At 64.1% G+C, this 96,403-nt stretch carries 92 protein-coding genes, 3 tRNA genes and 1 pseudogene; 44 read left to right on the top strand and 52 right to left on the bottom strand.

Annotation, left to right across the window (positions count from 1 at the left end; all coding sequences use genetic code 11):
- The 15 genes from ACYVD0_RS06485 to ACYVD0_RS06415 form a co-directional block, all read left to right on the top strand.
- A partial coding sequence (locus ACYVD0_RS06485) for a hypothetical protein (RefSeq protein ID WP_460426058.1) occupies positions 1–299 on the top strand: 299 nt, incomplete at its 5' end.
- Positions 300–1,232: 933 nt separating this feature from the next.
- Positions 1,233–2,645, top strand: a complete 1,413-nt coding sequence (locus ACYVD0_RS06480; RefSeq protein ID WP_460426057.1) for a tyrosine-type recombinase/integrase — start codon at positions 1,233–1,235, stop codon at positions 2,643–2,645.
- The gene (locus tag ACYVD0_RS06475) at positions 2,642–2,953 is read left to right on the top strand and encodes a site-specific integrase (RefSeq protein WP_460426056.1); all 312 of its coding nucleotides are present in this window, start codon (positions 2,642–2,644) and stop codon (positions 2,951–2,953) included. Before ACYVD0_RS06480 ends, ACYVD0_RS06475 begins: the two co-directional genes overlap by 4 nt.
- A gap of 461 nt (positions 2,954–3,414) precedes the next feature.
- On the top strand, positions 3,415–3,633 hold the full coding sequence (locus ACYVD0_RS06470) for a helix-turn-helix transcriptional regulator (protein WP_460426055.1): 219 nt from the start codon (positions 3,415–3,417) through the stop codon (positions 3,631–3,633).
- Between the two features lie 3 nt (positions 3,634–3,636).
- Complete coding sequence (locus ACYVD0_RS06465) at positions 3,637–4,011, top strand: hypothetical protein (RefSeq protein ID WP_460426054.1); 375 nt, start codon at positions 3,637–3,639, stop codon at positions 4,009–4,011.
- Positions 4,008–4,679: a Rha family transcriptional regulator gene (locus ACYVD0_RS06460; RefSeq protein WP_460426053.1), complete on the top strand. Its 672-nt coding sequence runs from the start codon at positions 4,008–4,010 to the stop codon at positions 4,677–4,679. The genes ACYVD0_RS06465 and ACYVD0_RS06460 overlap by 4 nt, the downstream gene beginning before the upstream one ends.
- Positions 4,676–4,915, top strand: coding sequence for a hypothetical protein (locus ACYVD0_RS06455; protein WP_460426052.1), 240 nt, complete (start codon positions 4,676–4,678; stop codon positions 4,913–4,915). Before ACYVD0_RS06460 ends, ACYVD0_RS06455 begins: the two co-directional genes overlap by 4 nt.
- Positions 4,916–5,221: 306 nt before the next feature.
- Positions 5,222–5,395: a hypothetical protein gene (locus ACYVD0_RS06450; RefSeq protein ID WP_460426051.1), complete on the top strand. Its 174-nt coding sequence runs from the start codon at positions 5,222–5,224 to the stop codon at positions 5,393–5,395.
- On the top strand, positions 5,392–5,694 hold the full coding sequence (locus ACYVD0_RS06445) for a hypothetical protein (RefSeq protein ID WP_460426050.1): 303 nt from the start codon (positions 5,392–5,394) through the stop codon (positions 5,692–5,694). The genes ACYVD0_RS06450 and ACYVD0_RS06445 overlap by 4 nt, the downstream gene beginning before the upstream one ends.
- A gap of 3 nt (positions 5,695–5,697) precedes the next feature.
- Positions 5,698–5,856, top strand: a complete 159-nt coding sequence (locus ACYVD0_RS06440; RefSeq protein WP_460426049.1) for a hypothetical protein — start codon at positions 5,698–5,700, stop codon at positions 5,854–5,856.
- Positions 5,849–6,046, top strand: coding sequence for a hypothetical protein (locus ACYVD0_RS06435; protein WP_460426048.1), 198 nt, complete (start codon positions 5,849–5,851; stop codon positions 6,044–6,046). Before ACYVD0_RS06440 ends, ACYVD0_RS06435 begins: the two co-directional genes overlap by 8 nt.
- Positions 6,046–7,035 carry a toprim domain-containing protein gene (locus ACYVD0_RS06430; RefSeq protein WP_460426047.1) on the top strand — a complete coding sequence of 330 codons (990 nt, stop codon included), beginning with the start codon at positions 6,046–6,048 and terminating at the stop codon, positions 7,033–7,035. Before ACYVD0_RS06435 ends, ACYVD0_RS06430 begins: the two co-directional genes overlap by 1 nt.
- Complete coding sequence (locus tag ACYVD0_RS06425; protein WP_460426046.1) at positions 7,035–8,783, top strand: DUF927 domain-containing protein; 1,749 nt, start codon at positions 7,035–7,037, stop codon at positions 8,781–8,783. The genes ACYVD0_RS06430 and ACYVD0_RS06425 overlap by 1 nt, the downstream gene beginning before the upstream one ends.
- A gap of 255 nt (positions 8,784–9,038) precedes the next feature.
- Positions 9,039–9,362: a hypothetical protein gene (locus tag ACYVD0_RS06420; RefSeq protein ID WP_460426045.1), complete on the top strand. Its 324-nt coding sequence runs from the start codon at positions 9,039–9,041 to the stop codon at positions 9,360–9,362.
- A 57-nt stretch (positions 9,363–9,419) separates the two neighbouring features.
- Positions 9,420–9,632 carry a ribbon-helix-helix domain-containing protein gene (locus ACYVD0_RS06415; protein ID WP_460426044.1) on the top strand — a complete coding sequence of 71 codons (213 nt, stop codon included), beginning with the start codon at positions 9,420–9,422 and terminating at the stop codon, positions 9,630–9,632.
- 621 nt (positions 9,633–10,253) lie between these two features.
- On the opposite strand, the gene ACYVD0_RS06410 is transcribed toward ACYVD0_RS06415, so the two are convergent.
- The 6 genes from ACYVD0_RS06410 to ACYVD0_RS06385 all read right to left on the bottom strand — a co-directional run bounded on the left by ACYVD0_RS06410 (position 10,254) and on the right by ACYVD0_RS06385 (position 18,533).
- Positions 10,254–11,891, bottom strand: coding sequence for a type I restriction-modification system subunit M (locus tag ACYVD0_RS06410; RefSeq protein ID WP_460426043.1), 1,638 nt, complete (start codon positions 11,889–11,891; stop codon positions 10,254–10,256).
- A complete protein-coding gene (locus tag ACYVD0_RS06405; protein WP_460426042.1) occupies positions 11,888–12,898 on the bottom strand; it encodes a virulence RhuM family protein in 1,011 nt (336 codons plus the stop codon). Before ACYVD0_RS06405 ends, ACYVD0_RS06410 begins: the two co-directional genes overlap by 4 nt.
- 3 nt (positions 12,899–12,901) lie before the next feature.
- Positions 12,902–13,990, bottom strand: a complete 1,089-nt coding sequence (locus tag ACYVD0_RS06400; RefSeq protein ID WP_460426041.1) for an AAA family ATPase — start codon at positions 13,988–13,990, stop codon at positions 12,902–12,904.
- Entirely contained in the window at positions 13,987–15,246 is a 1,260-nt protein-coding gene (locus ACYVD0_RS06395) for a restriction endonuclease subunit S (protein WP_460426040.1), read from the bottom strand. Before ACYVD0_RS06395 ends, ACYVD0_RS06400 begins: the two co-directional genes overlap by 4 nt.
- Positions 15,247–15,249: 3 nt before the next feature.
- Positions 15,250–18,270: a type I restriction endonuclease subunit R gene (locus ACYVD0_RS06390; RefSeq protein WP_460426039.1), complete on the bottom strand. Its 3,021-nt coding sequence runs from the start codon at positions 18,268–18,270 to the stop codon at positions 15,250–15,252.
- A gap of 71 nt (positions 18,271–18,341) precedes the next feature.
- The gene (locus ACYVD0_RS06385; RefSeq protein ID WP_061291112.1) at positions 18,342–18,533 is read right to left on the bottom strand and encodes a hypothetical protein; all 192 of its coding nucleotides are present in this window, start codon (positions 18,531–18,533) and stop codon (positions 18,342–18,344) included.
- Positions 18,534–18,963: 430 nt separating this feature from the next.
- Here ACYVD0_RS06385 and ACYVD0_RS06380 point away from each other — a divergent pair, with 430 nt between their 5' ends.
- Positions 18,964–19,224, top strand: a complete 261-nt coding sequence (locus ACYVD0_RS06380; RefSeq protein ID WP_460426038.1) for a BRO-N domain-containing protein — start codon at positions 18,964–18,966, stop codon at positions 19,222–19,224.
- Positions 19,225–20,081: 857 nt separating this feature from the next.
- Here ACYVD0_RS06380 and ACYVD0_RS06375 read toward each other — a convergent pair.
- The 6 genes from ACYVD0_RS06375 to ACYVD0_RS06350 all read right to left on the bottom strand — a co-directional run bounded on the left by ACYVD0_RS06375 (position 20,082) and on the right by ACYVD0_RS06350 (position 25,106).
- Positions 20,082–20,342, bottom strand: a complete 261-nt coding sequence (locus tag ACYVD0_RS06375; protein ID WP_460426037.1) for a hypothetical protein — start codon at positions 20,340–20,342, stop codon at positions 20,082–20,084.
- A gap of 89 nt (positions 20,343–20,431) precedes the next feature.
- The gene (locus ACYVD0_RS06370) at positions 20,432–20,758 is read right to left on the bottom strand and encodes a putative barnase/colicin E5 family endoribonuclease (protein WP_460426036.1); all 327 of its coding nucleotides are present in this window, start codon (positions 20,756–20,758) and stop codon (positions 20,432–20,434) included.
- A 126-nt stretch (positions 20,759–20,884) separates the two neighbouring features.
- Positions 20,885–22,648, bottom strand: coding sequence for a phosphoribosyltransferase (locus ACYVD0_RS06365; RefSeq protein WP_460426035.1), 1,764 nt, complete (start codon positions 22,646–22,648; stop codon positions 20,885–20,887).
- Positions 22,649–22,766: 118 nt separating this feature from the next.
- Entirely contained in the window at positions 22,767–23,003 is a 237-nt protein-coding gene (locus ACYVD0_RS06360; protein WP_460426034.1) for a hypothetical protein, read from the bottom strand.
- A gap of 527 nt (positions 23,004–23,530) precedes the next feature.
- Positions 23,531–23,606, bottom strand: a tRNA-Thr gene (locus tag ACYVD0_RS06355).
- 264 nt (positions 23,607–23,870) lie between these two features.
- Complete coding sequence (locus ACYVD0_RS06350) at positions 23,871–25,106, bottom strand: methyltransferase (protein WP_460426033.1); 1,236 nt, start codon at positions 25,104–25,106, stop codon at positions 23,871–23,873.
- A gap of 308 nt (positions 25,107–25,414) precedes the next feature.
- On the opposite strand from ACYVD0_RS06350, the gene ACYVD0_RS06345 reads away from it, so the two are divergent.
- The 12 genes from ACYVD0_RS06345 (at position 25,415) to ACYVD0_RS06290 (ending at position 41,792) form a co-directional block, all read left to right on the top strand.
- A complete protein-coding gene (locus tag ACYVD0_RS06345; RefSeq protein WP_460426032.1) occupies positions 25,415–28,771 on the top strand; it encodes a transglutaminase family protein in 3,357 nt (1,118 codons plus the stop codon).
- 118 nt (positions 28,772–28,889) lie between these two features.
- Positions 28,890–31,385 carry a circularly permuted type 2 ATP-grasp protein gene (locus ACYVD0_RS06340; protein ID WP_460426031.1) on the top strand — a complete coding sequence of 832 codons (2,496 nt, stop codon included), beginning with the start codon at positions 28,890–28,892 and terminating at the stop codon, positions 31,383–31,385.
- Positions 31,382–32,296, top strand: coding sequence for a transglutaminase family protein (locus ACYVD0_RS06335; RefSeq protein ID WP_460426030.1), 915 nt, complete (start codon positions 31,382–31,384; stop codon positions 32,294–32,296). Before ACYVD0_RS06340 ends, ACYVD0_RS06335 begins: the two co-directional genes overlap by 4 nt.
- 36 nt (positions 32,297–32,332) lie before the next feature.
- Positions 32,333–32,863, top strand: a complete 531-nt coding sequence (locus tag ACYVD0_RS06330; protein WP_460426029.1) for a DUF3617 domain-containing protein — start codon at positions 32,333–32,335, stop codon at positions 32,861–32,863.
- A gap of 47 nt (positions 32,864–32,910) precedes the next feature.
- The gene (locus tag ACYVD0_RS06325) at positions 32,911–34,068 is read left to right on the top strand and encodes a 4Fe-4S dicluster domain-containing protein (RefSeq protein WP_460426028.1); all 1,158 of its coding nucleotides are present in this window, start codon (positions 32,911–32,913) and stop codon (positions 34,066–34,068) included.
- On the top strand, positions 34,055–34,513 hold the full coding sequence (locus ACYVD0_RS06320; RefSeq protein ID WP_460426027.1) for a cyclic nucleotide-binding domain-containing protein: 459 nt from the start codon (positions 34,055–34,057) through the stop codon (positions 34,511–34,513). The genes ACYVD0_RS06325 and ACYVD0_RS06320 overlap by 14 nt, the downstream gene beginning before the upstream one ends.
- Positions 34,514–34,515: 2 nt before the next feature.
- Entirely contained in the window at positions 34,516–35,352 is an 837-nt protein-coding gene (locus tag ACYVD0_RS06315; protein WP_460426026.1) for an FAD/NAD(P)-binding protein, read from the top strand.
- 1 nt (position 35,353) lies between these two features.
- Positions 35,354–36,130 (top strand): NADH-quinone oxidoreductase subunit B family protein, encoded by a 777-nt coding sequence (locus ACYVD0_RS06310; RefSeq protein WP_460426025.1) that lies wholly within the window; start codon positions 35,354–35,356, stop codon positions 36,128–36,130.
- Positions 36,120–37,409, top strand: a complete 1,290-nt coding sequence (locus ACYVD0_RS06305; protein WP_460426024.1) for a Ni/Fe hydrogenase subunit alpha — start codon at positions 36,120–36,122, stop codon at positions 37,407–37,409. Before ACYVD0_RS06310 ends, ACYVD0_RS06305 begins: the two co-directional genes overlap by 11 nt.
- Positions 37,406–37,903, top strand: a complete 498-nt coding sequence (locus ACYVD0_RS06300) for a hydrogenase maturation protease (protein WP_460426023.1) — start codon at positions 37,406–37,408, stop codon at positions 37,901–37,903. Before ACYVD0_RS06305 ends, ACYVD0_RS06300 begins: the two co-directional genes overlap by 4 nt.
- 165 nt (positions 37,904–38,068) lie before the next feature.
- On the top strand, positions 38,069–39,838 hold the full coding sequence (gene cptA, locus ACYVD0_RS06295; protein ID WP_460426022.1) for a phosphoethanolamine transferase CptA: 1,770 nt from the start codon (positions 38,069–38,071) through the stop codon (positions 39,836–39,838).
- Between the two features lie 202 nt (positions 39,839–40,040).
- A complete protein-coding gene (locus tag ACYVD0_RS06290) occupies positions 40,041–41,792 on the top strand; it encodes an ATP-grasp domain-containing protein (RefSeq protein WP_460426021.1) in 1,752 nt (583 codons plus the stop codon).
- 66 nt (positions 41,793–41,858) lie between these two features.
- On the opposite strand, the gene ACYVD0_RS06285 is transcribed toward ACYVD0_RS06290, so the two are convergent.
- From ACYVD0_RS06285 to ACYVD0_RS06230, 12 genes are all read right to left on the bottom strand, one after another.
- Positions 41,859–42,422 carry a HupE/UreJ family protein gene (locus tag ACYVD0_RS06285; protein ID WP_460426020.1) on the bottom strand — a complete coding sequence of 188 codons (564 nt, stop codon included), beginning with the start codon at positions 42,420–42,422 and terminating at the stop codon, positions 41,859–41,861.
- 37 nt (positions 42,423–42,459) lie between these two features.
- Positions 42,460–42,681 carry a carbon monoxide dehydrogenase gene (locus ACYVD0_RS06280; protein WP_460426019.1) on the bottom strand — a complete coding sequence of 74 codons (222 nt, stop codon included), beginning with the start codon at positions 42,679–42,681 and terminating at the stop codon, positions 42,460–42,462.
- A 13-nt stretch (positions 42,682–42,694) separates the two neighbouring features.
- Complete coding sequence (locus tag ACYVD0_RS06275) at positions 42,695–43,495, bottom strand: ATP-binding protein (RefSeq protein ID WP_460426018.1); 801 nt, start codon at positions 43,493–43,495, stop codon at positions 42,695–42,697.
- Positions 43,486–44,718, bottom strand: a complete 1,233-nt coding sequence (locus ACYVD0_RS06270) for an NAD(P)/FAD-dependent oxidoreductase (protein WP_460426017.1) — start codon at positions 44,716–44,718, stop codon at positions 43,486–43,488. The genes ACYVD0_RS06275 and ACYVD0_RS06270 overlap by 10 nt, the downstream gene beginning before the upstream one ends.
- Before the next feature lie 10 nt (positions 44,719–44,728).
- Positions 44,729–46,627 carry an anaerobic carbon-monoxide dehydrogenase catalytic subunit gene (cooS, locus tag ACYVD0_RS06265; protein WP_460426016.1) on the bottom strand — a complete coding sequence of 633 codons (1,899 nt, stop codon included), beginning with the start codon at positions 46,625–46,627 and terminating at the stop codon, positions 44,729–44,731.
- Position 46,628: 1 nt separating this feature from the next.
- Positions 46,629–47,189 carry a 4Fe-4S dicluster domain-containing protein gene (locus tag ACYVD0_RS06260; protein ID WP_460426015.1) on the bottom strand — a complete coding sequence of 187 codons (561 nt, stop codon included), beginning with the start codon at positions 47,187–47,189 and terminating at the stop codon, positions 46,629–46,631.
- Positions 47,190–47,521: 332 nt separating this feature from the next.
- A tRNA-Phe gene (locus tag ACYVD0_RS06255) sits at positions 47,522–47,597 on the bottom strand.
- Positions 47,598–47,637: 40 nt separating this feature from the next.
- A tRNA-Phe gene (locus ACYVD0_RS06250) sits at positions 47,638–47,713 on the bottom strand.
- A gap of 111 nt (positions 47,714–47,824) precedes the next feature.
- Positions 47,825–48,097, bottom strand: coding sequence for a Fe(2+)-trafficking protein (locus ACYVD0_RS06245; RefSeq protein WP_460426014.1), 273 nt, complete (start codon positions 48,095–48,097; stop codon positions 47,825–47,827).
- The gene (gene mutY / locus ACYVD0_RS06240; protein WP_460426013.1) at positions 48,094–49,182 is read right to left on the bottom strand and encodes an A/G-specific adenine glycosylase; all 1,089 of its coding nucleotides are present in this window, start codon (positions 49,180–49,182) and stop codon (positions 48,094–48,096) included. Before mutY ends, ACYVD0_RS06245 begins: the two co-directional genes overlap by 4 nt.
- Positions 49,179–51,416: an AsmA family protein gene (locus tag ACYVD0_RS06235; protein ID WP_460426012.1), complete on the bottom strand. Its 2,238-nt coding sequence runs from the start codon at positions 51,414–51,416 to the stop codon at positions 49,179–49,181. The genes mutY and ACYVD0_RS06235 overlap by 4 nt, the downstream gene beginning before the upstream one ends.
- Positions 51,417–51,522: 106 nt before the next feature.
- On the bottom strand, positions 51,523–51,921 hold the full coding sequence (locus tag ACYVD0_RS06230; protein WP_460426011.1) for a GNAT family protein: 399 nt from the start codon (positions 51,919–51,921) through the stop codon (positions 51,523–51,525).
- Between the two features lie 151 nt (positions 51,922–52,072).
- On the opposite strand from ACYVD0_RS06230, the gene hisB reads away from it, so the two are divergent.
- The 4 genes from hisB (at position 52,073) to hisF (ending at position 55,011) form a co-directional block, all read left to right on the top strand.
- Complete coding sequence (gene hisB, locus ACYVD0_RS06225; RefSeq protein WP_460426010.1) at positions 52,073–52,666, top strand: imidazoleglycerol-phosphate dehydratase; 594 nt, start codon at positions 52,073–52,075, stop codon at positions 52,664–52,666.
- The gene (gene hisH / locus ACYVD0_RS06220; RefSeq protein ID WP_460426009.1) at positions 52,666–53,304 is read left to right on the top strand and encodes an imidazole glycerol phosphate synthase subunit HisH; all 639 of its coding nucleotides are present in this window, start codon (positions 52,666–52,668) and stop codon (positions 53,302–53,304) included. The genes hisB and hisH overlap by 1 nt, the downstream gene beginning before the upstream one ends.
- Positions 53,305–53,431: 127 nt before the next feature.
- Positions 53,432–54,169: a 1-(5-phosphoribosyl)-5-[(5-phosphoribosylamino)methylideneamino] imidazole-4-carboxamide isomerase gene (gene hisA, locus ACYVD0_RS06215; protein WP_460426008.1), complete on the top strand. Its 738-nt coding sequence runs from the start codon at positions 53,432–53,434 to the stop codon at positions 54,167–54,169.
- A gap of 71 nt (positions 54,170–54,240) precedes the next feature.
- Positions 54,241–55,011 (top strand): imidazole glycerol phosphate synthase subunit HisF, encoded by a 771-nt coding sequence (gene hisF / locus ACYVD0_RS06210; RefSeq protein WP_460426007.1) that lies wholly within the window; start codon positions 54,241–54,243, stop codon positions 55,009–55,011.
- A 61-nt stretch (positions 55,012–55,072) separates the two neighbouring features.
- Here hisF and ACYVD0_RS06205 read toward each other — a convergent pair whose 3' ends face one another.
- From ACYVD0_RS06205 to gpmI, 3 genes are all read right to left on the bottom strand, one after another.
- Positions 55,073–56,425, bottom strand: coding sequence for a S41 family peptidase (locus ACYVD0_RS06205; RefSeq protein ID WP_460426006.1), 1,353 nt, complete (start codon positions 56,423–56,425; stop codon positions 55,073–55,075).
- Between the two features lie 29 nt (positions 56,426–56,454).
- Entirely contained in the window at positions 56,455–57,714 is a 1,260-nt protein-coding gene (locus ACYVD0_RS06200) for a murein hydrolase activator EnvC family protein (RefSeq protein WP_460426005.1), read from the bottom strand.
- Positions 57,715–57,842: 128 nt separating this feature from the next.
- Positions 57,843–59,378, bottom strand: coding sequence for a 2,3-bisphosphoglycerate-independent phosphoglycerate mutase (gpmI, locus tag ACYVD0_RS06195; protein ID WP_460426004.1), 1,536 nt, complete (start codon positions 59,376–59,378; stop codon positions 57,843–57,845).
- A gap of 180 nt (positions 59,379–59,558) precedes the next feature.
- Here gpmI and ACYVD0_RS06190 point away from each other — a divergent pair, with 180 nt between their 5' ends.
- The 3 genes from ACYVD0_RS06190 to secB are packed head-to-tail and all read left to right on the top strand — an operon-like array spanning position 59,559 to position 60,754.
- Positions 59,559–59,972: a rhodanese-like domain-containing protein gene (locus ACYVD0_RS06190; protein ID WP_460426003.1), complete on the top strand. Its 414-nt coding sequence runs from the start codon at positions 59,559–59,561 to the stop codon at positions 59,970–59,972.
- 7 nt (positions 59,973–59,979) lie between these two features.
- The gene (gene grxC, locus ACYVD0_RS06185; RefSeq protein WP_460426002.1) at positions 59,980–60,237 is read left to right on the top strand and encodes a glutaredoxin; all 258 of its coding nucleotides are present in this window, start codon (positions 59,980–59,982) and stop codon (positions 60,235–60,237) included.
- A 25-nt stretch (positions 60,238–60,262) separates the two neighbouring features.
- Positions 60,263–60,754, top strand: a complete 492-nt coding sequence (secB, locus tag ACYVD0_RS06180; protein ID WP_460426001.1) for a protein-export chaperone SecB — start codon at positions 60,263–60,265, stop codon at positions 60,752–60,754.
- A gap of 53 nt (positions 60,755–60,807) precedes the next feature.
- Here secB and trmL read toward each other — a convergent pair whose 3' ends face one another.
- Together trmL and ACYVD0_RS06170 are read right to left on the bottom strand one after the other, a co-directional pair.
- Positions 60,808–61,269: a tRNA (cytidine(34)-2'-O)-methyltransferase gene (trmL, locus tag ACYVD0_RS06175; RefSeq protein ID WP_460426000.1), complete on the bottom strand. Its 462-nt coding sequence runs from the start codon at positions 61,267–61,269 to the stop codon at positions 60,808–60,810.
- Between the two features lie 757 nt (positions 61,270–62,026).
- Positions 62,027–62,926 carry a LysR family transcriptional regulator gene (locus ACYVD0_RS06170; protein ID WP_460425999.1) on the bottom strand — a complete coding sequence of 300 codons (900 nt, stop codon included), beginning with the start codon at positions 62,924–62,926 and terminating at the stop codon, positions 62,027–62,029.
- Between the two features lie 502 nt (positions 62,927–63,428).
- Between ACYVD0_RS06170 and ACYVD0_RS06165 the strand changes: the two genes are divergently transcribed.
- The gene (locus ACYVD0_RS06165) at positions 63,429–63,947 is read left to right on the top strand and encodes an aminotransferase class III-fold pyridoxal phosphate-dependent enzyme (RefSeq protein WP_460425998.1); all 519 of its coding nucleotides are present in this window, start codon (positions 63,429–63,431) and stop codon (positions 63,945–63,947) included.
- Positions 63,929–64,084: a hypothetical protein gene (locus ACYVD0_RS06160; RefSeq protein WP_460425997.1), complete on the top strand. Its 156-nt coding sequence runs from the start codon at positions 63,929–63,931 to the stop codon at positions 64,082–64,084. The genes ACYVD0_RS06165 and ACYVD0_RS06160 overlap by 19 nt, the downstream gene beginning before the upstream one ends.
- A 690-nt stretch (positions 64,085–64,774) precedes the next feature.
- Here the strand turns inward: ACYVD0_RS06160 and ACYVD0_RS06155 are convergent.
- Positions 64,775–65,840, bottom strand: a pseudogene (locus ACYVD0_RS06155) (sigma 54-interacting transcriptional regulator).
- Positions 65,841–65,965: 125 nt separating this feature from the next.
- Here ACYVD0_RS06155 and ACYVD0_RS06150 point away from each other — a divergent pair.
- Entirely contained in the window at positions 65,966–66,124 is a 159-nt protein-coding gene (locus tag ACYVD0_RS06150; protein WP_012699156.1) for a YqaE/Pmp3 family membrane protein, read from the top strand.
- Between the two features lie 21 nt (positions 66,125–66,145).
- Here ACYVD0_RS06150 and ACYVD0_RS06145 read toward each other — a convergent pair whose 3' ends face one another.
- From ACYVD0_RS06145 to ACYVD0_RS06130, 4 genes are read right to left on the bottom strand one after another with little or no spacing between them, the layout of a single operon-like run.
- Entirely contained in the window at positions 66,146–66,769 is a 624-nt protein-coding gene (locus ACYVD0_RS06145) for an ABC-type transport auxiliary lipoprotein family protein (protein WP_460425996.1), read from the bottom strand.
- Positions 66,766–67,704 (bottom strand): MlaD family protein, encoded by a 939-nt coding sequence (locus ACYVD0_RS06140; protein ID WP_460425995.1) that lies wholly within the window; start codon positions 67,702–67,704, stop codon positions 66,766–66,768. Before ACYVD0_RS06140 ends, ACYVD0_RS06145 begins: the two co-directional genes overlap by 4 nt.
- Positions 67,704–68,504, bottom strand: a complete 801-nt coding sequence (locus ACYVD0_RS06135) for an ABC transporter ATP-binding protein (protein ID WP_460425994.1) — start codon at positions 68,502–68,504, stop codon at positions 67,704–67,706. The genes ACYVD0_RS06140 and ACYVD0_RS06135 overlap by 1 nt, the downstream gene beginning before the upstream one ends.
- Entirely contained in the window at positions 68,501–69,652 is a 1,152-nt protein-coding gene (locus ACYVD0_RS06130) for an MlaE family ABC transporter permease (RefSeq protein WP_460426059.1), read from the bottom strand. The genes ACYVD0_RS06135 and ACYVD0_RS06130 overlap by 4 nt, the downstream gene beginning before the upstream one ends.
- A 268-nt stretch (positions 69,653–69,920) precedes the next feature.
- Between ACYVD0_RS06130 and ACYVD0_RS06125 the strand changes: the two genes are divergently transcribed.
- Positions 69,921–70,592: a YceH family protein gene (locus ACYVD0_RS06125; protein ID WP_460425993.1), complete on the top strand. Its 672-nt coding sequence runs from the start codon at positions 69,921–69,923 to the stop codon at positions 70,590–70,592.
- Positions 70,593–71,205: 613 nt separating this feature from the next.
- Here ACYVD0_RS06125 and ACYVD0_RS06120 read toward each other — a convergent pair.
- The 5 genes from ACYVD0_RS06120 to ACYVD0_RS06100 form a co-directional block, all read right to left on the bottom strand.
- The gene (locus ACYVD0_RS06120) at positions 71,206–71,544 is read right to left on the bottom strand and encodes a DUF2388 domain-containing protein (protein WP_460425992.1); all 339 of its coding nucleotides are present in this window, start codon (positions 71,542–71,544) and stop codon (positions 71,206–71,208) included.
- 88 nt (positions 71,545–71,632) lie between these two features.
- On the bottom strand, positions 71,633–71,884 hold the full coding sequence (locus ACYVD0_RS06115; protein ID WP_460425991.1) for an NfeD family protein: 252 nt from the start codon (positions 71,882–71,884) through the stop codon (positions 71,633–71,635).
- Positions 71,885–72,009: 125 nt separating this feature from the next.
- A complete protein-coding gene (locus ACYVD0_RS06110; protein ID WP_460425990.1) occupies positions 72,010–73,794 on the bottom strand; it encodes a GspE/PulE family protein in 1,785 nt (594 codons plus the stop codon).
- 270 nt (positions 73,795–74,064) lie between these two features.
- Entirely contained in the window at positions 74,065–74,748 is a 684-nt protein-coding gene (locus tag ACYVD0_RS06105) for a DUF502 domain-containing protein (protein WP_460425989.1), read from the bottom strand.
- A 54-nt stretch (positions 74,749–74,802) separates the two neighbouring features.
- Positions 74,803–76,167 (bottom strand): CYTH domain-containing protein, encoded by a 1,365-nt coding sequence (locus ACYVD0_RS06100; RefSeq protein WP_460425988.1) that lies wholly within the window; start codon positions 76,165–76,167, stop codon positions 74,803–74,805.
- A gap of 113 nt (positions 76,168–76,280) precedes the next feature.
- Between ACYVD0_RS06100 and ACYVD0_RS06095 the strand changes: the two genes are divergently transcribed.
- The 4 genes from ACYVD0_RS06095 (at position 76,281) to argA (ending at position 80,979) form a co-directional block, all read left to right on the top strand.
- Complete coding sequence (locus tag ACYVD0_RS06095) at positions 76,281–76,958, top strand: TIGR00153 family protein (RefSeq protein WP_460425987.1); 678 nt, start codon at positions 76,281–76,283, stop codon at positions 76,956–76,958.
- Between the two features lie 41 nt (positions 76,959–76,999).
- Complete coding sequence (locus ACYVD0_RS06090) at positions 77,000–78,265, top strand: inorganic phosphate transporter (protein WP_460425986.1); 1,266 nt, start codon at positions 77,000–77,002, stop codon at positions 78,263–78,265.
- 121 nt (positions 78,266–78,386) lie between these two features.
- A complete protein-coding gene (gene argE, locus ACYVD0_RS06085) occupies positions 78,387–79,535 on the top strand; it encodes an acetylornithine deacetylase (RefSeq protein ID WP_460425985.1) in 1,149 nt (382 codons plus the stop codon).
- 142 nt (positions 79,536–79,677) lie between these two features.
- A complete protein-coding gene (argA, locus tag ACYVD0_RS06080; RefSeq protein ID WP_460425984.1) occupies positions 79,678–80,979 on the top strand; it encodes an N-acetylglutamate synthase in 1,302 nt (433 codons plus the stop codon).
- Positions 80,980–81,126: 147 nt separating this feature from the next.
- Here argA and gspM read toward each other — a convergent pair whose 3' ends face one another.
- The 13 genes from gspM to ACYVD0_RS06015 all read right to left on the bottom strand — a co-directional run bounded on the left by gspM (position 81,127) and on the right by ACYVD0_RS06015 (position 92,554).
- A complete protein-coding gene (gspM, locus tag ACYVD0_RS06075) occupies positions 81,127–81,597 on the bottom strand; it encodes a type II secretion system protein GspM (protein ID WP_460425983.1) in 471 nt (156 codons plus the stop codon).
- Positions 81,598–82,755, bottom strand: a complete 1,158-nt coding sequence (gspL, locus tag ACYVD0_RS06070; protein ID WP_460425982.1) for a type II secretion system protein L — start codon at positions 82,753–82,755, stop codon at positions 81,598–81,600.
- Positions 82,748–83,776, bottom strand: coding sequence for a type II secretion system minor pseudopilin GspK (gspK, locus tag ACYVD0_RS06065; protein ID WP_460425981.1), 1,029 nt, complete (start codon positions 83,774–83,776; stop codon positions 82,748–82,750). The genes gspL and gspK overlap by 8 nt, the downstream gene beginning before the upstream one ends.
- 11 nt (positions 83,777–83,787) lie before the next feature.
- The gene (gspJ, locus tag ACYVD0_RS06060; RefSeq protein WP_460425980.1) at positions 83,788–84,420 is read right to left on the bottom strand and encodes a type II secretion system protein GspJ; all 633 of its coding nucleotides are present in this window, start codon (positions 84,418–84,420) and stop codon (positions 83,788–83,790) included.
- Positions 84,417–84,785, bottom strand: coding sequence for a type II secretion system minor pseudopilin GspI (gspI, locus tag ACYVD0_RS06055; protein WP_460425979.1), 369 nt, complete (start codon positions 84,783–84,785; stop codon positions 84,417–84,419). The genes gspJ and gspI overlap by 4 nt, the downstream gene beginning before the upstream one ends.
- The gene (gene gspH, locus ACYVD0_RS06050) at positions 84,782–85,294 is read right to left on the bottom strand and encodes a GspH/FimT family protein (RefSeq protein WP_460425978.1); all 513 of its coding nucleotides are present in this window, start codon (positions 85,292–85,294) and stop codon (positions 84,782–84,784) included. Before gspH ends, gspI begins: the two co-directional genes overlap by 4 nt.
- Positions 85,272–85,709, bottom strand: coding sequence for a type II secretion system major pseudopilin GspG (gene gspG / locus ACYVD0_RS06045; protein ID WP_460425977.1), 438 nt, complete (start codon positions 85,707–85,709; stop codon positions 85,272–85,274). Before gspG ends, gspH begins: the two co-directional genes overlap by 23 nt.
- A 7-nt stretch (positions 85,710–85,716) precedes the next feature.
- Positions 85,717–86,934, bottom strand: coding sequence for a type II secretion system inner membrane protein GspF (gene gspF, locus ACYVD0_RS06040; protein ID WP_460425976.1), 1,218 nt, complete (start codon positions 86,932–86,934; stop codon positions 85,717–85,719).
- A gap of 5 nt (positions 86,935–86,939) precedes the next feature.
- Complete coding sequence (gspE, locus tag ACYVD0_RS06035; protein ID WP_460425975.1) at positions 86,940–88,460, bottom strand: GspE/PulE family protein; 1,521 nt, start codon at positions 88,458–88,460, stop codon at positions 86,940–86,942.
- Between the two features lie 6 nt (positions 88,461–88,466).
- Positions 88,467–90,605 carry a type II secretion system secretin GspD gene (gene gspD, locus ACYVD0_RS06030; RefSeq protein WP_460425974.1) on the bottom strand — a complete coding sequence of 713 codons (2,139 nt, stop codon included), beginning with the start codon at positions 90,603–90,605 and terminating at the stop codon, positions 88,467–88,469.
- Between the two features lie 90 nt (positions 90,606–90,695).
- A complete protein-coding gene (gene bamD, locus ACYVD0_RS06025) occupies positions 90,696–91,421 on the bottom strand; it encodes an outer membrane protein assembly factor BamD (protein ID WP_460425973.1) in 726 nt (241 codons plus the stop codon).
- 29 nt (positions 91,422–91,450) lie between these two features.
- The gene (gspC, locus tag ACYVD0_RS06020; RefSeq protein ID WP_460425972.1) at positions 91,451–92,275 is read right to left on the bottom strand and encodes a type II secretion system protein GspC; all 825 of its coding nucleotides are present in this window, start codon (positions 92,273–92,275) and stop codon (positions 91,451–91,453) included.
- Positions 92,276–92,410: 135 nt separating this feature from the next.
- Positions 92,411–92,554, bottom strand: a complete 144-nt coding sequence (locus ACYVD0_RS06015; RefSeq protein ID WP_460425971.1) for a hypothetical protein — start codon at positions 92,552–92,554, stop codon at positions 92,411–92,413.
- Positions 92,555–93,564: 1,010 nt separating this feature from the next.
- Between ACYVD0_RS06015 and ACYVD0_RS06010 the strand changes: the two genes are divergently transcribed.
- Positions 93,565–96,183: a glucosidase family protein gene (locus ACYVD0_RS06010; RefSeq protein ID WP_460425970.1), complete on the top strand. Its 2,619-nt coding sequence runs from the start codon at positions 93,565–93,567 to the stop codon at positions 96,181–96,183.
- Positions 96,184–96,403 lie beyond the last annotated feature (220 nt).

Genomic DNA, 96,403 nt, shown 5'->3' with positions numbered 1-96,403 from the left:
ATGGCCAGGCGTCGCATCTGGTCCTGAGTTTCTCGAGAGAGCTTTCGGGCATCGATCTTTTTCATGTCCCTTTATATCGTGAATTTGATTGCCGCGTTAATAACGTGGAGGGAATCGCCGCCCTGGTGCTGGCGCTGGTTTCCATCAAGGTTCCACGCAGGTTGCCAGCAAAAGCACGGTATCCAGACACTGGTATCCACTGTGGTATCCAGCAAAACAGCGGAAATCATCACGCACCCTTCACGCAGGATCGCCACGCACCCGAAGCAGGACAGCCTGCCGCCAGTTCTGGCGTCTGAGGCGGGTAAAACTGTCTCCGTGACAGAGTTAAGCAGGATCAATGGGTTATTGCCCGCTTGAGGCATAGATGCCGGAAGGTTTTCCGGTATCTCCGCCCACGTGCGCGTGGGGATCGCCTGAAAACCCAGGAGGTCTACCCGCCGCAGCCTGCTGGCAGTTCCCGAAAGCTCGGGAGCTGTTCGCCGTGCGCGGGGCTGACCACAAAACTTTTGTGGTGATCGCCCGAGACCTCGGGAGATGTTCGCCGCGCCGGCTGCTGATGGATGATCGCCTGGAAGGCTACCCCGATCTGAGGCACCCATGCCGAGCAGTACGCGCACGCACGCGAGGGGCCGGGGGAAAAGGGGAAGTTTCTCCCCTTTTGGTGAAGCCAGTACGCGCGCGTGGGGCCGGGGAATCACCGCCCCCTGGCTGCCCCCCTGGTGCCGATCACCGCATCACCACCAGCGGCGGAAACGTCATCTACCATTGGGGGGAGCACTACCCCGAGGCGAGGGAGTGACGGCGATCACCAGCGCCAGCAGTGCGTCATCCTGGCGGCCGTCTGTTGTGGCTGGCGCAGAGATCGTTGCCAGCTGGCTGCCCAGATGAACGTCAGCGGATGGCCGGCTGCTGGGTCGGGAGCATTCAACCACTTGAGAAGCTGTGACCAAAGCTGTGACCAAAATAGGGTTGAAAGCCCCAGAAGCAACAAAGGCCCGCATCGCTGCGAGCCTAAGTCATTGATTTGATTGGTGCCGGCACCAGGAGTCGAACCCGTGAACTACTGATTACAAGCGGCTTGTCCTGATGTTTTTTCTCGATTCATCACGTCACGCAAGAAAAGTAAAAGCCCAATAAATACGCGGTATACAGCCATTTTCTTGTTTTCCTACGTTTCAAAAGATACCGTTACAGCGCACTCCTCAACGGGGAGCAACGGGGAGCAAAGAATGGGCGCCAGCAAGACCAAGGATGACAAGCGCATCACCGATATGCAGGTGCGCAACCTAAAGGGGAAAATCTCGGAGCCGGCAGACAAGGACCAAAAGCGCGGCTTCGGCACGTTGCTGTTCGAGCGGCGGCCGTCCGGTGTCATCGAGGCGTACTACCGCCAGCGCGTGGACGGAGTAGAGGTCAGGCTGAAGTTGGGTGTCTACAAGCGCGACACCCGATCCGCAGGTTTCTCCGTGGCCGAGTTGCGCAGCAAGGCAAACGAGTGCGCGGAGATCGCAGCCAAGCATGGCAACGTCAAGGCGTACATCGAGAAGCAGGAGGCTGCCGCCGCGGCCGAGCAGGCTGAGCGCCAGCGCCTGGCCGAGATCGAGGCATCGCGCGGTACCCTGGGCGACCTGTTCCTCGACTACATCGAGTCGCGTCGAGGCAAGGCCACTCCGAGCGTTATCAAGGAGCTGGAACGGCTATATCAGGCCAACATGCTGACGCCCCATCCCTCTATCGTAGCAATGAAGGCGCGCGACATTCGTCCCGACCATATCCTCGCCATCCTCGATCCGATCTGGAGCAGGGGGGCAAAGGTACAAGCCGACCGGATGCGCTCTTTCCTGGTTGCCGCCTTCAATCACGGGCTTCGGGCAGAGAACGCGGTCGGCAGAGCGAATGCCAAGCGCTACAGCCTGGAGAGCAACCCCGCCGCCGTGGTCGCCGTCGAGAAGGTGTCCGCCCCCGTCGAGCGTGCTCTGTCGGATGCCGAGCTGCGCCGGTTCTGGACCACCATCGAGAGCACCGAGGGCGTCGGGCCGATTATGGCGCTGCTGTTCAAGTTCGTCATCGCCACGGGCGGGCAGCGCATCTTCAACATCTGTCAGACCACATGGGATGACTACAACCTGGAGGCCGGCACCGTGCGCCTGATCCATCGCAAGGGCCGCAAGGATGCCGGAGCCGGCGCCAGCGAGAGGCCGCACCTTGTCCCGCTGTCGCCGCGTGCTGTTGAGATTCTGGAGCGGGTGAGGGCGATCAATAGCTGCCACCCCTGGCCGTGGACCACTACCGGAAAGCAGCACATCGTCGTTTCCAGTCCCCGCCATGCCGTGGCCGACTGGCTGGCGTCCGATCATGCGGGCATCGACGGGAAGCGGATCACCAGTTTCTCGCCACGCGATCTGCGCCGGACCTGCGCCCAACTAATGCAGAAGCACGGCGTCAGCGACAGCCTGTCCGACCTGCTGCAAGCGCACGGGCAAACCGGCGTGGTAGGGCGGCACTACCGCAACAATCCCGAGGCCGCTCTGCCGGAGAAGCGCCGCGCCATCGAGCTGTTCGACCGGGCATTGGCTACGGTGCTGGGGGATGTTGTTGGGCAGGGCGGCAACGTGGTGCTGCTGGCGAAGGGGAAGAGGTGAACCGACAAGAGGCAGAGGCCATCTTCTCGCCGCGAGATCTGCGCCGCACCTGTGCCCAGCTGATGCAGAGGCATGGCGTGAGCAATGACCTATCCGACCTGCTGCAAGCGCACGGGCAGACCGGCGTGGTAGGGAAGCACTACCGCAACAATCCCGAGGCCGCTCTGCCGGAGAAGCGGCGAGCCATAGAGCTGTTCGACAAGGCGCTGGCAATGGTGCTGAGAGAGGCGGGAGGGCAGGCCGAGAACATGGTTTTACTGTCAGAAAGGAGCAGTGAAATAAATAGTTACATAATCAGAGGGCATTAAATTTTTTCGCATTGAGTGTAACTGGGTGGAACTGGGTGGAACTGGTGCTTATAGGTAAAAGTTATCCACAGACAACCACCTTCCGCTTTGCCTTGTATGACCTACGCCAGCCTCTTAACATGTGTTGCACATCAGCGAAACGCCGGCGCTATGGCTGGTAATAGCTGATATGTTCGCAGAACCTGATGCGACGCCCTGAAATGAAAACGCCCTCGGTACCGCAAATACCGAGGGCGTTTTGGGGTAGGACGCCGCAAACGTCCTGTTGCACCAGCTAGGCCAGTACAACCCCGAGGGAAGAAGCTTTCTGTTGGTCAGGGTGCTTCGGAGCGGAATGTATTACCTGCGGCCATATATGGCAACGAATCGTTTAAGCCAGCTTAAATGATCTGCCCAGCGGCACAGGTGGATTTCTGTTCGCCTCCCCCTCGGGTTTTTCAATTCAGTTGGAGAACCCATTTATGGCGCAAACCGCCACCCGCAACACCGCAGCATCCAACCTGCTGATTCCCGGTGCCTACGCCACGACCGAACAGCTCTGCTGTCGCTACCAAGTCAGCCGCACAACCTGGTGGCGCTGGTCGAAGACTGCCGGCTTTCCGGCCGCTGTCCGCTTTGGTCGCTCGGTTCGCTGGCCTACTGAAGCCGTCGAAGCCTTCCTGACTCAGCAGGAGGCTTAATCCATGCCGATCAAACAACCCTGCCAGAAGGCTGGGGGCGCTACCGGCTTGCCTGAAGAAAGCACGAGCCCTGCCGAACTGCTGGGCAAGGCCCCGACCAAGATCGCCCGCGCCCTGGTGTACTTCCGCCACTTCGGCGACCTAAACCGCTTCGAGGCTGCGAACAAGGTAGGCGATACCTGCCTGAACTCTACCATCCCCGCCCTGGAGCGCTACGGCTTGACCTTCGAGCGCCAGCCGGAGAAGGTGCCCAACCGCTGGGGCGCCCCCTGCGACGTGACCCGCTACAGCCTGCCGGAGAGCCAGCACCAGCGCGCCCGTACCGTGCTGGCGCTGCTGAACAAGCCGGCCAAGGGCCGCAAGGAGGTGGCGGCATGAACAACGCCATTACCCTGGTCCAGTTCAAGGGCGAAGCGCGGGCGGATAGCCGTCTGCTGGCCAAGCAGTTGGGCAACCAGCACAAGAACTCCATGGACCTGATCGAGCGCTATGCCGCCAAGTTCAAGCGCTTCGGCCATCTTCCGTTTCAAACGGAGGTTGGTAAGCGGGTTCAAGGCGGCGGCAAGGCCGAGCGCTATGCCCTGCTGAACGAGGACCAGTGCTACTTCCTGCTGTCACTGTCGCGGAATACCGACATCGTGGTGGATTTGAAGGCAGACCTGATCGCTGCCTTCCGCGAGGCCCGCGACCGCTCCAACGTGACGGACGCGCAGTACCTGCCGCTCTACCACGCCATGCACGACGAGGTGGCCGCCCTGGCCCGGCGCGCCAAGGAGTGTGGCAGCAACACGCCGGAGCGCATGTTTCACATCAACGCCAACAAGGCCCTGAACGCCGTCATGGGGATTGCCAGCGGCGAGCGCGACACGCTGACCATCGAGCAGCGGCTGTTGCTGACGACGCTTCAGGCGGTCTGGCGAAACCATCTGCATGCCAGCCTTGAGCGCGGCGACGATCACCACGAGGCGTTCCGCAAGGCGAAGGCCGCAGTACTGGCCTACATGACGGGCGTCGGTGCCCTGCTGCTGGGAGGCCGCGCCGCATGACGACCTATACCGGACACCGCGTCGAGGACCACGAGGATTTCATCCTGGAGCAGCTCCTGCCGCTGATCGTCGACTACGCCGGCGCCAGCGACACCCCCACGGAGGTAGTCACTTTCGCCGCGTTCCTGAGCCTGGCGACGATCCTGCAAGCCAAGGGGCTGGGCCGTGACGTGCTGATGAGGGCAATCGACGCGGCACGCCTGCAGAACCATGAAGCGCTGGAGGGTTTGCATTGATGACGATTGCCAGCCTGAAACCGGGGGTTGCACTGGCCATCGACCGGCACTATCCTGCGCCCGTCACGGTAAGTCCCGTGGCCGGGTTTGGCGACCCGATCAGTAACAGGCGCACAAGCGCCCCCATGACCATTGCAGGCGCTTTTTTTGTGCCCGCAGTGCCGTGTTATGGCGGCTGTGCGCGGGAGACCTTCGGGTCTGCCGGGTTCCTGTTACCCCGGTTCGCCAACCCGCGCACAGCTGCCACCAATGACCGTTTGGCGACGGTCGGCGGCAGCTCCAACCAAGTAACAGGAGCTGTACCCCATGAAGCACGACCCCGCCCTCAATCCGTCCGCACTCCGGCAACGTGCCGCCGCGCATCGCGCCATGGCCTTGGCTGCCCTGCGTGCCGACTCCTCCCTGTCCGTTCGCCTCAAGCGCTACAACGCGCGCATGGCCAAGGCTCGCGCCCTGGAAGCTCAGGAGGTGCTGGCATGAGCGACCCGAACTGGAATGACCTGCTTCCGAATTACGAAGCCATCCAGGCCATGACCCCGGAGCAGTTGAAGGCCGCCGGAAAGGCCGTCGATCAATACGTTTGCACGCTGGCCAACGGAATTTCCGGCATCGGCAATTTGCTGGCCTGTACCGCCTCGAACGGTAAGACCGGGCTGAATGAGGATGCCGTGACCAGCGTCGGCTGGATGCTCGAAAGCCTGGGAGACCTGATTTCCACGCTGACCGACACCGGCAAAGACCTCAACTGCCGCCGCAATACCCTCAAGCGCGAGGACTGACCCATGCCCCACCCGAAAAGCTGCCGGAAGGCGGCGCAGGCCCCTGTCGGCCTCAAGAAAGCCCCCGCCGACCTGGAGAGCGGCCCGCTTGCCTTGGCGATCAACATCGGGTTGCTGGCGCTTGCCGCCCTGATTCTGATCGAGGTGGCCCGCCATGGCTGAAGGCCGCCTGATTTTCACCGACTCGCAGCTTGAGCGCGTCCGCCCCGCCGGGGAGGCATTTCACCGCCTTTCCGGCATGACTTCCGCCGACCCCGACTGGAGCCATGCCTACGTGGAATGGCAGGCCCTGGCGGAGAGCATCGCCGTGGTCCTGATTGCCAAGGTCGAATCGCTGGAGGGCTCGCGCTAATGTCTCTTCACGTCGATATCCAACGCATCGCAGAGGCCGCCCTCGTCGCCATAGACAGCCTCCTCGCCGAATGGCTGCCGGATGGCAAGCGCAAGGGCAAAGAGTACTGGCCTACCAACCCGGTACGCGGCGACCGCCATCCGGGATCGTTCAGCATCAGCATGCGCGACGGCACCTGGCATGACTTCGCCAGCGGCGACGGCGGTGGCGACCTCGTGTCGCTGCTCGCCTACCTGCGTAGGTGCGGGCAGATGGATGCCGCCTTGATGATCGCCGACCGCCTGGGCATTCCCGTAGACAGCAAGCCGAAGCGCGATTTCCTGCAAGAAGAGGCCGAGCGCCAGCGCATCGCCCGCCACCGGAAGCAGCGCCAGCAGCAGGCCGATGCCGAGCAACACCAGCGCCAGCAGGCCGCAGCCGAGCGCGCCGACCGTCTGTGGCAGGATGCTGGCCACGCCGATCCCATCCATCCCTATCTGGCCGCCAAGGGCGTGAAGCCCCACGGCCTGCGCCAGAGCGGCGAGGAATTGCTGGTTCCGCTGATCTATGCCGGGTGTGTGGCAAACCTGCAACGCATCGCCCCGGATGGCGGCAAGCGCTTCCTGTCCGGCGGCAAGGTGAAGGGCGCCTATTCGCCGCTGGGCCGGATCGAGGCCGGCAAGCCGCTTTACATCTGCGAGGGCTGGGCGACCGGAGCGACGATCCACGAGCACAACGGCGCCGCCGTGGCTTGCGCCATGAATGCCGGCAATCTGCTTGCGGTCGGGCAGTGCCTGCGCCGCCGCTACCCCGATGCCGTGCTGGTTATCGCCGGCGACGACGACCGCCAGACCGAGACCGAAGGCAAGGGCAACCCCGGACGCACCGCCGCCAACCATGCCGCCGACATGCTCGGCTGTGGCGTGGTGTTCCCACCCTGGAGTGGCGATGAACCGCTGTCCCTGTCCGACTTCAACGATCTGCGCCAGTGGCGGGAGGCCAACCTCTAATGACCGCGACCAATGTAACCCAGCTGATCCCCGAGGCAGGCTCGGCACCACTAATGCGCCCCTGCTATCGCGTCTACGACCATGGCATCACCCTGGACGGCGAGAAGCTGCGCCCCGGCGTCTGGTTCCATGGCGCTCGGCGCGACAGCGAAGGCGGTGAGACGCCCGTCAACGAATGGCTGTGCGGCCCCTTGCATGTAGAGGCCGTGACCCGCAGCGAGGCGAAGGATGCCGACTACGGGCGTCTGCTGCGGTTTCGCAACCTCGATGACCGCTGGTTGACCTGGGCCATGCCCGGCGAACTGCTAGCCGGCAAGCCCGAGGGCATCCTGGCCATGTTGATGGGCATGGGGCTGGAAATCGACTATCAGCGTCGCGCGCAGGTGCCCCGGTATATCTCCAGCCAGCATCCGAAGGCGCGGATCACCGCCGCAACCGCGACCGGATGGCATGGCTCCGAACTATTCATCACTCCCGCCGACAACATCGGCAAGGGTGACGCCATCTATCAGGCCGAAAGTGCCGTCGACGGCGACTACGGCAAGGCCGGCACGCTCGAAGGCTGGCGCGACGGCATCGGCGCCCTGCTGCCGGGCAATCCCATCCTGCAACTGACGGTCGGTACTGCCCTCGCCGGTCCGCTGCTATATCACCTTGGCATCCACACGGGCGGAGGCTTTCACCTGCTATGGGACAGCTCCAATGGCAAATCCACCGCCGTGGAGTGCTCCGCCTCGGTATGGGGGCATGCGAAGCAGTTCACCCTGAAGTGGAGTGCTACCGCCAACGGCCTGGAGGGCATCGCCGCCCTGCGCAACGACAGCCTGCTGGCGCTGGACGAGCTGGGCATCGCCGACGGGCGTTATGTCGGCGACGTGGTGTATGCGGTCGCCGACGGCACTGGCAAGCAGCGCGCCGGACGTTCGAGCGCTGCCCGCAAGGTTCGCCGCTGGCGGGTGATGCTGCTGTCGAGCGGCGAAATCACTCTCGAAACCAAAATGGCAGAGGCCGGCAAGCGCATCCGTGCTGGGCAGGAGGTCCGCTTGGTCACGGTATCGGCTGGCCGCCGCTTCGGCGCTTGGGACGATCTACACGGCTATTCCGATGGTGCCAACCTGTCCGATGCGCTCAAGCGCACCAGCACCACCCACTACGGACATGCCGGCCCGGCCTTCGTGCGGAAGCTGATCGACAGCGGCGACCTGAGCAACCTGCCGACCATGCTGGAGGCCATCAAGGCGCATTTCACCGCCGATCCTGGGCAACCTGCCCGCGTGGCCGAACGCTTCGCCATCGTCGCCCTGGCGCTAGAGCTGGCTACAGGCGTGGGGCTGCTGCCGATGGAGAAAGGCGAAAGCATCGCCAGCATGGTGGAGCTGTTCGAGGGCTGGCAGGCAAGACACGGCGAAGGCCCGAGCGAGGACCGCCAGATACTCAAGGCCATTGCCGACTTCATCGACCGTCATGGCGGCTCTCGCTTCCAGTCCATCAAGGACGGTGCCGAGGCGGTGCGCGACCGGGCCGGCTACTGGGAGGAGCGACCGGAAGAGGGGTGCCTGTTCCTGTTCACCCGCAGCGGCCTGGAGGACGCCGCCAAAGGGTTCGAGCCGGCCCGCGTGGTACGCGCCCTCGACAGCGTAGGGGCCATCGCCAAGCGGGATGCCGGTCGAGCACAGGCAACCAAGCGCCTTCCTGATGGCAGCAAGGTGAAGCTGTATTTCATCGACCCGGCTCGCCTGGAGCCCTAGACGTGATTGCGTTTTGTTGTTTTCGGCTGGGGACGCTGGGGGCGATGGGGGCAGCCAGCAACCACGCGGCTTGCAGGCGTCCCCACCCCATAAAAACGACTGGTGCCGGTGGGGACAAACTCTCGCCCCTTCCGCGTCGTGTCCCCAGTGCCCCCGCCGGCAACAAGGCACTGGGGACGGCTGGAGGCCGCGCCGTTACTGGCTGTCCCCATCGCCCCCAGCGTCCCCACGCAAAAACAGCAAAGGACAATGCGAATGGGAGCTTTGCTTGATTTGGTCCTCAGCCTGACCCCGGTGCCGACCAGCGCCGCGCCCCTGGTGGAGGTCGCCAGCGCGCCGAGCTACCTGCTTGCGCAGTGCGGGGACGGCCAGGAGGGGGGTGAAATGCCCCCCTCTGCCGACGACGAGCCGCAGCACGTCATCCGCACAGCCGCTACGGCGTCGCCAGCGTGGCGAGAGACGCGCGACCAGTACCATGCCCATATCTTCGCCTGTCGCGCCTGCTATGCGCCCCTTGGTCGCCACTGCGCCGTCGGTGCTGAGCTGCGCGCCATCTATGACAGCACCCCCTGGAGTTGAGCCCTGCCGCCGGCTGTCATGATCTGGATTTCTGGAGTTAGCGTTGAGGAGTAAGAGATGAGCAAGAACCGGTTATTCAAGGACCAGTCCAAGACCCGCCTGATCGTGTCCGTAGAGGTCGATACCGTGGAGGCCATCGACGAGCTGATCGGCAAGCCCTTCGGTAGCAAGCATCCGGCCAGGGGCAACCGTTCGGAGTTCGTGCGCCTGGCCATCGAGGAGAAGCTGGCGCGCGACCTGGCAGACCGGCAGCGCCTGGGGGCCGCATAAGCCACTGCTGATTTTCGGAGTCCTGAAAGGCGGCTGGCTTTGATGATTTCGAGACCAGTCGTCGCGCGCGAGCTTGGCCAGCAAGCTGCTTGCAGAGCACCTGCCCGAGTTTTGAGAGCAATACGCGCGCGTGCGAGGCCCAGCATCTGAAATAGATCGAAATAGACGAAGGTAGCGGCGGGCTGCTGAGGGCTGCCCCGTTGCGAAATTGCACCTCATCTGACCACAGTTTTGCATTGCCATTGACCCAGTCATTTGCATTCGAGATGACCATGCATTGCAAAGAGAGTGACCACTTGCACAGGCCGCTCGACCGGCTCAGAACGACCCAAACCTGCCAGTCGCGTCAGGCAACAAGCGGCCAAAAGCTGACTTCGGATATTGGTCTGTCCACCGATTCGGGATCAGCCACGTCGAAAGGCTATGCAACGCCTTGACCTCAAGCCTGTGACAAACGCCGGCCGGCACGTTGTGCACCTGCTCGAACGTCAAGAGCGCGGAAAACGACTCACTGACTTTCAGCGATATCTTGTGGCGGTGGAGCGGTGGTGTATTGGGTTCAAATTCCTCATAATGGATTTGAACCCGCCGTGCGAGCCCGCAAGAACCAAATCGCGGTACTTATCGTGATACCTCGGAGCCGTAGGGCAGCGGTGGCAGCCCAAGTTCCTTGAGGAACTCATTGTGTTTATCGGTGGCGGTCTTGATCTTCTGATCCAGTGCCACAAGCTCGGCATGCACGGCCGTCAGGTCTATCTCTTCATCGGCCACTGCCGTGCTGACGTAGCGCGAGATATTCAGGTTGAAATCATTCTTCTCGATCTCTTGCATGCTTACCCGTCGCGCATAGCGCGGCACTTCCGCGGGACGGTGCTTGTAGGTATCGATAAACTTGTCGATGTGTCGGTCTGCCAGCTGGTTCTGGCGCCTACCCTTCTCGAAGTGCTCGGCCGCGTTGATAAACAGCACATCGTCCGATCTCTTGCACTTTTTCAGCACCAGGATGCAGACCGGGATACCCGTTGAATAAAACAGGTTAGCCGGTAGCCCGATTACGGTATCGATGTGTCCATCCTGCAGTAGCTTGCGGCGAATACGCTCTTCCGCACCGCCACGGAACAGCACGCCGTGCGGCAGTATGATGGCCATCACACCATCGTCTTTAAGGTAGTGCAGCCCGTGCAGCAAAAAGGCGAAATCCGCCGCACTCTTGGGTGCCACACCATGATTTTTGAAGCGCATGTCTTCGCTGATGGCGTCGCTCGGGTCCCAGCGATAGCTGAACGGCGGATTGGCCACCACCGCGTCAAACTGCGGCTTCTTCGCCGGATTGGTCTCGCGCAGGAAGTCCCAGGCATTGGTCAGCGTGTCGCCGTGGTAGATCTCGAACTCGGTGTCCTTCACCCCGTGCAACAGCATATTCATGCGCGCCAGGTTGTAAGTGGTGACGTTGTATTCCTGCCCGTAAATCTTGCCGATATTGCCGCCTGCGTCCTTCATGCGATGCCGGATGTTCAGCAGCAGCGAACCCGAGCCACAGGCGAAGTCGAACACGCTTTCCAGCTTCTTGCGCGGACCGGTCTCGGGCGCCTGGCCGTCGAGCGTGACGATGGCCGACAGAATTTTCGAGACCTGCTGCGGCGTGTAGAACTCGCCCGCCTTCTTGCCCGAACCCGCCGCAAACTGCCCGATCAGGTACTCGTAGGCATCGCCCAGCGTGTCGGTATCGGTGGAGAACAGCGACATGCCACGCGCCAGTTCCGAGATGATCGAGCACAGTTTATCGTTGCGATCCGAGTACTGACGGCCCAGCTTGTCAGACGCAAGGTTGATCTCTGAAAACAAGCCCTGGAAGTTGCTCTGGAAGGACTCGTTCTCGATGTACTTGAAACCAGTTTGCAGGGTGTCGAGCAGCTTACCGCTCTGGGTCTTAGCCTGGTGGGCAATGCTCTCCCACAGATAATCGGGTTTGATCACATAGTGCACCTTGCGGCGCATTTGCTTCTCGAACTCGACTACATCACCCGGGTTTGCGTCATACCACTGCGAGAGTGGCGAACTCGTCTGTCCCTCTGCCAGCTTCGGATAATCCGGCCCCAACTCTTTTTTCGCGGCCTGTTCGTAGTTATCCGAGAGGTAGCGCAGAAAGAGGAAAGACAGCATGTAATCGCGGAAGTCGTCGGCGTTCATCGACCCGCGCAATTGGTCGGCAATTGCCCAGAGGGTTTTGCCTAGCTGTTTCTGGTCTTGTTCGGTCATGGTTTGGGTCGTTTCTTGAGTGTATTTTCTAGTGCCTTGAGTTCGGCGTCGTCTTGCGTATCGGCCTGACGTGCCTCGTCCTGTTTGCGGCGCTGGTCATAGTCGAGGTAAAACGCGTTGGTGGCACGCTCCATCTGCGCGTGGCTCACCTTGCCGGCATGGGTGAGCAGCGGAAAACCGTTGCTGCTGATGATCTGATCCACGTTCTGGCGCCAGAAACTCATGAGGATTGCCTCGCGGCGCTTGGTGCGTAGCTCGGCCGTTTCCAAAAAGATCACCACCAGCCGGTTCAGAGTGTCGATTTCATCTGCGGTCAGGTAGTTTTTGGCGATCAGGATGTCCTGCTTGCGTACCTTGGCACCTTGCCAATGCATAAGACCGAAGTACTGATCGTCAGGATTGGCACGGGTCGTAATCAGTTCGGCGGCCGTTTGTTGCGTCACCGCGTAGAGGAGCAGGTTCTGTACTGTGGCAAAAAAGGTCTGCGTCGCCTGGTCGGTCTTGTCGTAGTCGCTGCTCAGCGCAAACAGGTCGCGCACCTTTTGATAGAAGCGCTTTTCCGAGGCGCGGATGTCCCGGATGCGCGCGAGCATCTCGTCGAAGTAGTCCGGACGGCCATCCGGGTTCTTCAGACGTTCGTCGTCCAGTACGAATCCCTTGAGCAGATACTCCTTGAGCACCGTAGAGGCCCAGCGACGGAACTGCACCCCACGCGGTGAGCGCACCCGGTAACCCACGGCCAGAATGGCGTCCAAGTTGTAGAGCGTGACCTTACGCTGTACTTGGCGGGCGCCTTCGGTTCGAACTACCGAGGATTCCTCGGTAGTTGCCTCGCGGCTCAGCTCGCCATCTTCAAAGATATTCTTCAGGTGCAGGCTGACGTTGTCGGTGCTTACGTCGAACAGTTCAGCCATTTCGCGTTGCGAGAGCCAGACCGTCCGATCCTTGGCTCGTAGCTTGATCTGGCTGCGCCCGTCTTCGGTGGTGTAGAGGATCAATTCGCTCATGCGTCAGGCCGCATCCGCATGTAAAACGAAGTTGTACTTTTCAATGAGCCTACTCATGACCTCATCAAAAATTTTCAAGTTATCTTCAACAACGATGTCCGACTCGTAGTAGTAGACCTTCTTGTGCGATAGGGCATTGACGATATCCGCCGCCCGATTGGGGTCGGTGATACCGATCTGATTCAGCACATAGCTAAACTGCCCAACGCCGAGAAAAGACGCCACATTCTCCAGAACCTGCCGGAGCATCGCGAAGTGGTATGCCCGGATCTCATTGGCTTTGTGGGCGTTGGACAGGACCTGGAGCACTCGCAGGTGGTACAGAAACACATCCTTCTCACACTTCTCCAGCTCAAGCTCGCCCGATTTCACACTAAGGATGTAGTGCTTTGTGTGCCTCTTGAACTTACTGCTTTTCTCACCCTTGCTAAGCCAATCGCTCAGGATCGAGAACAATCCAATGTGGTGCGTGGTGACGATGATCTTGCGCTTCTCGAACTGACTCTCGATGAGATCCAACAGGGTCGCAGCCGTGACAAAAATGTTGTGATCGTCGAGGCTGGACACTGGGTCATCGATAAAGAAGTGGCTCGACTGCTTGTCGGCCCAACCTTCAACCTCGAACAGCGCGAGAAAGAAACACCAAACGAAGATCCGCTCCTCACCCCGCGAGATTTTGATAGGCTGCTGAGGCACGTCTGGATTCTGGTTCGGAATGAAGAATGAAATTGACTCGATTCCCTTCTCCGGATCGTCCTCATACAGGTTGAGCGCGAATCCGAACTTCGGTTTGTAGGCCTTGAGCTTGTCGCGGATGTTGTCTTCGGTCAGCAAGGTATGGAATCTGCTGAGGCTGCTGGGCCGCACGGTCAGCCGCACATCGGCCCCATCGTTCTCTTCATCGTTGTCCCACATAAAGAGGTCTTCGCTGTAGGCGTTGTAGTAGACCCCGACGTGGCTGCCGTCAGCTTGCTTGGTCGCGTTCTTGTACGCCACGCTGAGCTGCGTCTTTCCGGTTGCGTTGAAGGCATACGCGAGCGTGATCCGCGCAGCGTCATCCCGAAGTGTCTTGGCGATTTCGTCGAGCGTCATTTGGTGCCCTCCAAGGACGGGAAGAGTTGCTGCATCAGGCCATTTTTGTGGATATTCAGCACGGCGAGCTTTTTCGCCTCGGCTTCAATCTGAACATCCAGGGAAGAGAGAAACTCGGCAATCCGCTGCTGCTCGGCTGGCTTCGGCGTCATTAGCTCTAGAGCCTTCAGTTCGTCAGTATTCAGCTTGCCAGTTCCGTGGCCAGCAATGTCGACCATCTTCAACAAACGCTGCTTATTTCCAAGAAGCAAGAGCGCCACGAAAAGGCCTTCCGTTTTGTCCTTTGGACGCAGAGCTTTTACGTCTTGATTGAAGCTCATCTCGCGACGTAATACGCAAATGGGCACATCTTTAAGCAATGTCATGCCTCGCGTCAGCATGAGCACTGTACCCGCAGGAACCACCTTAGCTCCGACATCGACAGCAGAGGCCGAAATGTGGTTCTCCGAGTCGTCTAAGAAGAGTCGCTTCATATCTTTGGCAGAGACCCACGGAATCGAACCATTCCAGAATGCAGGATTGGCCTTCGAGGGCGTACCACCGGACTGGAAATCAACCAGAGCATCCAAAGTTGTCGACTCCCACTCCGGCGCATCGCAGAACTCGGAGAGGCGGAGGCGGGGAAGAGTTTCACCTTCACGGGGGAAGAGCTGCTGCATCAGGATGCGCGTGTAAGTCTTCAAGGCCTCGACTTTCTGTCCCTGAGCGGCAATTAGCTCGTCCAGCGAGGTCAGGCAGTCGGCGATCTTTTGTTGCTCGGCCCGCGCAGGGAGAGCTATTTCAAGTCGGGCAAGGTCCTGGTAGTAAATACGAACTCGCACTCCGCCGTCGCCGCCTTCACTTACGAAAGCATCCCACACAGCTGATTGTCGAAATTGATCCAGATAGTCGGGTCTGATCCCAGACTCTGGCTCATCAAGGCACCGAAATACGACATAGTCGGGACTGACGAGGATGTCTGCATCGCCATGCCAGCGAGCAATGGAGCCGATGTTGAGTCGCATCGGGTTGTAGGCGAACCAGTTCTTTTTCACCACCTTGTATCGAGTGATGTCCAAAGAGACGACGCGCTCCTCCATCGGAACGATGCCGAGCACTTTGGAAACTCCCATCACGGCCTTTGCCGGGAGCCCATCGCCATTGCGAACCCTGCTCTCTGCTGTCACCTCACAGAGCTGAACTTCCCGCGGGGCTTGCCCGACGAACTCAGGAAAACGTAGCTTCGGCGCCGTTGCTGTTTCTTTTTTCTTTGTCACGCGTCAATCCTCGTACGCCTGGAGGCCCGAGATATCCCTGCCTCCTGCGCGCTTCTTCAGCATCGGCACCAGCTCGCTCATCAAGGCCAGTTCCTTCTGCGTGCGGGCCTTCCACCCTAGCTCCAGCGGAGCGAGTAATTCGGTGAGTTGTTCGCCGTCGAAGATGCGGCGCTCCAGCACGCCATCCACAAAGCTCTGCAATGCCGCAGTGGGCAAACCGTGTTTGGCGGCGAGCTCGGTCAGCTCGCGGGCGGCCTTCACCGCCTTGAATTGCTGGTAACCGGCACGTATGGCGCGCTCGTCCAGGCCCTCGCCGGCCTTGAGGCTCATGACGTACTCGGTGATGTCCTCGCGCTCGTCGATAAATTTGGCGTCGCTCGCGATCAGGCTGACCAGTTGTTCGCGGCTCATGGTGGCTTTGCCAGGCTTCTTGGTGGAGAAGTCGGCGATAAGCTTCATGATGTAGTCGTAATCAATGGTGGCGGAAGCGAAGAGCACGAACTCGAAATCAAGCTGCTCCAGCTCCTCGCGCTTGTCATCACCGGGCTTGGCCCGCTCGTCCCGCAGGCGTCTGGCCGTCTCGAGGTACTGGCCACGGAAGGCGTTGAGTTCGTCCGGCGGCAGGATGGTCTGGATAGTGGCTTCCTGCTCGGGCGTGAGGTCGGTGTACTGGTCGAGCTGGGTTTGCAGCTTCTGCACTTGCTTGAAGGCTTCGACAAAACCGATGCGGGCTTCGTCGCCCTTGAGCGTGGCGATCTCTTCGGGCTTGCCTGAAAGCCCATATGCCTCCATGAAGCTGTGCAGGCCGAGTGCGGCTTCTTGCAGCTTTTCGATGACGGCGGGGGCTTTGTCCACCAGCCAGATCTTGCGCGCCTCATCGGCCTTCGCGCCGGAGAAAAGCGCGATGGCCGCATCCACCGCGTCTTGCTGTCCACGGAAGTCGAGGATGTGGCCGAAGGGTTTGGTGTCATTCAACACGCGGTTGGTGCGGCTGAAGGCCTGAATGAGGCCGTGGTGCTTGAGGTTTTTATCGACGTAGAGCGTGTTGAGGTACTTGCTGTCGAAGCCGGTGAGCAGCATGTCGACGACTATGGTGATGTCGATCTTGTGTTGCGGGGCACTGGGGTTGGCTTTGCGTAGGTCGGAATCGGGCCATTGCTGATCCTTGATGCGCTGCTGCACGTCTTGATAGTAGAGGTCGAACTCCTCGATGCGGTGGTTCGTACCGAAGCGGGCGTTGTAGTGGGTGATAATGGCTTGCAGCGCTGCCTTCTTGGCGTCCGGTTCCTGCTTGTTGTCTTCCAGCTCGGTGGGCAGGTCTTCCTGCAACTGCCGTACATCGGCACTCACCTCGCCCGGCGGTGAGAATACGGCGGCGATATTGAGCGGCACGAAGCTGGGGTTTGCCTGCAGTTTCTCGGCCTGGGCCTCTTCAAATAGCGTGTGATAGGCGATGGCGTCATTGATGGAGGCCGTGGCCAGAATCGCGTTGAACTTGCGACCGCCCGTAGCGGCATCGTGCTTGGCGAGGATGGCGTCGACGATGGCGCGCTTGGCCAGGGTTTCACCTGGCTTGGGTGGGTTCTTACCATCAGGTTTGTAATAGTCAACGTGAAAGCGCAGGACGTTACAGTCTTCAATCGCGTTGGAAATGGTGTATTCGTGCAGGGACTGTTGGAAGAGGTCCTGCGTGGTCTTGAGTGTCTGGGTTTCACCGCTGATCTGCTTGACGCTGGCATTGGCCTCGAAGATAGGCGTGCCGGTGAAGCCGAAAAGCTGGGCCTTGGGGAAGAACGCCTTGATGGCCTGATGGTTATCACCGAATTGCGAACGGTGGCATTCGTCGAAGATGAAGACGATGCGTTTGTCGCGCAGCGCTTCGAGCTGCTCGGCATAGGTGGCAAGCCCACGCTTTTCGCGGCTCTTGTTGCGTTTGCTGCCCTCGTCCAGCGCCAGGCCGAGCTTCTGAATGGTGCAGACGATAACCTTGTCGGCCGCATCGTCCGACAGCATGCGGCGGACGAGCTCGCCAGTGTTGGTGTTGCTCTCGACGCAGCCTTCTTGGAAACGGTTGAATTCCTCGCGGGTCTGCCGATCGAGGTCTTTGCGATCGACCACGAACAGGCACTTTTCAATGGTCGGATTGGCCTTGAGCAGAGTGGAGGCCTTGAAGCTGGTGAGCGTCTTGCCGCTGCCGGTGGTGTGCCAGATGTAGCCGTTACCGCTGTTTTCTTCGATGCACTTGACGATGTTCTTGACGGCATAGATCTGGTAGGGCCGCATCATGAGCAACTTCTGTTCACTGGCGACCAGCACCATGTAACGGCTGATCATCTGGCCGAGTGTGCACTTGGGCAGGAAGGCATCGGCAAACTTATCCAGCCCGGTGATCCTGGTGTTGTCAAGCGCAGCAAATTGGTAAATGGGCAGGAAGCGCTCGTCTGAGTTAAAGCTGAAGTGCCGGGCGTTGTTGTTGGCGAAGTAGTAGGTGGAATCGCGGTTGCTGACAATAAACACCTGCATGAAGCACAACAGCGTGCGGGTGAAGCCGTTGCCAGGGTCGTTTTTGTACTCGACGATCTGCTCGATAGCGCGGCGCGGGTTGAGGCCCAACGTCTTTAGCTCAATCTGCACTACTGGCACCCCGTTGATGAGCAGGATGACGTCAAAGCGGTGGTGGCTGTTGTCGGTATTGATCCGCAGCTGATTTACAACCTCGAAACTGTTCTTGCACCAGTCTTCGATGTTGACGAGGGTGTAGTTCAGTGGCGTGCCATCTTCGCGAATAAAACTATTGCGCATGCGCAGCGTTTGCGCGGCGGTGAAAACGTCGGGGGTAACAATCTCTTCCAGCAGGCGCGAGAACTCCTCATCGGTGAGATTGACGCGGTTGAGCTGCTGGAACTTTTCGCGAAAGTTGGCTTCGAGCGCAGCTCGGTCGCGGATCTCGGGGCGATAGCGGTACTTGAGGTCGCCGAGCTTGGCGAGCAGGCCCTGCTCGATCTGGTGTTCGGTGATGGTCATGAATCTGTCCTGCCGTCATGGAAGCGTGGGTGTAGCGGATAGGCGGCTACCTGTGGCGTATCACAGCCACGTCAAGCATTCGCCTTAGGGGGCTCCCCGCCCGGGCGGTCCAGACTCAAGTCATGATTGCGCGCGTACTCCAGCACCAAAATCTCGACCATCGACGCGACCGAGCGGCGTTCACGATCAGCCGCCAAGCGCAAAAGCTGCTTGATTTCAGCGGAGGTCCGGATAGAAAGGGTTTCGTCCTTCAGGCGTGACATGGCAGAGCCTCGTCAATGATGTCACGCAAATGTACTGCCTTTGTATTTAACTTAACAACACAAATACATGACTTTGATGAAGCTGCGCTGACTGAAGCCTGCATAAGCCCGGCTTCACTAGAAACATCACACCCTCATACTGCGATCCATTCGGTCTGGTGTGCTGTCCGCTTTTGGCCGATCTCTGCCCGTTATGCGGCTCACAGAGATGGCCAAGTCAGGTGCAATAGGTGGTCAAATCCATGCAATTACGCATGCAAGCTGCTTGCAGATCACCTGCCCAAGTTTCGCAACCAGTACGCGCGCGAGGCTCGGCAAGTCACGACTGTGGCAGCACCTTACCCGGCGATTCCCAGCCCCAGCCTGGCCGTCGACGATAGCGAGCGGCCTGCAACTTCGCGTCGTGACCATCGGCGGCGAGCCGTGATTTGTGGCGAAGGACGTAGCTGCGGTGTTGGGGTATGCCAATACCGCTGACGCCATAGCCAAGCATTGCAAGGCTACGAATACCATCGTCATTCGCGATGGAAAACGCGGAAACCCGAATCAGACCATTATCCCCGAGCGTGACCTGTACCGCCTGGTGATGAGGTCGCACCTGCCGTCCGCTGAGCGCTTCGAGGAATGGGTGGTTGCCGAGGTGCTGCCGTCGATCCGCAAGACGGGTGCCTATGTCATGCCTGGCGCGTAGCCGGCTACATCCGGTGTCGACTCGAAGCTGGTCGGCGAGCTAGCCGTCATGGAGTGCTATACCCGCCTGCTCAGGCCGGCGCCGTCCAGCCAGATTTATATGCTGGCCAAGATCGGTTGATCGCCATGGGCTGTATACCGGCTTCCTGCCCGCCTACGCGGTGGACGCGGCGCCCGACTCGACGGCAGGGAGTTTCATGCCGACCAAGGCGCTTAGCGTCCTGCTGAAAGAGCGCGGCATCCCCATGGGCGCTGCCGCCTTCAATCTCCTCTTGTTGGCCTTGGTGCGATCACCGAGCACAAGAACCCGAATCCGCGCTACGCCTTCGACGCGACCACGCACTACCTGTTCCACCCTGACGTGGTGAATCGCTGGCTAGACCGCTATTCTTCCGATCCGTCGTTTTCGAGCAATCCATCAGGCGAAAACGCGCAACGGTCCGGCGAAAAGGAGCGACGGGGCGGCGAAAACGAGCAAGCAATACAAGAGACTACTTACGAGATTACTTCAGAGATTATTCCGGGCGGGGTCGCTGACGCGCCCAGTCCGGCGCTGGAGGGCGAGCTGATCGAGGCGAGAGAAGCACAGGGCGGCGAGCTACCGGCAGTTGCCCTGGCTTCACGCGCAAGGGGCTTTCGTGCTCCTCGGGGGTGAAGTGGCCGCGCAGCACGCCCTGGCTTCACGCGCAAGGGGCTTTCCCGTCGCTTTCCCGTCGATTCAGCGGGCAGGACTCGGCTTGGTAGTAGGCGACCGAGCAGGGAGGCCATTGTAGCCCCATAGCGAGCCGCCATGAACTACCCCAGTACGCTGGCATAGGAAAGGCATAGAGCGAAGCGCCATGGCGATATGGAGGCCTTTCAGCCATATCGGGGCAGGCGGTCTGGCAGGTACCAAAGCCGGCGCAACAGGGCGAAATGCTTGCGGGAAGGGGTGGCGTCGGCCAGGGCGGTGTCGTCCGGCAGTGCAGAAAAGGCCTTCGGCGGCCGGACGCTGTAGCGGGTGTCGGTATTGACATTGGCATTTCCCGCGTCATCCTTATTAATACTTCCTGTGCCGTGCGGGCTGCCACTCCTTGAAGTGTCCCGTTGCGTGCCGGGGGTCGCGAGGTCAGCGCCCATGTTTCCCTGGGCAGGCGTAGGGGATTCATGCGTAGGGGTATGCGTACCGTTACCGACCGTGCCCGCATCTGGCCTCATCTTCCATCCTGTCAGCAGCCAGGCATGCTACTTGATCGCTTGGTAAGCACCGCCTCAGTAGCTTCTCGCTGAAGCGTGACCTTCACGAGACCGCCGAACTCTACGCGCTTAGTCTCCTGCCCTCGGGCAATCGTCTCGACAATCTCATCCAGTAGCCGAGCAGCTTCATCCATAGACAGGCCATCTTTACGCTGGCGTGCCTCAACGATGTGCGACAACCCCATCGCGCCGACACTCTTGCCCGAAGGCTTGACCCGGCCGGTACTTCTCCAGACGAAATCGATCCACCCCAAGCCATTGCGGAACATGGCCCGGTGTACGCTGGTCTTGTCGGCCACTGCACGGGCAAGCGCGTCGCGTCCACGCCGGATGTTCGCCTCTACGCTCTTTATTGCCGACAGCGAGTAGCGAACGTCATCATCCGGGTCTACAGCTGCTTCAGCTCCGGGTCGATCTCCAGTTGCTCATCCATCCACCGAGCCGAGGCCTCGAAACTTCGCCGCAACGAGTCGATCTCGGATTGCGTCAGGCGATAGGCGTCCCTTGTCGAACGTGAGGAGGGTTCGCGCTTCGGATTGGGTGAGGCCTTCGAAACCGTAGCCGAAGGTGTCGCGCCACCAGGGTTCGATATCGCCGTATTTGCCACGGATTTCCGCCAAAGTGCTGGAGTCGAGAGTCAGTTTGCGAGAGTAGTTCTTGCCGGTCAAGGCGACGGCCCCAAGCACCCGACCGCCGTTGCCCTCGATGTGGGTTTTCAACTGCGCCAAGGTGCCGCCCTGAGTCAGGGTGTCATCGAGGATCAGGTAGTCACCTGGCTCGACCTGGCCGGCGAAGGTCGGCTGGTTGGCGATGCGCTCCAAGGCGTTCGCTTGGGTGCGGCCAACCTTTTCGACCTGAATAGGTCGTGTATCAACGCGCAACCCAAGCTGCTTGGCGAGCACCTTCGCCGCAGCCAGAGGAATCCGGTTATCCCCCACCTGCTCGCGAGCCAGAACCGGCACGATGCGCGGCCGGATGCCCTCGGGGATCAGCGCCCGCACCTGTTCCACGAACTCCGGCATCACGGCATCGCGCGCCACGCGCAGCGCCGCAATATCATCGCCGGCCTTCGCGGCGGAATAGTCGGGGTGGTTGTTCAGAAAGCTCAGCGGGTGCGCCAGCACCACGTCAGGGAAGTCTTGACCCCAGCCGCGCCGGGAGTACAAGCCGCCCTCCCGTCCATCGGAACGGCCATCCCCCTGCAACGCCACGGAGGTCAACGCATCCTTCGCCAGGGCGCGCAGTTGGGCCGGCGTCACCCGGCCGAACTGGCGGCCGAAGCGGCGAAGCATCCAAGCCTTGAGGGCGCCCAGTATGTCATCCATCCAGCGGCTGAAGGCTGCCGGCAGTGCCGCGTACTCCTCGACTGCATAGGCCCCGAACTCTTCAACCTGCAAGCGCGGAGCGGCGCCAGCAGCACGCGAGCGGGCTGCGTCGAACACCTCGTGCGCTTTGCCGGTGGAACGCTCTGCCTGCCGGTACAGGGCGGAAAGCCGGCGCATCAGGTCGCTCCATGCGTCGGAGCCGATCAGCCGTTGCCCGCCGCTGTGGAAGGCCTCATGGAGCAGCACGGCAGGCGCGGCGCCCGACGACAGGTTGCTGGCGACCATGTGAATGGTGCCATCCGTGGTGGTCGCCGCCTGCACCCCGGCAGGAAGGGCACCCAGGCTACTCGGCAATCCGCTTGCATCGGCATGGATCACCACGCGACCGGCGTCGATCAGGCGACCGACCATCGTCCCGACATCGCCACAGGTGATTGCCGCGCGCAGCTGCTCGGTGGTCATGCCGGCGGCGCTGCCGCTCGCAACGGAAGTCTTGGCCGCCTCTATGTCCTCCTTGCTGGTCACGTGCTCGCCGCCGATCTGCACCGAGTAGCGCGCGTTCGGCTTGCCGCCCTGTTGTCGCTCGACCGCCGCCAGCGCCGCAGCCATCGCCTCTTTCGACGTGCCGTAGGCGGCGCCCTCAACGGTGACGCTGCGTGCCTCGTGCTCCTTCTCCACCCGGCGCAGTGCCTCGGCGAGCACGCCATCCTGCTCGCGCGCCTGCTCGATCATCGCCGGGTACTGCGCGGCGGTGCGCTCCGCCCAGGCCACCGCGTCCTGCGTGGAGTACATGCGGCGCCGGAAAGCGCGCTCTTGCAACTCCAGCCTGGTGATTTCGGATTCGGTCTTGATGTGCTCCAGCAAAAGCGGATTTCCTCGGTGATCTGGAAGTCCTGAGCGGGGATGTTCGGCGCGCTGGTCGGCTCGCCGGCGACCTCGGGCCGCATCTCGGGACCGACGGCGGCCTCTTGTCACTTCTTGCTTACTCGTCCGCTTCCGGCTCCGGTCTTAGGAGCACGAACTCGGCCAAGGCGACTTCCTCCACTTCGTGCGCCCGATACCCCTGCTGCATCAGCTCCAGCAGCCTCCGCTGCGCGTTGATCCCCGCCGTCTGGAGCGTCGACTCCAGCTCCCCGGCTTCCTTCAACTCCTTCACCCGGTTCGGGAGCCACTGCGTCCAATGCTTCCGCGCCATCGCCTTGAATCGCTGCGCGCTCATCGGTTCCTGCCTCGGTCAGTTGGTCGATCCTGCGGCAAGCTCATCGCGCAGGTCGTTGGCAAAGCGGATGATATACGGCTTGACGCCAGTCCCGAAGGATTGAGGACCAGCCGCACGAAGTCGGCCAGGTCGCGCCCAGCCGCTTGCGCGTCGTGGGTGATCACCTGGAGGGCGGAACTGATCGCTCCCCCTGCCGACCACCACGACGAGGCAGGCTGATGACGATCAGCAGCCACGAGGTGGGGGGACTGGCGATGATCACCAGCACCAGCAGTGCGTCACCCTGGCGGCTGTTATGTCGAGGCGGCACTGATGCTGGCGGATAATCGGTCGAAAATACTGTCACCGAGACATCGCAGAGGGCAACCAGCGGAGAGCTGGGAGGCGTTCAACGGGGAGCAGCAAGCTCCCAGCGCCTACCTTAACGGGGAGCAAAACGGGGAGCAAAACGGGGAGCAAAACGGGGAGCAAAACCCTCAGAAACAACAAAGGCCCGCATCGCTGCGAGCCTAAGTCATTGATTTATATGGTGCCGGCACCAGGAATCGAACCCGGGACCTACTGATTACAAGTCAGTTGCTCTACCTGCTGAGCTATACCGGCGAGGAAGGGCAGCCATTATAGCCGTTTGGCTTGCCGAGTAAACGATTGGTTGCCGGCAAGGTATGGTGACGGGATCTTGCCGTTGCGTTTATTCACATTGGCGGGGATTGCAAGCGGCTTGGCGGGCATTCTCATGCGACCATTGGTCGCGATTTCAACTTATTGTTTTCATTATATTTTTGCTTTTGCTCAAAAAACGGACGATGTTTTGTATAGTGCCAATTGCGGTCTTCGGAAGGAGTTGTCCGGAAATCATCAACACAGTTATCCACAGGTGGTGTGGGTAACACGTTCGGCCAGCAGCAGGTGGTTGCGCGGGGTCAGATGGGGGGCGCAGAAGCGGCCCAGGCGGACCTGGTAGCCCTGTTCCTCCAGATACAGGGCGCGGTCGAGCAGCAACCACAGTTCCAGCGGGCGGCGGAACAGGGCGCGCAGCAGTTCGAGGTTGCGCACTTGGGCCAGGCGTTGCCAGCCCCGGGCTTCCAGTGCCTGCCAGTCGCGCGGCGTGGGGACGGGGAGATCCTTGAGGGCGGCAAGGTCGCGGCAGTAGTCGGCGAAGGCTTTCTGCAGCCAGGCGACGGGCAGCGAGGGGGTCGGCAGATAGGCGTCGACGCCGCGCAGTTCCCGTTGCAGCAGGTCGAAGGCCAGGCGGCGGGCCATCGACTGGTCGCGCTGGCGGCGCACCCGGGCGCTGGCGGTGACGGTTTCCCTGAGTGGCAGGCGCAGGTCCTCGCGGGAGAGCTGCATCTGCGAGGCGCGGGCGGCGGCGGATAGCGGCCGGTAGTCCGTGCTGTCGATGCGGTTGTAGCAACAGGGCGCCACTGCCAATTGCCGGCAGCCGGCGTGGCTTGCCAGTTGCAGCAAGCGTATGTGGAGTTCGCCGCAAGCGTGCAGCGCCACCGGGGTGTGGGCGGCGTCGAGCTGGTCGGCGGCGTCGGCGGCGAGCACGTCCTGCCGTCGGTGGCGGGCCGCAAGCTCGAGGCGGTCGCTGAGCGCCTGGCCGGCCGCGACCAGCTCGGCGTCGTGTTCCAGGCAGGTCAGCGGCGTGCCGTCGTGGGCCAGGGCGTGACCGAGGTGGCCCTTGCCGGAGCACCAGTCGAGCCAGTGGCGGGGCCGGGTGCCGAACTGCAGGCGGCTGGCGAAGTGGCGGATCTGCTGCCACTTGCGTCCCGGCACGTCCACCGCGAAGCGCTCCGGCGCTCCGTCCGGCACCAGAGCGGGCAGTTCGCCGGTTTCGCTCAGGGCGAGCGAGGCAGCGGCCAGCGTGGCGAAGGGCTCGGGGGCAGCGAGGTGTTCGGGATGGTTGTGGGCGGCTTCGGCGTCCGTCAGGGAGCGTCGACGCAGCCAGTCGGCCAGCTTGGGGTGTTGTTCTTCCCAGGGCAGCTGCAGAAGGTTGAACGGCCGCGGCCGCCAGAAACCTTGGTGATCGAGCAGAAAGTCGTCGAGGACACGGAAGCGTTCGAGCAGCTGCGGGCCGCTGAGAGGAAGGACGTCTGGCATGGTTCGTGAGTGGCTCGGCTGGGGCCGCGATTATAGCGGGGGGATTCCGGCGGGCGGCACGAGGGGGCGAATACCTTTGTTGGAACGTCAGTGCGGGGTTCGAGGTGCTTGATAGAATCCGGCCGGTTTCCACGGTGAACGGGTATGGTGTATGGCCATGCACTTTTTAGCTCGCGCGAGGCCCCGATTTGTCGCTCGTAGACCTAAAGCGGGCGCAAAGTCCCCTCGCAGTGACATAAAGATGTAGGTACAAGTGTTGCTACCATCTTTAGTATTTGTCATCGCTCTGGCCACGCAGGAGGCCCGCCTTGTCGACCCATGTCGCTTTGCATCATGTCACCCATTATCGCTACGACCGTCTAGTTAACGTGGGGCCACAGATCGTGCGTCTGCGTCCGGCACCCCATAGCCGCACCCGCATTCTCTCGTATGCGCTGAAGGTGGCGCCGGGCGAGCATTTCATCAACTGGCAGCAGGACCCGCAGGGCAACTACCTGGCGCGTCTGGTGTTTCTGGAAAAGACCCGCGAGATGAAGATCGAGGTCGATCTGGTCGCCGAGATGGCGGTGTTCAACCCCTTCGACTTCTTCCTCGAGTCCTACGCCGAGACCATTCCCTTCGACTACACCGAGGGCGAGCAGCGCGAGCTGGCGCCCTACCGGGTGAAGCTGCCGGCGACGCCGCTGTTCTCCCGCTACTTGGCCGGCATCGACCTGAAGCCGACCCGCAGCGTGGACTTCCTGGTCGCGCTGAACCAGCGCCTGGCGCGCGACGTGCGCTACCTGATCCGCATGGAGGCGGGCGTGCAGACGCCCGAGGAGACCCTGGAGAAGGCCGCCGGCTCCTGCCGCGACTCGGCCTGGCTGCTGGTGCAACTGCTGCGTCATCTGGGCCTGGCGGCACGCTTCGTTTCCGGCTACCTGATCCAGCTCAAGCCCGACGTGAAGTCGCTCGACGGCCCCAGCGGCACCGAAGTGGACTTCACCGACCTGCATGCCTGGTGCGAGGTGTATCTGCCGGGCGCCGGCTGGGTCGGCCTCGATCCGACCAGCGGCCTGTTCGCCGGCGAGGGCCACATCCCGGTGGCGTGCAGCCCGGAGCCGTCTTCGGCGGCGCCGATCAGCGGTCTGGTCGACGACTGCGAGTGCGAGTTCTCCCATGACATGCGCATCGAGCGCATCTGGGAAGCGCCGCGGGTGAGCAAGCCCTACAGTGAGGAGCAGTGGCGGGCGATCCTTGACCTAGGGCGCAAGGTCGACGTCGATCTGGCGCGCGGGGACGTGCGCCTGACCATGGGCGGCGAGCCGACCTTCGTCGCCCTCGACTACCCGGACGAGCCCGAGTGGAACACCGAGGCCATGGGGCCGAACAAGCGCCGCCTGGCCGCCGACCTGTTCCACCGCCTGCGCCAGCACTATGCGCCACAGGGCCTGGCGCACTTCGGCCAGGGTAAGTGGTACCCGGGCGAGCAGCTGCCGCGCTGGTCGCTCAACTGCTTCTGGCGCAAGGATGGCGAGCCGGTCTGGCAGGACCCGGCGCTGTATGCCGACGAAACCCGCAACTACGGGGCCGACGCGCAGCTGGGTGCGCGCTTCCTCGACACCCTCTGCGGTTATCTCGGAGTGTCCGGTGAGCATTTCTTCCCGGCCTATGAGGACTGGCTGTACTACCTCTGGCGTGAACGCCGCCTGCCGGAGAATGTCACCCCGGAGGACGCGCGGCTGGCCGACCCGCTGGAGCGCGAGCGCCTGCGCCGGGTCTTCGAGCACGGTCTGGGCCATGCGGTCGGGCACATCCTGCCGCTGATGCGCAGCCTCGACGGCAGTTGCTGGCTTACCGGCTCCTGGTTCCTGCGTGACGAATACTGCCGGCTGATCCCCGGCGACTCGCCGCTGGGCTACCGCCTGCCGCTGGACTCGTTGCCCTGGGCGCGGGACGTGGACCAGCCCCACCTGCATGCGCAGGACCCCAACCAGCCCCTCCCGCCGCTGCCAAGCCGGCAGCGGATCTTCCAGCAGCTGCGCAGCACGCCGGCCGGCCGGCCGGCCGTGGCGGGCACGGGCGCGGGCCCTGGCGGCACCGGGCGAGGCGAGGGCGGTCCGGGCGAGAGTACGCGCCACGCGGCGGCTCCGGCGCCCTTCGAGTCGGGAGTCGACATCGTGCGCACCGCGCTTTGCGCCGAGCCACGTGACGGCCGCTTGTACCTCTTCATGCCGCCGCTGGAGCGCCTGGAGGACTACCTGGAGCTGGTCGCGGCCATCGAGGCGACTGCCCGCGAGCTGAACTGCCCGGTGCTGCTGGAGGGCTACGAGCCGCCGGCCGACCTACGCATGCGGCATTTCCGCGTCACCCCCGACCCGGGCGTGATCGAGGTGAACATCCATCCGGCGGAAAACTGGGACGAGTTGGTCGAGCGCACCGAGTTCCTCTACGAAGCGGCCCGTCAATCGCGGCTATCCAGCGAGAAGTTCATGCTCGATGGCCGCCACGTCGGCACCGGCGGCGGCAACCACTTCGTCCTCGGCGGTGCGACCCCGGCCGACTCGCCGTTCCTGCGCCGCCCCGACCTGCTGCGCAGCCTGATCGGCTACTGGCACAACCACCCGTCGCTGTCCTACCTGTTCTCCGGCCTGTTCATCGGCCCGACCTCGCAGGCGCCGAGGGTGGACGAGGCGCGCAACGACTCGCTCTACGAGCTGGAGATCGCCTTCCAGCAGATGCCCGAGCCGGGCACCGCCTGCCCGCCGTGGCTGGTCGACCGCCTGCTGCGCAACCTGCTGGTGGACGTCAGCGGCAATACCCACCGCGCCGAGTTCTGTATCGACAAGCTGTACTCGCCGGACAGCGTCAGCGGGCGCCTCGGCCTGCTCGAGTTCCGCGCCTTCGAGATGCCGCCGCACGAGCAGATGAGCCTGGCCCAGCAGCTGCTGCTGCGCTCGCTGATCGCGCGCTTTTGGGACGAGCCGTACCAGCCGCAGCGCCTGGTGCGCTGGGGCACCGAGCTGCACGACCGCTTCATGCTGCCGCACTTCATCGCCCAGGACTTCCACGATGTGATCTACGAGATGGACCAGCATGGCTATCCGCTGCGTCCGGAGTGGTTCGCCCCGCACTTCGAGTTCCGCTTCCCGAAACTCGGCGACTTCGCCGTGCAGGGCATGGCGCTGGAGGTGCGTCAGGCGCTGGAGCCCTGGCACGTGATGGGCGAGGAGGGCGCTGTCGGCGGCACCGCGCGCTACGTGGATTCCTCCCTGGAGCGTCTGCAGGTAAGCGTCAGCGGCATGCCCCAGGACCGCTACGTGCTGACCTGCAACGGCGTGCCGGTGCCGCTGTGCCCGACCGGCACGGTTGGCGAGTTCGTCGGCGGCGTGCGCTATCGCGCCTGGCAGCCGGCCTCCAGCCTGCACCCGACCATCGGCGTGCATGCGCCGCTGGTATTCGACCTGGTGGACACCTGGATGCAGCGTTCCCTGGGCGGTTGCCAGTACCATGTCAGCCATCCGGGCGGGCTCAGCTACGAAACCCTGCCGGTCAACGCCTACGAGGCGGAAAGCCGCCGTCTGTCGCGCTTCTTCCGTATCGGCCACACACCGGGCAAACTGGTGCCTGCCGCGCCGGTCGAGAACAGGGAGATGCCGATGACCCTGGACCTGCGCCGCCGCTGAGCGTCCTTCCGTCCTGGCGGAGTGGCCCGGAGGGACTGATCCACGCGGATCTTTTCCCCGGGCCCTGTTCGCCGGGGAGGGGAGCGCGAGGCGCAATTTCCCTGATTTCGAGTCACCCATGTCCGATCTGTTTGTCGACAATCCGCGCGACGCCGCGACCTACCATGAACTCTTCGACGCCAGCGGCAAGGTGCGTCCCCACTGGCGGCCGATGTTCGATTTCCTGCGGCGCTTCACGCCGGCGCAGCTGCGCCAGCGCCAGGCCCTGCTGACCCGGCAGATCCAGGAAAACGGGGTGACCTACAACGTCTATGCCGATCCCAACGGTGCCGACCGTCCCTGGGAGCTGGATCTGCTGCCCAACATCATTCCCGCCGAGGAGTGGCAGCAGCTCGCCGAGGGCGTGGCGCAGCGCGCAACCCTGCTGAACGCGGTGCTGGCCGACATCTATGGTCCGCAGCGGCTGCTCGCCGAGGGGCTGCTGCCCACCGACCTGGTGTTCGGGCACAGCAACTTCCTCTGGCCCTGCCGGGGCATCGAGCCGCCGGGCGGCACCTGGCTGCATGTCTACGCGGTGGACCTGGCGCGGGCGCCGGACGGTCGCTGGTGGATCACCGCCGACCGCACCCAGGCGCCCTCCGGCGCCGGCTATGCGCTGGAGAATCGCCAGTTCGTCTCGCGCGCCTTCCCCGATCTGTACCGCGACCTGCGCGTGCAGTATGTGGCCGGCTACTTCCATACCCTGCGCGAGACCCTGGCGCGCGAGGCGCCGACCGACGGCGAGACGCCGCTGGTCGTGCTGCTGACCTCCGGGCGTTTCAACGAGAGCTACTTCGAGCACCTCTACCTGGCCCGCCAGCTGGGCTATCCGCTGGTCGAGGGCAGCGACCTGACAGTGCGCGACGCCACCGTTTACCTGAAGACCCTCGACGGTCTGAAGCGGGTCCATGCCTTGCTGCGGCGTCTCGACGACGACTACTGCGATCCGCTGGAGCTGCGCACCGACTCCGCCCTCGGCGTGCCCGGCCTGCTCGAGGCGGTCCGCGAAGGCCGGGTGCTGGTGGCCAACGCCCTCGGCAGCGGCGTGCTGGAGTCCCCAGGGCTGCCGGGCTTCCTGCCGGCGATCAGCCGCAAGCTGTTCGGCGAGGAGCTGCTGCTGCCGTCCATCGCCAGTTGGTGGTGCGGCGAGCCGCCGGTGCTGCAGGAGGTGCTGAAGAAGCTGCCGCAGCTGATGATCCGCTCGGCCTATCCGGCGCGCCACTTCGACCCGCTGTTCGGCCCCGAGCTGGATGCCAGGCAGCGCGCGGCCCTGGCCGAGCGCCTGCGCCAGCGTCCCTACGCTTATGTCGGCCTGGAACGCCCGCAGCTGTCGCGGGCGCCGATATGGCAGGGCGAACGCGGCAAGCTGGAGGCGCGGCCGATCGGCATGCGGGTGTTCGCCGTGGCCAGCGCCGACGGCTATCGGGTGATGCCCGGCGGCCTGACCCGGGTCGCCGCCCATGCCAACGCCGAGGTGCTGTCGATGCAACGCGGCGGGGCGAGCAAGGATACCTGGGTGCTCGGCGGGCGGCATGCCGCCAGCGAACCCTGGCAGTGGGTGCGTCCGCTGGGCGTGGCCGACATCGTGCGCAGCGACCCCTACCTGCCGTCGCGGGTGGTGGAGAACCTCTACTGGTTCGGCCGCTACAGCGAGCGCTGCGAGGAGGGTGCGCGCCTGCTGCGCATCATGCTGGCCGGCTATGTCGACGACGGCAACGACCCGCAGGCCTTGCAGGCCGCACTGGCGATGGCCGAGGGGCTCGGCCTGCTGCCCCCGCGCGCCTGCGACTGCGACCTGGAGACGCGGCTGCGCCGGGCCGTGCTGGGCAAGGACTGGCCGGCCAGCCTGCGCAACAATCTGCAGTGCCTGCACATGGCGGCCGCCAGCGTGCGCGGCAAGCTGTCCCAGCAGAACTGGCAGGCCCTGCTGGAGCTGCAGCGGGCGGCGCAGTGCCTGGAGAACGAGGAGGCCGACCTGGGCGAGCTGCTGGATTTCCTCGACAGCCAGCTGGTGTCCATGGCGGCCCTCTCCGGCTTCGTCCTCGACGACATGACCCGCGACCACGGCTGGCTATTCCTGCTGATTGGCTGCCGCATCGAGCGTCTGCAGTTCCTCGCCGAGAGCATCGCCGGCTTTCTCCGCGACCGCGCCGTGCACGACCAGTCGGCGCTGGCCTGGCTGCTCGAGCTGGGCAACAGCAGCATCACCTACCGCACCCGCTACCTGGCCACGGCGCAGCTGATCCCGGTGCTCGACCTGCTCCTGCTCGACCAGCAGAACCCCCACGCGGTGCTCTACCAGCTGCATGTGCTGCGCAGCTCCCTGCGCCGTCTCGGCGAGAGCTTCGAGATGTTGCCGGGGCCGGGTCTGCAGGCCATGCACGACCGCCTGGCCGCCTTCGACCTGGGGCGCCTGGAGTACAACCCTTTCGCCTATCCCGACAGCTCCGCCGCGCCGAACGAGCTGGCCGACCTGCTGTGCGAGGTCGCCGCGGAGGCGGGACGGCTTTCCGACCATCTCGGCCTGCGCTTCTTCGTTCATGTCGATGCCAGCCAACGGACCCAGTCGCGATGACTTCTGCCCATTACCGGATCGTCCATGCCACCCGCTACCGCTACTCGGCGCCGGTGTCCCTGGCCAAGCAGCTGGCGCACCTGTGGCCGCGCGACTGCCCCTGGCAGCGCTGCCGCAGCCGCGAGCTGAGCGTCGGCCCGCCGCCGTCCTGGCGGGTCGACGATCTCGATGCCTTCGGCAACCCCTTGACCCGCCTGGCCTTCGAGCGTCCCCACCACGAACTGGAAGTGCGCGCCCGGCTGCAGGTGGAGGTGCTGCCGCGCCCGGACTTCGACCTGACCGACTCGCCGGCCTGGGAGCAGGCCTGCCTGGGCCTGGCCTACAGCGGCCGGCCGCTGGGCGCCGAGCAACTGGAGGCGGCGCGCTTTCGCTTCGACTCGCCCTACGTGCTCCTCGAGCAGATCTTCGTCGCCTACGCCGACGACTGCTTCGTGGCCGGCCGGCCGCTGCTGCTGGCGGTGCAGGCGCTGATGGAGAAGATCTTCCGCGAGTTCACCTTCGATGCCGCAGCCACCCAGGTGGCCACGCCCCTCGAACAGGTGCTCGAGGAGCGCCGCGGGGTCTGCCAGGACTTCGCCCACCTGATGCTCGCCTGCCTGCGCTCGCGCGGCCTGGCGGCGCGCTACGTCAGTGGCTACCTGCTGACCCAGCCGCCGCCCGGGCAGCCGCGGCTGATCGGCGCCGACGCCTCCCACGCCTGGATCGCCGTCTACTGTCCGCGCCAGGGCTGGGTCGACTTCGATCCGACCAACAACATGCGTCCGGCCCTGGAGCACATCACGCTGGCCTGGGGCCGCGATTTCGCCGATGTCTCGCCGCTGCGCGGGGTGATCCTCGGCGGCGGCAGCCACGACCCGGAGGTGAGTGTCACCGTCATGCCCCTGGCCGAGGCCGAGCGGCATGCGCTTTGACTGCGGGCCGTCCGGCCCTTCGATCAGGAGCTCCTCATGAAAACCCCGCTATCCTTGTTTATCACTGCCTGCCTGGCGGCATCCGCGCTGCAGGCGCAGGCTCTGGAAATCCTCCCCGGCCTCTGGGAGTTCGAGTCCAAAGGCGTAGTGGCGGGCGGCAGGCCGATCCCCAACATGCAGGAAGTCATGGCGCAGATGCAGAAGCTGCCTCCCGAACGACGCAAGGCGATGGAGGACATGCTGGCCCAGCAGGGCGTCGAGATGGGCGACAGGGGCGTACGCGCCTGCCTGAGCGAGGAGCAGGCCAAATCCCAGGCGCTGCCATTCCAGGACGACCGCCCCGGCTGCAACCAGGAAGTGACCGAGCGCAGCGACCAGCTCTGGAAGTTCCGCTTCCACTGCCCGGACTCCCAGGGCGAGGGCGAGACCCGCTTCGCCAGCGAGCGCGAATTCACCACCGTGGTGAACATCGTCACTGCAGGCAAGAGCGGGGTCACCCACATGGAATCCCATGCCCGCTGGGTGGATAGCGACTGTGGCGGGCTCAAGCCCGGCCAGGGGAGCTAGCCCTCGGCAACAGGCTTTACCCCTGACACTGCGAGGAAGCCAGGAGGATGGACGCTCTCCCGACAAGAACCAGCGCAATCCTCGACCTCGGCGGTCTGCAGGCCCTGATCGAGGCGCTCGCCGCCCGCGGCTACCAGGTGCTCGGGCCGGTGCTGCATGACGAGGCGATCGTCTACGACGAAATCACTGGGTTGGCCGACCTGCCGGCCGGCTGGACGGATCGCCAGGGGCCCGGGCATTACCGCCTGGAACGGCGCGACGATCAGGCGCTGTTCGGATTCGCCGCCGGTCCGCAGTCGTGGAAACGCTTCCTGCATCCGCCGGTCGAGACCCTGTGGCGGGTACAGCAGGGGGAGGGCGGGCTCCTCTTCAGCACCGCTGTCGAGGCGACTCCCAAGTACGCCTTTCTCGGCGTGCGCGCCTGTGACCTGCATGCCATCGCCATCCAGGACCGGGTGCTCTGCGAAGGACCCTACCCGGACCCGGGCTATGCAGGACGCCGGCGCGACGCCTTCATCGTCGCGCTCAATTGCGCTGTGGCTGGCGACACCTGCTTCTGCGTGTCCATGGGCTGCGGGCCGAAGGTCGAGGGCGCTTTCGACCTGGCGCTGACCGAGCTTCTCGACGAGACCCGCCACGAGTTCCTGATCGAGGTCGGCAGCCAGGCGGGCGGCGAGGTGCTGGCCGGCCTGCCCCGGCGTCCTGCGCTAGAGGCCGACCGGGCGGCGGCCGAGGCGGTCGTCGCGCGCACCGCCAGCCAAATGGGCCGCAGCCTGGACACCGCCGGGTTGCAGGAGCTCCTGCAGGGCAATCCGGAGCATCCGCGCTGGGACGAGGTAGCCGAACGCTGCCTGACCTGCGCCAACTGCACCATGGTCTGTCCGACCTGCTTCTGCACCACCGTGGAGGATCACAGCGACCTGACAGGCAGCTCCGCCGAACGGGTGCGCCTGTGGGACTCCTGCTTCACCCTGGACTTCTCCTACATCCATGGCGGCAGCGTGCGCCAGAGCGACAAGGGGCGCTATCGCCAGTGGATGACCCACAAGCTGGCCAGCTGGATCGACCAGTTCGGCAGCTCCGGCTGCGTCGGCTGCGGGCGCTGCATCACCTGGTGCCCGGTGGGCATCGACATCACGGAAGAGGCGGCAGCCATCCGGGCCACGCCACAGGCAGGCAAAGGGGGGGGCCATGGAGAGCATTGAGGACATCCTCGGCCGGCACCCCTTCTTCGCCGGCTTCGATGCCGAGCATGGCCGGCTGGTCGCCGGCTGCGCGCGCAACATCCGTTTCGCTGCCGGGCAATACCTGTTCCGTGAGGGTGATCCGGCAGACGAGTTCTTTCTCATCCGCCATGGCGCGGTGGCCCTCGAGCTGGTCGAGCCGGGGCGGCCGCCGGTGGTCTTCGCCACCCTCGGCGAGGGCGAGATCGTCGGGGCCTCCTGGCTGCTGCCGCCGTACCGCTGGAGGCTCGCCGCCCGCGCCACGGAGCTGACCCGGGCGATCGGCATCGACGCCGCCTGCCTGCGTGGCAAATGCGAGGCCGACCACCACCTCGGCTACGAGATGATGAAGCGCTTCCTGCCGATCCTGGTGGATCGCCTGCAGGCCACCCGACTGCAGATCCTCGACGTCTATGGAAGGCGCTGACGATGCTGGCATCGTTCGCTGACCCCTTCCTGCCGCAGCCCTATCGGGTCGAGCGGCGGCGTCGCGAACTGGTCGGCACCGTGACCCTGGAACTCGCCCCGCTGGCCGGTGCGCGGCCGGATTTCCTGCCCGGCCAGTTCAACATGCTCTACGCGTTCGGCGTCGGCGAGGTGGCCATCAGCCTGAGCGGCGACCCGGCCCGCGGGACGACCTTCGTGCACACGGTGCGCAATGTCGGCGCGGTCAGCGGCGCGCTGGCCGGGCTGGAGCCCGGGGCGAGCATCGGCGTGCGCGGCCCCTTCGGCAGCGGCTGGCCACTGGCGGAGGCCGAGGGCGCGGATGTGTTGCTGGTTGCCGGAGGGCTCGGCCTCGCGCCGCTGCGCCCGGCGATTTACGAGATTCTGGCCCGGCGCGAGCGCTATGGCCGGGTGGTCATTCTGGTCGGCAGCCGCAGTCCCGCCGATATCCTCTATCGCCGCGAGCTGGAGCGCTGGCGGCGGCGTCCCGACCTCGAAGTGCTGATGACCGTCGACCATGCCGACGCCGACTGGCGGGGCCATGTCGGCGTGGTGCCGGCGCTGATCCCGCATGCCGGCCTGGACCCTGTGGAGACGCTCGCGCTGGTCTGCGGGCCGGAGGTGATGATGCGCTTCACCGCCAACGCCCTGCTCGCCGCGGGGATCGAGGCCGAGCGCATCCACCTGTCTATGGAGCGCAACATGAAATGCGCCATCGGCCAGTGTGGTCATTGCCAGTTCGGGCCGTTCTTCGTCTGCAGGGACGGGCCGGTGCTGGGCTACGACCGCATCGGCGGCATCCTCGCCGTGCCGGAGATCTGAAATGGAAACGAAGCCACGCCCGCGCCTCGCCGTCTGGAAGTTCGCCTCCTGCGACGGCTGCCAGCTGTCTTTGCTCGACTGCGAGGATGAACTTCTGCTGCTCGCCGATACCGTGCAGATCGCCTACTTCGCCGAGGCCTCCAGCGCCCTAGAGGACGGCCCCTACGACCTCTCGCTGGTGGAGGGCTCGATCACCACGCCGGCCGATGCCGAACGCATCCGCGAGGTGCGCCGGCAGTCGAAGTTCCTCGTCACCATCGGCGCCTGCGCCACCGCTGGCGGCATCCAGGCGCTGCGCAACTTCGCCGATGTGGACGAGTACATCTCCGTGGTCTACGCCTCGCCGCAGTACATCGAGACGCTGGCTACCTCGACGCCGATCGCCGCCCATGTGCCGGTGGATTTCGAGCTGCGCGGCTGCCCGATCAACAAGGTGCAACTGCTCGAGGTGATCTCGGCCTTCCTCGCCGGGCGCAAGCCGGCGATCGCCACCTACAGCGTGTGCATCGAGTGCAAGCGGCGCGGCACGGTCTGCGTGATGGTGCAGGGCATCCCCTGTCTCGGCCCGGTGACCCATGCCGGCTGCGGCGCCCTCTGTCCGAGCTGCCGGCGCGGCTGCTACGGCTGCTACGGGCCGATGGAGACGCCGGACACCGCGGCGCTGGCACGCCAGTGGAGCTCCATGGGCGTCGCGCCGCGGGACATCCGGCGCGCCTTCCACACCTTCAACGCCGCAGCGCCGGCGTTCCGCCAGGAGGGCGAGGCCCATGGCGACTAAAAGGATCCGAGTCGACTATCTCACCCGCGTCGAGGGTGAGGGCTCCCTCGATCTGCACATCGAAGGCGACCGGGTCACCGCAGCGCGGCTCGGCATCTTCGAGCCGCCGCGCTTCTTCGAGGCCTTTCTGCGCGGCCGCGGTTACGCCGAAACGCCGGATATCGTGGCGCGGATCTGCGGCATCTGTCCGGTCGCCTATCAGATGAGCGCGGTGCATGCTCTGGAGAATGCCTTCGGCGTGCGGGTTGAGGGACAACTGCGGGCGCTGCGCCGGCTGATCTACTGCGGCGAGTGGATCGAAAGCCATGCGCTGCACGTGATCATGCTGCATGCGCCGGACTTTCTCGGCTATCCCGATGCGATACGCATGGCGGCCGAGCATGGCGAGGCGGTCCGCAACGGGCTTGCCCTGAAGAAGGCCGGCAACGCCGTGATACGCCTGCTCGGCGGACGCGAGATCCACCCGGTCAACGTCAGGGTCGGCGGTTTCTACAGCGTGCCGAGCCGTGTCGAGCTGGCCCCGCTGGCCCGGGAGCTCGGGCGGGCCCGCGAGATCGCCGTCGAAACCGTGCGCTGGGTGGCGGGCTTTCCCTTCCCGGAGATCGAGCGGGACTATGAGTTTGTCGCACTGCGCCATCCCGACGAATATCCCCTCAACGAGGGGCGTCTGGTCTCCAGTCGCGGTATCGATATCGACATCGCCGACTACGAGACGGAATTCGAGGAGCGCCAAGTGCCCCACTCGACGGCCCTGCATTCGCTGCTGAAACGGCGCGGCGCCTATCTGGTCGGGCCGCTGGCGCGCTACGCGTTGAACTTCGATCGGCTGCCGGAGGAAATACAGGCGCTTGCCCGCGAAGTCGGAATCGACCCGGTGTGCCGCAACCCGTTCCAGAGCATCGTGGTGCGCGCCCTGGAAATTCTCTACGCCTGTGAGGAGGCGCTGCGCATCATCGCCGCCTACCAACCGCCGGCCGTCGCCGCCGTGCCGGTCGAGCTGCGGGCCGCGACCGGCTTCGGCTGCACCGAGGCGCCGCGGGGCACCCTCTGGCACCGCTACGACCTGGCCGCCGACGGCTCGATCGGCGAGGCGCGCATCGTCCCGCCCACCGCGCAGAATCAGCCGAGCATCGAGGCGGATCTGGAAGCCGTCGCCACGCCTATCCTCGACCAGCCCGAGGATTTCATCCGCCAGCGCTGCGAGCTGAGCATCCGCAACTACGATCCGTGCATCTCCTGCTCGACCCACTTCCTCAAGCTGGCGCTGCACCGCACATGAGCGGGGCTGGCGGCCAGGTGCAGGTGCTCGCCCTTGGCAATCCGCAGCGCGGCGACGACGGCATCGGCCCGGCGGTCGCCGCCCGGCTGCGCGGCCGGCTGCCGGCAGAAGTCGCACTGCGGGTGTGCGGTGGCGACCTGCTGGGGTTGCTCGAGGACTGGAACGGCGTCGCGGCCCTGGTCTGCGTGGATGCTTCGGCACCTCTGGGCGATCCGGGGCGCATCCGCCGGCTCGATCTGGCCACGGACGAGCTGGCGCGGGAGCCGTCGCTCGCCTCCAGCCACGGCTTCGGCCTGGCAGAGGCAGTCGGGCTGGCTAGCGCCCTCGGGCTGGCGCCGCCGCGGATCGTCGTCTATGCAGTGGAGGGGGGCCGTTTCGCGGACGGAGCAGCCCTGACCGTCGAGGTCGCCGCCGCTGTGGACGAGGTCGCCGCGCGCATTCTCGACGAAGTCGGCCGGCTCCGGCTGGCGACGGAGGCGGCGGCTTGCTCCTGAGGCGGCTTCGTTCGCCTGCGTAGCGGCAGGCATTCCCCAATCTGGGTCGGGTTCGGCATGGCATCTGGCGGTGAGCTTTTTTGACGAAGTTTTCACTGCGCGTGCGGCATAGTCCATGCCACTCCGGGGCAAGCCCGGTATGAGCACGCAGCAACCGAGGAACTCATGGCAACGACGAAATCTCCACTCGCCGGGCGTAGGGGGACCGACTGGGCCGGGCTTGGCTGGATGTTTTTGTTTTTCTGGTATTTTTCCGGCGTTACCCAGGCGCTGCTCTGGGCGTCGGGCGTCGCCGGGTCCACCGGTTCCCGCCAGGCCCTTCTGGCCAGCATCCTGTGGCTGGTACCGCTGCTGCTGTTTCCTGGCCGGACGAAGCTGCTCGCGGGCGTGATCGGCGCCATACTCTGGCTGTGCTCCTTGTCCGGCTTCGGCTACTTCCTGGTGTACGGCCAGGAATTCTCGCAGAGCGTCATCTTCATCATGTTCGAGTCGAACATGAACGAGGCGAGCGAGTACCTGGGCCACTATTTCTCCTGGTCGATCGTGCTGGCTGTCGTCGCCTACGGCTTGGGCGGCTGGCTGCTGTGGCGCAAGGTGCGTCCGGTCTATCTGCCGCGCCGGGCCGCGCTCGTCGTCAGCCTGCTGCTGTTCACCACCTCGGTCGGCTATCAGGGGGTGCGCCAGTTCTTCAGGCACGAGAAATTCCAGGCAGCAGTAGATGGCTTCGAGAAGCGCATCGAGGCGGCCTCGCCCTGGCAACTGGTGGTTGGCTATCGCCAGTACCTCCGGCAGTTGGCGAACATGGAGGGCCTGCTGGCCAGCCGCGAGCAGATTCCGCCGCTGAAGAACCTGGTCGATGCCCATGCCGGGCAGCCCTCGACCCTGGTGCTGGTCATCGGCGAGTCGACCAACCGCCAGCGTCTGAGCCTCTACGGCTATTCGCGGCCGACCACGCCCAACCTCGACAAGCTGCGCGGCGAGCTGCAGGTGTTCGACAATGTGGTCACCCCGCGCCCCTACACCATCGAGGCACTGCAGCAGGTGCTGACTTTCGCCGACCAGGAGAACCCAGAGCTGTACCTGACCACGCCCTCGCTGGTCAGCGTGATGAAGCAGGCCGGCTACAAGACCTACTGGATCACCAACCAGCAGACCATCACCAAGCGCAACACCATGCTCACCACCTTCTCCAAGCAGGCGGACGAGCAGTTCTACCTGAACAACAACCGCGACCAGAACGCCCGCCAGTATGACGGCAGCGTGCTCGAGCCGTTCGCCCAGGTGCTGGCCGACGACGCACCGCGCAAGTTCGTGATGGTGCACCTGCTGGGCACCCACATGCGCTACCAGTACCGCTATCCGGCAGAGTTCGAGCGCTTCACCGACCGCACCGGCGTGCCCACCAGCGTCACCGAGGACCAGCTGCCGACCTACAACAGCTACGACAATGCCGTGCTGTACAACGATTACGTGGTCTCCTCGCTGCTCGAGCGTTTCCGCGCCACTGATCCCAACGGCTTCCTGCTGTATCTGGCCGATCATGGCGAGGCGGTGTTCGACGCGCCCGACCCCGAGGTGCTCGGCCGCAACGAGGGCGCGCCGACCAGCCCGATGTACACCGTGCCCTTCATCCTGTGGAGCTCGCCGAAGTGGCAGGCGCAGCAGCAGCGCGACTTCTCGCCCGTGCTGAACCGCCCCTACAGCAGCTCGCACTTCATCCACACCTGGGCGGACCTGGCCGGCCTGCGCTTCGACGAGTTCGACTCGAGCAAGAGCCTGGTGAGCGCCGATTTCCGCAAGCGTCCGCTGCTGATCGGCGATCCGGAGCAGCCCAAGGGCCTGATCGACTTCAGCCTGATCAAGCCCAAGAAATCCGCGGATTCGAGCACCGAGTTCGTCCGGCAGGAGCGGGAGGCCAAGGAGCGGCCGCTGTAGCTCCTGCCGTCCTGTCCGTCTTCGCCCGGAGGCGGGCAGGGCGGACGGCCCCCGCTTCGCCGCTTTCCGTTTACGCCGGGTTCGCCCGGCGTTTTCGTGTCCGGCCACCGCGTTTCGGTTGCGCCGGATCGCCGTGGTCGTCCGCGCCCGCTGGCTATGCTGGTGTCCAGAGCGTCCGGCACGGCGCGGAAAGGGAGGAAGTATGGGCGACGAACATTCCGGCTGCGGCCGGGCGACCGAGCCTGCCGCTGGCGCCGGCCTTCTCCGCCAGGCCTGCGGGACTACGGTCGATGCGCTGAACGATGCCTGTTTCTGCATCAGTCTCGATCACCGGGCCCTCGACACGGCCCTCGCAACCGAGCTTGGCGATCCGCGGCTCGTGGCGCTGTTGCGCGAGCGCTGCCCGCATGTCTTCGCCGAATACCCCGTGTTCGTGGCGCCGGCGCAGCTGCACCGCATCGAGGCGGTGGTCAGGGCAGTGGAGCAGGTGGTGGCGTTGCCGGCGTGGCGCGAGCAGGCGCTGTCGGCAGCGCCGGCCATCGCCCGCCACGACGTGCGCGAGGTCAGGGGCGTGTTCTTCGGCTATGACTTCCACGTCGAGGGCGACACGCTCGGTCTCATCGAAATCAACACCAATGCCGGCGGGGCCATGCTCAACGCGCTGCTGGCGCGGGCGCAGCGCGTCTGCTGCGAGGGCGTCGCGCCGCTGCTGCCGAGCCGCGAAGGCGTGGAAGGCTTCGAGCGGGCCATGCTGGAGATGTTCCGGCGCGAATGGCGCGCGGCGGGCCGGCAGGCGCCGCTGCGCCGTGTGGCGATCGTCGACGAGGCGCCGGAGCGCCAGTACCTGTATCCGGAATTCCTGCTGTTCCGGCACCTGCTCGGTGGGCACGGCATCGAGACCCTGATCGCCGACCCGGCGGAGTTCATCTTGCGCGACGGCGCGCTGTTTCTCGGCGAGCAGGCCATCGACCTGGTGTACAACCGCCTGACCGATTTCTATCTGCAGGGCGACGATTGCCGGGCCATGCGCGAGGCCTATCTGAGCGATGCCGTGGTGCTGACGCCGCATCCGCAGGCGCATGCCCTCTACGCCGACAAGCGGCGCCTGGCCGATCTGAGCGATCCCGAGGTGCTGGCGCGCCTGGGCGTCGCGCAGGAGACGCAGGCGATCCTGCTGCGCGACGTGCCGCGTACGCGGCTGGTGCGGGCCGAAGATGCCGAGCGCCTGTGGGCCGAGCGGCGCGGGCTGTTCTTCAAGCCGGTCAGCGGCTTCGGCAGCCGTGGCGCCTACCGCGGCGACAAGCTCACCAGACGCGTCTGGCAGGACATCCTGGGTGGCGTCTATGTCGCCCAGGCGCTCGTGGCGCCGGGCGAGCGGCGTACCGCGGCGGGCCGCCCGATGAAATACGACCTGCGCGCCTACGTCTACGACGGGCAGATCCAATGGCTGGCCGCGCGCGTCTACCAGGGGCAGACCACCAACTTCCGCACCGAGGGCGGCGGCTTCGCGCCGGTGTTCACCCTGAGCGAACCCGGCCGGGGCGGCACGCCGGAGCCGGCTGAGTACCGGTCCCATACCTTCCTGCTGGACGAGGCCGGGGAGATCCATTCCCTGCCGCACCCGCTCTATGTGGCGCTGGTGCACGCCGAGTCCGCGCTGCCCGCGCTGGCCGGCAGACGCTTCCGGCTCGCCGACTGGTATGTGCGCCTGCGGGACGGCGTCGCCGAGCAGCTGCTGAACGAGTGGTACGGCTGGGTGGAGATAGATGCCGACGGCCGCTTCCGTCCGGCACCGGCCGCGGGCAATGGCGAAGCCGCCGGCGCCGTCGACGCGAGCGCGCTGCCGACGGCCGAGGAGCGCGAGCGCATGGCAACGCTGGTCTTCGGGCGGGGGAGCGGAAATGCCGGCGCTCCCGGAACGCGGGAGCTGCACGGCGAGCCCCGGGGCGTCTGAGCCGGTCGGAAAGCAAAAAGGCCCACCGCACGGGTGAGCCTTTTCGTCAGGGCGCGGGCCTGGCGCTCAGATCATCATCAGCGCGCCGCTGGCGGCGATGAGCGCGCCGGCGCCGCGGGCCAGCAGGGGCAGGCGCCGCTGCACGGCAGTGGCGAGCAGGCCGCCGCCCAGGTGCAGGGCCAGGCTGGCGGCGAGGAAACCGGCGGCGAAGGCGGCCAGGCTGCCGCTGGCTTCGGCGCCGTGGGCGTGGCCGTGGAACAGGGCGAAGACGCCGGCCAGGGCCAGCGAGACGGCGGCCGGCAGGCGCGCGGCGGAGGCGATCAGCAGGCCGAGCAGCAGCACCGAGAGGGCGATGCCGGTTTCCACCTGCGGCAGGCCGCTGCCGCTGACGCCCAGCAGGAAGCCGCCCAGCAGGGCGGCGAGGAAGGCCCCCGGCATGGCGAATTTCAGGGCGCGCGGCTGCAGGGTGGCCCAGATGCCGATGGCCAGCATCGCCAGCAGGTGGTCGGCGCCGCCGAAGGGGTGCAGCAGGCCGGCGACCAGGCCGTTGCCGTCATGCCCGGGATGGGCGAAGGCGGCGCCGGGCAGCAGGGGCAGGGCGAGCAGGGGCAGCAGGTGACGTATTTTCATGTCGGGGACTCCTGAGGCGGGTATCCGGGCGCGCAGCTCAATGCTGCCCGTCGGCGGGGCGTTTCGACCCCGGCAGGTTGGAATGGGAATGGTGGTGAACGGCTCCCGGTGCATGGGGCGCCAGGTGGAAGTGGACATGGCTGTGCACCGTGCCGTCGGCATGGATGTGCTCATGCTCGTGCTCGAAGGCCTGTCCCGGCGCAGCATGGACATGGCCGCTGGACGGGGACGCCGTGCCGCAATTGCAATTCTCGCACATGCTCGTTTGCTCCTTATGCAGGTTCGCCGGATCGGGCCAGGCGCTCGATGGCTTCGGCAATCGAGGCGACTTCCCGGGCCAGCTCGGGCGACAGTTCGTAGAGCGGTGCGCCGGAACGGTCGGCGGCCATCGCCGCCGGGGTCATCTCCAGGCAGCCGGCCAGCGGCATGTTCACGGCGGCGCCCTCGAAGAACGCCCGGTCCTCCGCGCCGCCCGCCTTGTTGCCGACCAGCAGCAGTTTCTCGATGCCGATGTCGCGGGCCAGCACCTGGACCTGGCGGACGGTGCGCATACTGCGGTTGGTCGGCTCGGCCACCGCCAGCATGACGTCGACGGCTTCTGCGGTGCCCCGGCCGAGGTGCTCGACGCCGGCATAGAGGTCGAGCAGGACCACCTCGTCGCGCTCCAGCAGCACGTGTCGCACCAGTTGCTTGAGCAGGGTGCTGGCCGGGCAGATGCAGCCCGAGCCGCCCTGTTGCACGGCGCCGAGCAGCAGCAGGCGGATGTTGCCCAGGCTCGCCGAGAAGCGCTCGGGAATGTCGGAGACCCGCGGATTGAGCTTGAACATACCGCCGCTGCCGGCGCGCGGATCGCTGCCGGTACGCTCGGCGATCAGCTCGGCCATTTCGGAGATCGGCAGTAGGTCGAGCAGCGCCGATTCGGAGAAGCCCAGCGCCGGCCCCAGGCAGGGCGAGGGGTCGGCGTCGATGGCCAGGACCCGGCGGCCCTGTTTGGCGTAGTGGTGAGCGAGCAGGCCGGTCAGGGTCGTCTTGCCGACCCCGCCCTTGCCGCTGATGGCGATTTTCAGGCCCATTTGACTGCCCTCAGGGGTTCCAGGGTGTGGATGTAACCGAAACCGGGATGCGCCAGATGCGTCCCGAAGCGCTCGACGGCGGTGCCCTTCTTCATCATCTCGTGCAGCACGCCGGTGCCGTTGATCTCGCCGATCAGTTGGCCGCCGGCCACCCGGCCGTCCTTGAGCAGGACCTTGCGCAGCGCACCGGCACCGTCCTGCCAGCGCAGGCAGGTTTCGCCCGCCTGCACGCCGAACGAGGCGATGGGCAGGTCGAAGACGCGCACCACGTTGACCGCTTCCAGTCCCGGATGGCGCCGGTCGATTCCCAGCATGTTCCAGGCCGCGATCCGTCCGGTGGAGACCGCGTTCGGCCAGTTGGGCACCACCCGGTGCTTTTCCGGCGCGTCCGGGCGCTCGATGACGTCGCCGGCGGCGAAAATGCCTTCGACGCTGGTGCGCATCCGCTCGTCGACCAGGATGCCCCGGTTGCCGGCGATGCCGCTGCCGTCGAGGATCGACAGGTCGGCACGCACCCCGGCGGCGCAGATCACCAGCTCGCAGGGGATCTCGACTCCAGCGGCCAGCACGCCGCGCACGCCGTCGTCGTCTTCGAGGATGCGCTCGGCGCCGCAGCCGGTGCGCACCTGCACGCCGTGCGCGACCAGCCGCTGCTCGACGAGGGCGGCCATTTCGCTGTCCAGCATGGCCGGCAGCACATGGCGCTGGGCTTCCAGCAGGGTCACCGCCAGGCCGTGGCGGACCAGCGCCTGCACCGCCTCCAGGCCGATGAAGCCGGAGCCGATGACCACCGCGCGCCGGGCGACCTCTAGGCGCTCGAGGATGCCCTCGGCATCGTCCAGGGTCTTCAGCTCGAACACCCCGCGGGTGCCGGCGAGGCCGGGCACCGGCGGGACGAAGGCCCGGGAGCCGGAGGCGATCAGCAGCCGGTCGTAGCCGACGGCTTCGTCCCCGGCCCAGACCTGGCGGGCCTGCGGATCGATCCGCTGCACCGGGCGGCCGTAGCGGATGTCGATGGCGTTGCGGGCGTAGAAGTCCGGGTCGCGCAGGAAGAGCCGCTCCTTCGGCACGCTGCCTTCCACGTATTCGGCCAGCGGGCAGGGCGAGTAGAAGGGCACGCTCTCCCGGGAGAGCATGACGATCCCGCAGGCCCGGTCCTGCTGGCGGAGGGTTTCGGCGGCGGCGATCGCCGCCGGTCCGTTGCCGATGATGACGATCTGCATGCCGCCTCCCTCAGATCCCCAGCGCCGCGCGCTTCTCGGCGATATGCGCGACCATCCAGTCGGCGGCGCCCTTGGGCTCCAGTTCCACCCGCACCACGGCGCCGGTCAGGTCCTGCAGGTCCTCGGTGAGCAGCTTGGTGACCATCGGGCCGCCGAGGATGCGCGGGGCCGGGGCGATGTGGCAGGAAACCCCAAGCGCCAGGAAGGAGCCGCCGATGGACACGGCCTTTTCCTGCACCAGCTCCGGCGCCGAACCCACGGCGGGCAGTTGGCCGACCTTGACGCCGAGGCGCTCGGCCAGCGCCACCATCAGGTCGACGATGCGCGAGTTGTCGACGCAGGCGCCCATGTGCCAGACCGGCGGCAGCGGACCGTCGAGGCCGGCGGCCTTGCCCAGTACCTCGAGCACCGCCTTGAGGCCGTCGCCGCAGTAGCGGTAGGTCGCCTCGCTGGTCATCAGGCCGTCCTGGGCGCAGATGTGCGCGGTGCAGCCGGTGGTCAGCACCAGCACGTTCTGGCGCAAGAGGTGCTTGACCATCTCCTCGGTCATGGCGTTGTCGCGGAACTTGATGCTCGAGCAGCCGACCACCCCGACGAAGCCGAAGAGGTTGCCGTTGGCCACGTTGTCGATCACCGGCTTGAGCGGGTCCTCGGCATCCAGCTTGGAGAGCAGGTCGATGATGGCTTCCACCGACAGGCCGGCCACTGCCGTGCTCTTGTGCTGGGGAATGTCCACCGGCTTGCCGCGCCGGCGGCGGAAGGCGTCGATGGCCGCCTGGACGATCTCGCGGGCGCTCTCGTCGGCGTGGTGCGGCTCGAACGGGATGTGCCGGGCGTCGGGAATGCGGACCATGGCGTCGGTGGTGATGAAGGCGGTGTCGAAGCACTTGGCCACCTGGGCCAGCTGCGGCCAGATGCACTGGATGTCCACCACCATGGCGTCGACCGCGCCGGTGGCGAGGATCAGCTCGGTCTGCGAGTTGTGCGCGGCCAGCTTGACGCCGTGGCGCATGCTCAGCTCGTTGCCGGTGCAGCACACGCCGACCACGTTGATGCGCTCGGCGCCGGTGGCGATGGCGTCGCCCTCCAGCTTCTCGGCCCACTCGAGGATCTTTTCCGAGAGCACCGGGTTGTGGCCGTGGGCGGCGAGGTTGACGCTGTTCTCCTCCAGTACGCCGACGGCGGCCTCGGTCACCGCGATCTCCGGCACGCCGAACAGGATGTCCTGCAGGTCGACGCACAGGGTCAGGCCGGTCCAGCCGTCGATCAGGCTCATCTTCAGCACCCGCAGCATCAGCGAGAGCGGATCGGCGTCGTTGCCCATCGAGGTGGCATGCATCGCCGTCTCGATCTCGTTGTGCGGGTTGGAGTACATCAGCCCCAGCTTGCTCCACAGCGCCTGTTCTTCCGCCGGAGCACGCTTGCTGACCCAGTTGTTCGGCAGCTCGTCCTGGCGGCCGAAGTCCTCCAGGGCGATGTTCACCAGATCGCGGCAGATGTCGTTGACTTCGCGGCCCTCGGTCGGCACGCCGAAGGTCTTGGCCAGAGCCATCACCTTGGACACGCCCTTGACCTGATAGGGCGCCTTGCCGTTCAGGGCGTCGCGCAGGGTCAGCAGCACATGGCGGGCATGGCCGACGTGGGAGGCGGTGCCGGCCACGGTGTCGCGCAGCAGGTTGCGGGCGACCATGGCGTCGGGGGTCAGGCCGCACACGCCGGTCTTCGGGCCGTTGCCGAACGGGTCGATGCGACACGGGCCCATGTAGCAGATGCGGCAGCAGGTGCCCAGTTCGCCGAAGCCGCACTGCGGGCTCATCACCTCCAGGCGGTCGCGGGCGGTGGCAAAGCCTTTGTCGTGGGCGACCTTGAGAAGGGCGCCCTCGATGACGGGAAGCGTGGTGTCGGCCATATCAGTTGGCTCCCTTCAAGGATCGCAGAATGTCCATGCCATTGGTTTGCGCGGGCTGCTCGCCGCAGACGGCCGCGCGGGCAGTCGCCTGTCGGCGCTGCGCCGCAAACTCTTCCGGCGTGAGATAGAGGAGGGTGCCGGTCGGGCAGGCCGCCACGCAGGCTGGCGCCTCGCCCTTGGCCGTGCGCTCGGGGCAGCGGTCGCATTTCAGCGCCTTCTTGCCGACCGGATCGGCCGTCACCCCGCCGAAGGGGCAGACGACCACGCACATCCAGCAGCCGATGCACTTGTTGGAGTCGGAAAACACCGCGTCGCTGCAGCCGTCGCGCTGCATCGCCCCGGTGGGGCAGGCGGTGATGCAGGCGGCATCGCTGCAGTGCTGGCAGCGTGAGGGGTAGCTGTAGGCGCCGACGCCTTCCACGTTGATCCGCCGCTGCGGGGGCGGTGTCTCGAGGATGGCGCCGGCCAGGGTTTTCGACTGGGAGTGTTCGATCGCGCAGGCGATTTCGCACGACTTGCAGGCGACACAATTCTCAACCACGGTGAAGATGGTTCTGGACATGCCTTCTCTCCTGTTCCGGGAGGCGCGCGAGTCTGCTCTTCGCCCGCGGATCAGTAGCAAATGTGAATTCCGAACGTAGCCTTTTCGCGTCGGCGGCCATGCCGCAGACAAGGTATTCCCAGGCACGGTAGCGGGGAGGCAGGGGCTTGTCTGTCGGCTGGCCGACACCTGGCCTCGAATCGCCATGGCTGGCGCAGGGGAAAGGGCTTTGGCGAGTGTCCGGCAGGAAGGCGGGAGGGCACCGGCGCGTCGATGCGGGCTCGGCCCGGGGATACGCGGGCCGGAAACACGAAGGCCCCCGTACACTAGGTACGGGGGCCTTCGTCGAAATATGGTGCCCAGGGACGGAATCGAACCGCCGACACGGGGATTTTCAATCCCCTGCTCTACCAACTGAGCTACCTGGGCGAAAGGGCGTTGTGACTGCGGAAGTACCACTTGAGGGAAGTGGTGCCCAGGGACGGAATCGAACCGCCGACACGGGGATTTTCAATCCCCTGCTCTACCAACTGAGCTACCTGGGCAACAACGGCCGGCATTAAACCGTTTTTCGCGCCGGAGCGTCAACATGCAGCCGGCGAAAAAATTAGTTTTTTTAAGCGGTTAGCGCGGGCATGGGGGGACCGGCCGAAGGCTCATTCCTTCGGCTGCACGTAGCCCTCGGCCTGGGCGTATTCCTCGCCGGAGAGGAACTTGTCCATCTCGCTCTGCAGGAACTTGCGGTCCTCGGCATTCATCATGTTCAGCCGGCGCTCGTTGATCAGCATGGTCTGGTGATTCTGCCACTCGTCCCAGGCCTGCTTCGATATGCTTTGGTAGATATCCTCGCCCTTGGGGCCCGGATAGGGCGGGCGATCGAGGCCGGGCAGTTCCTGTTTGTACTTGCGGCAGTGCACGGTGCGGGTCATGGGGTTCTCCTCGAAATCGGCTGGTCCGCCGGAGTCTGCAGTTCGCTCTGGGCACGCTTGAGCAGTTTCTTCACCGGGGCGGCAAGGCCCAGGCGCGGCGGAGCGGCGAGGTTATACCAGAGCCAGTCGGCCTCGGCCACGGCGGGGGTGGTGTTCTCCACCTCCACCAGCCAGGGCTCGATGGCCAACTGGAAGTGGCTGAAGGTGTGGGTCAGGCCCGGCAGCTCGCGGCGCTCGCCGAGGCGCAGAGCATGGCGGGCGGCGAGCGGGTCTAGGGCGGCGAGGTCGTCCAGCTCCGGCAGGCTCCAGAGTCCGCCCCAAAGCCCACTGGCGGGGCGCCGGTAGAGCAGGATGGCGCCGTCATGGCTGGTCAGCAGCGGCATCAGGGTGCGCTTTCGCGGCAGCTCCCGGCGTGGCCGGGGCTGCGGGTAGTCCGTCTCGCGGCCGAGCAGGTGGGCGCGGCAGCCACCCTGCAGCGGGCAGAGCAGGCAGCCCGGCCGGCTGCGGGTGCAAAGGGTGGCGCCGAGGTCCATCATCGCTTGAGTGTAGTGATTGACCCGTTCCTGCGGGGTGAAGCGCTCGGCGGCTTCCCATAGCCGTTTCGCCACCTGCGGCTCGCCGGGATGGCCGTCCTCGGCCAGGTAGCGGGCCAGCACGCGCTTGACGTTGCCGTCGAGAATCGGTGCGCGCAGGCCCATGCTCAGGCTGGCGATGGCGCCGGCGGTGGAGCGGCCGATGCCGGGCAGCTCGGCGAGCGCCTCCATCGAGCGGGGAAACTTGCCGGCGTGCTCGGCGACGACGATCCGCGCGGTCTTGTGCAGGTTGCGCGCGCGGCTGTAGTAGCCAAGTCCGGTCCACAGGTGCAGCACTTCGTCCTCGGGCGCCGCGGCCAGCGCCTCCAGTGTCGGCAGGGTGGCCATGAAGCGCTCATAGTAGCCGAGCACGGTAGCGACCTGGGTCTGCTGCAGCATGATTTCCGACACCCATACCCGATAGGGGCTGATGTCCTGCTGCCAGGGCAGATCCTTGCGGCCGTGGCGGTCGTACCAGGCGAGCACGGCGCTGCCGAACTGTTCGGGGCTCATCGGTTGAACAGCCCCTTCAGCGCGTCTTTGAGCTCCGGACTGACTTTGTCGCCGAGCTTCTCCTCAAGCTTCTGGTTGAGCTTTTCGCCGGCCAGCTTGGCGGCGATCTTACGCATCCCGTCGCGATCCAGGCGGCAGGCCTTGGCTCCCAGCTCCAGCGGACCGCGGCAGCGGATCGGCCACTCCAGGCCGACGTAGCGCTCGTTGACCTGGCAGGCGGCATCGGGCATGGCACGCCTGTCGCCTTCGATGATCACGCCGATGCGGTAGTCCATGCCGAGCACGCGCAGATCCAGATCGCCGTTGCCGTTGACCGTCAGACCGGGGATGCGCGCCTTGAGGTCGGGGTTGCTGGCGACGCCGTTGGTGAACTGCAGGCTGCCCTTGAGTTCCTCGAAGGGGGTGTCCTTGGCGCCGGGCGGGTTGTTCAGGCCCTTGCGGTTGAGGGTGGCGATGGCCAGGCAGAGCTGCTGTTCGAGGTTGGCGTCGGGGAGTACGCCGTCGTGGAGGGCGAAGCTGGCCGTGCCGTTGAGCCCCTCGATCCAGGCCTTCTGGCTGTTGCCGCGGGTTTCCAGGTCGGCCTTCAGGTCGAGCAGGCCCTTGACCGGCGGCTCTTCCTTGCCCTCAGTCTTGATGAATTTCTCCACCGGTATCCGGTTGAGGCGCTTCTGCACGTTCAACAGGGGAACGGACGGACGGGCGTCGAGACGGGCCTGCGATTCGAAGCTGCCGCCGAAGAGTTCGCCGCGCAGGCTCTGCAGGGTTAGCAGGCCGTCCTTGGCCCCAGCCTGCAGATGGGCATTGCCGATTGGCAGCCGGTCGAGGGTCAGCTGGCCGACATCAAGGCTGGCCTGCAGGTCCAGCTTGCGCAGGGTGTCGACCGGCAACACGGCTTCTTCGCTCCAGGCCTGCTGGGTGGGAGCGGTGGGCAGCGGGGTGTCGCTGTTCTGGATTGCTGCGGCCACGGCACCCTTGACCTCCGCCTGGCGCGCGGCGCCGGCGGCTTCTTTCTTGTCGCTCTTCGGTGCCAGGTAGCGGTCGATGTCCAGCTTGTCGCCCTTGAGCTGCACGCGCAGGGCCTGGCGGGCGAAGTCGGCGACGGCGATGCGGCCGGTGAACTGGCTGTCATCCAGCTTCAGATCGAGCTTCTCGAAGGCCATGGTGGTCGGCGTGCCGCTCAGCTGGGTGCTCAGCTCGAGGCGGGACAGGCTGCCGGCGTCGGCCATCGCCGGCAGTTCCTGGCCGATGCCGGCGAGGAATTCGCGCGGGTTGAACTGGGCGATGGACAGGCCGCCGCTCAGCTGTGGGGTCTTGTCCAGCTCGCGCACCTTCAGCTCGCCGATGGCGCGCAGCTGGTTGGCAGTGAGTTTCAAGCCGTTCCATTCGGCCACCTGGGTGGCCAGGTCGGCGAGCAGCTCGCCCTGGGCGGCGAAGTTCAGGGTCTTGCCCTTGAGCGGTTCGCCCGAGGCCTCGCCGGACAGCCGGGCGTTGCCCAGCTGGAAGCGCTTGAAGTCGGGATCGAAGCGCAACACGCCCTCGAGGTTGGTGCGTGCGCGCAGGACCGGTTGGTTGCTGCCGAAGAAGGCGGTCAGCTTGAGGGGGATGTCGCTGTCCGCGCGGATCGCGCCGCTATTGAGCTGGATGCTTTCGGCGCTGAATTTCTGCCCGCTGCGCTCGTCCAGATAGTCCACCCGGGCGTTGTTCAGCGTCAGGCTGTCGATGTCCAGGCGCAGCGCCCGGGCGGCCCCGTCGGCCGGTGTGGCGGGCACTTCAGCCGGCGGAGCGGTTTTCTCGGCAGCTACCTTCGGCTGTTGGGCTTGCTCGGCCTGGGCGGGGCGGCCGATGTCTTCCCAGTTGCCGTGGCCCTGTTTGTCGCGGCGCAGGTGCAGATTGAGACCGTCGATGCGGATGTCGCTCATCTGGATTTCACGACGCAACAATGGCAGCACCCGCACCGACAGGCCGATCATCTCCAGGTCGGCGAGGGGCTGGTCGGGGGTGCGGGCGCTGGCCACGCTGGTCTGCTGCAACTGCAGGCCGAGCCAGGGGAACAGGCTCCAACCAATGTCGCCGTTCAGGGTCAGTTCCAGATTGGTCTTGTCGCGAGCGAGCTGGCGGATTTCATCCTTGTAGTCGTTGGGGTCGAACAGCTGGGTGAGGGCGAAGCCAAGGGCGACGACGATCAGCAGCAGCCCGAGGACGAGCAGGCCAAGGATTTTGCCGAGCGTTTTCATGGGCGGAGTCCTTGTTGGATTTTCGCGGTGGGTACAAGCCGCCGAGTATAGCGGCCCGTCATGGCGGTCGAGCCGCGTGCCCGGCGGCCGCGCGCCGGCGAGGGCCTCAGAGGGCGTCCAGCGGCAGCTGAGTGCGGGCGGCCAGGGCCTGGCTTTCCAGTTGGTCCGCAGGGGCCGCCAGGTGCAGGGGCTTGCCGGCCGCCTCGGCGAGACGCCGGGCCTCGTCGAGCAGGCGGCGGGCGACACCGCGGCCGCGAGTGATCCGGCGCACGCAGAGGTGCGACAGCCGCCAGTGCTCGTCATTCCTCTCCAGCAGTGCGGCGCCGAGCAGGCGGTCGTTGAAGCGGCCGGCGATCAGCGTGCCGCTTTCGAGCCCGGCGGCGATCAGCCGTTCGGCATCGGCATGGGGGGCCAGCAACCAGTCGGGGGCATCGGCGTAGATTTTCGCCAGATCGAGGCGGTCCTGCGGGCTGGCGGTGGTGAGCGTTTCGACGTGGACGGGCATGGTTTCCTGAGGCCTTGTCGCTTGCTGGGGCGGTAAGGATAACCAGCAGAGTCCGTCCGCGCACCAGGCGGGCCGCGCCAGACGGCTTATCCAGGCTTCGGGTTTGCGCCTATAATGACGCCCTTTCGTCCCACGACTAGCGGAGCTGTGGATGGCCGAACGTACGGCTTGCGTCGAGCGCAACACCCTGGAGACCCAGATCAAGGTCTCGATCAACCTGGACGGCACCGGCAAGGCCCGGTTCGCCATCGGCGTGCCCTTCCTCGAGCACATGCTTGACCAGATTGCCCGCCACGGCCTGATCGACCTGGATATCGAGTGCCAGGGCGACCTGCATATCGACGACCATCATACCGTGGAAGACGTCGGCATCACTCTGGGTCAGGCCCTCGCCAAGGCCGTCGGCGACAAGAAGGGCATTGTCCGCTACGGGCATGCCTACGTGCCGCTGGATGAGGCGCTCTCAAGGGTGGTGGTGGACTTCTCCGGCCGCCCCGGCCTTTCGATGCACGTGCCCTACACCCGCGCCATGGTCGGCAACTTCGATGTGGACCTGTTCCAGGAGTTCTTCCAGGGCTTCGTCAACCACGCCCAGGTGACCCTGCACATCGACAACCTGCGCGGCAGCAACACCCACCACCAGATCGAGACGGTGTTCAAGGCCTTCGGCCGCGCCCTGCGCATGGCCGTGGAGCCCGACGAGCGCATGGCCGGGCAGATGCCCTCCACCAAGGGGTGCCTGTGATGCAGACGGTAGCCGTGATCGACTATGGCATGGGCAACCTGCACTCGGTGGCCAAGGCGCTGGAGCACGTCGGCGCCGGCCGGGTGCAGATCACCAGCGACGCGCAGACCATCCGCGAGGCCGACCGGGTGGTGTTCCCCGGTGTCGGCGCGATTCGCGATTGCATGGCGGAAATCCGTCGGCTGGGCTTCGATGCGCTGGTCCGCGAGGTGAGTGTCGACCGGCCGTTCCTCAGCATCTGCGTCGGCATGCAGGCGCTGATGGAGCGCAGCGAGGAGAACGGCGGAGTCGACTGCATCGGCCTGTTCCCCGGCCAGGTGCGCTTCTTCGGCAAGGGCCTGGTCGAGGACGGCGAACGCCTCAAGGTACCGCACATGGGCTGGGGCGAGGTCGTTCAGACCATCGACCATCCGCTCTGGCACAACATCCCGGACAAGGGCCGCTTCTATTTCGTGCACAGTTACTACATCGAGGCCGGCAATCCGCGCCAGGTGGTCGGTCGCGGCCACTACGGAGTCGACTTCGCCGCCACGCTGGCCGAGGGCTCGCGCTTCGCCGTGCAGTTCCACCCGGAAAAGAGCCACACCCATGGCCTGCAACTGCTGCAGAACTTCGCCGCCTGGGATGGGCGCTGGTAGGGCGCTTGCAGGACTCGTGGTGGAAAACGCTGCGCGGTTTTCCACCCTACGGACTGCAAGTGGAGCGCGGACAGGCTTGCAGCCTGGCGCTTGTAGCTTGCAGCTCTTTTGACGTTAGGAAAAAGACATGCTGATTATCCCCGCAATCGATCTCAAGGACGGTGCCTGCGTGCGCCTGCGGCAGGGCCGCATGGACGACTCCACGGTGTTCTCCGACGACCCGGTGAGCATGGCCGCCAAGTGGGTGGAGGCTGGTTGTCGTCGCCTGCACCTGGTCGACCTCAACGGTGCCTTCGAGGGCCAGCCGGTCAATGGCGAGGTGGTCACCGCTATCGCCCAGCGCTACCCGGGCCTGCCGATCCAGATCGGCGGCGGTATCCGCTCGCTGGAAACCATCGAGCATTACGTCAAGGCCGGAGTCGGCTACGTGATCATCGGCACCAAGGCGGTCAAGCAGCCGGAGTTCGTCAGCGAGGCCTGCCGCGCCTTCCCGGGCAAGGTCATCGTCGGCCTGGACGCGAAGGACGGCTTCGTCGCCACCGACGGCTGGGCCGAGGTCAGCCAGGTGCAGGTCGTCGATCTGGCCCGGAGCTTCGAGGCTGACGGGGTGGCCGCCATCGTTTATACCGATATTGCCAAAGACGGCATGATGCAGGGCTGCAACGTCGAAGCCACGGCCGCCCTGGCCGCGGCGAGCAAGATCCCAGTGATCGCCTCCGGCGGTATGCACAACCTCGGCGATATCCAGAAGCTGCTGGACGCCCGTGCGCCCGGCATCGTTGGCGCCATCACCGGCCGGGCGATCTACGAGGGCACCCTGGACGTGGCCGAAGCCCAGGCGCTGTGCGACGGCCTCAAGGGCTGATCGCCCCCGGCTCCCTCACGGGAGCGTGGGAACCATCGAATCGAAAACTCAACGCCCAAGAGAGCACCGTTATGGCATTGGCAAAACGCATCATCCCCTGCCTCGACGTGGACAACGGCCGCGTGGTCAAGGGCGTCAAGTTCGAGAACATCCGCGACGCGGGGGACCCCGTCGAAATCGCCCGCCGCTACGACGAGCAGGGCGCCGACGAGATCACCTTCCTCGATATCACCGCCAGCCATGAGGGGCGCGACACCACCCTGCACACGGTCGAGCGCATGGCCAGCCAGGTGTTCATTCCGCTGACCGTCGGCGGTGGTGTGCGCACCGTGCAGGACATCCGCAACCTGCTGAATGCTGGCGCCGACAAGGTGTCGATCAACACCGCCGCGGTGTTCAATCCGGAGTTCGTCGGCGAGGCCGCCGAGCGCTTCGGCTCACAGTGCATCGTCGTCGCCATCGATGCCAAGAAGGTGTCCGGCCCGGGCGAGTCGCCGCGCTGGGAGATCTTTACCCACGGCGGACGCAAGCCCACCGGGCTGGATGCGGTGGCCTGGGCGAGGAAGATGGAAGGCTACGGCGCCGGCGAGATCCTGCTGACCAGCATGGACCAGGACGGCATGAAGAACGGTTTCGACCTCGGCGTGACGCGCGCCATCAGTGAGGCGGTGGGCATTCCGGTAATCGCCTCCGGTGGCGTCGGCACCCTCGAGCACCTGGCTGCCGGCATCCTCGAGGGCAAGGCCGACGCGGTGCTGGCGGCGAGCATCTTCCACTTCGGCGAATACACGGTTCCGGAAGCCAAGGCCTATCTGGCCGGCTGCGGCGTCGTGGTGCGCTGAACCTCCTGGCGGCGCCGGGTGGAAAGCGCTGGCGCGGCTTTCCACCCGTTCGGTGCGCGGCCTATTGCCCGCGCGTCAGGTTGAGCCCCTTGAGCAGGTTGAGTGCCTGGCCCAGCTGGTAGTCGTCGTCCTGCGGGCGCGCGCCACCCTGGCCGGCTTTGCCGCTGGGCTTGTCCGGTCCTCCGTTGCCGTTGCCCAGGTGGCCGGCCAGATCGGCTTCGCGCAGGTGCTCCGGCTGGGCGTCTTGGGTCAGCCGGGCGCGCTCCACCACGATGTCCGGCACTATGCCCTGGGCCTGGATCGAACGGCCGTTGGGGGTGAAGTAGAGGGCGGTGGTCAGCTTCAGGGCGCGGTCGTTGTTCAGCGGCAGCACGGTCTGCACCGAGCCCTTGCCGAAGCTGTCGGTGCCCATCAGCACCGCGCGCCTATGGTCCTGCAGGGCGCCGGCGACGATCTCCGCGGCCGAGGCGCTGCCGCCGTTGATCAGCGTCACCAGCGGCACGCCTTCGCTGGCATCGGCCGGGTCGGCCGAAAAGCGCAGCTCGGAGTTGGCGATGCGCCCCTTGGTGTAGACGATCAGGCCCTTGGTGAGGAAGTGGTCGGATACCTCGACCGCCGATTGCAGTACGCCGCCGGGGTTGTTGCGCAGGTCCAGCACCAGCCCCTTGAGCTGCTGTCCGCCGTTTTCCTTCTTCAGGCGCGCCAGCGTCTTGCTGACCTCTTCACCGCTATTGATCTGGAATTGGGTGATGCGCAGGTAGCCGTAGCCGGACTCGAGTAGCTGGCCCTTCACGCTCTTGACCTTGATCACTGCGCGGGTCAGCTCGACCTCGAACGGTCTGCCGCCTTCGCGGACCAGGGTCAGCTCGATCTTGCTGCCGGGCTTGCCGCGCATCTTGTCCACGGCCTCGAGCATGGACATGCCCTTGGTCGGCTGGCCGTCGATCCTGACGATCAGGTCGCCGGCCTCGATGCCGGCTTTAGCCGCCGGCGTGTCGTCGATCGGCGAAACCACCTTTAGCTGGTCGTCCTCCATGCCGACCTCGACGCCGAGGCCGCCGAATTCGCCGCTGGTGCTCTCCTGCAGGTCGAGGAATTCCTTGGGTTCGAGGTAGGCCGAGTGCGGGTCGAGGTTGCTGATCATGCCCTTGATGGCGTTTTCCAGCAGGGTCTTGTCGTCCACCGGTTCGACATAGGCGGCCTTGATCCGGTCCAGTACCTCGGCGAAGGTGCGCAGCTCGTCGAGCGGCAGGAGGGGCTTGCCTGGCGTCTCGGCGGCTGGCGCAGACGTCTCCTCGGCTGGCGCAGACGCCTCCTCGGCTGGTGCAGGCGCCTCCTCGGCGTGCAGGAAGGGGGCGCCGAGCGCCAGGGCGGCGGCCAGGGCCAGCGAGAGGGAACGGGACAAGTGCGGCATGAAAACGAACTCCTCGAGTGAAAGCAGCGCTATCCCTGCGCGCGGCACCACAGGGCGGGATCGCTGGGGCGGCCCTGTTGGCGGATGGCGAAGTAAAGCGCAGGCATGTCCTGCCCGCCACTGGTGCCGACCGTGGCGATCGGCTCGCCGGCCTTGACCATGTCGCCGGCTCCTTTCAATAAACTCTCATTATGCCCATAGAGGCTCAGGTAGCCATTGCCGTGGTCGAGAATGACCAGCAGGCCCGAGCCGCGCAGCCAGTCGGCAAACACCACGCGTCCGGCATGAATGGCACGCACCGGGCTGCCGGCGCTGGCGCCGATCAGGACGCCATCCCAGCGGGTGCGGGCATCCTCGCTGCGTGGCGAGCCGTAGGGGGCCAGCAGGCGGCCGTCGACCGGCCATGGCAGGCTGCCGCGCGCACGGGCGAAGGGGCCGTCGGGGACGGTCTCCTGGCTGGATAGCAGCGGGCCATCACTGGCGAGGGCGGCGCTCCTGGCGCGCTGGCGCTGCTCCTCCAGCTCCTGCTGGCGGCGCTGTCCGGCGAGGGCGCGCTGGCGCGCCTCTTCGGCTTCACGGGCGAGGGTTTCCTCGATGTGTTGCAGCACGCGGCCGAGTTCGGCCTGCTCTTCCTCGCGGGCCTTGAGTTTCTGCGTGCCGCTGGCGTACTCCCGATTCAACCGGGCCAGCATCTGCCGACGCTTCTCGCGGACGTCGGCGAGGCGCTCACGGCGCAGCTCCAGCTCGCCTTTGCGTTCGCCGAGCCGGGCCTGCTGCGTGGCGATGTCCTGCTCGACCGCGGCCAACTGGCGCAGAGTCGCGTCGAGGGTTTCGAGCTGCTCCCGGCGTGCCTGATTGAAGTAGCCATAGTAGGTCAGGGTGCGGGAAAGGCGTTCCGGCTGCTGCTGGTTGAGCAGCAACTTGAGATATTCCTGGCGACCGCTCTGGTAGGCGGCGCGGGCCTGGACGGCGATCAGCCGCTGCTGTTCGTCGCGGGCGTTCTGGAGCGTCTGCTTTTCCTGGTCGAGACGACGGATCTCCCGCTCGCGGCTGTCCAGCTCATCCTGTAGCTCGCGCACCTGTTTTTCCAGGTCGCCCATCTCCCGCTCGGTCTTGCCCAGCTCCTTCTGCACGCCGCTCCTTTCCTGGCTCAACTGCTCCTGCAGCTTCTGCAGCTTGGCGATGTCCTGGCGGACCTGTTCCAACTGCTGCAGGGTATCGCTGCGCTCGTCGGCGAACGCCGGGCTGAGCGCGAGGGCGAGGATCAGGGCGGAGAGGATACGGTGCATGGCGTGCGGCATCGGGGGAGTGGATCGGCATAAGTATGCCTAAAAATGTGTCGTCAGGCTGCAAGCCGTTGCCGCGGCTTCGGACGGCCGGCGGGCAGGCAGAAGGCCTGCCCGCGTAGCTTGCCGGTTCAGGCCGGCCCGACGAGCGGCCGTCCGGTCATTTCCTTGGGCTGCGGCAGGCCGAGCAGCTTCAGCATCGTCGGCGCCACATCGGCCAGCACGCCGCCGTCGCGGATGCGCAGCTTGCGCTTGCCGACATAGATGAACGGCACCGGCTCGCAGGTGTGCGCGGTGTGCGCCTGGCCGGTCGCCTCGTCCTCCATCTGCTCGACGTTGCCGTGGTCGGCGGTGATCAGTGCCTCGCCGCCGACCTTCTCCAAGGCCGCGACGATGCGCCCGAGGCAGGCGTCCAGGCATTCGACCGCCTTGACCGCCGCCTCGAACACCCCGGTATGGCCGACCATGTCGCCGTTGGCGTAGTTGGCGATGATCACGTCGAAGCGCTGCTGCTCGATGGCCTCGACGATGCGGTCGGTGACCTCCGGCGCGCTCATCTCGGGCTTGAGATCGTAGGTGGCGACCTGTGGCGAGGGGATGAGGATGCGTTCCTCGCCCGCGAAAGGCTCCTCGCGGCCGCCGGAGAAGAAGAAGGTGACGTGGGCGTACTTCTCGGTCTCGGCGATGCGCAGCTGGGTCTTGCCGTTGTTGGCCAGGTACTCGCCGAGCACGTTGGTCAGCTCCGAGGGCGGGAAGGCGCAGGGCGCCGGGATGCTCGCCGCGTACTGGGTGAGGGTGACGAAGCCGGCCAGCTGCGGCACGCGCTGGCGCTCGAATCCCGAGAAATCCGTCTCGACGAAGGCGCGGGTCAGCTCGCGGGCGCGGTCGGCGCGGAAGTTCATGAACACCACGGCGTCGCCGTCTTCGACCCTGACCGGCGCACCGACGGCGGTGGCCTTGACGAACTCGTCGCTCTCGCCGCGGGCGTAGGCGGCTTCCAGGCCGGCCAGGGCATTGTCGGCGGCGAACTCGGCGGTGCCATCGACGATCAGGTTGTAGGCGGCCTCGACGCGGTCCCAGCGGTTGTCGCGGTCCAGGGCGAAGTAGCGGCCGATCAGGCTGGCGATGCGGCCCTTGCCGAGACGCTCGAAGGTGGCGTCGAGCAGTTCGATGGGCGCCTGGGCGCTCTTCGGCGGGGTGTCGCGGCCGTCGAGGAAGGCATGCAGGTAGATCTTCTCCGCACCGCGCCGGACGGCCAGCTCGGCCATGGCGACGAGGTGGTCCTGGTGGCTGTGCACGCCGCCTTCGGAGAGCAGGCCGAGGATGTGCACCGCCTTGCCGGCGGCGACCGCCTGGTCGACGGCGGCGCAGATGGCCGGATTGTCGAAGAACTCGCCGTCGCGGATGGCCTTGGTGACGCGGGTGAAGTCCTGGTACACCACGCGGCCGGCGCCGAGGTTCATGTGACCGACCTCGGAGTTGCCCATCTGGCCGTCGGGCAGGCCGACGTCCATGCCGGAGCCGGAAATCAGGCCGTGGGGGTGGCTGGCGAGCAGGCGGTCGTAGACCGGCATGCTGGCGGCATGGATGGCGTTGTAGGCGGGGCTGTCACTGTGACCGAAGCCGTCGAGGATGATGAGCACCAGCGGTTTGGGGTTGGCAGTCATGGTTTCGACTCTGATGATGCGGTGATGTGGGGCGCCCGGCAGGTCTGGGCGGGCAAGGGGCGACAGTCTACTGCCTCGCAGGGCGCAGCGTCATTGCCATTGACTGCCGCCGAGCCGGCGGGTTCAGCCGGCTTGGGGGGCTGTGTATACTGCCGGGATTTTACCGCTCTGGAACTTCCGATGGTCCCCAAGCTGATTGAATTCGCTTCCAACCACTATCTCCTCGTCGGCCTGTTGGCCGTCCTGCTGGTCCTGCTGCTGGTGACCGAGCTGCGTCGCGGTGGCCGTGCCCTCAGCAGCGGCGAGCTGACCTCGCTGCTCAACGGCGGGCAGGGCATGGTGCTGGATGTGCGTGCCCACAAGGAGTTCTCCTCCGGGCACATCGTCGATGCCTTCAACATTCCTTACGACAAGCTGGCCAGCCGTATGGCCGAACTGGAGAAGTTCAGGGCCAAGACCGTCATCGTGGTCGATGCCATGGGTCAGCACGCCGGTACCGTCTGCCGCGATCTGCAGAAGGCCGGCTTCAGCGTGGCCAGGCTGGCCGGTGGCATGAGCACCTGGCGTGGGGACAACCTGCCAGTGGTGAAGTGAGGGAACCATGCCGCACGTTGTCATCTATACCAGGCGCACCTGTATCTACTGCATTCGCGCCAAGCAACTGCTGGACGGGAAAGGTGTCGCCTACCAGGAGATCGGCGTCGACGGCAGGCCGGAGCTGCATGCGGAAATGATCCGCAAGGCGGCCGGAAGCACCTCGGTGCCGCAAATCTGGATCGGCAACACCCACGTGGGTGGGTGTGACGATCTCCATGCCCTGGAGCGTGCGGGCCGTCTGGACGCGCTGCTCAAGGATTGAATCCGTAAACCGACAAGGCTCTGCCATGACTGAACAAGCTAGCAACGGCGCCGCACAAGACGGCCAGAACGCGCAATTTTCCCTGCAGCGCATCTACGTGCGCGACCTCTCCTTCGAGGCTCCAAAGGCCCCTGAGATCTTCCGCCAGGACTGGAAACCGAGCGTCCAGCTGGACCTGAATACCAAGCAGAAGCCGCTGGACGGCGGCGACTTTTACGAAGTGGTGCTGAGCCTTTCGGTCACGGTGAAGACCGACGAGGAGGTGGCCTTCATCGCAGAAGTGCAGCAGGCCGGCATCTTCCTGATCAAGGGCCTGGACGCCGAGGCCATGGGGCACACCCTGGGCGCCTTCTGCCCGAGCCTGCTCTTCCCCTATGCCCGCGAGGCTCTGGACAACCTGGTCGTGCGCGGTTCCTTCCCGGCCCTGATGCTGGCTCCGGTGAACTTCGACGTGCTCTACGCCCAGGAGCTGGCACGCATGCAGGCCGAAGGCCAGGCGCCGACCTCGGTGCAGTAAGGCCGAAGTCCCGCCGAAAAAAGCGCCCCACTGGGGCGCTTTTTTGTACCCGCTCACTCCATCGCGAAATCGAGCTGACGCCAGGCCTCGTAGACCGCTACCGCCACCGTGTTCGACAGGTTCAGACTGCGGCAGTCGGGGCGCATCGGCAGGCGCAGGCGCTGCTCCGGCGGCAGGCTTTCGCGGATCTCCTGCGGCAGGCCGCGGCTTTCCGGGCCGAACAGGAAGGCATCGCCGCGCCGGTAGCTCACGCTTTGATAGGGCTGCGAACCCTTGGTGGTGAAGGCGAACACTCGCGGTTGGCCGAGGCTCCCAAGGCAGGCGGAGAGGTCGGCATGGCGCTTGAGGGTGGCGTACTCATGGTAGTCTAGGCCGGCGCGGCGCAGGCGCTTGTCGTCCAGCTCAAAGCCCAGCGGGTCGATCAGGTGCAGGCTGCAGCCGGTATTGGCGCAGAGCCGGATGATGTTGCCGGTGTTCGGCGGAATTTCCGGTTGGAAGAGGATGATGTGAAACATGCGCAGCTCCAGGCGGGGAGGGCGGCATTCTATCCTGCTGGTGCACCGCTGCTGTGCTTGAAGCGCTGTCCTTGCCCGCTGGCTGTGCGGGCTGCGGAAAGGCCGGGCAGCTCGGCGGCACCGGAGGAGGGTGCTTGGCGCTTTCCTGCCTGTCGCAGGTTGGGCCGAGCGCCGGGAAGGGCGCCTGGAGGAATAAAAGAGGGGAGTTCCCGGCCTGCCTGTACCAGGGTCCCCGAAACCCTTTGTCAGGTTATTAGCATCAGGTGTGCCAGATTGCTTGAGCATGGGGCGGGACTGTCCGGACGGCGGCTCGGTGAGGCTTGTAGGTAAAGGCTTACATGGTGTGATGGTGATCACGACTGTTTACCTGGCGAGGGCATGCCTATTCTATTGCTCAAGGGCGTCGCGCAGCAGGAAGCGCACTGAAAAACACGGACGGCGTCGTAGGTTCCGCCAGGAGGGCGGATGATAGGGAGGTCGCGCAGGAGGCGCATCGAACGGCAAGGATGTCATCGAGGATTTCACCAGGATGGTGGTACCCAGGGATGGTTGGCGCAGGATGCGTCGGGGAGCTCAGAAACGATCGCCAGGAAGGCGACGGTCACGGATGATGTGCGCAGGGTGCGCTACGCGACTCAAGGACGATTCAGGGATGATCTGCCAGGATGGCGGATAGTCACGGATGTCAGAATCAGTCTGCAAGACCCCGCTCTGCGGGGTTTTCTTTTTTGTGCGCTCGACAGGGGCGCACTCCTGTTCAGCCATAGCCCTGGTGAGGGCCAGGCATCCCCTCCAGCAGCGAGTGCAGCAGGTCCAGCATGCCCTGCTGGCGCTGTACATCGCGATAGACCAGTCCCACCTTCAACGGTATGCGCGGTTCGCTGAGCGGCTTCCACAGCAGCTCCGGGTGGCTGTGCGGCGGTCGCGAGCAGCCCGGCAGTACCGTGGCCAGGGTTGTCTGCGGCAGGCTGTCAAGAATGCTGTTCATGTGGTTCAGCTCGGCCTGTACCTGTGGGCGTCGGCCGAGCATGCCGAGCTGTTCCTGCCAGATCTGCCGTACACGGAACTCCTCGCCGAGCAGCAGCATCGGCAGCTCCGCCGCCTGGGCCAGGGAAACCTTCTTGAAGTCCTTCAGCGGATGGTTCTCCGGAAGCACCAGCTGCAGCTCGTCCTCGTACAGCGGCAGGCTGTGCAGCCCGGGTTGGCGTGGCGGCAGGAAGCCGATACCGATATCCAGGGTGCCGGTCAGCAGGCGCCGTTCGATATCGATGCCGGACAGTTCGTAGAGTTGTACCACCAGGTGGGGCTGTGCCTGGCGCAGGCGCTCCAGCAGCAGCGGCACCAGGCTGGTGCTGACCGTCTGCAGCACGCCGACTGCCAGGCTGCGCGCTGCTTGCCCGCGAAAGGCGCGCAGCGCATCGCGGGCGCGCTCCAGGCCCTCCAGCAGCGGCACCGCATGGTTGTACAAGGTCTGCGCGGCCAGGGTCGGCAGCAGGCGCTTGCCGGTGCGCTGAAACAGGCAGACGTCAAGGTCCGTCTCCAGATGGCGGATCTGCTGCGAGAGCGCTGGTTGCGAGAGGCTCAGACGCTCCGCGGCCCGTCCGACATGGCCTTCCTCATAAAGTGCGACGAAATAGCGTAGCTGGCGAAAATCCATAATTTTCTCTTATGAATAAATCTGGAAAATCGAAATAGTCCTGAGTGTCGATACCCCCTATTCTAGCGCCCATAGACATGTTTACAGTGCTTTGGAGGCCGGACTGAGTCTTGTATCAGGCGATGGCATCAAGGCTATTCATAGGAAAAGCTGAAGAAATAGTCAGTGGACTGAACAGCAGCGCCCGTTGCCTGAGCGTCTGGTCAGGGCGCCAGTGTCTGGAGCCATTGCCAATAAACGACTGCCACCGCTAGGACTCGTACGATGCGTGATGCCTTGGCTTGCGCGGGTGATGTGCACCGTGACGTGTGCGCGGCCAGGGCGCGTGGCTGTGAGGTGTCGAGGGCAATGCCTACCTCGACTTAACCCAGGAGCTGGCGGCGAGCAGTCTAGGGCACAGTCCGAGCGGGCTGGTGAGTGCCCTGCGACGTCAGGCGGAAAACCTGATCAACCCGGGGCCGGGGTACTACAACCTCGGCATGCTCAAGCTGGCCACGCGTTTGTGCCACGCTACCGACAGCGATCAGGCTGGCGCGCAAGTGGGGGTAGCGGCATCCGCGGTGGTGCCGGGCGCATCGTCACGGCGCTCAGCGACTCCCGCGCCAGTACCTGGGGTGCCTTGTCGGCTTCGGGCAGGGCGTCTGCGCAGCCCGGGATCGGACGTTGCGGCACGCTACTGGCCGAGGAGCTGTATAGCGTGCGTGCCGGCATCGTCGCGCTCGGCAAGGGACTGGGTGGCGGTATGCCTCTGGCAGTCCTGCTGGCCCGCGGCAACGCCTGCTGTTTCGAGTCGGGCGGTCTGGTCGGCAGTTGCCACGGCAATTCGCTGGCGACTACTGCCGGTCTGGCAGTACTCGACACCGTGCTGGAGCCGGGCTTTCTTGAGCACGTCCGCGCGGCCGGCGAGCAGCTGTGGGGGGGCTGGCATAACTGGCCCACTGGTAGGGTCACGGTCCGCTGTGCGGCCATGGCCTGCCGCTGGTCGGCCTGTCGGCACCGGCGGTGCTGGAGGCGACGCTGAAGGAGCGCCTGCTGATCAACGCGCCGCAAGCGCACTGTCTGCGCTTTTCACCAGCGCTGACGGTCAGCCATGGGAACATCGACGAAATGCTCAAGCGCCTGACGCGTGCGCTGGGCCGGATTTCCGGCCGAAACTGAATACCGTCTTTTGCGAAATCGCAGCCGCCCCGCCAGGAATGCCGGGGCGTTTTTTTGCCCGCCTGAAATGGAGAGCGCTTACCGTTCTACCGGATGGGCTGGAGCGGCCCGGGCATCTGTCTGGGACGATGGCATGACATAGGGTAGCTGGCGAGTGAGTGGAGTCCGGGGCGAGCAGCGGGAGGTCGCGTGAGGTAAAAAAGAGGCTGGGCCCGACCGCTGCCCAACCTTCACGCTAAATCGTGGCGACCCTTCGCGCGGGGGGCATCGCCGCTGTCCTGTTGCAATCCGTGGGGATTAGGAGTTGCAGGATCTTTAGCGAGAACCATGCCGGTAGAGGATCAGCAATAAATGGCAGTGAATTTCGCTTAAAGGTGCTGATCATGCAGGATATTGGCGAGGTACATGTGCCGACGGTGTCCCGCTTGCAAGACATATCCCGTTTTCTGGAATACCAGCTGTCCATCCATGTGGACAGCGCCGCTGTCAGGGCAAGCGCATGAAGGGGCTGGTGCAGCCGTTCGCTTTCTCTCCCGCGTGGGGATAGGGCTGGGGAGAGGGAAAACAGGCTATCGCTGCTCATTTGCCCTTTTCCCCGGCCCCTCGGCTTTGGCCTCCTGCATCCATGCAGTCGTCCCATGCATGGGAGAGGGAAGAAAGTCGTTCATGCGATTGCCCTGGCGCCGCTATTCAGTGCTTGCCGAGTCCGTGCTGTTGCAGCTTGTTGTACAGGCTGGCGCGGGCAATGCCGAGGCACGCCGCCGGATGCCGTTGCAGGCGGCGCGCCGTCGAGCAGGGCGAGCAGTGCCTGGCGGCCGAGGGGCTGTAGTTGGGCGCGCTCCAGCAGGTTGCCCAGTTCCCGCACATTGCCGGGCCAGGGTTGGACGGCCAGCAGATCCTGCGCCGCCTCGTCCAGCTCGATGCGCGGCTGGTCGGAGCGGCTGGCGATCTCATCGAGCAGGTGTTCAGCGAGCAGGCGGATGTCTTCGCGGCGCTCGCGCAGCGGCGGTAGACGCAGGTTCAGTACATTCAGGCGGTAATAGAGGTTGCTGCGGAAGGTGCCGGCGGCAACCCGTGCCTCCAGATCGACATGGGTGGCGGCGATCACCCGCACGTCGATCCGCTTCACCCGGTTCGAGCCGAGCGGCTCGACCTCCTGCTCCTGCAGTACCCGCAGCAGCAAGGTGGCGTCCAGCTACGCGGCGCGGCGGGTTTGGCGTTTGAGCTCGCTGGCGGCCGCGCTGCTACCGATGAAGCTGGCAATGCTGTAGCGTGCCTGGCGCGCCTGAGCCAGTTCGCACTGGGTGGCGGCCAGCCGGTTCTGCGGCTGGTTGTACTTGGTGATCAGCGGCTCCAACTGGTGGGACCGGTCGAGCAGGACGAAGCCGATGGCGCCGATCAGGGTGCTGCATTTGTCGCGCAGGGGCATCCGAGTGACCACGAAGTGCTCATCGCCGAAGGCCATCAGGTCGAGCAGGGACGGCTGGCCGCCCTAGGCGACCTGATGTAGCCGGCTGGCTGGAAGGATCTCCTCGACGGGCCGGCCGAGTACGCCGCGCGGGTCGGCCACGCCCAGCCGGGCGGCGTACTTGTCGTTGATCCAGACGATCTGCGCCTGGCGCTTGACCGCGATGGTGTCTTCACGGCGGGTGTTCAACTGGTCGAACAGCAGCGGCATGGCGCCTTCGCGAAAGCGCTCCGGTGGCACGCCGATCAGCAGGCCGTTTTCGTCGAGATCGCGGTGGGTGGTCGCCATGGGGGAACTCCTGTGCCGGCTGCCGGGCAAGTATGGCCAGCGTCGGCAGCGGGCGCCAAGGAACCCTGTAGAATGGGCCGGGTCTTCAGGAAAGACCCGTCCGGGCACTGATGGAGGAGTCCTTCATGGACTTGTTGCGCATCCTTATCGCCATCCTGCTACCGCCGCTCGGCGTGTTTCTGCAGGTAGGCTTCGCCGGCGCTTTCTGGCTGAACATCCTGCTGACCCTGCTCGGTTACCTGCCGGGCATCATCCATGCGGTGTACATCATCGCCAGACGCTGAGCGGCGTTCCCTTCGCGGGGGCTAGCGGCCGGCCAGGCGTCCGCCCTGGGCCAGCGTCCAGTCCACCAGCTGCCGGCTCAACTGGTCGCCGGCCGTGCCGAAGGCAGCGACCACGCTGTCGAGCTGTTCATCCTGGGCGGGCTGGCGTATCTCGAAGCGGCGGCTGGCAAGGATGCGCTGGCTGGCGCTGTGTACCAGATTGACGTCAAGGCTGATCCGCACCTGCGGCTTGCCGCCGGCGTATTCGCTGTGAAAGCCGCGCAGGTCGCCGAGTAGCTCCAGGTCGGCATACAGGTGATTGTCGTCGCTGCTCACCGAGGCCGTCCGGCCGTCCTCGCGGAAGGCCTCGATCAGCCGGTCGCGCAGTAAGGTCGGGGCGTCGTCGCTCCAGCGGGCGCCCTGGTAGCTGCTGATGCGATTGCCCTCCGGTACCACCGCAATACGCGCGCTGCCGAGCATGCGGTCGGCCTTGGGGGTAGCGATGCGCAGCGCCTGGTCGAGACGGGCGGTGGCAGCCTGGGCCTGAAGCGGCGCGCCCGGCAGGCGGTAGACGTGGATCTGCTCGGCCTCGGGCAGCACCGAGCAGGCCGTCAGGCTGCCGAGCAGAACGAGTAGGGCAAGGGGGCGGAGGGATCCGAGGCTCATGGTGTGAACTCCTGCATCTGCTCCCGGCCGAGAAAGAAGCCGGAAGGGTTGTCTTCGAGGAGGCGAGTGACCCGGCGCAGTCCGCCGAGGGTCATGCGCAGCTCGCTGATCGCCGGGCCCAGGTCGGCGATGCCGTTCATGCCGTTGTTCAGGGCCTGCTGGTTGTTCTCCAGCAGGCGGTCCAGGCGTGTGGTGCTGCGTTCGAGGGCGCCCATCGAGCGTTGTGCGCTGGCCAGCAGCTGGCGGCCGCTGTCGTCCAGCAGGCCGTTGGCGTTGCGCGCCAGGCGGGTGATTTCCTCGAGCAGGATGCCGGTCTGCTGGCCGAGCTGGTTGAGCTGCTGCACCGCCTGGCGCAGGTCGGTGCGCTGCTCGGCGAGTGCGCCGGTAGCTAGCTCGAGATGCTCCAGGGTGCGGCCGAGGCGGCTGGCGTTCTCGGTCGAGAAGAGCTGGCTGGCGCCGGCCAGGATGCTGTTGATGCTGCTCATCACGTCCTCGCCCTCGTCTAGCAGGGTGCTGAACGGGGAGGGGTCGGCAACGATCAGCGGCGGCTTGCCGCCCTCGCCTTCGAGCGGCGGGCTTTGCGGCGTGCCGCCGAACAGCTGGATGCTGCGGGCGCCGGTGATGTTGGTCAGCAGCAGGCGGGCGCGGGTGTCGCGCTTGATCGGCGTGCCGCTGTCGAGGCGGATGCGCGCGCGGGCCATGCGCGGGTCCTCGGGATCGAGCCAGAGCTGTTCCACGTCGCCGACCCGGATGCCGCTGTATTCCACCGGGCTGCCGACCCCCAGGCCGCTTACCGAGTGGTTGAACAGCACCTCGTAGTGGTCGAACTCGCGGTCCAGGCGGGACTTGCTCAGCCAGAGGGCGAGAAGCAGGGCAGCGAACACTGCCACGACCGTGAACAGACCGATCAGCACATGATGAGCGCGGGTTTCCATCAGGGGATCTCCTGCAGTTCGGCGGCCTGGTGTGCCGCGCGGCCGCGCGGGCCGTGGAAGTATTCGCGGATCCAGGGATCGTCGGTGGCCGCCACCACTTCCAGGCGGTCGGCGACCAGCACGCGTTTCTGTGCCAGCACGGCGACCCGGTCGCAGCTGGTATAGAGGGTATCGAGGTCGTGGGTGACCAGGAACACGCTGAGGCCGAGTGCGTCGCGCAGGGTGAGAATAAGCTGGTCGAAGGCCGCCGCGCCGATCGGATCGAGTCCGGCGGTCGGTTCGTCGAGAAACAGCACCTCCGGGTCCAGCGCCAGGGCGCGGGCCAGGGCGGCGCGCTTGATCATCCCGCCGGACAGCTCGTCCGGGTACTTGCAGGCGGCGTTGGCCGGCAGCCCGGCGAGGGCCAGCTTGAGACGGGCCAGGTGCCCGGCCTCGGGGCGCGGCAATCCGGCATGTTCGATCAGCGGCAGGGCGACGTTCTCCTCGAGGTTCAGCGAGGTGAACAGGGCGCCCTGCTGGAAGAGCACGCCGAAGCGCCGTTCCAGCCGGGAGCGCTGTGTGGCCGGCAGGCTCAGCAGGTCCTCGCCGAACACCTCGATCCGCCCGGCGCTGGGCCGGTGCAGGCCGACGATGCTGCGCAGCAGCACCGACTTGCCGGTGCCCGAGCCGCCGACCACGCCGAGGATCTCGCCGCGGCGGATGTCCAGGTCGAGGCCGTCGTGCACCGTCTGCCGGCCGAAGCGGTTGACCAGACCGCGCACCCGGATCAGCGGCTCCTGCAGCGGCGTGCCGGCGCTCACCAGCCCATCTCCATGAGGAACAGGGCGGCCAGGGCATCCAGCAGGATCACCATGAAGATCGATTGCACCACGCTGGAGGTGGTGTGTTCGCCGACCGACTGGGCGCTGCCGCCGGCCTTGAAGCCCTCCAGGCAGCCGATCACGGCGATCAGGAAGGCGAACAGCGGAGCCTTGCCGAGGCCGACCAGATAATGGTTGACCGGAATTTCCTGCTCGATGATGGCGAAGTACTGCACCGGCGAGATGTCCAGCGCCAGGACGCAGACCGCCAGGCCGCCGAGGATGCCGCAGAGCATGGCGATGAAGGTGAGGATCGGCAGGGTCACCAGCATCGCCAGCACCCGCGGCAGTACCAGCAGCTCGACCGGGTCGAGGCCGAGGGCGCGGATCGCGTCGATTTCCTCGTTGGCCTTCATCGCGCCGATCTGCGCGGCGAAGGCGCTGGCGGTGCGGCCGGCCATCAGGATGGCGCAGAGCAGCACGCCGAACTCGCGCAGGAAGGAGTAGGCCACCAGGTTGACGGTATAGATGGTGGCGCCGAACTGGCCGAGCACGGTGGCGCCAAGGAAGGCCACCACCGCTCCGACCATGAAGGTCAGCAGGGCGACGATGGGCACGGCGTCCAGCCCGGTCCGCTCGATGTGCGCCACCAGTGGGGTGATGCGCCAGCGCCGCGGGCGCGGCAGGGTCAGCAGCAGGGTGCTCAGGGTCAGGCCGATGAAGCCGTACAGTGTGCGCTGCTGCTCCCAGAGCATCTCGACGACCCGGCCGATGTGCGCCAGCTCGTCCCTGAGGGTGGATGGCTCCGGTTCCTCTTCGGGGCCGGCGGCGACGCCGGCGACCGCCATGGCGACCGTGCGCAGCAGGGCCTGGCGCTCGGCCGGCAGCTGCGGTGCCCAGCGTGCGATGTCCGCGAGGCGCTGGGGGCCGAGCAGCTCCACCAGCAGGCTGGCGCCGGCAGTGTCGAGGGCGCCCAGGTCGTCCAGCGCAACCGGGCAGGCAGTATCGAGCTGCGGCCGGGTGCGCTCGATCTCGCGCTTCAGGCGCGGGTAGTGCTGCAGCGTCCAGTCGCCGGCGATGCTCAGCCCGGGGGGCTGGCCGGCGTCATTCAGCTGCAACTGACCTGGCGGTGAGGGGGTCGGGTGCATCATTGCCTTGTCCATGTCGCTTTGCGGGGGGACTTGCGACAAATCCTCGGAGGATCATAGCAGCCCCCTTTTTTCGATCACAGCATGCGGCAAGTGGGGGCCAGGGCAATCGCATGAAGGGGCAGGCGCAGCCTTCACTCCCTCTCCCGCATGCTGGAGGGGGGAGAAAGTTGTTCATGCTATTGTCCTGAAGTTGGGACCCCTGGATGTATTCAGGAAGTGGCGCTCCCGCTAGGCTAGGGGTTTTCCATATTGAGGATGTCCCGCCATGTCCGACCGGCCCGAAGCGCAGTCCGCACAAGAACCGCTCAACGCCATCGAGGTCCGCATTCTGGGCTGCCTGATCGAGAAGCAGGCGACCACGCCGGAAAGCTACCCGCTGACCCTCAATGCCCTGGTGCTCGCCTGCAACCAGAAGACCAGCCGCGAGCCGGTGATGAACCTCAGCCCCGGTCAGGTTGGCCAGAGCCTGCGCCAGCTGGAGGGGCGCGCCCTGCTGCAGCTGGTCATGGGCAGTCGGGCGGACCGCTGGGAGCACCGCCTCGACAAGGCCCTGCAGCTCACGCCGCCGCAGCTGGTACTGATCGGGCTGCTGTTGCTGCGCGGTCCGCAGACCGTCAATGAACTGCTGACCCGTAGCGCCCGTCTGCACGACTTTGACGATGACGAAGACCTGCAGCACCAGCTGGAGCGGCTGATCGGCCACGAGCTGGTCTGTCGACTGCCACGCCAGTCGGGGCAGCGCGAGGAGCGCTACATGCACCTGCTGGGCACCCCGGAGGATCTGAAGGAACTGCTGGCAGTGCGTGCGACCCAGGCGGCCGGTAGCGAGGGGACGGGGAATGCCCGGATCGAGGCGCTGGAGGCGCGCATCAGCGAACTGGAGGAGCGGCTGGCGAAACTGGAAGGGGAGCTGGCGGGCGGCAAGCCGCGGGATTGAGCGGAGCGCCTCGGGGAGTGGGTAGATTCGCCGGAAAGCACAGAGGGGAGCCTGAGCTCCCCTCCTAATCGACTTTGTGCTTTGTTCTTCTTGTGCTCGATCAGTTGTTGTTCTTGTCGACCGCCACCCTGAAGAAGATGCTTCAGTCAGCCCCAACCGGGGCCAAGAGCAAACGTATTTCTTTGATCGCCGATATCGCGATGATCACCAAGTGATCCAACCAGTCCGGGCGCTACCTCGAGGTAGTTTTATTGTTCTCTGTCCGGCTGCGGGGTCTTGACCCCTGAACGCGTATCCTCTCCAAAAAAATCAGTTTGCGCCGTCTCTGTCGTGCTTGTTTTTGTTATGTCAGAGTCGTTTCATGTTTTTGTTTTATAGGTGCTGTTTTTTATTTTTGTTGTACAAGAGATAGAGCATTACCCGTGCCAAAAAAATAAATGTCATATAAATCAATAACTTGTAAAAAATGTTATTTTCTGCGGAGTCTACGGGATGTCATTGTGTTTCCGTTCGACCCAGATTCGCTACCCACATGGCGGGTGTGGGTAACAACTGGGCGTTCCCTGAGCCTCGGTGGGTAACGCCCGGCTGTTACCGTGGCTCAGGCGGGGGCTCATTTACTGCCGAAACGCAGTGGGGCCCCGGTCTGGTTAGCGAGAATCGCGCTGGCCAGCTCCATGTCGCTGGCCTGCAGTTGCGGGTTGATCTCGCGCAGCTGCTGCAGCGCCGCCTCCAGATAGGGACCGCGGATCTGTCCGTCGCTGGCGACGAAGCTGCCCGCATCCTCCTGGGCGGCGACGATCAGCTTGTCGTCCTTGACGGTCATGTAGGTCGAGGCGGTGGTGAGGCCGGAAGAGATGATGTCGCGAAGGAAGTCATCATCGTGGGCCTGCACTGTGCCGAAGGGAAAGATGGCGAGGCTGACGGCAAAGCCGGCGATCGTGCTTTTCATGGGAAACTCCAGGGGATGATGCCTAAATGAGATCATTTCGGTGCGGTTCGAGTTCCGTGACGGAAGGCGCGGGCGTGGTCGGCGCTGATCAGCGGTCCAGCAGATGCCGGCGCCAGCGCTTCCAGAGCAGCAACAGTGGCGTCGACAGGCTGACGAACAGCAGCAGCTGCAGTTGCCAGGACAGCTCGGGCAGGACCTGCAGCAGCACGGCGAGGCCGGTGGCGACCAGGGCCAGCCACAGCAGGTAGCCGCCGGCGTCGAAGACTTCCAGGATCAGCAGCAGGATGCCGAGGCCCAGCCAGTGCCAGGGCGAAAGCGCTTGCAGGCAGCTCAGCAGCATCCGCGGCTCCGCAGGCCGGCACAGGCGGGACCGGGATGGGGGCGGGCGATGCGACGGCTTGGCATGGGGACTCCCTGGCAGTGGACGGGTGGTACGGCAGCAGGCCGGAGGGTGATCCTGCCGGGTTAGCGCTGTTCGCTCTGTGGGGTGATTCGCATGACCTCCTCCAGGGTGGTCGATCCGGCGGCAACTTTCAGCGCGCCGGACAGGCGCAGGCTGCGCATACCGTCCTTGAAGGCGGCGCGGCGCAGGGCGAGCAGGTCGGTGTCGGCGCTGATCAGCGGCTTGATGGCATCGTTCAGCAGCATGATTTCGTAGACCCCGGCACGCCCGCGGTAGCCGGTGTCGCGGCATTCCGGGCAGCCCACCGCCTGGAGCGCGCCACTCGGCAGCGGGGCGTTCCAAGGGCGGGTCAGCGCCTGCCAATCGGCCTCGTCGAGCGCGACCGGTGCCTTGCAGTGCGGGCACAGGGTGCGTACCAGGCGCTGGGCCATGACGCCGAGCAGGGTGGCCTTGAGCAGGTAGTAGGGCACGCCCAGCTCGAGCAGGCGGGTGATGGCGCTGGGTGCGTCGTTGGTGTGCAGGGTGGAGAGCACCAGGTGGCCGGTGAGCGCCGCCTGGATGGCCATCTCGGCGGTTTCCAGATCGCGGATCTCGCCGACCATGATGATGTCCGGGTCCTGGCGCATCAGCGCGCGCACGCCGCTGGCGAAGGTCAGGTCGATGTTGTGCTGCACCTGCATCTGGTTGAACGCCGGCTCGATCATCTCGATGGGATCTTCGATGGTGCAGACGTTGACCTCGGGCGTCGCCAATTGTTTCAGCGTGCTGTAGAGGGTAGTGGTCTTGCCCGAGCCGGTCGGCCCGGTGACCAGGATGATGCCGTTGGGCTGGCCGGTCATGCTTTGCCAGCGGCGCAGGTCGTCGGCGGAGAAGCCGAGGGCGTCGAAGCTCTTGAGCAGCACCTCAGGATCGAAGATGCGCATCACCAGCTTCTCGCCAAAGGCGGTGGGCAGGGTGGAGAGGCGCAGCTCGATCTCGCCGCCGTCCGGGTTTTTGGTCTTGACCCGGCCGTCTTGCGGCTTGCGTTTCTCGGCGACATTCATCCGGCCGAGGGATTTCAGCCGGCTGACGACCGCCATGGTCACCTGTGGCGGGAACTGGTAGACGTTGTGCAGCACGCCGTCGATGCGAAAGCGCACGCTGCCCTGCTCGCGGCGCGGCTCGATGTGGATGTCGCTGGCGCGCTGCTGGAAGGCGTACTGGAACAGCCAGTCGACGATAGTCACGATGTGCGCGTCGTTGGCGTCCGGCTCCTGGTCCGCCGCGCCGAGCTTGAGCAGCTGCTCGAAGTTACCGATACCGCTGATCTTCTGGTCCGTGGCCGAAGCGCCGCTGACCGACTTGGCCAGGCGGTAGAACTCCACGGCGAAGCGTTGGATCTCCGCCGGATTGGCCACCACCCGGCGGATCGGCCGTCGGAGCACGTGGGTCAGGTTGGCTTCCCAACTGCTGACGAAGGGCTGCGCGCTGGCGACTGTGACGCTGTCCGGGCCGACCGTCACGGCGAGGATCTTGTGGCGCTGGGCGAAGGCGTAGGACATCAATGGAGTGATGGCGGCGACGTCGATCTTCAGCGGGTCGATGCGCAGGTAGGGCTGCCCGGCGTAGTCGGCCAACCACTGGGTGAGGCTTTCCAGGTCGAGCTTGCGACCGGGCTGGTAGCGGTCGTCGAGCTGCTGGGCGGCGAGGAATTCCAGCGGATGCTGCTGATTGCTCACTGCGCTGCGGCGGATCGCCAGGCACTGCTCGGCGCTGTCCTGGCCGATCCGGCCGCGGGCGACCAGTTCGCGCAGCAGGTCGCCCAGGTCGAGCCAGCGGTCCTCGGTGGAAGAAGCGATGGAAGGCATGCGGGGTCTCGGTGGTTCTGCGTCTCACTCCAGCATGCCCGATGGGGCCGCCGAGGCGAAGCGATGGCCGCCCTCAGAGGCAGCCCTTTCAAGGTCTTCGGCCGAACGCCGATCGGCTGCTTGCCGGCAAGGCTGTAGGAGCAGATTTATCTGTGATTGGCGGCAAGAGCAGAAGCATCGCGAATAAATTCGCTCCTACCGAAGCGGTATCAACCTCTCTCCTCCGGCTCTCCCCCATGGGAAAGTGCAAGACCTTGAAAGGGGTGGCCCTCAGAGACTTTTTCCGTGATCCAGGCTGAGAGTCTGGCCCCGCCTGGCCTTGGCTTTCGAGGGGGGCGTGAGGCCCATGGAGACATAGATGCTGGTCAGCTCCTCGATCCCCATGTGCGCCGGGCGCACCCACTCCACCGGCACGTAGAGCAGCCCGCCGCCGACCGGGATGGGGGCGGTGGGCACCAGGATGGCGTGGTAGCTGCGGCCCTCGATCTCGATCGGCGTGGGACTCGGCTGCAGCGCCAGCACGGCGGCGCCGTCGCCGCCGAAAAAGCACCAGACCGGGCTCATGGCGCCGATGTCGGGGTTATTGTTCTTGTCCAGCAGGGCGACGAAGCGGTCCGCCAGGTTGTAGAGCTGGCCGATCAGCGGGGTGCGGCGCAGAGTGACGTCGATCAGCCGGGCCAGCGGCCGGCGCAGGCCCAACTGCACGGCGAGGCCCAGCGGGTAGAGGCAGGCCAGCAGCACCAGGCCGCCGAACAGGTAGGCCAGCGATGGATTGCTCACGAAGTACTGGCCGAGGCCGGCGGAGATCTGCCCGGCGAGGGTGGAGGGGCCGATCAGGCGGTTCAGCAGGCTGATGATCCAGGCCAGCAGCACCAGGGTCAGGGTCAGCGGCAGGAGGGCCAGCAGGCCGGTCAGCCAGGTGGCGAAAATCGATTTGAGGCTTTGCTTGAGCATTGCGTGCGTCCGTACGGAATCGCGCGGCAGGGGCTCGCCCTGCCGGCGGGAGGCCTATTTCAGCAGCGCTTTCCAGGGTTTCAGGGTCGCCACGGTCTGCGCCTGGGCGGCACGGCGCTCGCGCAGGGCGTCATCCAGCGGGCGGGCAGCCAGCTCGCCGAGCTTGACCAGTTCGCCGTACAGGCGGTCTGGCTCGGGCATTTCCAGCACGCCACGGGCAAGGCGCAGCCAGACTAGCACACGCTCGAGACGCGGAAGTTGCTCCGTTAGACCTTCTGGCTGTTGCCGGTAGCGCGCCAGCGGCAGCTCCCGCGCCTCGTCCGCCAGCAGGTGCGCCAGCCAGCGGCCCAGCGGCGCGGCACCCTGGCGCTGGCCGGCGGCGTTGCGCTGGGCGGTCCAGGAGCGCGCCAGCAGCCAGCGCGAGGCCTCCAGCGAAAACAGCCCCCAGCGGGTCTGCTCCAGTTCGGCGGCGAAGCGGGCCGGGGCCGCCTGGCGCGAGGCTTCGTCGTCCTGGCCGGCCAGCAGCTGTGGCCGCCAGTCCTTGATCAGGGCGTCCAGCGCGCCGCGCAGCCCGCTGGAGCTGGCCCGCGGGGCAGCCTGGCCGAGGCTGCCGAGCAGGGCGCGCAGGTCGATCAGTTGGGCGAGCCACTGCTCCAGCAGCTTCCAGTGGCCGCTGAAGCGGTACTGTTCGGCCAGCCGCTGGCTGCTGCCGAGCAGGTGCCAGGCCAGCGCCGCGAAGGCCGCGTCCAGCGGAGTCTCCGCGTTCGGTGTCGGCGCCGGCAGGGCGAGGGCGTAGCTGGCCGGGTCGAACAGGCGGTAGCCGCGCTCGGCCTTGCTGATGTCGCAGGGCATCAGTGGCAGGTCGGCGGCCAGGGCGAGGGCCAGCTCCAGCAGTGCGGCGGGCTCGCCCTCGCGCAGTTCCAGCTCCAGCTCGCAGATTTCCTCCTCGCGCGGGCCAGCGATCACCCTGCCCAGATCCAGCGCCGCTTCGACGGCCACCCGCTGCTGATCGCGCTGCCAGACGAGATCGGCCTTCTCGCGGACGAAGTCGGTGCTGAAGATCGGCTGCAGGAGGGTCTTGTCCAGTCCGGCCAGCTCCGTCGGCCAGCACTGGTCGTCCAGTCGGTCCGGGTCCAGACTGGGTTGGTCCAGGTACCAGTCCCATTCGTTGCGCTCGGACAGCCCGGCAACGCTCTGCCCGCGGCTCTTCAGGGTCTGGATGTACTGTTCGCCGTCGCGCCGCAGGCGCAGGGCGACCCGTGCGCGGGCCAGATCCCGCGCCGCGGTGTCGTAGTACTGGTTGAACAGCTCGTGGCGCTGCCAGCCGCTCTCGCTGCGCGCTTTCAGCAGGGGATGCTCGCGCAGGGCGGCGAGGGTGGCGCGGCTGACGCGCAGCTTGATTTCGGTTTCTTTGACCATGGTAGTGGCTTCAGGCGCCTATCATTGGAATGTTTCAGGAATATGACATTTTCTGGCGGCTGTCCGGGACGATCCGTATACTTGCCGCCTTTTTTGAGGATGGGGTCGACCCTATGCCAACCAATCCCTTCGTCAGCTTGTTCGGTCGCTCGCCCATCGGCCCGATGCAGCAGCATATCGCCAAGGCGCACGAGTGTGCAGCGCACCTGATACCGCTGTTCGAGGCGGTGATGGCTCAGGACTGGGTCCGGGTGGAGCAGGAGCAGCAGGAAATGGTGCGTCTGGAAAAGGAGGCCGACCAGCTCAAGAAGAGCGTGCGCATTCATCTGCCCAAGAGCCTGTTCCTGCCGGTGCCGCGCTCGGATCTGCTCGAGCTGCTGAGTGTACAGGACAAAGTCGCCAACCGCGCCAAGGACATCGCCGGGCTCATGCTCGGCCGCCAGATGATCATTCCGCCCGCCCTGCAGCCGCTGATGCTGACCTACGTGCAGCGTTGCGTGGATGCCAGCGCCCAGGCGCTGAAGGCGATGAACGAGCTGGACGAGCTGCTCGAGGCCGGCTTCGCCGGTCGCGAGGCGAGCCTGGTGGTGGCCATGGTCGAGGAGCTGGAGGCGATCGAGGAGGACACCGACCGCCTGCAGATCGAGGTGCGTCGCGCCCTGTTCAAGCTGGAAGGCGAACTGCCGCCCGTCGATGTGATGTTCCTCTACACCATCATCGAGTGGGTTGGCGAGGTCGCCGATAGGGCCGAGCGCGTCGGCGGCCGTCTGGAGCAACTGCTGGCGCGCTGAAGCGCCAAGGTTCTTTCTGCGTTTTAAAGGTATTCAATCTCATGTCACTTATTGCGGACCATGGTTTCGTCCTGCTTCTGCTCGCCTGTGCGTTCGGTTTCTTCATGGCCTGGGGCGTCGGCGCCAACGACGTGGCCAACGCCATGGGCACTTCGGTCGGCTCGCGCGCGCTGACCATCAGGCAGGCAATCTTCGTCGCCATGATCTTCGAGTTCTGCGGCGCCTACCTGGCCGGCGGCGAGGTGACCGAAACCATCAAGAACGGCATCGTTGACGCCACGGTCATTACCCCCGACCTGATGGTGCTGGGCATGCTGTCGGCGCTGCTGGCCGCCGGCACCTGGCTGCTGGTCGCTTCGCTCAAGGGCTGGCCGGTGTCCACCACTCATTCCATCGTCGGTGCGGTGATTGGCTTCGCCGCGGTCGGCGTGTCCATGGAGGCGGTGCACTGGAGTGCCATCGGCCCGATCGTCGCCAGCTGGGTGGTCACCCCGTTCCTCTCCGGCCTGGTCGCCTTCGGCCTGTTTATGAGCGTGCAGAAACTGATCATCGACACCGATGCGCCGTTTCGCAACGCCAAGCGCTTCGTGCCTTTCTACATGTTCCTCACCGGCTTCATGGTCGCGCTGATGACCGTGACCAAGGGCCTCAAGCATGTCGGCCTGCACCTGAGCAGCAATCAGGGCATCCTGCTGGCGATCGGCATCGGCGTGCTGGTGATGCTGCTGGGCATGACCATCCTCAGCCGCATCCAGGTAGATGCCGAGGCGGACAAGGGTTTCCACTATGCCAGCGTGGAGAAGGTGTTCGCCGTGCTGATGGTGTTCACCGCCTGCTCCATGGCCTTCGCCCACGGTGCCAACGACGTGGCCAACGCGGTCGGTCCGCTGGCTGCCATTGTCGGCGTGATCCACTCCCAGGGCGCCGAGGCGATCGGCGTCAAGTCGGCGGTGCCGGGCTGGGTGCTGCTGCTCGGCGCCGTCGGCATCGTCATCGGCCTGGTCACCTACGGCTACAAGGTGATCGCCACCATCGGCAAGGAAATCACCGAGCTGACCCCGAGCCGCGGCTTCGCCGCCGAGCTGGCCACCGCCTCCACCGTGGTCGGCGCCTCGGCCATCGGCCTGCCGGTGTCCACCACCCACACCCTGGTCGGCGCCGTGCTGGGCATCGGCATCGCCCGCGGCATCGGTGCGCTGAACCTCGGCGTGATCGGCTCGATCTTCGTGTCCTGGATCGTCACCCTGCCGGCCGGTGCGATCCTGGCGATCATCTTCTTCACCGTACTCCAGGCGATCTTCGTCTGACGGAACCTTCCCCGGGCGGTCTGCGCGGACTGCTCCCCTCTCCCATGCATGGGAGAGGGGCTGGTTTCCCCCTCGGCCCATGCGACCTATCATGCAAGGTACCGTTTCCCGAGTGCCCGCCATGCCCCTTCCCAGTCTCAAGCAGCAGTTCGCCGAGCTGATCTCCCTGCCATCGGTGAGCTGTACCCAGGCATCCCTGGATCTGCCCAACCGTCCGCTGATCGAGCGCCTGGCCGGCTGGCTCGGCGACCTCGGCTTCGCCTGCGAGATCCAGGACATCGCCCCCGGCAAGTGCAACCTGCTGGCCACTTACGGCAGCGGCCCCGGCGGCCTGGTGCTGGCCGGCCACAGCGACACCGTGCCCTTCGACGCCGCCTTGTGGCGCAGCGATCCGCTGGTCCTCGCCGAGCGCGACGACCGCTGGTACGGCCTCGGCAGCTGCGACATGAAGGGTTTCTTCCCGCTGATGATCGAGGCGGTCAAGCCGCTGCTTGACCAGCCGTTCCGCCAGCCGCTATTGATCCTCGCCACCTGCGATGAGGAAAGCTCGATGTCCGGTGCCCGCGCTCTGGCCGCTGCAGGTCGCCCGCTGGGACGGGCCGCGGTGATCGGCGAGCCGACTGGCCTCAAACCCATCCGCCTGCACAAGGGGGTGATGATGGAGCGCATCGACATCCAGGGACACAGTGGTCATTCCTCCGACCCGAGCCTCGGGCACAGCGCCCTGGAGGCCATGCACGAGGCCATCGGCGCGTTGTTGACGCTGCGCGGGCAGTGGCAGCGGGAGTTCAGCAATCCACTGTTCAACGTGCCGCAGCCGACCCTGAACCTCGGCTGCATCCACGGTGGCGATAACCCCAACCGCATCTGCGGGCAGTGCGCCCTGGAGTTCGATCTGCGCCCGCTGCCGGGCATGGACCCCGAGCAGTTGCGCGCGGCTATCCGCCGGAAACTGCGCCCGGTGGCCGAGCGACATGCCGTGCGCGTCGATTTCGCCCCGCTGTTCCCCGGAGTGCCGCCCTTCGAAGAGGCCGCCAGCAGCGAGCTGGTGCGGTTCGCCGAGTTCCTCACCGGGCACCGGGCGGAAGCGGTGGCCTTCGCTACCGAGGCGCCCTACCTGCAGCAGCTCGGCTGCGAGACCCTGGTGCTCGGCCCCGGCGATATCGCCTGCGCCCACCAGCCGGACGAGTACCTGGAGCTGGCGCGGATCGAGCCGACCGTGCGTCTGCTACGCCAGCTGATCGGGCATTATTGTCTGAATCCCGCCTGAGCGGCGCAGTTCGTAGGGTGGACAACGCCGCAGGCTTGTCCACCATGGTGGATGGCTCCGGCCATCCACCCTACTGATTGGGCATTATTGCCTCGCTCCTACACACGACCGCAGATACGCGTTTTCCATCGACAGGTTTTCCATGCGCGACTACGTCAACTGGCTCCGCCACGCTTCGCCCTATATCAATGCCCACCGCGAGCGCACCTTCGTGGTCATGCTGCCGGGCGAGGGCGTCGAGCATCCCAACTTCGGCAACATCGTCCATGACCTGGTGCTGCTGCACAGCCTCGGCGTGCGCCTGGTGCTGGTGCACGGCTCGCGCTCGCAGATCGAGGCGCGCCTCGCCGCCCGCGGGCTGACCCCACGCTACCACCGTGGCCTGCGGATCACCGATGCGCCGACCCTGGACTGTGTGGTCGAGGCGGTCGGCAGCCTGCGTCTGGCCATCGAGGCGCGCCTGTCGATGGACATGGCCGCCTCGCCGATGCAGGGCGCCCGGCTGCGCGTGGTCGGTGGCAACTTCGTCACCGCCCGACCGATCGGCGTGGTCGACGGCATCGACTACCTGCATACCGGCGAGGTGCGGCGCATCGACCGCAAGGGTATCGGCCGCCAGCTCGACGAGCGCGCCATCGTACTCCTTTCGCCGCTGGGCTATTCGCCCACCGGGGAAATCTTCAACCTCGCCTGCGAGGACGTGGCGACCCGCGCGGCCATTGACCTGGGCGCCGACAAGCTGCTGCTGTTCGGCCTAGAGTCGGGCCTGCTCGACGAGCACGGCGCGCTGATCCGCGAACTGCGCCCGCAGCAGGTCCCGGCGCACCTCGCGCGTCTCGGCGGCGACTACCAGGCCGAGCTGCTCGATGCCGCAGCCCAGGCCTGCCGCGCGGGGGTGCCGCGCAGCCACATGGTCAGCTATGCCGAGGACGGCGCGCTGCTCACCGAGCTGTTCACCCGCGAGGGCGGCGGCACCCTGGTCACCCAGGAACAGTTCGAAAAGCTGCGCGAGGCGACCATCGAGGACGTCGGCGGGCTGCTCGAGCTGATCCGTCCGCTGGAGGAGCAGGGCATCCTGGTGCGCCGCTCGCGCGAGGTACTGGAGCGGGAGATCGGCCAGTTCAGCATTGTCGAACGCGACGGCCTGATCATCGCCTGCGCCGCGCTCTATCCGATCGCCGACTCCGAGACCGGCGAGCTGGCCTGCCTGGCGGTGAGCCCTGACTACCGCCACGGTGGGCGCGGCGACGAGCTGCTCGAACGCATCGAGGCGCGCGCCCGCGCGCTCGGTCTGAAGGCCCTGTTCGTGCTCACCACCCGCACTGCCCACTGGTTCCGCGAGCGCGGCTTCCAGCCCAGCGGCGTCGAACGCCTGCCGGCGGCGCGCGCCTCGCTGTACAACTTTCAGCGCCAGTCGAAGGTGTTCGAGAAGGCCTTGGCCTGAGAGCGGGTGAGCTGTTGAACGTATTCGCCCCTGCGCCGCGATGATCGGTAGGGGCGAACCCAGGTATTGGAGGCGGTTTGATATGACCGATTTATGGCAAGGAATTTGGGGAGTCTATTTAGGGGCCTTCTTGATAGTTGCAAGGCATCATTTCGAAAGCGTCATCTGTACATTCACCCTGCCAGGCGAAGCGGCGGTATGCAGGTCGGCCTTGACCAGCCGAACACCCTCCCGACTTGTTTGCTCCATAAATTGAAGAATCTGATTGAACTCAGCCTTGTCAATGAATAGCGTAACTTCGCTATCGCCGCTCTTCGTCAAGCGTTCCGTTTTGAGTCTCATGCGGGATATGTGGTCTGCAATCAGTTGCTCCAGGGGCTTGTTGCTGGGCAGTGGCGGATTGCCGGATTGCTGTAGTCGTTTCGCTTCTTCAGTCGCAGCTCTCATCCAAACGACCAGTGCCTGTTTTCTATCCACTTGTTCCTGCAAGCGCGACTGCTCTGCAGTCATGGGACGCCACACGATCAGGTAAAGCAAGATTGCAAGAGACAGCAGTGCTCCTCCGGCAAGGAGCAGTTTTTCTCGATCGTTAAGCCTAAGCACCCAAGCCCTGATCATTTATTCGATCCCTTGTATGGTTATCTGCGCGGTAGTGTTCTGCTGGCGAGTGTGCGTCTGGCCAAGCTGGGCCTGTAATCCGTCCTGCTTCAGCGCGGCAGCGAGTTTCTCGAGGGCAGGGGCAGCGGCTGATTCCAATTCCAGCTCCAATATCCGATTGTTTTGCGCATAGCGCATGCCGGTCACTCGGACGGATTCATGCTTCTGAAGTGCCGGGACAGCTTTTTCGAGCAGTCGTAAAAACCGTGAGCCTTGCCGATGTTGACGAAGTTCATTGAGTTTCTGCTCCATCTGTACCCGCGGATCCACGACTCTCCGCACGTCCGGAAATGCTTCACGGAACAGGTCGACAACCTCCTGATCAAGAGCCGACTTCTGTTTTGACAAGCGATAGTTTTCGATACCCAGGGAGACGAAAGTCAATGTTAACAACATCAATCCCAGCGCTGCAGGAATCCTCCAGTTGCGCAGCAATTCCCGAGTCGGATCTTGCAACTTGTACTCGCCCTGCAGCAAGTTGATGGCATGTTCCATCGATAGCCGCGCTGCCAAAGGCGTCAGTGGCGAGTCGCCCTGATCGGCTGACAACACTTCCAAGGGGCTCCGCCGTTCCAGGATTGGACGCCAGCTATCCAGCTCCTGCTTTGTAAGCGCGAGGCCGAAAAATTCAGCACCATTTATGAGCAGGCGTTCACCCTGAGGTATTGCTGTCAGTTGCTCCGGATCATATTGCAGGCTCTGGGCATCGGCAAACATCGCTTTTACCGGAATTGAAGCCGACAGTAACTGGTCGCGCCAATATCCGATCAATGTGCGAGCGATGATCGCAACCGAGTATTTGCATTCGGCACGGGGAGTGCCAACTGCAAAATGCAACAGGGCAGGGTCATCACAAAGTTGCTCTTCCAGCTGGTAGGGAATGGCGCTTAAAGCGGCACGGCTGGAGTTTGGAAGTTTGACTTCGGTCACGAATACCTGCTCTTGGGGCACCAGTACATAACAGGGATAGGTGCGAGCCTGTTGAGCCAGTTGTGGAAGTTCGCCAGCGTGAGCAAGCTGCCCTGATGCAACGCAACGGGATTCGTCCGGGTTCCAAACCAGCCACTCGACAGGCTCCTCAGGCTGGTGCCCGAGACTCACCAGCAGAAATTCACTCATTAAAAGCTCCATAGTGGCGTTGATACACTACAGATGCACCATTTTGCACATGGATTCGTGTATGCAATACCAGGTTCGCGTCATGATAGTTGACCTCTATCCGGGCCAGAAAAAATTCGGAAGTGACTTTAAGCTGGGTTCTGATGACTGCTTCGATGCCGCTTGTGAGCATGCTTTCAACTTCCAGCAGTTTTCGGAACTCATCTATACGCTGAAAGCCCTCGACAGGTCGATCACTCAACCACTGAATCAATTGCGTAGTTGGCACCTGTCCCTCGAACAAGGCCGACAATAGCGGCGCTTGTTCCGGTTTTACCGTATTCAAGTTGACCAGCGGCTTGACGCCGGGCAGGACGCATAGAAAAGGGCGAAGCCTCTCCAGAAAACCCTGTTCCTCATCGCGGCTCTGGTGTGCCATATGGCGAAATCCATCGATGAAATTGAGCTCCGTTAGATCTGTCAACGGGCCATTCGCCGGCAGATAGGCTGGGTCCAGATTGGTGTAGAACAGGTCTTCAGCCCCCTTGAGTCCAGTTGGAAGAGTATCGTTGTCAAGCCAGTCGCGTAATGGTTCAACGAGTTGCGATATCTGGTACTCGCTGGCGCCCAGTTCTTTCATTAAATGAACAAGCTGACGCAAAGGCAGTGGCTGTTCGGTCTGGGGACCGTCCTGAGGCGTGTTCAGACTGCTCAGCACATTGAGATTGAAGCAGGCAGCCTGGTCCTGAATGCTGACTTTTATGTGGCCGCCATCGATGGGATAGCTGATCCGCGGATTGGCCCAGGCCTGACTCAAGTGAATACGATGGTCGGCCTTTATGGCCGACTCTATAAGTCCCCGCGCCAGTCTTTCACCCCCCAGGGCAAACCAATACGCCTGTTGATATTGTTCGCGGTTACTCGCCTGCTGGATATTGAGTTGTACCAGCGATCCCAAGTGGGTCGCGATAATGGATATCAATGCCACAACCAGCAGCACGACCATCAATGCCATGCCACGGCCATGCTGCCTGGCGCTCATCCCTGAACCATTCATAGGGCGTTTGGCAGCAGCACGATCTGTGCTACTGGTCCATATCGGTCGGTTTTAATGATCAATTCCAACGCCTGGGGTAGCATCGCGCTTGAAACCTGGCCGGCCGATCCGCGTAGGGGCGGCCATTGGTCAATCCAGTTTCGGTTGTAGAAAAAACGCACATCGAAATCCGCCAATGCTTCCATTAGTATGGCGCTGTGCCACTTTGTCCCCGCCGGCGTGTCAATCAAGGGAGAGCTTTCACGAATCAGGCGTCCGTCCCGAAGGCGATACCGCACGCGCTCAATGCTGGCACCCGGAGACCGTCGGGAAAGGATTCGTCGGCCGGTCTTATAGAAATCCAGTATGACCCCTTCCGGATCCTTGCCGGCATTGACATGGGCAACCAACACCTGGTTACGAAAATCACCCTGCTCGTTCCGTCCACCCCGGACGGCAATCTGTTCCAGGTCCCTGCGCATCAGTTGCTGGGTCAGTTGCAAGCGCTGCAGCGACTCGATGCTTTCGCTCACGACCTGCTGGCTTCGTATGCCACTGTTAAGCGTCAGTGCCGCGGCGAGCCCCAACAGTGCCAATAAAGCCATCGCCACCAGAACTTCGAGTAGCGTGAAGCCGCCATTACACCTCACAGTGCAGGTCCCATGAATGCTTGCAACTCAGTCAGTACTTGATCGTTATCATTGGTCATCCGGGCCGTCACACGACGAATGAGGGGGTTGTCGGTTTTTTCCACCTTTTCGGTGAGAGTGAACCTGTGCCCCGCCAGATCGACCTCTTGGGTGCGTTTGCCAAGTGCCGGCCAAGACGGGCGAAGATGTAGATTCGCCAGATGGTTCTGGGCAGCCAATTGAGCGAAATAGCGAATTTCGAGCTGCCCTGCATGACGTCCGTGCTCACCAACGATCTTGAGCAGGGCGCCGGCGGAAAGGGCAAAAATGGATAAGGCCACCAACAACTCCAGAAGAGTGACGCCGCGCTGTTGTGACTTGCTCACGGCTGCTCCGACTTCACCAGTTGCAGATCACCAGCGAAGTTGGCACGGATCACTTGTGGCCATTGCGCGTCCGGATGCCTGAGAGTCAATTCAAACTCACTGACCTGGCCGTCGCTGGCGATAAAGATCTGGGGCTCGGTACGCCTTCTGTCCGTATCGACCGGCTGTCCCGCCATGCGCAGTTGCAGTACGGTCTTATCGTTCAGCGCGTAAGCCGCCAGTCGCGAATCGGCTTCCAGGGGCACCCAACGCGTGTTTTGGTATTGATAAAACCGATAGCTGTCGTCGCCAACCAATAAGCCATAGTCGCGATTGCGGTAGATAGCTTGTTCCACTGCCAGTCCAATCTGCGCCTTCAGGCGGCGAGCATCGCTTTCCAGCCGTTGTTGGGACGAGTCCGGAAGTGCCAGGGACACGGTAACCGCCAGCATGCCCAGGATCGCCATCACCAGCATCACCTCCAGCAGGGTGAAGCCACGGGCATGGCTAGTTGCCGATATCTGCTGCAAGGCCCTCTCCACCCATCTCGCCATCGGCTCCCCATGAATAGACGTCGAATGCTTTCTTTACGCCCGGCTGCAGATACTGGTAAGGATTGCCCCAAGGATCGTTAGGCAACCTTTTGATATAGCCATTACTGCTGTAGCGCTTGGGTATTGGGCCGGTCTCCGGTTTCGTAACCAGTGCCTCAAGCCCCTGCTCGGTAGTGGGGTACTTAAAGTTGTCCAGCTTGTACATGTCCAAAGCCTGCTCCAGCAGTGCGACATCGGCCTTGGCCTTTTCAACCATCGCCTTATCCTGGTTCTGAAGGACATTCGGTGCCACAAGTGCCACCAATAGCCCCAGAATCACGAGAACCACCATGATTTCCAAAAGGGTGAAGCCCTGTTGTTTGTGTCGCCGGATTGTTGAGTTCAAGTTCATATCTCCTTTAAAACGAGGTCAGGTTGTTGAGTTCCAGTATCGGCATGAGGATGGCCAGGACGATACACAGAACAATTGCGCCCATTACCAGGATCAAGGCGGGCTCAAACAATCCAAGCAGCCAGGCGACACGGGTTTCAAACTCCGCCTCCTGGTTTTCGGCCGCCTTGTCCAGCATCTTCTCCAACTCACCGCTACGTTCGCCGTTCGCTATCATGTACACCAGCAGTGGCGGGAAAGGCCCGGACTGTTCGAGAGCACGAGAAAGCGAACAGCCTTCCCGCACGAGGTCTGTGGTGTTAAGCACCGCCTGTTTCAGATGGAGGTTTGTCATCGGCCCGGCCGATACTTTCAAACTGTGCAGCAGGTCAACACCACTGCCCACCAGAATCGCCAGCGTCCGTGCGAACTGCAACGACTGCTGGCCCAATACGAAGGTACTGACCAGCGGCAGGCGCAACTGTGTTTTATGCCAGCGAGTGCGTCGCCTGTTATTGCTCAGCCACCAGCGTGACAGCAGCAGCAGACCAGCTAGTATCGCGAGCATATGCAAGCCATACTGCTGCAAGACATCGCTGATAGATATCAGGTGGCGAGTCAGGAGTGGCAGCGTTTGGTCTGCATGCGTGAACTGTTCCACCACCTTTGGAACAACATAAGTCATCAACAATATGATGACGCCAACCGCCACCAGCGTCAGAAATACCGGATAGATCAGTGCCACCTGCACCTTGCTGCGTATCCTCTGCAGCCTTTCACCATATTCCGCCAAACGCAGGAGCACATCACTCAGATGCCCCGATTCCTCACCGGCAGTAATCATCGCCCGGTATAGTTCGCTAAAGCTGCGCGGATATTCCGACAGTGCCGAAGCAAGGCTATGACCCTCCAGAATCCGTGCCCGCACAGACAGCACGGTCGCTTTCAGTAATGAGTTATTGGTTTGGCGGGTTATGGCATAAAGTGCCTCTTCCAGCGGCAAGCCGGAGTCAATCAAGGTTGCAAGTTGCCGGGTCAGCAGCGCCACATCGCGCGCCGGAAGTGGCCGAACCAGATGAAGCCTGCTCGTCTTGGCTTTGCGTGCCGGGCTGGCAGCCTCTACAGAGGTGGGTAACAAGCCTTGTTCACGAAGCATCGAGCGCGCGTGGCGCGGCGAATCGGCTTCGATCAAACCATTTCTGGACTTGCCGTCGGTTGTCAGTGCACGATAACTAAATGCGGCCATGGCGCTCAATCACTGCGAATGATGCGTAGCACTTCGCTGACACTCGTCACTCCACGAGTAACGAGAAAGCGCGCTTCGTCCATCAAGGAATTCATTGTGCTATTCAAATATTGTTGCATTTCCATCTCGCCGGCCCGCTGGTTGATCAGGGCCGCCAGTCCGGTATCCACCACCGCCAATTCATATATTCCGACCCGTCCGCGATAACCGGTCTGATTGCAATGATCACAGCCTCGGCTCCGATAGCTAGCCGAGCCCACGAGTTCAGGCTTATTGAGCATCTGCGCTTCTTCCTGCGTTATCCGTGCCGGTTCACGGCAGTGCTGACAGAGTCGCCGTACCAGCCGCTGGGCCAGCACGCCTTTCAGACTGGAAGCCACCAGGTAGGAGTCGATGCCGATGTCGCGTAAGCGCGTAATGGCGCCGGCAGCACTGTTGGTATGCAGGGTCGACAATACCAGATGGCCGGTCAGGCTCGCCTGGATCGCCACTTCGGCAGTTTCTGCGTCCCTGATTTCACCGATCATCAGTACGTCCGGATCCTGACGCAACATCGCCCGCAGCCCTTTGGCGAACGTCATGCCCGCACGAGTATTCACCTGCGTCTGCCCCACGCCCTCGATGGCATATTCGACGGGATCTTCCACCGTGAGTATGTTGCGCGAACTGTTGTTGAGCGTGCCAAGGCCGGCATAGAGCGTTGTGGTCTTGCCTGAGCCGGTGGGACCGGTGACCAGTATGACCCCGTTGGGTTGCAACAACAGATGTTCAAAGGTCTGGTGAGTGTTCTCGGGCATGCCGAGGTCACTGAGGCTGAGGCGTGCCGTCTGCTTGTCCAGCAGCCTCATCACCACACGTTCGCCGTAGCTGGATGGCAGGGTTGAAACCCGCACGTCGAGAGCGCGGCCACCGATGCGCAATGCCGTGCGGCCATCCTGCGGTACACGCTTTTCAGCGATATCGAGCTTGGCCATGACCTTGATACGCGAGGTCAGCAGCGTTGCCAGTTTGTAGTTGGGAGTCAGTATTTCGCGCAACACGCCGTCGATGCGAAAGCGGACCGACAGACGCTTTTCGTAGGGTTCGATGTGTATATCGGACGCGCCTTCTTTAAGTGCCTCGGTCAACATCGCATTGATCAGGCGAATGATCGGCGCATCTCCTTCGGCGGCGAGAAGATCTTCGCTTTCCGGCAGTTCATCGATCAGCTCGAACAGATCGTCATCGTCACCGATCTTCTCGATCAACTGCATATCGGCTTGACCGCTCTGCTGGTAGGTCTCTCCCAGACGCTGTTCCAGCTGCTCGGCTGTGACCAGTACGAGCTCAAGTTCTGAATCAAGAAAACGCCTGGCTTCAAGGAGTGATTCAAGTGGCGTCTGCTCGATGTAGTAACACCTCGGCAGCCCTGTTGTACCGGGCTCGACAACCAGTCGATACCTGTCGGCGAAGCTGAACGGTAGCCGCTGAGGAGGGGTTATGGCCTCAGCCTGCGTTTCCTCGTCGGGAATCAGTGAACCGGCCATGTCAGGCTACTTCTTGGGCGGCAAAACGTTGATCGAGGTGGGGCCAAGGCCCGTCCACTCGGGCAAGACTGCCGCTCTCTCTTCCGGAAACAGCTCCACGGCGCTGTCTTCGCCTATCAATTGCCTGTCCCGAATGAAATTATATTTGGCTTTACTTACCGAGGTCAGCATTGCCTGGTTCCGAATGATGGTGGGGCGTATGAATACCATCAAATTGCTACGGACAATCCGACTGTCGTCCGAACGGAACAGGCGACCCACCACCGGCAAGCTGCCCAGCCAGGGCACTTTCGATCCCCTCTCCCCGATTCTGTCGTCGATCAATCCGCCCAGGACGATGGTCGCGCCATTATCAACTAGGACGGCAGTTTTGATTTGACGCTTGTTGAAGCTGACGCCGCTGTCGCCAATAGCCTCGCCCACTGAGGAGACTTCCTGTTCGATCTGTAATTGCACGGCACCGCCATCGTTGATCTGCGGGGTAATGAGCAGCTTGACGCCGACGTCCCTGCGCTCGACCGTCTGAAAGGTGTTGCGGCTGTCGTTGTCGCTACCGAGCGTCGAACCCGTAAGCACGGGTACTTCACTGCCCACCAGTATGGAGGCCTCTTGATTGTCCATGGTTAGCAGGCTGGGGGTGGAGAGAATGTTAGATTTCGTATCCTCCTGCAGCGCCCTCAAGAGCACGGCGAAATTCAGGCCAGAACCACTGAAGCGCCCCACGCCGGCAGTCAGACCTCCGGCTGCTTCCAGGGCTGGCACTGATATTGACTCACTGCCGCCATTCGTGGCGTCCAATACCCCGTCCAATATCCCGTTGAGGCCCTGGCGAGTTTCGGTGGGGAAGTTGGTTCCGGCCAGCGCCCGTCCGCTGCCATTGTTATCCGCGAGCAGCCACTGGACGCCCAGTTCCTTGGCTCGATCTTCCGCCATTTCAACAATGATCGCTTCCACCATTACCTGAGCGCGCCGGATATCGAGTTGTTCGATCAATTGCGTAAGTTCGCGAATGATCCTCGGGCTGCCCGACATGACAATGCTGTTGGTCGCCTCATGGGCCTTGATATGAATGGCGTCCCGATTGGCCTTGGCGGATTCCGAAGAGGTCTTGTCCTCTTCGGTGATAGTGCCGCTGATCTTTTCCAGAACCGTCGCCAGGTCCTCGGCTTTGGCGTATTTGAGGTAGTGGACCCGGGTGTTGTTGTCAGTCTGGACCTCGCTGTCGAGCTCCCTGATGACCTGGCGGAGGTAGTCACGATTCGATTCGTCGGCTCGAATCAATAGACTGTTGGTCCGGGCGTCTGCCTTGATGATGGGCATCAAGCGCGAGCCTTCGCTGCCCTTGGTCTGCTCACGGATCAATGCCGTCAGGGTTTCACTCACTTCCGCTGCAGAAGCATTCTGTAGCCAGATGATCTCGGTATCGTCGGTATCGGTTTTATCCACCCGCTCGATGACCTCCAGTAGCCGCCGAACATTGGCCTCGCGGTCGGTAATCAGTATTACATTGGAGGCGGGATAGGGCGCGATAATACCGCTCTGGTTATCCACCAGCGGACGCAGGATGGGGACCAGAGCGGCTACATCGACGTTTTGCACCTGGACTACACGGGTGACGATTTTTTCGCTGGTGCGCGCCAGGGTATTGTTGCCACCCTGAACTTCGACCCCTTCCAGTTTTGCGCCTTGCTGGGGAATCACCTTCAGGATATCTTTGCCTGCATTTACGACGGAATATCCATTGACTCCGAGTTGCACCAGAAAGATTTCATAGAGCTCCTCTTTCGTCACCGATTTCGGGCTGCTGATGGTGATCTTTCCCTTGACGCGCGGGTCCATGATAATGGTTTTGCCCGTGAGTTTTCCGATGCTGGAGATGAACTCAGAAATATCGGTGTCGCGCATGTTGAGACTGTACTCGTCTGCATCGGCCGGGCATGCCATCAACAACGAAGTGAGCAGTAATGACGCAACAAGCGTCTTGATAAACAGTTTGCCTGGTCTGCCTGCACACGTCGACTGGTGCAGGTCAGAGAGGGGCTTTGCCTTGATTTCACAACCCATCGACTGGGTAACCACTGCATCTGCATATCGAGAAGATACTGAGGCAGGTAAGTCAAAAGTAAATGGGTATTTATAATGCACTGCTATATCCGTCTATTCGGCAAACTATGAAATCTCACGCTAACGGATCCATCCGCAATATCCCTCAAAAAAGCAAGGCTGCGTCCAGGGTTAGGGTGGCATGCTGCCTTTGCGTATCGCCCTGGTGCTGTCTGCCAGCTCATTCAGACCGAGCTGCTGATAAGCGCTAACCATCATCTCCAGCGCGTCGCTGACGGCGGCGCTATCGTGATAGTGCTCGATGATGTATCGACAGCGGTTCACCACCGCCGCAGGCTGATTGCGCTGCCACTGGAGCCTGGCTGCCTGTAGTTCGTTGTCCGCCAGGCGTTCCTTGACCTTGGCCAGCGTTTCCTTTGCGAGTTCGGCGTACTGGCTGTCGGGGTGGCGCTGTCTTAGGTGTTCAAGATCCTCTGCCGCCTGGTGAACCTGCGCTGCCGACGGTGCGGGCCTGATGGCCAGCAATGCGTTGGCACGCAGATAGAGTGCATAGTCCATACGCTCTGTACCGGCATTCTCCTTGATCACCTGAGTCACTATCTGGGCTGCCTCCTTCGGCCGGTCGAGCTGCAGCTGACTGTAGGCCAGGGCCAGCGCCGCCTCGATGCGATGCCCGCTCTGCGGGTCGGAGCGCAGCAGCTCGACCAACCGGGCCGTTGCCGCCTCATGCTGTCGGGACTGGATGAGCTTCATGCTCTCGTCGTAGAGCTCCTGATCTCGTGGCTCCCCTTGGGGCGACGCGGAGCGCAGGTTTTTTCCGAAGGGAGTGCAGCCAGCCGCTATCACTACCAGTAAAGCGACTGAAACAAAGCGGCTGGCTGATCGACAGATAGTCATCCTGGTCTACACCTCTCTTCAAAAGCAGCTCAGAGATTGATTTCGATATCCTGGGTCTGCTCGCCCCGGCGCACGCCGACTCGAATCCGCTCCTCTGCCTGCACCAGCTTCACCAGGTGGGACAGATTCGGCGAGTCGGTGATATCGATGCCGTCCACATGAATGAGCAGATCACCGTTGCGCAGGCCTACCTGGTCGAACAGATCTGCATCACGTCCTGGAGATAGCCAATAACCCTGCAGTCGCCCATGCTCAACATAGGGTTGCAGCTGAATGTAGCGCTCGAAGGCGAGTGGATCGCTCGCCAGTTGGCGATGAGCGTCACCGACTACCGCATGGATATCGGGCTGCCTGAGGTCGATGCGCTGCGGCAATCGGCTTGTCTGGATTGGCGCCGTGGCGACGATGGAAATCTTGGCGTCATTTATGGCGGGCTTTTCTAGCTCGACGTATTGCAGCTGGCCGGAGACCTCGAGCACCACCTGGTCCGCCAGGATTTCGATCAGCACGGCGTTGCCATTGCCTGACAGTCTGTCGCCGACGGCATAGGCTCGCTGCCGGCCGGCTTCCGTGAGGATGGCCACGGAAGTGCTTCCCTGCGAGGCCTTGACGAGGCCCAGAAGCTTGACATCCAGACGGCTTTTCACCTTTGCCGGAAGCGTCTTTTGGGCCGGCCCCTCCTCAAGCGAACCGAACAGTTCTGCCTGCTGGATTGCCTTGAAATCTATCATCGACGTATCACTCGGAGCTGCCTCCTGTGGCTTTACTTGCGTCGCAGAGTCCAATGACTCGGGCCCGAAGATCGCTTTGGCGATCCCCACCGCTTGGATTGAGGCAACCACCAACAGAATCATGCTGATTGCTCTGGGTAGCGTCGTTGTGGCCATCCGCTGTCCAATCAGGTCATTCAACATGCGTAGAAGAAGTCTCAAAACGGAGCAGGTCAAAATATCGGTCGGAGAGGGCGAACCGCTCGGTGACGAGCAGGTTCACTCCTGGACCTGGGCGTGCGGAACCCAGGCGGCCTGGTAGCCCTTTACATCCACGTTCTGGCTGCCCTTCACCTGGACGGTGAGGCGGCCGTCCTTGTCGATCTTGAGCCGCTCCGCGTGGTAGGTAGGTCGCGTTGTCATTCGGCTGATAGAGCGCGAACGCCTGGAAGATGACATGTTCGTCGAGTTTCTCGTTGGGGACGAAGAGGGCGGCAGCAGGGCGTGGGCAGAGCGCCTGACGAGCCGTGAATGTGCCGCAAGCAGCGACACCCATGGGCACTGGAGCGTTGTCGGGGAAGCATAGGATACCTTAATGCGGAGGCAGCGCTGCCTTTGTGGGGTCTGAATTCGCCGCAAAACGCATCTGTCACCGTGATTTTGTTGTTTTTGTCTCTTGTCATTCGGAGGCATTGGTTGGCGCTCCGAAACGAACAGATAGCTAAGAAGAGTCAGGCCCGATGACCGCAGGCGACTGCCTACTTTATCAGGGTAACGCTATCTTATTCATTGAGCTTTGTGCAAGGAAATCTAGACGAGGCAATCGCATGAAGGGGTGGGTGCAGCCATTCACGCCCTCTCCCCCGGCCCCTCTCCCATGAATGAGGAGGGGAGAAAGTCGTGCATGCGATTGCCCGGGAAATCTCGATGAATCGTTTTATTTGAAGCGAATTTTATGGAATAAGCCACTTGTCAAACAAAACTGCAGACACTAAGGTTGCGCTATCTCAATGGCATTGACTTGGGCGCAGGCTTACTCTCCTGCCCGCGTTGGGTAGCCCTGACGGCAATCGACAAAAACAACAAAATGGCAGTAGCAGACTCTGCTTTGCGGTGTTACGGATCGCAAAGAAAGCGCTGTCTCAGAGCTAAGAGGTATTCCTAATGCTTCCAGCTGTCCATGCGCGCACGATCGTGGGCGATGTTCCTCCTTCCCCTAGATGCCCTTTGCCTTTCCCTGGCAGCCACTCTGCACCGGGAAGACAGCGGACATTGCCTGGTGCGGTTATCTGCAGCTATGAGTCAAATTCCTCCGCCACTGACTTCCGACCCTGGGGCCATTGGCCCTGAGGTCGTACACCTCAAGGAAAAAGCGCGATACGCAAGGAAACGCGCCTCTTGCTTACCAATAAGTCCAACAATAGGAAGCTCATATGTTTCGTCGCAAATATCTTGGCACCACTGCTATGACCGCTGTAGCGCTGTCCTTGGCGTCGCTCTACGGGGGCGCTTATGCTGACAATCCCCAGGCAGCCCAGACCGGCGAGGACGGGGTAGATAATTCGGTGATCTTCCCAGCCTACCCACTCGAGCCGAACGGTCGCGATGAAACGGTCACCGTGTCGGTAACCAATCAGGACGCGGCACAGCGCACCTATACGATCAGCACGACGATGGACCTTCGTGACGATGCCGAGAAGCAGCGGGTTTTCACCGAAGATGCCGCGCACCCCTTGCTGCGGAGCGGCAATCTGATGTTCGACGGCCTGTTCGCCATGGCCATGGACGACTTGCAGATGCTGAGTGTCAGCGAGATCCGTGACGGCAGCTACAACGCTGGCGAGCCCATTGACTGCAACTGTTTCCAGACGGGAGAAAAATGGACCTACGTCTGGACCCGTGACTTGTCCTATGCAGCCCGGCTCGGCTTGGCCGAGCTTTATCCTGCGCAAGTTATCAATTCTCTGCGCTTCAAGACCAGCGACTTCCGTGAAGGGGCTCAGTCGCCTGCGAGCCTTCCCGAGGGCACCCTTCAGATTGTTCAGGATACCGGCTCCGGCGGCAGTTGGCCGGTGAGCACGGACCGTGTGACCTGGGCTCTGGCGGCCGAAAGCGTTCTCAACAGCCTGTCCGGTGAGGCTTACGACGAGTTCTCGGATTATGCCTACGCCGCCTTGCGCGGCACCGTTGAAGCTGATCGCCAGGCGGCATTCGATCAGGCGCTCGGCCTGTATAACGGTGAGCAATCCTATCTTGACTGGCGCACGCAGACCTACGCGACTTGGATCGTCGATAACCTGAGTCACATGTCCGAGTCCAAGGCTCTGTCGACCAACGTCGTTCATTACCAGGCGCTGCGACTGACCGCGCGACTGGCCCGTGAACATGGTGATGCGATGCTGGCGCAGCGCTATGATGATTGGGCCGATGCGCTGAAGGACAAAATCAATAAACATTTCTGGCTGGAAGAGGCTGGTTTATACGCGAGTCTGACGAGCGCGGCCGAGGATCAGGCGCCCGTCGAAAAATTCGACATGCTCGGCTCGGCTCTGGCCATCCTGAGCGGGATCGCTCCGTCACGCCGTGCATCGGAGGTTCTGGCCAACTATCCGCATGGCGAGCTGGGCGTTCCGGTGTATTACCCGCAGCAGCCGGATATACAGGTCTATCACAACCGTGCGCTATGGCCCTTTGTCACTGCATATGAGCTGCAAGCGGCTGCCAAGGTCCGTAATTCGGCAGTCGCAGACAACGCGATCCAATCCCTCGTGCGGGGAGCGGCATTGAATCTCTCCAACATGGAAAACCTGGAGTGGCTGACCGGAAAGCCTTTTTATGATGATGGCCCGGTGATCAACTCCCAGCGTCAGCTGTGGTCCGTCGCGGGCTATCTGAATATGGTCATGGGGACGATATTTGGGTATCAAATCGACAAGTCTGGAATTACGGTCGAACCATTCCTTACGGCCAAAGCACGGCAGTTGTTCGGTGATTCGCCCCAGGCACGGCTTTCCGGACTCCACTACAAGGGCCGCTCCCTCGACGTGGTGCTGAATTTGCCGGAGGCGATGTCCGGGACAGGCTACTACATGGTTGAGACGGTACGCTTGAACGGAGCGCCGGTTACCGGCGTCATCGAAGAAAGTCAGCTGAACGATGCTGCGAACGTCATCGAAGTCGACTTCGGTGACTTGCATGCCGGTGATACGCGCATCACCATGGCGCCAGAGGTCGATCCAGGCGATCACCGGGATCCGCGTGTCTTTGCGCCTGTCGAGCCGCAGGTCACCTCCATTGTGCAAAAAGATGGCAAGTACACTGTCCACTTTACGGATAATGGAAACACCGGGATTTCGAGCGACTCGGTGTACTATCGTATCTTCCGGGATGGCAAGCTCGTTGACGATCGATTGACGCAGACGAGCTGGAAGGACCGCGAGAAGATTCCCGCCGGATCCCGCGTCTGCTATGCAGTGCAGGCAGTCTTCAGCAGCAGTGGCCATCGCTCGCATCACTCGGCGCCGTTCTGCTCCGAGGAGGCAGCGGTCCAGGTCATTCCCGTGACCGATGCGCGCGTGCTTAGTAATGTTGCGGTAACGCCGCCCTCTGACGGTATCGCCGAGCCGACGTTGCGCGACTGGGGTGCTCCCACCGATACGCTGGAAATCCAGGGCATCTCTATCACGGAGCCTGGTCGCTACGCCATCGAGCTGGTTTATAACAACCATCAATATGCCATTAATACCGGGGTCACCAACGCGGTGAAACAGATCGACGTGCTGAGAGGCCGCAACAAGGTGGTAGCTACCGGTATCGTGCAAATGCCGCATGTCGATCCGCGTAATGGTGAGCAACCGCTGAGGACGTCTACGGAGATGGCGGTCGATCTGAAACCCGGAACCTATCGTCTCGTGTTCAGCGATTATTTCAATATGAGTTATCTGAAGTCGAATGCCATCTATTCCGGTAGCGGCGGAATAGGCGGTCCTGTCAATCGGGCCAGCATTGCCAAGGTGCGGATTGTGAAACTCGGGCGTTCGGACGTCCGCTAAGCATGCCTGATCGGTGGCTCCGAAGATAACTTCGTCAGAGTTGGAGTCGATGGTTGTCGACCCGATGCAGTGCATCGGGTCTTCCCGAGATTTACGGTTCCGAAGAGTCATGTGCATCCTTATTAACGCGGCAATCAAATTCACGATATAAAGGGACATGAAAAAGATCGATGCCCGAAAGCTCTCTCGAGAAACTCAGGACCAGATGCGACGCCTGGCC

Source organism: Azotobacter armeniacus (assembly GCF_054779355.1).
Note: the sequence above shows the minus strand (reverse complement) of the source record. Positions and strands in the feature narration are given on the sequence as shown.

Excerpts from the sequence above, each read along its gene's own strand:
- ACYVD0_RS06170 (WP_460425999.1), bottom strand. The coding sequence starts at position 62,926 with ATGGATTTTCGCCAGCTACGCTATTTCGTCGCACTTTATGAGGAAGGC.
- ACYVD0_RS06300 (WP_460426023.1), top strand. The coding sequence starts at position 37,406 with ATGAGCGGGGCTGGCGGCCAGGTGCAGGTGCTCGCCCTTGGCAATCCG.
- ACYVD0_RS06235 (WP_460426012.1), bottom strand. The coding sequence starts at position 51,416 with ATGAAAACGCTCGGCAAAATCCTTGGCCTGCTCGTCCTCGGGCTGCTG.
- ACYVD0_RS06435 (WP_460426048.1), top strand. The coding sequence starts at position 5,849 with ATGGCTGAAGGCCGCCTGATTTTCACCGACTCGCAGCTTGAGCGCGTC.
- ACYVD0_RS06205 (WP_460426006.1), bottom strand. The coding sequence starts at position 56,425 with ATGCCGCACTTGTCCCGTTCCCTCTCGCTGGCCCTGGCCGCCGCCCTG.
- gspE (WP_460425975.1), bottom strand. The coding sequence starts at position 88,460 with ATGGCCGGTTCACTGATTCCCGACGAGGAAACGCAGGCTGAGGCCATA.
- ACYVD0_RS06480 (WP_460426057.1), top strand. The coding sequence starts at position 1,233 with ATGGGCGCCAGCAAGACCAAGGATGACAAGCGCATCACCGATATGCAG.
- ACYVD0_RS06445 (WP_460426050.1), top strand. The coding sequence starts at position 5,392 with ATGAGCGACCCGAACTGGAATGACCTGCTTCCGAATTACGAAGCCATC.
- ACYVD0_RS06470 (WP_460426055.1), top strand. The coding sequence starts at position 3,415 with ATGGCGCAAACCGCCACCCGCAACACCGCAGCATCCAACCTGCTGATT.
- ACYVD0_RS06270 (WP_460426017.1), bottom strand. The coding sequence starts at position 44,718 with ATGCAGATCGTCATCATCGGCAACGGACCGGCGGCGATCGCCGCCGCC.
- gspL (WP_460425982.1), bottom strand. The coding sequence starts at position 82,755 with ATGAGTGAATTTCTGCTGGTGAGTCTCGGGCACCAGCCTGAGGAGCCT.
- ACYVD0_RS06455 (WP_460426052.1), top strand. The coding sequence starts at position 4,676 with ATGACGACCTATACCGGACACCGCGTCGAGGACCACGAGGATTTCATC.
- secB (WP_460426001.1), top strand. The coding sequence starts at position 60,263 with ATGACTGAACAAGCTAGCAACGGCGCCGCACAAGACGGCCAGAACGCG.
- ACYVD0_RS06315 (WP_460426026.1), top strand. The coding sequence starts at position 34,516 with ATGCTGGCATCGTTCGCTGACCCCTTCCTGCCGCAGCCCTATCGGGTC.
- hisA (WP_460426008.1), top strand. The coding sequence starts at position 53,432 with ATGCTGATTATCCCCGCAATCGATCTCAAGGACGGTGCCTGCGTGCGC.
- ACYVD0_RS06465 (WP_460426054.1), top strand. The coding sequence starts at position 3,637 with ATGCCGATCAAACAACCCTGCCAGAAGGCTGGGGGCGCTACCGGCTTG.
- ACYVD0_RS06415 (WP_460426044.1), top strand. The coding sequence starts at position 9,420 with ATGAGCAAGAACCGGTTATTCAAGGACCAGTCCAAGACCCGCCTGATC.
- ACYVD0_RS06260 (WP_460426015.1), bottom strand. The coding sequence starts at position 47,189 with ATGTCCAGAACCATCTTCACCGTGGTTGAGAATTGTGTCGCCTGCAAG.
- ACYVD0_RS06140 (WP_460425995.1), bottom strand. The coding sequence starts at position 67,704 with ATGGAAACCCGCGCTCATCATGTGCTGATCGGTCTGTTCACGGTCGTG.
- ACYVD0_RS06130 (WP_460426059.1), bottom strand. The coding sequence starts at position 69,652 with ATGCACCCGACCCCCTCACCGCCAGGTCAGTTGCAGCTGAATGACGCC.
- ACYVD0_RS06450 (WP_460426051.1), top strand. The coding sequence starts at position 5,222 with ATGAAGCACGACCCCGCCCTCAATCCGTCCGCACTCCGGCAACGTGCC.
- ACYVD0_RS06200 (WP_460426005.1), bottom strand. The coding sequence starts at position 57,714 with ATGCACCGTATCCTCTCCGCCCTGATCCTCGCCCTCGCGCTCAGCCCG.
- ACYVD0_RS06280 (WP_460426019.1), bottom strand. The coding sequence starts at position 42,681 with ATGTGCGAGAATTGCAATTGCGGCACGGCGTCCCCGTCCAGCGGCCAT.
- ACYVD0_RS06420 (WP_460426045.1), top strand. The coding sequence starts at position 9,039 with ATGGGAGCTTTGCTTGATTTGGTCCTCAGCCTGACCCCGGTGCCGACC.
- ACYVD0_RS06090 (WP_460425986.1), top strand. The coding sequence starts at position 77,000 with ATGTCACTTATTGCGGACCATGGTTTCGTCCTGCTTCTGCTCGCCTGT.
- ACYVD0_RS06150 (WP_012699156.1), top strand. The coding sequence starts at position 65,966 with ATGGACTTGTTGCGCATCCTTATCGCCATCCTGCTACCGCCGCTCGGC.
- bamD (WP_460425973.1), bottom strand. The coding sequence starts at position 91,421 with ATGACTATCTGTCGATCAGCCAGCCGCTTTGTTTCAGTCGCTTTACTG.
- ACYVD0_RS06350 (WP_460426033.1), bottom strand. The coding sequence starts at position 25,106 with ATGCCAGACGTCCTTCCTCTCAGCGGCCCGCAGCTGCTCGAACGCTTC.
- gspF (WP_460425976.1), bottom strand. The coding sequence starts at position 86,934 with ATGGCCGCATTTAGTTATCGTGCACTGACAACCGACGGCAAGTCCAGA.
- ACYVD0_RS06105 (WP_460425989.1), bottom strand. The coding sequence starts at position 74,748 with ATGCTCAAGCAAAGCCTCAAATCGATTTTCGCCACCTGGCTGACCGGC.
- gspG (WP_460425977.1), bottom strand. The coding sequence starts at position 85,709 with ATGAACTTGAACTCAACAATCCGGCGACACAAACAACAGGGCTTCACC.
- ACYVD0_RS06385 (WP_061291112.1), bottom strand. The coding sequence starts at position 18,533 with ATGTCACGCCTGAAGGACGAAACCCTTTCTATCCGGACCTCCGCTGAA.
- ACYVD0_RS06335 (WP_460426030.1), top strand. The coding sequence starts at position 31,382 with ATGACTTCTGCCCATTACCGGATCGTCCATGCCACCCGCTACCGCTAC.
- ACYVD0_RS06410 (WP_460426043.1), bottom strand. The coding sequence starts at position 11,891 with ATGACCGAACAAGACCAGAAACAGCTAGGCAAAACCCTCTGGGCAATT.
- ACYVD0_RS06190 (WP_460426003.1), top strand. The coding sequence starts at position 59,559 with ATGGTCCCCAAGCTGATTGAATTCGCTTCCAACCACTATCTCCTCGTC.
- ACYVD0_RS06290 (WP_460426021.1), top strand. The coding sequence starts at position 40,041 with ATGGGCGACGAACATTCCGGCTGCGGCCGGGCGACCGAGCCTGCCGCT.
- argE (WP_460425985.1), top strand. The coding sequence starts at position 78,387 with ATGCCCCTTCCCAGTCTCAAGCAGCAGTTCGCCGAGCTGATCTCCCTG.
- gspK (WP_460425981.1), bottom strand. The coding sequence starts at position 83,776 with ATGAGCGCCAGGCAGCATGGCCGTGGCATGGCATTGATGGTCGTGCTG.
- ACYVD0_RS06460 (WP_460426053.1), top strand. The coding sequence starts at position 4,008 with ATGAACAACGCCATTACCCTGGTCCAGTTCAAGGGCGAAGCGCGGGCG.
- ACYVD0_RS06440 (WP_460426049.1), top strand. The coding sequence starts at position 5,698 with ATGCCCCACCCGAAAAGCTGCCGGAAGGCGGCGCAGGCCCCTGTCGGC.
- ACYVD0_RS06405 (WP_460426042.1), bottom strand. The coding sequence starts at position 12,898 with ATGAGCGAATTGATCCTCTACACCACCGAAGACGGGCGCAGCCAGATC.
- ACYVD0_RS06430 (WP_460426047.1), top strand. The coding sequence starts at position 6,046 with ATGTCTCTTCACGTCGATATCCAACGCATCGCAGAGGCCGCCCTCGTC.
- ACYVD0_RS06125 (WP_460425993.1), top strand. The coding sequence starts at position 69,921 with ATGTCCGACCGGCCCGAAGCGCAGTCCGCACAAGAACCGCTCAACGCC.
- cptA (WP_460426022.1), top strand. The coding sequence starts at position 38,069 with ATGGCAACGACGAAATCTCCACTCGCCGGGCGTAGGGGGACCGACTGG.
- hisF (WP_460426007.1), top strand. The coding sequence starts at position 54,241 with ATGGCATTGGCAAAACGCATCATCCCCTGCCTCGACGTGGACAACGGC.
- gspC (WP_460425972.1), bottom strand. The coding sequence starts at position 92,275 with ATGATTCTGTTGGTGGTTGCCTCAATCCAAGCGGTGGGGATCGCCAAA.
- ACYVD0_RS06400 (WP_460426041.1), bottom strand. The coding sequence starts at position 13,990 with ATGACGCTCGACGAAATCGCCAAGACACTTCGGGATGACGCTGCGCGG.
- grxC (WP_460426002.1), top strand. The coding sequence starts at position 59,980 with ATGCCGCACGTTGTCATCTATACCAGGCGCACCTGTATCTACTGCATT.
- mutY (WP_460426013.1), bottom strand. The coding sequence starts at position 49,182 with ATGAGCCCCGAACAGTTCGGCAGCGCCGTGCTCGCCTGGTACGACCGC.
- ACYVD0_RS06095 (WP_460425987.1), top strand. The coding sequence starts at position 76,281 with ATGCCAACCAATCCCTTCGTCAGCTTGTTCGGTCGCTCGCCCATCGGC.
- ACYVD0_RS06010 (WP_460425970.1), top strand. The coding sequence starts at position 93,565 with ATGTTTCGTCGCAAATATCTTGGCACCACTGCTATGACCGCTGTAGCG.
- ACYVD0_RS06285 (WP_460426020.1), bottom strand. The coding sequence starts at position 42,422 with ATGAAAATACGTCACCTGCTGCCCCTGCTCGCCCTGCCCCTGCTGCCC.
- gpmI (WP_460426004.1), bottom strand. The coding sequence starts at position 59,378 with ATGACTGCCAACCCCAAACCGCTGGTGCTCATCATCCTCGACGGCTTC.
- cooS (WP_460426016.1), bottom strand. The coding sequence starts at position 46,627 with ATGGCCGACACCACGCTTCCCGTCATCGAGGGCGCCCTTCTCAAGGTC.
- hisH (WP_460426009.1), top strand. The coding sequence starts at position 52,666 with ATGCAGACGGTAGCCGTGATCGACTATGGCATGGGCAACCTGCACTCG.
- ACYVD0_RS06110 (WP_460425990.1), bottom strand. The coding sequence starts at position 73,794 with ATGCCTTCCATCGCTTCTTCCACCGAGGACCGCTGGCTCGACCTGGGC.
- ACYVD0_RS06275 (WP_460426018.1), bottom strand. The coding sequence starts at position 43,495 with ATGGGCCTGAAAATCGCCATCAGCGGCAAGGGCGGGGTCGGCAAGACG.
- ACYVD0_RS06425 (WP_460426046.1), top strand. The coding sequence starts at position 7,035 with ATGACCGCGACCAATGTAACCCAGCTGATCCCCGAGGCAGGCTCGGCA.
- argA (WP_460425984.1), top strand. The coding sequence starts at position 79,678 with ATGCGCGACTACGTCAACTGGCTCCGCCACGCTTCGCCCTATATCAAT.
- trmL (WP_460426000.1), bottom strand. The coding sequence starts at position 61,269 with ATGTTTCACATCATCCTCTTCCAACCGGAAATTCCGCCGAACACCGGC.
- ACYVD0_RS06305 (WP_460426024.1), top strand. The coding sequence starts at position 36,120 with ATGGCGACTAAAAGGATCCGAGTCGACTATCTCACCCGCGTCGAGGGT.
- ACYVD0_RS06325 (WP_460426028.1), top strand. The coding sequence starts at position 32,911 with ATGGACGCTCTCCCGACAAGAACCAGCGCAATCCTCGACCTCGGCGGT.
- ACYVD0_RS06330 (WP_460426029.1), top strand. The coding sequence starts at position 32,333 with ATGAAAACCCCGCTATCCTTGTTTATCACTGCCTGCCTGGCGGCATCC.
- ACYVD0_RS06100 (WP_460425988.1), bottom strand. The coding sequence starts at position 76,167 with ATGGTCAAAGAAACCGAAATCAAGCTGCGCGTCAGCCGCGCCACCCTC.
- ACYVD0_RS06245 (WP_460426014.1), bottom strand. The coding sequence starts at position 48,097 with ATGACCCGCACCGTGCACTGCCGCAAGTACAAACAGGAACTGCCCGGC.
- ACYVD0_RS06230 (WP_460426011.1), bottom strand. The coding sequence starts at position 51,921 with ATGCCCGTCCACGTCGAAACGCTCACCACCGCCAGCCCGCAGGACCGC.
- ACYVD0_RS06375 (WP_460426037.1), bottom strand. The coding sequence starts at position 20,342 with ATGGGCGCTGACCTCGCGACCCCCGGCACGCAACGGGACACTTCAAGG.
- ACYVD0_RS06360 (WP_460426034.1), bottom strand. The coding sequence starts at position 23,003 with ATGAGCGCGCAGCGATTCAAGGCGATGGCGCGGAAGCATTGGACGCAG.
- ACYVD0_RS06320 (WP_460426027.1), top strand. The coding sequence starts at position 34,055 with ATGGAGAGCATTGAGGACATCCTCGGCCGGCACCCCTTCTTCGCCGGC.
- gspM (WP_460425983.1), bottom strand. The coding sequence starts at position 81,597 with ATGATCAGGGCTTGGGTGCTTAGGCTTAACGATCGAGAAAAACTGCTC.
- hisB (WP_460426010.1), top strand. The coding sequence starts at position 52,073 with ATGGCCGAACGTACGGCTTGCGTCGAGCGCAACACCCTGGAGACCCAG.
- ACYVD0_RS06390 (WP_460426039.1), bottom strand. The coding sequence starts at position 18,270 with ATGACCATCACCGAACACCAGATCGAGCAGGGCCTGCTCGCCAAGCTC.
- ACYVD0_RS06310 (WP_460426025.1), top strand. The coding sequence starts at position 35,354 with ATGGAAACGAAGCCACGCCCGCGCCTCGCCGTCTGGAAGTTCGCCTCC.
- ACYVD0_RS06115 (WP_460425991.1), bottom strand. The coding sequence starts at position 71,884 with ATGCTGCTGAGCTGCCTGCAAGCGCTTTCGCCCTGGCACTGGCTGGGC.
- ACYVD0_RS06145 (WP_460425996.1), bottom strand. The coding sequence starts at position 66,769 with ATGAGCCTCGGATCCCTCCGCCCCCTTGCCCTACTCGTTCTGCTCGGC.
- ACYVD0_RS06015 (WP_460425971.1), bottom strand. The coding sequence starts at position 92,554 with ATGACAACGCGACCTACCTACCACGCGGAGCGGCTCAAGATCGACAAG.
- ACYVD0_RS06120 (WP_460425992.1), bottom strand. The coding sequence starts at position 71,544 with ATGAAAAGCACGATCGCCGGCTTTGCCGTCAGCCTCGCCATCTTTCCC.
- ACYVD0_RS06340 (WP_460426031.1), top strand. The coding sequence starts at position 28,890 with ATGTCCGATCTGTTTGTCGACAATCCGCGCGACGCCGCGACCTACCAT.